Below are 115,343 nucleotides of genomic sequence, written 5' to 3'. Positions count from 1 at the left end.
CTGCGGAAAAATACATGGTTGATTTGATCAGCGCCACGCGTTACCCGGAAAAATACAATGAAACGCTGCGCCGGTGGATCAGTTATGGCGCCAGTCCGCGCGGCACCATCAGCCTGGATAAGTGTGCACGCGTAACGGCCTGGCTTGACGGACGTGATTATGTAACCGCAGATGACATCCGCTATATCGTGCACGATGTGCTGCGGCACCGGTTAATACTGAGTTATGAAGCCAATGCAGATGGCATTGATGCCAATGCTGTAATTAATGAATTGCTGAAACAGGTAGCAGTTGCCTGAAGCGGAAGCTGATGAAACACCCGGCAGCACATAATTATCCCCCAGAAGTGGTCACCTCGATGAGTGACCTGATGCGGTTTGAATACCTGGTACAGGCGCGGCACCTGTTACCGGGTCATACCGTGTTTTCTTTGCTCACCGGCACGCATACCTCGAAGCTGCGCGGCAGGGGACTTGATTTTGAAGAAGTGCGCCGGTATGTTTATGGAGATGATATCCGCAATATTGACTGGCGGGTAACAGCCAAAACAGGCACCACGCATTCCAAGGTATTCAACGAAGAAAAAGAGCGGCCCACCTTTATCGTGCTTGACCAGAGCAGCGCCATGTTCTTCGGGTCGAAGCGCTATGTAAAATCCGTTTCCGCTGCGCATGTTGCGGCCATCAGCGCTTTCTATACACTGAAACGGGGCGACCGTGCAGGCGGCATCATCTTTAACGAATCGCATTACGATTATGTGCCGCCCAAGCGAAACAAAGCGTTGGTACAGCACTACCTGAAATGTATTGTTGCGCAAAATGCATTGTTGCCGCAACGTAAGCAGGTACAGCGCGATCCCCATTTACTCAACAACATGCTGCAGGTTACCCGGTCGCTGGTAACACACGATTATGTGATACCCGTGATCGGCGATTTTAGTGCCATGGATGCAACCACCAGGCGGCACCTGCTTGCATTGAGCAATCACAACGATGTAATACTGATTCACGTATACGACCCGTTTGAACAGGCATTGCCTGATGGACGACTGGTATTGACAGACGGCAAAAAACAACTCACCTGGAACAATAAAAAGCGACATGCGGGTAAACTGTTTGCCGCGCATTTCAGGGAGATGCAGACAGCCATGACAGCCGAGTTCAGGCACTATGGTATACCGGTGGTGTTTTTTAGTACGGAATATGCGATAGAAGACCAGGTTAGCCATCATTTTAAGCAGTAATACCTGCATACATGCAACAGGATTTTGGTGAACTGATTGAACCGGCACCCGTGCGGTTTTCATTCGGCGCCCCCGGCTGGTATGTGCTGGCTGCGCTGGTATTGCTATTGCTGATGCTGCTGGCAATGGTTATTGTACGTTACCTTAAACGCAATCATTACCGCAAAACAGCACTGCAGTGGCTGGCGGCAGAAGAACAGCGCGGGCCGCAACCGGATGCCCTGGTATATGCAGCCAATATGCTGCTGAAACGCATTGCCATGCGCAACTACGGCAGGGAACGTGTGGCTGCCGTGCAGGGTGAAGAATGGATAAAGCTGCTGAATACCACCTGCCGCAAGCCTTGCTTTGATGCAGCAGACAGTGCATTGCTGCAACATGATTTGTATGCTGCAGGCACGCTTCCTTTGTCGCGCGCAGTGGAATTTGTGCTGAAGTCAAAGCGGTGGATTAAAACACACAGACATGCATTTTGAAATTGCCTATAAATGGGTGTTCCTGCTGCTGCCCCTGCCATTGCTGGTGTACCTGTTGTTGCCGGCGATGCGCAAACGACGTATGGCATTGATCGTTCCTTTTTTTGATACAGCTGCTACCGTAAGTCATACCAGGAAAACAAAACGCGGCTGGGTATCGCGCCGCAATATACCCGCCTGGCTGGCAATGCTGTTGTGCTGGATCGGTTTGCTTTGCGCAGCATCTTCCCCGCGTTATGTGGGCAAGCCGCAGAAGAAAATTAAAACCGTACGCAGTTTTATGATCGCGGCAGATATCTCGTTCAGCATGGCAGAAACCGATTGGGTAATTGAAGGCAAACGCATGAGCCGCTGGGGTGCAGTGAAATCGATTATGAAAGATTTTGTGCGCAACCGCAAAAGCGACCAGATGGGGCTGGTAATGTTTGCCACCAATGCCTACCTGCAGGCACCGCTTACGCGCGATCTGCCCACTATTGCCTGGCTGATGGATGAAACGGAAGTAGGCATGGCAGGCCAAATGACGAGCATAGGCACTGCAATTGCCTACTGCGTAAAAGTATTTAAAGAGGATACGGTAAAACAAAAGAACATATTGCTGCTGACCGATGGTGTGGATGCCGGAACCGATATACTGCCACTGGATGCGGCACAGGCAGCAAAGAAAGATTCCATCGTAATTTATACACTGGGCATTGGCAAAGCCAAAGGCAGCGGGGGATACGACCTGGATGAAAAAACACTCAGGGAAATTGCCGCAGCTACTGACGGCAAATATTTCAACGCCATGAATGAAGGGCAGCTGAAACAGGTGTACGCCACACTGGACAAGCTGCAGCCCGTGGAGTATGAAGAAGAAACCTACAAACCCGTTACACTATTGTATTATTACCCGCTGGCCGCCACGGTGCTGCTCGCATTGCTGTTTTTGTTGATAGCAGCTGTGATCAGCATTTTCAGGCCCGCGCGGTAAAGCGCATTACCCAATGTTAATGGCCTATGTCGATCAGCGAACTTACACATATGATCACGGGAATTGACTGGCAGCGGTTTCATTTTCTGCGGCCCAAAGCCCTGTGGTTATTTGTGCCGCTGGCAGCGGTAGTATTGTTATTGTTTGCAGGGGATAAGGAGCGGCGCAAGTGGCGGCGTATTGTGGCACCTGCCCTGCAGCCTTATCTTTTTACACGCAACAGCAAAACGGCCATTATACTGCCTGTGCTGGCACTGGTGCTGGGTATCGGCTCCGCTATCATTGGCATTGCAGGGCCTGCCTGGAAAATGAAAGACATACCGGGTGAGAAAATAAACGCCGTGGTATTGATTGCGCTGGACTTGTCCAAATCAATGCTGGCAACCGATCTGCAGCCCAGCAGACTGGAACGCGGTAAATTCAAGATCAATGATTTCCTGGATGCCAACCCCGGCGCGGCTGCCGGCCTGGTTGCCTTTGCCGGAACAGCACATCCCGTGTTGCCGTTTACCAGCGATTACAAAATCATGAAACAGCAGGCCATTAGCCTGAGCAATAAAATAATGCCTGTACAGGGCACCAATATGCCTGCGCTGATCACGTTGATGGATACCATGATGCAACCGGTTACTGCACCCAGTACGGTATTCCTGCTCACTGACGCGCTGGATAATGAAGCGGCCACCTTGCTCAGCAACTGGATCAACACCACGCGGCACCGGCTGGAAATACTGCTGCTGAGCAGTACAGCAGGTGCGGCTGTGCCCGGTTACAAGCATGTATTATCCAGACAGGACATGGCTGTGGTGCAAAACCTGCAACAGGATCCGAAAATCACCATTACACAGCTAACACTCGACCACTCGGATGTAACCGGTATTGCGGCACGCATTAAACAGAAGCTGGTGTTTGAAAAACAACACAACAAAAGCGAAAAGGAATGGGATGATATGGGCTGGCTGCTGCTGATACCCTGCATGGCCATTGCTGCACTGTGGTTCAGGAAAGGGTGGACGGTGCAGTGGGTATGTATCCCGTTTATATTGCTGGTCTGCACTTCATGTGGTGTAAAAAGCAGGCATCCTGACTGGTGGTATAGCAAAGATTACCAGGGACAGTTATTGTATCAGGCAGGCAACTATGCTGCGGCAGCGGAACATTTTGAAGACGACAACCACAAAGCTGCAGCCTATTACAAGGCAGGCGACTATGATGCTGCGGCTGATTTGTTTTCGCTGGATACCAGTGCAGCCGGTCAATACAACAAAGGACTGGCACTGGCCAAAGCCGGTAGGTATGCAGACGCGGAGGATGCTTTTAAGCATGCCATCCTGCTTGATGCCTCGCTGAAAGGCCGTGCACAGCAAAGCCTGGAGAAGATGAGCACCGCACAGCACCGGGCCGATTCAGTGAACCGTTTTGACCCGCTCTCTGTATCCAAAACAGCAAAGACACTTGCTGAAAACAAAAAGAATGATAAGAAAGACCCGCTGAAAGAACGTAAACCTTCGCCACAGGATGAACAGCTGAGCGCAGACACCAGGGTGAAACAATTACCCAAACACGGCGATCGCATGAGTGATGAAGTACAATCGAACATACACCGCGGCAAGGAAGCCCAGGCCCCGCAACCCGATGAAAAAAGCAACCAGGGCGCATCGCTGGCAGGCAATATATTGCTGAAGAGAGCCGTGGCAGACCCCGCTGAATTCCTGCACAGGCGCTTTCTGCTGCAACAGAAACGTTCGGGCAAACATCCTGTAAAACAGAAAGAACCATGGTAAAGCCAGCTGCCATACTGCGCCTGCTGTTGTTGTTGCTGCCCGCGGGACTGTTGCAGGCGCAGGTGCATTGTTTTGTGCAAACACAAATGGACAGGCAAAGTGTATATGCACAACAACCCTTTAAAGTTACGTTCACGGTATATACGGCCACCTGGTTTACCGCGCCGCTTGATTTTGACAATATACAGATACCCGATGCGTTTATTCTCCCGTTCGACAGAACACAGCCGGGCATGTTTACACGCAGCGGCAAACAATATGCAGGCATACAATTCTACTTTATCGTGTTCCCGTACAAGGCAGGCAAATTCACGATACCCGCTATCCGCATTGTAGCGCAAACACCACCGGAAGGGCAGAGCACGAGTAAGAAAATAACGCTGGCATCCGCACCGCAGTCCTTTATTGTAAAACCCAACCCGCCTTCATTTACCGGGGCTGATTGGTTTGTGGCGAAGAATGTGTTTATCTCGGAGGACTGGGATAAATCACTCAGTCACCTGAAAGTGGGAGATGTGGTGAAACGAACGGTGACCATCAATGCCAAAGGAACCTTACCCCAGTTTATACCGGCTGCTGCCCGTGATACACTTGACTGGGCAAGCACCTATATAGCCGATGCAGTGCTGGAAGATACGCGTGACGATTATGATGCCAATGGCATACGCAAGCAAACATTTACCTACCTGCTGGAGAAAGAAGGCGCGTTCCGGTTTCCTGCAAAAACCATTACCTGGTGGAATCCCTATTCAGGTAAAGTATACCGCAAAACCACCGGTGTGGTGAATGTGCAGGTACAACCCAATCCCAACCTGGGTATATTAACCACGCTGAAAGACAGTTTGAATGCAGGGGTAACGCAGGCACCCGTTGCAGCTGTACACAAAGGCCCGCTACAGATCATGGGCATGCCCTGGTACTGGTTTGCATGCATTGCTGCCGGCGCTGTGTTATTGTTGTATTGGCTGGTATTGCTGCTGCTGCGTTTATACAGGTGGGCAGTACAATGGCGCAAACGGGTATTGCAAAGCGAGGCGCACTGGTTCAGGAAGTTATTGTTGTCACCATTGCAATTGCCGGTATTGCTGCGCAATTTGTATCATTGGTGGGATAGGTCGGGTATTAACCGGGAGGCTGCTTTTACCAGCACTTTGCCTGCAGCGGAGCAGCAGCTGCAGCAGGAGATGCATACTTATTTTCATGAGGTATACCACAACAATACAGTGGCTGCGAAAGCAGGTACGGCCTTTAAGAAAAGGTTGCGGCATTACCGTAAGGCGCAGCGCAAAACGTGCACAGAAACCAAACAGGTGATTGCATTGCAGCAACAGTTGTGGCCGGATGCATAGCGGGGGAGACCGTTACAGGAATGCCTGCCGTAACCGTTACAATCACCATTGAATGTACAAGTGAATGTAATTTTAATATAGTAGTCGATTGTTTCATTTCAAGCAGCAGTAGTTGTGTTCCCTGCTTTTTGAAGCAGGGAACTGTTTTTATTACTCCAAAGGAATCTTTTCGGCAAAGGCCGCAAATTGAACCATTAAACTATTCAACAATCAAACCATTGCGCTCCATGGATACCAGTAAAATGGCGGAAGGGAAGAAGTTTCGCGAGCAGCTGCCGCGGAAATCACATGCATTGTGGCAGGCGGATAAGAAACGGCCGGCTGTGCTGGATTTTATCAATGCGTCTAACTACGATCGTGTGCAGCAGCTCATTCCTATCCGGCATGCGCGTATGAACCAGTCGCCTTTTACTTTTTACCGTGGCAATGCGCTGATTATGGCGCATGATTTGTCCGGCATGCCACATACAAACATGCAGGTACAGTGTATTGGTGATTGTCATTTAATGAATTTTGGCGGTTATGCCACACCGGAGCGTTCCCTGATTTTTGATGCAAATGATTTCGATGAAACGCACCCGGCACCATGGGAATGGGATTTAAAGCGGCTGGCCACGAGTTTTGTGCTGGCTGCGCGTGATAAACAAATGAAGGCGTCAGACGCAAAAGGGCTGGCTTTTACCGTAGCCCAATCGTACAGAACCAGCATGTTCCAGTATATGAACATGAGTGTGCTGGATTTATGGTACCTGAAATTTGATGTGCGGGATATGATGGAACAGGCCAAATCTGACCGCGTGCGGGACCGCCTGAAACAGGCCATTGTACGGGCAGAAAAGGCATCGCACGAACAGGTGTTTAACAAGATAACCCAAAAGGTAATCGGCAGCTTCGAGATCGCTGACCAGCACCCGCTTATTTATCACCCGCTGGATGTAAAGAAGGAAATGCTGCGGATACGCGAGTTTATGGTGCGTTACCTGAACACGATACAGGATGATAAACGGTTTCTGTTTGAAAAATACGAGGTGGTTGACCTGGCTTTAAAAGTAGTTGGCATTGGCAGCGTGGGCACCCGCTGTATGGTTGCCCTGATGATGAATGATAAACATGAGCCCTTGTTTCTGCAGATTAAGGAAGCACGCAAAAGTGTACTGGAGGCGTTTACGCAACCCAGCAAGTACAAACACAGCGGTGAACGGGTGGTGCAGGGGCAGCGCCTGGTGCAGGCTGCCAGCGATATGTTCCTGGGATGGAGTAATGATTCGGAAGGCCGTTACTATTACCTGCGGCAGCTGCGCGACCGGAAGATTGCACCGGATATCGATAGTTTTGATAAAGAACTGCTCACTGCCTATGCACGGCTTTGCGGCCGCATGCTGGCACGCGCGCATGCCAAAACAGGAGATGTAGCATTTATATGCGGGTATATGGGTAAAAGCGAATCGCTGGATGATGCCATCAGTGATTTTGCCCTGTTGTATGCTGACCAGACAGAGCGGGATTTTCAGCAATTCAGCCGGGCTATTAAGGCAGGCAAGCTGGAAGTTGGCGAGGTTTGATACTGCAGTTGAGTTATGGTGTTGAAGTGATACCCCCGCCTGAATAGGCAGGGGCATTAGATGGCACTCCGCAGCGCCATCTTTGACACCATAAAAAAGCAACATGTGCCTATTTCAGCCAATTGCTTCCGAATACAATATAGTAAGCCCAGGTGTCGGGGCCTTTGGCCACATCAACACCTACGCGTAAGCCGAATTTGCGGGCCAGCAGGTAACGGAAGCCGGTACCATAGCTGTATACCCAGGTGGCATCGCCAAAATCTTTCCATGCATCAAATGCTTTGCCGCCGCCGCCATAGAGCATCATGCTCCATCGTTTGTACAAATCCCAGCGCAGTTCCAGCTCAGATAAAATATCGGCCTTGCCCTGGTAACGGCCTGCTTCCACACCACGCATGTCAATAGAAGGCAATACATAAAATGGCTGGTCGCCGAATGATTGCTGCCCGTCTACACGCAAACCGGTAACCAGTTTCTTTGCCACCTGCTTGTAGGCATACACATAATAGTTCAGGTGCCAGAAATCATAATCACTGCCGAATATGTTATCGCTGCGTATAGCGTCCATATGCAGTTTAAGGCCATTGTTGGGTGTAAATACATTGTCGCGGTTGTCTAACTCCACAATGGCGCCCAGCTGGCTGATCAGGCTTTTATAATCGTGGTCTTTTACAAAATCAGGCGGCAGCAGGTGATCGCCTTTGTAGGTAGCGTCTGTTTTCAGGAACAGGTATTTCAATCCTGCATACCAATGCGAATACCCTATTCTTTTGATGGCCTGCAGCATAATAGGTACCGCCCTGAAGTTGAACTTGAATTCCTTTTCTCCCAACACGGGCAATGTACGGTAATACGACATGTTTACATTGGCATAACCACCACCGACCAGGTATTTGATGCGCGCTTTTATAAAAGTGCCGGAACGAAAGCCGCCAAGCATCCAGGTATTGTTAACGGTATAAGCACCCATGGCGCCGGAGATGTCAGGTGCAATAGGTGTTATTTTCAACTGTCCTTTTACAGAATCCATATATGGCTGCCGCTTTTTAATAAACACGGGCACCAATCCGCCGCCAAAGCCGCCCAATGCAGGCTCTGTGATGATAATGGGTACAGGCACGAAGCCGTTGGCGTTAATGATGTAGTCACTGAGATCAAATCCATGGTCGGCTGAATCGCGCAGGCTAATGTGCTTTTTTTGTGCCCATACACCCATGCAACCTAACAGGAGTACCGGTAATAAGGCTATTGTATAACGAATGGTGTGCGGCATAGATGGGTGTGTTTTGTTTATCTTCTGAACCGGTAGTTGGCTGAAAGCAACAGTGATTTTCTGCCGCCGAGAAAGCCGATCTCGGTGCGTACCTGCCAGCTGTGGTTAAACTGGTATTGTGCACCCACACACATGCTCCAGTTGGATGCTGGCCGTTTCTTTAACGAGTAGTTTACATAGGCATCTTTAATGTCGATCCCGCTGATCTTATCCAGTAGTTTTTGCGCGATTTCCTTTACTACTTTTTGCTGTGCGGGCTTTAAATCCTGGTACCAGGCAGCTGTTTCCTGTACAATCTCTTCCAGCGCGTCTTTGTTGATGTTGATCTTTCCTGAAAGACTGAATGTACCCTGTGTAGTGGTATTGATGAAAAAGCCGGGAACACCTGCCCACACGGCCACATTGCGGTAGGGCTTTTGTTTAAACAGGAAATTGTACCCGATACGAGGTGTAAACATGGTAGCCTGTGCGCTGCCGTCGATGTTGTTCATGAACGACCAGGTGTGGTTGATGTCGATGATGGTGATAATGCCGTGGTAACCGCCTGCCAGTGTGGTACCAATGCCAAAGGTGGAGCCGTGGAAGTTGGCCTTGGTGGAGAAGGCAACGGGATCGGAGATGGACACATTGGTTTGCGCATAACTTGCACCTGCAATGCCATACACATCCAGGAAGGGCAGTACCCATAAGTCGGGCCGTACGGTAACGCTCTGCAGGTTGGCCTTTACCTCTGAGAATTTAATGAAATCGAGCGCTACCGGTTCATTGCCGTTAAAGCCCACCTGCAGATCGCTGATATTTACTTTTTGCGAAGCGATAAAGGGGTTGATCATAATGCCGATGGGATATGGAACATCAAAGCCCTTCTTCGTGAGCTTTTTGCCCCATGCAGGAAATATCCATTTATAATTGGAGTTTTTAATGCTGTCTGTATAGGCTTTCCGGTTATTGCCATATTTCATGCCTGCACCTGCCTGTGCAAACAGTGATACTGTGGCAATGTTGAGCAGGAGTGTTATGATAAGCCTGGTTGTACGCATATAGCATGCTTAATGGGTGTTGGTAGTATTTTTTGCAGCACCGGCGCCGATGGGGATGGAAATAGTGCAAAACCAGGCCTGGCTGCGTTGACTGCCGCTTACGTTTTTTATCATATCTGTCATGCCAAAACAGTAACGGATGCCAATGCCCAGCCCCTTGTCTTTTCTTAGTTTATAAGCCAATCCTGCCACTGCGCCAATGCCAAAATGTGTTACCGAATGATTGGTGTTGATGGTATAGTTTAACGGGTTGCCGTTTGTTTCGGTTTTAAATACATCTTTTGTTTTCAATAACCAGTCTACCTGCGGCCCCAGCTCGGCAAACAACAGCCCTTTAATGCGGTAGTGTATTAGCAACGGCAGGCTGATGCCTTTGATGTTTTTCTGCACGTAACCATTGCCGAACAGCGTATCGATATTGGCATTGCCTGTTGCATACACGGGCAGCTGCTTTGTGCCGAATGCCGATTTGGGTATGGCTTCCGGGTGCAGGAACAGGTTTTCTGACACCTTGAAGTTAAAATACAGGCCCAGGTCAAGTGCCGGTTTGTATTTTCCATTCATGCCTGTTAAGCTAACCGCGCCGGGTGCAACCATTAACCCGAATTCCAGTTTATCGGTATTCAGTTTTTTGCCGAATACCAGTGATATCAATACCTGCGCACCGGCCATGGTGCAGCAACCGGTGAGCATTACCAGTAGCAGGATCATTGTTTTCATGGTAATGACCGGGTTGTTTACAGGCGTTTATTGATTGGGTGCTTTCTGCTGGCTGTTCAGCTCTCCGATAAAAGGAATGTTTTCCATAATCGCGAGGCGGGTGCGCGTTTGCAGGTACACTTCCAGCTGAAACATTTTGGCTGCGTTTACGCCGCCCAGTACACCGCTGAATTTTTTGAAGTAGGATTTGTACAGGGAAGTATAATCACCATCATTGCTGAACGAACTTTCTGCCAGTTTAGTGGCTTCCTGGCTGGATAGATTATTGTACTGGGCAGCATAATCCTGTAACAGGGAAATGCGCTTTTTGCCCAGTTCCTTGCGCTTGCTTTCGTATTCATCGTATAGTTTCCAGAACGCAACGCTGTCTTTTGCAGGCACCTGCAGGTAGGCACTCATGAGTGCTTTTTTGTCTTTGCCAAAGGCACTTTGTACCATGTCTACATCTTCGGCATTGCTTTGAGCGAATACCGGGGCAGCTGCTGCGAGGAGCAGGATGGTACACAACAGAACGGATAATTTCATACAAGGCTTTTTTAGGTGTTTATAAATATGTGTTATTGCTTGGCTGCAGGTTTGGTGTGTGGTGTAAACAATTTCAGGTTTTGCCCGATGGTGATGAAAAAGGTATTGCCCTGGAAGCGGTTACTGGCGCCGAATTCACCCAGCCAGCGGAAAGAAAAGGCGGTAAGCGATTTCGGGAAAAGAATATTGCCTTCTGCACCGAGGGCATAAATATGATCCTTGGTGCCGGTATAGGTGATGGCGTCGGTAATGGGTATTTTATCGCGCGATGATTTTGTTTGTATGTAATACACCATGCCCAGGTTAATTACCCTTGGTATGGGCGTTCCTGCAACCGGTATATACCATGTTTTGGCCAGGCCGCCTTCCAGCGATAACAGGTCACCGGGTTTGATGTCGGTATTTTTCTTTTTTGAGTTTAATGCGTAGGATGCGAGCAGGGAAAAGTTCCATTGTTTTTTTGCATCGAGATACAAGGTGGTACCACCGGAAAATTCATTGGTAGTAATGCCAAGGCCGGTGTTATCGTCTGCCCCCAGTGTGTAACGGCCGGTTGGCAGGTATAGCGCATAGCCTGCAACAAAATCAGCCCTGGCTGTTTTCCAGCCCAGCTGCACAGGTTGAACATACGTATCGGTGAACGACAGGGGCGATTTGCTGTATACCTGGCTGCCATCTATTTTATTGCTGGCAAAACCCACCAGGGCCGAAGCGCCCCAGTTGCCGCCCAGTATTTTTACATTGGTCACTACTGATACACCTACGCCCGTAACAAAGGCAGTAAGGTCGGGATGTTTGTTGATCACATCGCCGTTGTCGTTTTTGAAATTGGAGGCTGTATAAATATAAGCCGGCACTGCAAGAGAAAGCGAAGGCGAGGTTTGTGTGCCTGCGCCCAAGCCTGCGTCGCCGAGTAAATGTGTGCCTTTCACCTGTGCTGTTGCGTGCAGGCTAACGCAATACAGCAATAGCATGATGGTTAGCCGGTCAATTGTTTTTTTCATGGTTGTTTATTTTGACTGTTCATTACAATGCATATTGCTTTTCTCATGGACGTGTGTTTTGATCCGGCTGCTCACCAGGCTCGCCGGATGAGGGCAGCAGCCTGATCTTACCGGCGCGAGGTGGTATTACAAAATCAAATAGTGCATTTGACAGGTTCGGATTAACATGCCAGTTGCTGTAACTGGCTTCATATTGCGGACCGCCTTGTGTATGGTAATAGTGAATGGAAATTTTAACCGGCAAAAACCATTGCTCCATCGATAGCCAGAACTCGTAGCTCTTTTCCTGGTCTCTCCCCGCAATATGCACGCAACTTTCGCCATTAACGGGCGTTTGGCCCAGGTATAACAGGCTTTGCGCGCTGGCGGCGATTGCTGCAGCAAAATCAGGATAGAAAAAGTCTACACCCGGGAAATCGATGCCGAATGTTTTACTCACGGTATCGATCGCGGCGATGATGCTGCCGGGTGCGCTGATGGTAGCATAGTTGTTATGATCGTAAGAGTAATAACTGAGTATGCTGTCGTCGCACCACAACCCGCGGCGCCCTTTGTCGCCGCTGCTTATTACCAGCAGTTTGCCGGGGAATTTCATAAATACATCATCCAGTGTACTGTGTTTAACAAGTCCTGCCTGCCCGTTTGCCATATCGTACGATGTCGTAATCCTGAAACTGCAGGCGGTCATTTGCAGTATGGTGGCCGTGGTACGCTGCAGCAGGAACAGGGCAGCAGAATCAATATCCTGCCGCTGTGTTTGTGCAGTTGCCTGTATAACTGTTAACAGGCACAGCTTCAATGCTATCATCTTTGCGCTGCTCATAAAACGGGTTTTAACGAAAACCGTTTACTGCGGAAATACCAGGGTTAATACCGCACGCCAGCCAAAATCGGGTTTTATATTGTCAGGTCCTGCCAGCGGAATGCGCGGGCCTACGCCGAACTGTACGGTTTGTTTGCCCATTTTGGTGACGCCGGTGGCTAAAGGGTTTAAAAAAACAGTGGTATTGGATGCCTGCCAGTTTTGTGTGATCTCAGCGTTAATGCCCAGGCCTGCGCCGGTTTTCCAGTTATGCACCAGGAATGGTTGCAGGAATAGCTGGTTAACAGCAGCCCTGTCTTTATTCCCTGCGACTGACCAAATCTGGTTTGCCAGGAAGCCGAAGGTTAAGCCGCCGGTTTGTTTCACTATCAAAGCCGTTGGGCCGATGCCCCATTTTTTGGTGCTCAGGTATTCATTGGTGCCTGTAGGTAGCAGCAGGGCAGGGCCTACACCCCATATTATTTTACTGTGAACCGGCGAAACAAAAAAGCTGGCGGTAAGATCACTCAAACCGCTTTGTTTGGCGCCGGGCGCAGTAATGTTGTTTTGCGTAACAATAGGTAATATGACCCTGTTAATCAGGTTCAGGTTTTTAGACAGGGATACGGGAATAACGGGCTGGAAATTGAGCGTGTTCTTTGATCCGCGGTAAGGGCCTATGCCATAATCAGTGTTATTCTGCAAAGGCGCGCTGATTAAGTTGGCCACAGGGTTCGACAGTTTCTTTGCCAGTTCAGCCGCGCTTACCGGTTTCTTCTTTGCAAAGGTGGATGTGTCTTCCTGGGCAAATGCCGGTAAGCAGGATACGATAAAGAGCACTAGCAGGTAATATTTTTGCATGAGCAGGGCTTGTTTAATGGTATCCTGAACTGGAGATTATTTTACTTTGATAACAGTGCCATCCGGTTTTACAAAAACGGTCTTCTTGGTACTGCCCTTTACTGCGGTAACTTCATAAAAATCGCTTTTCTTGCCATAGTCTGTTGTTTTAAGATAGCTGGTAGAAAGCAGCTTGTAGCTCTTGTAGTCGGTACCGGCCAGGTTACGCAATGATTGTTTTACAGCATCTGGCAGGGCTGCTTCGGTTTGTTCCTGTTTTGATTTCAGGAGCGTGCCGTCTGCACGGTATAAACCGAAATACTTCATGTTGTCTCTTTTGAAGCTGATGGTGTAGTGATCAATTTCTGCATCACTGTTCATGGTGTTTTGTTCGGTTACGTTCCAGCCGTTTTGCACACCGGTTGGTGAGGTTTTAAAATACTGGATGGCGCTGGCGTCGGGAAAGCGGTTGTTCAGTGAATCGACCACTACTTTGGGTGCCAGTTCTTTGGTAATGGGTTTGCTGGCGCGGATAATGATTTCATTGTTGTCTTGTGCAAACAAGCCGGTGCTTGTTGCAAGCAGCAGCATGGCTGGCAGAAGCATTTTTTTCATAACGACAATTTGTATGGTAAAGGAATCGGATATACTAAGTTGTTTTATTTTTTACCGTTGGGTGGCGGAAACTGGGCCATGATTTTGGTGATGGCTGCGGGTATGGCCGTATCAGGATCTTTGATGGGCTTGTCAATTTCACTGTTGCCAACGCCCTGCCATAACAGCTTTTTGCTGTTGGCATCTACCACATCAATAATCAGCGAGCCATCTTTATAGTTCTGTACATTGTAGCTGGTATAACCTGTAACGCCCATGCCGCCGCCCCATGCATACGGGCGATAGTAACCGCCGTAACCATAATAATCGGTAGTAGCTGAAACACTTTTACGGTCTTTTAAAATGGCGGTTACGTTTACGAGTACGTCGGGGCCTGAAGCATCTTCCTGGTAGCCCTTCCTGGTCATCTCGGCCTTAATAGCGCTGTTAATCCTGTTTTGATTCAGTTCGCTTACGGCACCTGTTTTGTCGTTTTGCGGGTACAGGCTGAAGGTTTTGTATTTCGAGAAGTCGGCAGACTTGTCGTAGTCGCTGCTCACCTTCAGGCTGGGGCTGCACCCCACAGATACCAGCAGGGCTGCGAATGCAATAGAGAGTAATCGTTTCATAGTTTGTCGTTAATACGTCAGGTAATAATTGTTTTTATGCCGGTTTTATATGAACCGGTGTTTATGGAAACGCGAAGCCGATGTTGATGCCGAAATGTTGCAGGTGGTTAAAGCCGAGATCATCGCTTTTATTGGTGGCGTAATTAAAGAAACCTCCCACATTCAGTTCAGCGCCGCGTGCAATACGCACAAGAAAGCCTATTTCAGGCCGCACGCAGAAGCCCCAGTTGTTGTCTTCTATGCCATAGATGTTGTAGTAAATATCCTGTTCGCTGTACTGTGTGCCCAGGCCAACGCCGATGTAAGGTTTTATGTGTTTGCCGCCCTGCAGGTAGTAATGTCCTGAAATGGTGACGGGTACGGTATAAATATCCTTCACCGCATCGGTGGTTACAGCGCCATTGCCGGAAGGGGCCTGGTAGGTTTTGGTGCCTGCATATTGTTCAAACGAATTCCAGCTGGCGCCAATGCCAATGGAGAAGTTGGGTTTAATCATGCGCCTGTATTCAAGCCGGCCGCCGGAGAAACTGGCCTTGCTTACGAGATCATTGTTGGGGAATGCTATTTCCCACGATACAAAAAATTTATCGGGTGATGCTGTTTGGGCGATGGAATGCAATGAACCCAGGCAGCATGTCAATAGTAGTATAACAGGTAATATCTTTTTCATAGCTATAATTTTTGGTAATGCATGAAATGTTCACGCGCAGTGAATGCCGTTGGTTAATTTGTTTTCAGGTAAGGTGATTGTGCAAAGCCCTGGTTAATGGCATTAATGCCCAGCTGTATGTTGGTGTTCAGGTCAGAGCCTACGGCGCCAAAGCCATCACTGTTCCATACAACGGTGAGCGCCTGGTTTTTAACAGCATTCTTTAAATCGATGATATTGGTAATAACGGTGCCTGTGGTATAGGCATAAACGGATGTATAGGGATAGGGGTAATAATAAGGATAATACCAGCCCCAGTACCAGGGATCCCAGTACCCGGGATAGCCATCCCACCAGCCCCAGTACACTACATCTACATTTAAATTCTTCACTACGGAAACAGTTACGCCCAGGTCCGGATTGTTTTCGCGGGCTGTCCATACATAACCGCGTGCAGTAAGATTATCGGTCACGGCTTTGATGGCTTTTTGTGCGCCATCACCGGTTAAAACGGAATCTGCATCCTTGCCGCCCAGGTTGGCCACTGTGTCGGATATATAAAAGGTTTTGTACTCACCGAAATTGGCCTGTTTGTCGTAGTTGGTCGTTACCACAAATTGAGAAGAGAGCTGGCTGAAGTCGGGTGTTTTTCTGCAGGACGAAAAAATGGTGCATAGGATGGCCAATGCTAAAATTACCTTACGCATAATAATAGTTTTAGTTAATGGATGAAAGTAGCCGGGTTAAGGGAAGCGTTATTGCATTTTAGTGTCGCCAATTGTAGAACCGGTTAGCGTGTTTCAATGGAAGAATATAAAGTTATACAGCAAACGTGAAACGTCCATATTGTAACGGTGACACGTAAACAGGCATAAAAAGATGACATTTTAATTTTATTTAATAACGCTGTTATGCAGGCTGGGTTTGGCTTGTATCGGTTACAAGCTATGGCGGCAGCGGTATAATCCGGTATCTTTGTATCACCTTCCCGGCAGGCAAATGCAACCGTTGCATTGCTGCTGTAACAATCCCTCTCACTCAACACCTTACTATTATGGGATACCTGAAATTAGACATGGGGTGCAATGAAGATGATATTCGTGCCCAACTGAACAGGCTGCTGAAAAGCGCTGCATTTAAATCTTCTACTGTGTTAACAACCATGTTGAAATACCTGGTACTGGAAAAGCTGAAGGGGCGTGAAGACGAACTGAAAGAATATTCCATTGCGGTAAAGGGATTAAATAAACCGGCTGATTTTGACCCGCAGCAGTTTGCGATGATCCGTATTTATGCATTCAGGTTAAGAAAGTTGCTGGAATTGTACTACGCGGGGCAGGGCAAATACGACCCGGTGAAAATACTTATTCCCAAAGGCAGCTACAAACCTGAATTCAGTTTGAATAATATGACGGCGGTACCGGTGCAGCTGCCACAACAACCGGTCAATAACCAGCGCGTGGTACTGGCGGTATTCCCGTTTCTCAGTATGAATGGATCGCCGGTGTATGATGTGCTGATTGACCGGTTGTGCGAGCACATGAGCCTGCACCTGGCAGGCAGGGAGGGTGTGCGCGTGATATCCTATGCATTGGTGCGTAACTATGCATTGCAAATGGATGATTTGATTAAAGTAGGCGCCGACCTGGGCGCACATGTATCTGTTGCAGGCAGTATCAGTTTTCAGCAGGCTGTACTGGAGCTGTCTGTTCAGCTGATAGCTTCGGGTACAGGTATATTATGGTGGACAGAAAAGGTGCAGCATGCGGCACAAAGTGAAAGTATTGAATCTGTGGCCGGGCAAATGGCAGAGATGATTTATGGTGTAGTAGCAGAGCGTTTGCTTGCTGCAGATTAACAGCGTGCGCACTTGCTGCAGGCGAATGCGCACGCTGTATAAAAAAAACGCTGTGAACCGTTAACGCCTTAGCATTTCTTTCTTCAGGAAAATGGCCAGTGCCAGCGAAATATGCGTGGCCATTTTTAACAGGTTGCGCTCTTTGTGCGATTGCTCAAAAATACCCGCCCACAGCTGTTTGTCGGCCTCTATGTTTACCAGCTGTACATTCAGGTATAGTTTATTAAACAACTCAATCATAGTGCCCGTAATCACCAGTTTGGCATAAGTTGTTTTGTGTGCAAGCGATTCCTTTTGCATAAAACCTGCGCGCCTGGTAAAATGATATGATAGCACAGAAATATCATTATAAGACAACTCGCGGCTTATCTCGTCGCAGATCACATCTATATCGGTCGGCTGAATGGATGCTGCACTTACATTGGTAAAAGGAATTACCGCCACCGGCATGGGAGGCGTTGCAGGTACAAGCAGTTCGTCACTGCAATTGAAACCGGCCGGAATATTTTCAAGAAACTCGGGCACATAGGTGCCTTTGGGAATATGGATGCGGATGGGGTCTGCCTGGCCGGGGCCTGCATAATAGTTCTCTAATACTTTTCGTAATCGAATGGCATAAGTTCTGATGATGGTGCCCTGCTGCGGGTTAAATGTTTTGGGCCTGCCAAGACCTATTACTGCAATGGTGTATTCTTTAAGGCCTATTTCGTTGCCCGATAGTTTTTCCTGTACTACAAACCGGAGGAATTGTTGCAAGACTTTTGAAGACTGGAATTGGTGAAAGTGCATCAGGCGGTTAAGTTGGTCAATGACCTGGTCGTTGGTTAAAGCAGCAGGCTGGTAGCTTTTCATGTTTAAGATTTTAGGATAAAGGCTTTGGTTTACTCAGCGGTAAAATTGACTTGTCGAACACGAGTTCGGTTGAATAAATGCCTTCTTAAAGGTTACTTAGGGAAGCAGTTTCAGGTGAGTGCGGATTGGTGTTACAAGGAACGGTTTCATATAGGTAGTGTTAAGTTAAAATAAATTGTGAAAAGTCGCAACATGTTTCTGGGCTGAAAGAGTAACCAAATACCTGTTACATCTTTTCATATTTGTTTTAATTCGTCCTGAAACTCAGTCGCAGTAATGGTTTGAGCGGATGTTACAGTATTGTTTCAAACAGTTGATCAATGACTGGTGTAACGGTTACTGGGTTGCGCTATTGTTTGTTGCAGGGGCTATAATATGTCAGGCGTTAACGTGTAACGTAGTGTGCATGCATGTTTGGTAAATATAGGAGGCACTTGTTTTTTGTAACCCTTCTGTGTAACATAGCTGTATGTACATATAAACGCCCGCTGGCTACATGTTTCCGGCTGTTTGCCTGTGCGGGATCTGATATGATAGCATTGCGTTTTATGATAAGTTAAAGTGCCGGTGCTGAAACATGCTGCCTGTAAACAGGTCAATGCATTTGTTTAAACAACTGCTGCATGGTATACGGCATAGATGCAAAGAAGATAAGCCGGTACTTTATAACAGCATGTATCCGTTACAGCTTTGCAGTAATATGTTTAAAGAAAGTTTTGAATTAATTTCGATGGGTTAACACCTGTTAATACCCCATTGGGTTTCTGCTCCTTGCTGCTGGTTCCGGCGCCCGGACCGTTAAAAATACTAGAGACTTATGGGTAACATGCATGCCAATAACAACTTTAATGAAGCCGAAGTGCTGGCGCAACTTGATAAGTTGCTCCTGGCGCCCGGCTTGAAATCATCCAAAGTGCTGCGCAATTTTTTGCGGTTTATTGTATTGGAGAAGTTATCAGGCAGGGAACATGAATTAAAGGAATACAATATTGCAGTGAAGGGATTGCGGCGCGGAGAAGATTTTAACCCGCAGCATTTTTCGCTCATCCGTATTTATGCATTCCGGCTGCGGAAAATACTGCGCACGTATTATGAAGGGCCGGGTTTGCTGGATCCTATACGCATCAGCATACCCAAAGGAAGTTACCGCCCTGTATTTCAACTTAACCACCTGCTCGATGACAGCAGTATCAAACATAAGGTAATTGCCGGCAAGGGAGAGTTTATCGCCGTTGCCATATTCCCGTTCGTGAGCATGGATAAAACACAGGTGTACAGCGTGCTGATAGATAAATTGTGTGAACAGGTAAGTGAGTACCTGTCTGAAAAAAGTGATATCAAAACACTCTCGTATATACTGGTGAAGAGTTATGTATCACACGTAAACGATGTGCGCCGCGCAGGGGCAGATCTTGCCGTGAATGTGGCTGTTACAGGCAGTGTGCGGTTTGAACTGAATATGTTACTGATAAGGCTGCAGTTGATTGCCGCGGCCACAGGCATACAGCTGTGGATGGGTGATTTTGAATACAAGCTGCAAATGCAAAGCATTGAAAGTATTGCACGCGAAATTGCAGATGCCATATACAATGCATTGTTTGCGCGGCCAGGGAAGGGCTGAGGAAAGCCGCAGGTTTTTGACTACCGTTTTTGGGATTATAACAACTTAATTGAGCTAATTATGCGTACGATTATCCTGTTTCCTATGATGCTTGCATTGCTGGAGGCTTCTTGTAACAGTGGTGTGGTGAAAGAACAGCCGGCCGGCGATTCTGCAAAGGTTACTGCCGTTAGTTGTGGTGGTGGTGCCTCCCGTGCCGGCAGACTGGCACATGGCGGAAAAGCGACCATGCAGGTAAGTAACCTGGGCTATGCCATTCCTGCAACGGCGGATACTGCGCATTGGCCGCCGCGTCCCTGGCCGGCAGGCATGGTGTGGATTCCGGGTGGCAGTTTTATCATGGGCGGTGTAGGCAGCTTCAGCAGGAAAGATGAGTTTCCGCAGCACCGCGTAGCACTTGACGGGTTCTGGATGGACCAGACGGAATTGACCAATGCCGCATTTGCACAGTTTATACAGGCCACCCATTTTGTAACCGTTGCAGAGCAAAAGCCGCAATGGGAAGAACTGAAGCAACAGCTGCCGCCCGGTACCCCCAAACCGGATGATGCATTGCTGGTGGCCGGGGCTATGGTGTTTACACCCACACAACATGCTGTTGACCTGAACGATTATAGCCAGTGGTGGCGCTATGTACCTGGTGTAAACTGGCGGAACCCCGACGGAGCAGGCAATCAGCCCGGTTTGGAGAAGCATCCCGTGGTACAGATTTGCTGGACAGATGCTTTGGCTTACGCACAATGGGCCGGCAAGGCGCTGCCAACAGAAGCGCAGTGGGAGTATGCCGCACGCGGCGGCAAAGAGGGTAGGGAATATGGCTGGGACGAAACGGTTTCCATGGATGAGGAGAGCGATAAGGCCAATATATGGCAGGGCTCCTTTCCTTACCGCAACACCCAAAAAGATGGGTATGTATTATCTGCGCCGGTAGCTTCCTATGAAGCCAATGCTTATGGTTTGTACGATATGATGGGCAATGTATGGGAATGGTGTAACGACTGGTACCGCCCTGACACGTATAAAACAGATCTTGAAAAAGGCACGGTACACAACCCGCAGGGGCCGGCCAAATCGTACGACCCCGATGAACCGTATGCCCCCAAACGCGTGGTGCGCGGCGGTTCTTTTCTTTGCAATGCCGCCTACTGCGCCAGCTACCGCCCTTCGGCAAGAATGAAAACTTCACCCGATTCAGGGGAAAATCATACCGGTTTCCGTTGTGTGCTTACAGATGCAGCCTGGCGCAAATTGCTGGAACAGCATACGCAGCTCGCGCAGCGATGAGACAGCGTGAATCGTGAGGGACATCGAGAATCGACAGTCGACAATCGAGATGATATGAGCGGGCACCAATTTTCGAGAATCGAGACATCGACATGTCGAGCTTGCAGCTGTCTTCCATCAAACCATGGCGGCGTTCGGGTCAAATGCAGGATGTGTTCGCGACAATGCGGTTTTACCTGTTGTTCACATACTTCTTAAGGTAACCTGCTGTTTTGCTTTTCGCAGCAGCGGCTACGGTTGCGGGCGTTCCTGCCACCACTACCTTGCCGCCGAGCTCACCTGCACCCGGACCAATATCGATAATCCAGTCACTTGCAGCAATTACATGCATGTCATGCTCTACCACAATTACAGTATTGCCCTGTTCTACCAGTTTATCCAGCTGCACCAGCAGTTTTTCAACGTCTGAAGGGTGCAGGCCGGTGGTTGGCTCATCCAGTATATATAAAGTATTGCCATGTTGGGTGCGCTGCAATTCGGTGGCCAGTTTAATACGCTGTGCTTCGCCGCCCGATAGTTCTGTAGCAGGCTGACCAAGCCGCAGGTAACCCAATCCCACCTGTTTTACCACATCCAGTGCGCGGTACATAGCAGGCGCTGCCGCGAAAAATTCCGCTGCCGCATCTACTGTCATGTTTAATACTTCCGCGATGTTTTTTTCCTTGTATAACACCTCCAGCGTTTTGCTGTTGTAGCGTGTGCCATGGCAGGTAGGGCAGGGTGCGTATACGCTTGGCAGAAACAACAACTCTACCATTACAAAGCCTTCGCCTTCGCAATGCGGGCACCTGCCTTTGCCCACATTAAAAGAAAAACGTCCTGCATCATACTTGCGCTTTTTAGCCATGGGAGTGTTGGCAAACAATTTTCTTACATGATCAAACAGTCCTGTATACGTGGCCAGGTTAGAGCGCGGCGTACGGCCAATGGGTTTCTGATCAACCACCACCAGGCGTTTAACGGCCTCCATACCTGCAGTTATCCTGCCGCTTACGGTAACCGTTTCCTGTTCCAGCAAAGCTGTTTCATCTTCGGGTGTTTCGGCTATATCCTGGCCCAGTTGTGCGGCCACCAGTTCTACCAGTGCCTGGCTGATTAAACTGCTTTTGCCTGAGCCGGAAATGCCGGTGACACTGGTAAATACACCCAGCGGAAAATCTACCCGCAACTGGTGCAGGTTGTTGCGCGTCACATCTTCCAGCTTCAGCCATCCTTTGGGGGCACGGTTTCTGCTGATTGCCAGGGGATGGTTGTTGTAAATATAATGTCGTGTACTGGAGGGTTCAATTTGTTTCAGGCCATCCGGCGGACCGCTGTACAATACTTCTCCGCCCAGTTCACCTGCTTTCGGGCCAATGTCTACAATCCAGTCTGCATGCCGTATTACATCCACTTCATGTTCTACCACGAACAGGGAATTGCCTGCCGCCTTTAGCCGGTCAAGTGCGCGCAGCAGCGCCTCTGTGTCGGCAGGGTGCAAACCCGCAGAGGGCTCATCGAGCACATACACCACACCAAATAAATTGGAGCGCACCTGCGTGGCCAGTCGCAGGCGTTGCAGTTCGCCGGGGGAGAGTGTCGGGGTGCTTCTTTCAATGGTAAGATAGCCCAGCCCGAGATCCAGTATCACATTGAGCCGTGCAATCATGTCCTGTGCAATGCGTTGGGTGACCATTTGTTTCTCGGGGTGTTCTGCTGCTAACCTGGTGGTTTTAGTATTGCCTTCTGCATAGGGCAGAAAGATGCTGTGCAGTTTCGACAGCGGCACGCCGGACATATCTGCAATATCCAGCCCCGCAAATTTTACGGTCAATGATTCCTTCCGCAAACGCTTGCCTTTGCAAAGCGGGCATTCGCTGCTGAGCATGTATTGCAGCACGCGTTTTTTCATCAACTGGCTTTGCGTATTGGCAAACGTATGCAGCACGTACCGTTTGGCGCCGGTGAATGTGCCCATATAACTTGGTGTCATCTTGCTTTTGAGTGCCTGTTTTACCTGTGCCGCGTCAAAGCCGGAATAAACGGGTACAACGGGTTGCTCTTCGGTAAACAGTATCCAGTCACGGTCTTTCTGCGGCAGGTCGCGCCAGGGTTTGTCAACATCATAACCAAGTGTCATGAGTATTTCCCGCAGGTTTTGTCCTTGCCAGGCCGTAGGCCATGCAGCAATGGCCCGCTCGCGGATGGTGAGCGAATCATCGGGCACCATTGATTTTTCTGTTACCTCGTACACCCTGCCCAGGCCGTGGCATGCAGGGCATGCGCCTTCGGGCGTATTGGGAGAAAACGCTTCTGCATAAATAATGGGTTGCCCGGCAGGATAATCACCGGCTCTTGAATACAGCATGCGCAGCAGGTTCGACAAAGTGGTTACACTGCCAACAGATGAACGTGTGGATGCTGCACCGCGCTGTTGCTGCAGGGCAATGGCAGGTGGCAGTCCTTCAATTTCGTCTACCTCGGGAATGGCCATCTGGTTAAACAGCCTTCTTGCATAAGGCGATACCGATTCAAGATAACGGCGCTGTGCTTCGGCATACAAAGTACCAAAGGCGAGTGATGATTTGCCTGAGCCGGAAACACCGGTAAACACCACCAGTGCATCGCGCGGTATTTGTACATTGATGTTTTTGAGATTGTGCTCGCGCGCACCGCGCACATGAACAAAGCCCCGGAAGGAAGAAGTATCGTTGTGTGATTTATCCTGACGCATACCAAGCCGTGTCAAAGATTATGCCGTGCGGTTGCATGCGCCGGGATGGCATTGTGCACTACCTGCTTCCGGGTAATATTACCTGAAAACAGGTGCTGCCACCAAGCAAATGATACATTCGTTGTATTTTCATGCACGTATGAAAACCATAACCGCTTTACTCGCCATTCTCCTTTTACTGGAATATGCAGGTGCGCATGCAGCGCCTTTTACGGATACTACATTGATTGCTGACAACAGGCAGCAAACCCGGCTGGACAGCCTGGTGCAAACTGCTGCATCTGCGTATATGCAACATCCGCATGCCAATTCGCTATCCATCGGTATTGTGCAAAACGGGCATGTTTATTTTTATAATTACCACAAGGGTGCCGGCGCATTGCCCACCAGCGAAAGTGTTTACGGCATAGGCTCAGTGGCCAAAGTGTTTCTGTGTTCCATGGCCGCAAGGGCAGTGGTGGCCAGCCGCCTGCAGCTGAATGAAGATATCCGGAAATACCTGCCCGGCAAATATCCCAACCTCGTTTACCGGCAGCAGCCTGTGCGCGTGGTACACCTGGCCAATCATACTTCGGCCATGCCCGGTATGTCGCGCACGTATGCTGATGCTTATCTCGACAGTGTTCTGAAGCTCGATCCGCAACGCTTCGGTGACTGGTACAGGGCCTACACGGCAGACAGTCTTATTAAAGACATGCATCATTTTGTGCTGGACACCGTACCCGGCACAAAATTAAGGTACAATGGCAATGGTATGATGGTATTGATGGCGATTATGGAAAAGGTGTATCACCAGCCATATGAAACACTGCTTACGCAGTTTCTGCGCGACAGTCTGAATATGCATGATTCGCGTTTAACGCTGTATGCAGCACAGCAAGACCGCGTGGTACAAGGTTATGATGAAAACGGGAAAGCATTGCCGTTCATCGTTGACAAAGGTTTCAGGGCTGCGCCCAGCCTGTTGTCTACCGCTGCAGACATGGTAAAGTTTATACAATGGAATTTAAACGAACACAACAGTGCAGTGCAGCTGGCACATACCACTACTTTTAAAGATGCAGATACAGAACTGGGTTTGGGCTGGTTTAAAGGTATTGATGCGCAGCAACACCACTACCTGTTACACAGCGGCCATGAAGGCACTGGTTTTAATTCGATCTGTGTATTATACCCTGCAAACAATACCGGCATCGTAATACTGGTAAATGAAATCACCGGCCAGGACAGGGTAAACGATCTGAAAGACAAACTGGCCGAAGGGCTGATGGAATAGCGATGAGCACTCACTGACATCCAGAAAAGTTCTCCGCGAACACGCCGTTCATGGCATATACTTTTCAACCAGCAACAATGCCCGTTGTATATCCAGGTCATTTTGTTGTACAATATCCGCTGCAGTGTACTCTACGGTGTCATCGGGCATAACACCGCGGCCGGGTACCGGGTGTTGGGCTACAGATACTACGCGCATCCAGGGAAACTCCACAACAATACCGGTATTGGGCAAGGTGAAATGCTGAATAGTGCCGCCGCTGCAGCCTTCTTCATTGCCTGCTGTTTCGCGGCCTATGAAACGGGCGTTTCTGCATTGTGCCCGGATGGCCGCTGCGGTGTGCGCGCCCGCGGAAAAGGTTGCACCATCAATCAATACCAGTAAGCGGCCATCAAAATGATCAACGGTGCTTAACGGGAGTGTGGCAGCTACATCGCCAAAGGCCGGCTTAAAATTTACCTGGTACCAGTTGCCGGCCTGTTTACCTGCATAAAAGCCTTCATTGAAACCGGCTGTGCGGTCGGTATCAAAATATTGTTCAAAACCATTTATTGCGGGGTTGGGAATGCGCGATTCCATACGGCTGATCATGTGGTAGGGAGCATCTGCGAGGTAGGACAATAGTTTCGCTGCCACGCGTATGTCACCGCCGGTATTGTGGCGCAAATCCAGTATCAGGGTGCGGGTGTGTGCATCGTGTACGTGTTGAAATACCTCTTTAAAAAGCAGGGTATCGCTGTACTGGTAAGCGCCTGCCCTGAACCAGGCAACAGGCTGGTGTTTCAAAAACTGCAGGCGGCCATCTGCAATGGTGGTATCTGTTATCCAGTTGCTGACAGCGTTTGATTGTGCTGCTGTTGCGGGCATTGTTGCATTGCCTGCCGGCATGCTTACTGTAACCTGCTTATGCACGCCATCTTTTGTGGTAAGTACCAGCCGGTAGGGTGGTTGCAGGTGTAAGTCGTTACATGCATCTTCAAACCCATCGTATTCGCTCAGGAATAATTCTTTAAAGGTTTCGTTATAGCCATCGCCTGCGTACAGGTTATACCCATGTGCAATAATATGTTTTACATCTATACCATTAATGCTGTGTATTTCATCGCCTGTGGCAATGGTATTTACCTGGTGCGTGGTAACCCAGGCGCGGTGATGCTGCGCCAGTACTTCAAAGGGCAGGTGAGGGCTGGGTACCCTTGTATAGCCTGCTGAATGTTTTAACTGTGTATGTCCGCAGGCGAGTTTGCTAAGCAGGGGGTATATATGGCTCATAAATGCAGATTCGGTTGCAGGCGTATCCATTGCAGCAAGGGTTTGCCGGTACAGCAGCTGCAGGGAATCGGCCGGGTAATACAGTCCGTATGCCGGGTGCATGTGCTGTATGGCCTGCCATAACAGGGTTAAGTCGTTCCGCATGTTTTTTACAGGTAACAGGTGCAGGGCAGTACCGGCGTTGGTTTGCGGGGCTTTGGACTGGCTGTAAGCTGCTGCGGGCAGCAGCATTGCAGCAAAGCAAATACAGATATATATACGGGCTAAGGTAAGTCGGTGCATGGTTCGTTATTCAGCAATAAAATAAGATATGGTGGTAAGATAGGCAAAAAACCATTCCGCGTTAATGTTGTTATAGAATATAACCTGCTTTTCTAATCAATGATGAATGCCGATGTATAAACGAACATCCTGCCTTGTGTTTTGTATTAGCCTGTTTGCCCATTGTACTACCGTTACCCTTCGCCCGGGTATAGAAGCGGTAGTAACAGACAGCGTAACCAATACCTGTTTAAGTGCCGTGCAAATTGAAAGTCCGGGCGGCGTTGTATATGGTTTGTCTGATACACAGGGCCGTTTTGCTATTCCGCCTGTTACACAAAGAAGAATTAGCTGGCCGGGTGATGAGCCGGGTAAAGCAGGGCCAGATGGCCGTGTGGTGCTGCTGAAAAAGAATGGCTATTTTATTGATACCATTGATGTAAACGTGTATGGCGCGCAACACACCGGCAGCGTGGTGCATACGGATACCATCCGTTTGAAACCTATGCCTATTTAACAGCAATCCCGGCCATTGCCCGCTTTTGGCCACAGATTTAACCGCGGTGTTGAAAATAGCCGCAGGGCCTGTAGCGTTCAATGCCATAACTGTAGGGTTTGCTGCTATGGTATGCTTTTTTCAACAGTTGCTGTAAAACCGTATCTCATGAGCTTTATTACCATTAACAATGAACCATCGCAACACGAACCCGTTCACATACACTACGAAGACCTTGGCAGCGGACAGCCTGTTGTACTGATACATGGCTGGCCATACAGCGGTGATATGTGGGAGTACCAGGTAAATGAACTGCTGCAGCATGGCCTGCGCTGCATTACTTACGACAGGAGAGGGTTTGGCAAATCATCACGCCCTGCAGCAGGCTATGATTATGATACACTCACGGCCGACCTGCATGCTTTACTGGAACACCTGGACCTGCAAAATGCAGTATTGGTAGGTTTTTCGATGGGCGGCGGTGAAGTGGTACGCTATTGTGCGAAGTATGGCACTGCACGCATTGCCAAAATAGTACTCATCAGCTCCGTTACACCGTTTATGCTCAAAACGGCCGATAATCCGCATGGTGTGGAACAGGCTGTTTTTGACGGTATGCTAAAGGGAATAAAAGAAGACCGCATTGCCTTTCTCGATAGTTTCGGCAAAGCCTTTTTCGGCATCAGCCTGATTTACCACCCGGTAAGCACACCCATGCTGGATCATTACCGTACCATTGCTGGTTTTGCCTCGCCCCTGGCCACGCAGCAATGCGCAGTTTCCTTTGCAGGCACCGATTTCCGGCAAGACATGGCTTCCATTAAAGTACCCGTACTTATTATTCATGGTGAATCAGACAAAACTGTTCCGCTCGAAACCGGCGGCAACCAAACAGCCACCCTGTTGCCTGATGCGGTTTACCTTATTTACCAGGGTGCACCCCATGGCTTGTTTTACACCAACCGCGATTCCCTGAACCGCGACCTGCTCACCTTCATTGCCAATAACACAGCAGCCGGCGAACCACCCATCAGGCCGGTAGGTGTGTTTGCAGAAACGAAATTCTGAGATCTTCGTTGAGTTCAACGTTAAACCTTTAAACTGTTTTTAGTTTGAAGTTTAAGGTTTGAAGTTTAAAGTTTTGAGAAGTATTCGCTCGATCTCCATTGAGTTCAACGTTAAACATGAAACGTTAAACCTTTGAACTGTTTTTAGTTTGAAGTTTGACGTTTAAAGTTTTTTGAGGAGTATTCGCTTCGATCTTCGCTGAGTTGAACGTTAAACATGAAACGTTAAGCCTTTAAACTGTTTTTAGTTTAAGGTTTGAAGTTTAAAGTTTTTTGAGGGTGTGTTCGCTTCGATCTTCACTTGAGTTCAACGTTAAACCTTTAAACTGTTTTTAGTTTAAGGTTTGAAGTTTAAAGTTTTTTAGGAAGTGTTCGCTTCGATCTTCGCTTGAGTTCAACGTTAAACCTGAAACGTTAAACCTTTAAACTGTTTTTAGTTTGAAGTTTAAAGTTTTTTGAGGGGTGTATTCGCTTCGATCTTCACTTGAGTTCAACGTTAAACATGAAACGTTAAACCTTTAAACTGTTTTTAGTTTGAAGGTTAAAGTTTTTTTGGGAAGTGTTCGCTTCGATCTTCGCTTGAGTTCAACGTTAAACCTGAAACGTTAAACCTTTAAACTGTTTTTAGTTTGAAGTTTAAAGTTTTTTTAGGAAGTGTTCGCTTCGATCTTCGCTTAAGTTCAACGTTAAACCTGAAACGTTAAACCTTTAAACGCCGTTTGCGGCATTGTCGTTAATATGGTATAACTTTGTAATCAGTATAACGTATGATACCAAAATGAAGAAAGCGCCCACGGTAACAGCCGCAGCACACAGTAAAACAGCTGCCCAGAAAAAGATGGAAAAACGGTCAAAAGCCGTATTGTCGAACCCGCGCAATGCTGCCGAAGAAGTGCAGGCCCTGCAGGATGCCATTTATGTGATTGGCGGCAAATGGAAACTGCCGATCATTAATTCTATTTGTAATGGCAACAGGCGTTTCCGTGAAATTGAGCGCAGTATTCCCGGCATTACTACCCGCATGTTATCGCGTGAACTGAAGGAAATGGAGCTGAATCAATTAATCAGGCGCACAGAAAACCCGGATTCTCCCACAAAGGTGGAATACTCCGCTACGGATTATTGTTACTCATTCGGACATATTATCCTGGAGATGATCAGCTGGGGAAAGGCGCACAAGGAAAAGATCATACGCGGTAATTAAAGGCGGCAGCAAATATGCAGTGGCGGGTTAATTGGGCTGGTAGTGCTGCATAGCATGAAATGCAAACAAAAGCCGGTGACTGTGTCTCCACGGTCACCGGCCATTCATACGAACACCTGGGTTATTTGTTATTCTGCTTCGTTATTGATATTGGATTCTGCAATATCTGTCAGCTTCTGATCTGTTTCTTTTTCTTCTTCCAGTGTCTGGTTCAGCAATTCTGCCGCATCATCGTACTGTAAAACCTTTGCCAGCTGCACCAATGTGCCGTAAGTGGCTATTTCATAGTGCTCTGCCTTTTGTGCAGCCATAATCAGGGCTACATCCCTGGTGTAAGTATCTTCTTCTGTTTCTTCCACAATTGAATCTGCTTCTTTGGTGATGCCATCCATGGCTTCACATTTTTTAGCAACGGCCTTTTCTCCAACTATTTCAAACACCTGCTCCAGGCGGGTTACATGCTCTTCGGTTTGTGACTGGTGTTCTCCAAATGCATTTTTTAATTCATCTGTAGTTGCTGCTTTCTGCAGTTTGCCCAATGCTTTTACCAGGTGTTTTTCAGCCCAGTAGATGTCTTTCAGGCTGTCGACAAAAAACTCCTGCAACTTCGGGTGGTTGTTGCTTTCCTGGTCTTGTGTGTTTGCTTTTTTATTGGTTTGTGACGCTGTTTCTTTTGTTGCGTTACTGGCTAAACCGCTGTTACGCGTGGTGGTGCTTTTCTTTTCCATAAGTCGAGATTATTTGTTATTTACAGGAAGTACCTGCAAAAACGTGCCACGATCTGGCAGCTGTTCGGGCAAGGGCAATACTGCAGCAACAGGCATGCGGGTGTAGCAACGCTTCTACAAAAGGGTGTAGCAGGTTTTATGCGGTTGGGGCAAACCCAATACAGATGGGGCATGCAGCGCCTCAAATGGTAAAATTTTTAACAACACGGGCCTGTGCAGCTAATTGGCATGGGTATTTGCATATAAGTAGTATGGCAACAACAGCAGCACCCAAAAAGGCCGCCCGTGTTACGGCAAAGAAAAATCCGGTTAAAAAAACAGGCATTGCTGCACCCCGGAAGCAGGGTGCGCGGAAGCCAGGTGTATTGAATGGTAAAAAGCCTGCAAAGCCACTCAGGGCGCCCAAAGCAACCTTTCCCCAAACAGTAGCGCCCATGCTGGCTACGCTGGTAAACGAGCCTTTTGACAAAGAAGGCTGGCTATACGAGATAAAATGGGATGGCTACCGTGCCATTGCATTGTGTAACGGGCAAAAGGTAAACCTGCTCTCACGCAACAATAAATTATTTAATGAAAAGTTTTATCCTGTACAAACTGCCGTTCAGCAATGGAACATAAATGCGGTGGTAGATGGTGAAATCTGCGTGATCAATGAAAAAGGCATTGCGCACTTTGGTTCATTGCAAAACTGGCGCAGCGAGGCAGATGGGGAGCTGGTGTACTATGTATTTGACCTGCTCTGGCTCGATGGTTATAACCTGATGGATGAGCCATTGGTGCAACGCCGTGCGCTGCTGAAACAATTGGTGCCTGCAGGCGGCATTATCCGTTTCAGTGAAAACTTTGCGACTTCTGCCGTTGACTTTCTGAAAGCGGCCGGTGAAATGGGTATGGAAGGCATTATGGCCAAGAAGGCGGACAGCCTGTACCTGCCGGGCGAACGCACGCGTGACTGGCTGAAGATCAAAACACACAAGCGTCATGAAGTAGTGATTGGCGGTTATACACGCAACGATGATTCGCTCAAGGCTTTCAGCTCCCTGCTGGTAGGTGTTTACAACAAAGGTAAATTGCAATACACCGGCAAAATAGGCACCGGCTTTAATGATCAGCTGCAGCGGCAGCTGATGCAGCAGTTTAAACCGCTGGTAATAAAAACATGCCCTTTCTCCGATGTGCCTGATGTAAACAAGCCCTCGCGCTTCAGGCCCAACCCGCCGCACGCACGTGTTACCTGGCTGCAGCCCAAAATGGTGTGTGAAGTGAGTTATGCAGAAATTACCAGCGATGGTGTAATGCGGCATCCCAGTTTTGAAGGCATGCGGGAAGACAAAGCTGCCAAAACAGTAACAGCAGAAACCGCTGTTAAAACAAAGGAAGTACTTTCCCGGAAAGAAAACAGCAAAACCAAACGGCTGCTGCAACCATCGGGCGAACAGCAACGCAAAACCCTGCTGAACCCGAAGGATACAACGCAAGTACGCAAGGTGAATGGTCATGAGCTGAGTTTTACCAATCTCTCCAAAATATACTGGCCTGCCGAAGGGTATACCAAACGTGATATGCTGAATTATTACTACCAGGCAGCACCGTATATAATGCCGTACCTGGCAAACCGCCCGCAATCGCTTAACCGCTTTCCGAATGGGATTAACGGCCACAGCTTTTACCAGAAAGATGTAACAGGTAAGGCACCGGACTGGATACAGCAATACCCGTATCATACCAGTGAAGGGGAAGACAAGAACTTCCTGGTGCCGCACGATGAAGCTGCTTTGTTGTATATGGCCAACCTCGGCGCCATTGAAATGAATCCCTGGAACAGCACCGTGAAAACGCCGGATCACCCTGACTGGTGTTTGATTGACCTGGACCCTGATAAGGGTAATACCTTTGAACAGGTGATTCAAACTGCGCAAACGGTAAAGCAGGTGCTGGATGAGATAGGCATAACCGGGTATGCCAAAACATCCGGATCAACCGGTATTCATGTGTACATACCGCTTGCAGCGAAATATACGTATGATGAATGCCAGCTGTTTGCAAAAATGATTGCCATACAGGTGCACGAACGCCTGCCATCGTTCACCAGCATCGAACGCATGACACGCAACCGCAAAGGCAAACTGTATGTTGATTACCTGCAAAACCGCCCCAAGGCCACCCTGGCTGCACCGTATTCACTGCGTCCCAAACCCGGTGCCACGGTATCGATGCCGCTGCATTGGGAGGAAATAAAAAAGGGCCTGCAGATGAAAGACTTTACCATAAAAAATGCCATACAGCGTGTGAAGCGCGAAGGCGATTTGTTTAAACCCGTGCTGGGTAAGGGTATTAACCTGCATAAGGTGGTAAAAGCCTGGAACCGGTAGCGGTTGCCGTTTATCAAACTGGTTAGTATACGCTTTGCGCGTTTTTTGTTTTTGAATACCTTCGGTACCGTATCAGGCAAACAAGGTACAGGCAAGCAGTATGGGATTGATTAAGGATGTGTATTCAGCCAGGTTTTATAATGAACTCGCTGCTGTGGCAGTTGGTGTGATACCCGCGTTTGATAAGACCGGTTTTGTAAAGAAAGCACTATCGCCGGCATTCAAAAACATGGAATGGAAAGAGCGTATGCTGCATACCACGCAGGTATTGCACCTGTTTATGCCGAAGCAGTTTGGCAAGGCAGCAAAACTGCTGGTAAAGCTGGTAGATGAACTGGTGAAAACAGGTGTTTCCGATGGCTTGCTGCCTTATATTTTTCTGCCTGAATATGTGGCCATGTACGGTATTGATCATTTCAGGGAATCGGTGTATGCGCTGGAGCAGATCACGCAATTTATCAGCGCTGAATTTGCCGTGCGGCCCTTCCTGCTGAAGTATGGGGATGAAATGATCGGTGTAATGACCGGCTGGTCAACCCACAAAAGCGCTGCCGTACGCAGGCTGGCCAGTGAAGGCAGCCGCCCGCGTTTGCCCTGGGCGCTGGCCATACCCGCCCTTAAAAAAGATCCCTCACCATTGCTGCCCCTGCTCGAAAACTTAAAGAACGACCCGTCTGAAACCGTTCGCAGAAGCGTAGCCAATAACCTCAATGATATTGCGAAAGACCATCCCGGTGTGGCATTATCCATTGCACGCAAATGGAAAGGTACCAGTGCCGCTACAGATGCCATTGTTAAACATGGCTGCCGTACATTGCTGAAACAGGGTAACCCTGAAGTACTGGCACTGTATGGATTAACCGGCACTGCCATTACAGTAAGCGATTTTACTGTAACAGAAAAGCATGTGAAAATGGGTGATTCGCTCAGCTTTACCTGCACCATTACCAACACCGGCAAAAAGGTACAAAAGGTACGGCTGGAATATGGCATTTATTATCTCAGGGCCAACGGCCAGTTATCGCGCAAAGTGTTTAAAGTAAGTGAGCGTGATTATGCGCCTGGCGAGGTTTGCACGGTTACACGCAGGCAATCGTTCAAGGCCATTACTACGCGGGTGTTTTATCCCGGCAAACACGAAGTGTCGGTTATTGTGAATGGAGAAGAAAAAGTAAAACACCCATTTGTATTGAAATAAGCAGCATGAAAACAACGCTGGAAGCGTATTATACCAAACAGCCGGAAGCCATCCGGGAATGCCTGCTGGCGCTGAAGGCCATTGTACTGCGGCTTGACGCGCGCATTACACATGTGCGCAAATTCCAGATCCCTTTCTTTTACCTCGGCAACCGCAAACTGGCTTTTTTATGGGTGAACCGCAAGAAGCTGCTGTTTGGTTTCGTTACCGATAAAAGCGTGCTGCCCCAACAGGAAGGCACCCGCAAGCGCAATCACTTTGAAACAATAGAGATTAACCCGGATGAAGATATTCCGCAGGAATACATTGTAGCCCGGTTGCAAGCATTGATAACGTTGTATGATGAATGTGATGGCGGTATGTGCCAAACAGCCTATCCGCTATAAGCTTAACGCTTTCTGTCCGGTTTATGGTTTGCATTGAATCTTCCGCAGGTATTCCAACCTTTCTTTACATAAGATTGTTTACGGCTATAGCGGCCTGTGCCGGTATGTATGTGTTTGTTTACTACAATCTGTATTTCTATGGAGCAGGGGAGTATTTTAACGGTAAATGGCGGATCGTCGAGTATTAAGTTTGCGTTATATAATGTGGGCCTGCAGCTGCAGGTGAAAGGGAAAATTGAAGGCATTGGTACAGCGCATGCGCGGTTTTCCTTTAAACAGGCATCCGGTACACAGCAGCCCGAAAAAAACATCGAGGCAAAAGACCTGGAGGCTGCTGCTACATTTTTTGCTGAATGGCTGCAGCAACAATCTTATGCAAACAGGCTGCTGGCCATTGGTCACCGCATTGTACATGGCATGCAGTACACGCAGCCCGCTTTTGTAGATGCGCAGTTGCTGAAAGCGCTCCGGGATATCAGTGCCTACGACCCCGATCACCTGCCCGGCGAAATTGCACTCATCCAGAAAATGCAATCAATTTTTCCCCGGCTGCCGCAGGTGGTGTGTTTTGATACCGCTTTTCATACCGGTTTACCGGCTGTAGCCCGCCTGCTGCCTATTCCCCGGCGTTATGCCAAACAGGGTATACACCGTTACGGTTTTCATGGTTTGTCGTACGCCTACGTGTTGCAGCAGTTGCAGCAGGCGGCTGGTGAAAGTGTTGCCAATGGCCGCGTTATTCTCGCGCATTTGGGTAATGGCTCAAGTCTTGCTGCTGTGCAGGCAGGCAAAAGCATCGATACTACCATGGGCTTTACACCTACGGGTGGCACTATGATGGGCACGCGGCCCGGTGATCTTGACCCGGGTATTGTTTCCTTTTTGCTGCGTCATGAAAAAATGAGCCCGGCTGCATTGAACAACCTGCTGAACCATGATTGCGGTTTGCTGGGTGTATCGGAAACAAGCGCCGATATGCAGGAGTTGCTGCAACAGGAAGCATCCAGTGACAATGCTGCTGTTGCAATAAATATGTATTGCTACCAGGTAAAAAAATGGATCGGCGCTTTTACTGCTGCATTGGGCGGACTGGATGCACTGGTGTTTACAGGCGGTATTGGTGAGAACGCAGCGGTAGTGCGCTCCCGCATTTGTGCCGGGCTGAATTACCTGGGTATTACGCTGGATGAAACACGCAACAATGCACATGAATTGCTTGTTTCTTCCGGCAGCGGCCATGTGCCGGTATATGTAATAGCCACCAATGAAGAATACATGATTGCACAGCAAACACTGACACTGATTACACATCATTCATAAAATTTAATCGCCACATTATGGAAAATGCGCAGTTACAGGCAATTGATGCCTACTGGCGTGCGGCCAATTATCTTTCGGTAGGACAGATGTACCTGCTCGGGAATCCCTTACTGCGTGAGCCTTTGCAGCCCGCACATATCAAAAAAATGTTGCTGGGGCATTGGGGTACCACGCCTGGACAAAACTTTATTTATGCCCACCTCAACCGGATCATCAATGCGTATGATCTGAATATGATTTACGTGGCAGGGCCCGGGCATGGTGGTCCGGCCATGGTGGCCAACACCTATCTTGAAGGTACGTACAGTGAGTATTATCCTGCGATTAGCCAGGATGAGCAGGGATTGCAGAAATTGTTCAAACAGTTTTCCTTCCCGGGTGGCATACCCAGCCATGTATCGCCCGAATGCCCCGGTTCTATACATGAAGGCGGCGAGCTGGGTTATTCATTAAGTCATGCATTCGGTGCGGTGTTCGATAATCCTGACCTGGTGGTGGCCTGCGTGGTGGGAGACGGTGAGGCAGAAACAGGTCCGCTTGCAACAGCCTGGCATTCCAACAAGTTCCTGAATCCTGTTAATGATGGTGTGGTATTGCCGATCCTTCACCTGAACGGGTATAAAATTGCGAACCCAACTGTGCTGGCGCGTATCAGCGATGAAGAGTTGCATTCCCTGATGCGCGGTTACGGGTGGGAGCCGTACATGGTGTCAGGATCTGATCATGAACAGATGCACCATGATATGGCTGCCGTACTGGATACCATTGTACAACGCATTCAAGAGATTCAGCAACAGGCAAGGGAACACCACAATATGGAAAGACCCATGTGGCCCATGATTATCCTGCGTTCGCCCAAAGGGTGGACCGGTCCGCTGATGGTAAACGGCTTGCCGGTAGAAGGCAGCTTCAGGGCACACCAGGTGCCTATACCAGACCCTGCAGGCAATGCAGAACAATTGAACCAGCTGGAAGAATGGATGAAAAGTTACCGGCCCTGGGAGTTGTTTGATGAAAACGGAAAATTGCAGCAATGGTTACAGGAGCAGGCTCCCAAAGGTCTCCGGCGCATGGGCGCCAACCCGCATGCCAATGGCGGCATATTGCTGAAAGACCTGCGGATGCCCGATTTCAGGGACTATGCCTTTGATGTGCAGCAACCCGGGAAAGACAAAGCATCAGATACCACGGTACTCGGAACATTTTTGCGTGATGTGGTAAAAGCCAATCTGTCTTCCCGCAACTTCCGGATTTTTGGTCCGGATGAAACCCTGTCTAACAAACTGAACGCCGTATTTGAAGCCACCAGCCGTCAATGGATGGCTAAAATTGAAGAACACGATGAACTGTTGGCAACAGATGGCCGTGTAATGGAAGTGCTGAGTGAACACCAGTGCGAAGGCTGGCTGGAAGGTTACCTGTTAACCGGCAGGCATGGTTTGTTTAACAGTTACGAGGCCTTTATTCATATCATCGATTCTATGTTTAACCAGCATGCAAAATGGCTGAAGGTAACGGCAGAAATAAGCTGGCGCATACGCATTGCATCGCTCAATTACCTGCTGGCCTCGCATGTATGGCGGCAGGATCACAATGGGTTTACGCACCAGGATCCTGGTTTTATTGATCATGTGGTAAATAAGAAGTCGAGCATTGTACGTGTGTACTTACCACCTGATGCCAACTGCCTGTTATCGGTAATGGATCACTGTTTGAGAAGCCGCCATTATGTAAACGTGACCATTGCCGGCAAGCATCCTGCACCGCAATGGCTTACCATGGACCAGGCCATCCTGCATTGTACAAAGGGCATCGGCATCTGGGGCTGGGCCAGCAACGATGATGGTGATGAGCCGGATGTTGTAATGGCTTGTGCCGGTGATGTGCCCACGCTGGAAACACTCGCAGCTGTTTCAATACTGCGCGAAAAAATACCGGCGTTGAAAATACGCGTGATCAATGTAGTTGATCTCATGAAACTGCAATCGAGCAGTGAGCACCCGCACGGGTTGGATGATGCGGCGTTTGACCTGCTGTTCACAGCCACCAGGCCGGTGATCTTCGCGTTCCATGGTTACCCGTGGCTGATTCACCGCTTGACCTACAAACGCACCAATCACCGCAATATTCATGTGCGGGGTTACAAGGAGGAGGGCACCATTACCACGCCTTTTGATATGACGGTGCTGAACGAGATGGACCGTTTCAGCCTGGTGCAGGATGTAATTGAGCGGCTGCCGCAACTGGGCACCAGCTGTGCGTACCTGAAGCAGGAAATGCAGGATACGCTGATCAGGCATCGCAATTACATTAAGGAACATGGGCAGGATATGCCGGAGGTGGCTGATTGGGTGTGGAAGGGGTGAGTGGTCAATCGTGAGGCGTCAGTCGTGAGTGATCTGAGCGGGTACCAATTTCGAGAATCGAGAATCGACACGTCGAGATGATCTAAGCGAGTATTAAATAACTGCTTTACGCCAGAGGCGGTTTGCTCTAAACAGGCTTGCGGCTTGCAGCTCGTAGCTTGCAGCTGTCTCATGTCGTGAGTGATCTGAGCGGGTACCAATTTCGAATCGAGCGTCGACATGTCGGGACGATTTAAGCGGGTATTAAATAACTGCTTTACTTTCGCCAGCGGTGGTTTGCTCTAAACAGGCTTGCGGCTCGTAGCTCGTAGCTTGCAGCTAAAAGGTGCTTTAAACGTTTAAAATTGGCGGGGAGTGAACGGCGCTTCCTGTAACGGTTACTTATAAAAAGTATAACAAAGGATCGATATTTTAGCTTTTGAGCTGTTCAACGGCTTGCTTAGTTTACGCATATATTAACATGCCTGTCTTTTGCCTGTAACGGGGCAAAAGGACAGGCATCGTTTATTTTATGCCCGGATTGTGTAAAAAATCCACACGTGGCTACACAATGCAGGCTGGTATTGCTTTCCCGGTGATAGCATACACAACAAAGCCGGCATTTTGGCCGGCTTTGTACAGGGCTATAAAAAGGTAACATTGAGATGGTTGCTGGTAATTGATAATCAATTACTATTTGTGTTTGCTCAGGTAATCTTCTACTTTCCTTCTGTCGTTCCCTACCTGTTGAATGGCCTGCTTAACTGCATCTTTTGAAACAAGGTATTTGTCAGCCAGGTACTTTAATTCATAATCCTGATTGGCGGCAACCTGGCTTCTGTCTCTCTGGCCGGCCAATTTTGTGTTGTCTGACATAAACTTTTTCTTTTAGCAGATAAAAAAGTATGCCAGCAGCGATCACCGGACCATTTGGTAAAAACGCAGCAGTGCTTAAAAGACTTTGCCTGCAATGATGGTGGGGGTTAAGGCCTTGTTGTTTCATCAGGTGACCAATCGTTGCTGAAACCGCCGAAGCGTGCATGGTACATTTCGTCTCCCGTATGCTGCGTGAACTCAACATTCAGCTGGTTAACGGCCAGTTGCAGTGTTTCAGTGCAAAGATCAATTAATGTTTTGGCGAGCAGGGCGCGTGTTTCTTTCGGTCTGCCGGCGCGTATATCCAGCATCAGCAGTGCGCCAGGCACAGGTTCGTCATCTGTGCAGCGCCATACCGATCCTTCACCAAGTTCACGTATAGACACTGTAACGCGCTTAACATCTGCCTGCATAATTTCAGCGTATGTTTCGCCCATACGTTTAGCGAGTTGTTGTTTTACCGCGGCAGGGTAGCTGCGGGTTACTTCCAGTTGCAGATAAGGCATAGTGTATTGCTTGTATAAATTACTGAATCAGTTATTTAGCGAACTGTTTAATCACCGCGATAATATCTTCCTCGCCAAAGGCAGCTTCGGCCTGCTGGTAGGTTTGTAAGGCAGTAGCGGCCAGCGGTGTGCTGAAACCTTCTGCCTTGGCCAGGCGCAGGTCTTTGGCAATGTGTTTTAATGCAAATGCTGCCTGGTAATTGTTGTTGAGAATAGCTTCGCCCTTGATTTTGGCAAATGGGTTACCCAACGTGCTATTGTTGAGAATGGCAGTGAAATCTGCAGCCTGCACCCCGTGCTGTTGTGCAAAAGTAAGTGCCTCGGCCAAGGCCTGCGCATGCATGCCCAGCAACAGGTTAATGGCCAGCTTGGCGGTATTGCCTGCGCCCGTGCTGCCAATGTGCATGGTTAACTTGCCCAACTTGTCGAGTATGGGTTTGGCTTTTTCAAACGCATCTTTTTCTCCGCCCACCATAATCACGAGCTGTGCATCCTGCGCCTGTTTTACGCTGCCCGATACCGGTGCATCAAGGTACACATTACCCTGTGCAGCGCATTGTGCGGCCATTTCCTTGCTGATGGCAGGCGATACCGTGCTCATGTTGATGATGAGTTTGCCCTTAACGCCGGCTGCCAGTAAACCGGTTGGTCCGTCGAAAATATCTTCAATGGCTGCATCGTTCGATACCATGATAAACACGGTATCTGTTTGTTGCAGCAATTGCTGTGGCGTGTTTGCTGTGGCTGCGCCGAGTGATTGAATGGTTGCTGCTTTGTCTTTACTGCGGTTGTACACCGTTACCGCATAACCTGCCTTAATCAATTGCTGAGACATGGGGTTGCCCATGTTGCCGAGACCAATCCAGCCGATGGTAGTATTGTTCATCTTGTTGTTTTTATTGGATGTTGAAGTGCAAATGCAAACCCTGTGCGAGCCTGCACGTAACAATTGTTAAAAGTAAAGTTACCGCATATTCTTGCGGATGCGGCTAAGTGATTGCGGCCTAATACCCAGGTACGATGCAATACCGGTTAGCCGAACCTGCAGCCACTTCCGGCTGGCATATCAGGAATTTTTCATCACGCATGGTAGAATCCTCATCCAGGCAGGCATTGCGGGTTTGAATTTTGTTCATAAGCGCCTGCCGGGTTATGTCATTAATGAGGTTGTTCAGGTAAGGAATCTGTTTGTGCAACTCCTGCAACCTGGTTTTGATGGCGCGCTATACGGATGCATCGCATGCGTCGTATATGGTTTCTGCTGCAACAAGGTTATGGGTGAAGCTATGGGAGGGAAGTTTATGCAAAAATGGGCTGGTGTACCGCATGAAACCGTTGCCTGCAAACGTTTCTGGCGATAATGAAATGGGTTTGCCTGCAGCTGGTACTGTTTTTTTGAAAAAAAGCAGGCTTAATTTTGTTTGAAAGAAACAAATCCCCCTATATTTGCACTCCCAAAACGGTACAACGGTAACGGAAATGCTGGAAAAAGGGAACATAAGGATCGGTAGTTCAGTTGGTTAGAATGCCGCCCTGTCACGGCGGAGGTCGCGGGTTCGAGTCCCGTCCGGTCCGCAAGAGGAGCCTATATGGCTCCTTTTTTGTTTTTTTAGACGTAACTGCCCGTCCTACAATAAAAAGGTAATCTGCTTAATTCTGTTTAAATCTACCTAAGTCGGTAGCTATTTCGGTTAGTACGCTCCAACCTTAAATTTACTAACCGAATTTCTTGGAAAAGTATGCTAGAGCTTTTTGGGAAAGAACGTGTTGCAGCCCCAATAAGGGTTGTAGCTGTTTATTCATCAAAAAAATTGTGGGTATGAAAGTAAATCCAAATCTTTCAGTTCTGTTTTGGGGGAACGGAAAGGAGTACAAAGGGGAAAAAAATCTGTACATCCGCATTACCGTTAATGGTCAAAGACGGGGGGATGGCGATGGGCAAAAAAATTACAATGTCTTGCCTCCGATCGTTCTTGGTGGTCCTTTTCGACTACGACGAGTACATAGTTGCAGAACGTGTAAAATCATAAGAAGGGCTAGTGATCAACGACCAAGCTTTTAATTCCTTCCAGATTTCATGAAGCGGAAGTAACACCTTGGTGGAACAACTTACAAAGATCGATTGAACATAAAAAAATGACATGGAACAGCAGCTGTTGGATTTTGTGAATGAATTTGATTTTAATTCTCCAGGGGGCACTGAGGACCAAATTTTGGAGGTGGAATCGAACATTGGTGCTCAATTTCCAAATGACTATAAAGAGTTAATGAAAGCTAATAATGGGGGAGAAGGTTTTGTTGGAGAAGGTTATTTAAGACTTCATAAAGTGGAAGATTTGCTTGAACTTAATGTTTCTATGTTAATACTAATGGAGCAAATTCCTGATTATTTCTTGATCGGTACAGACGGGTCAGGTATGGGATATGCATTTCATAAAATCGATAAATCATATCATAGTTTCGGGCTGATGTCTTCTTTTAAAAATGGAGACTATCTCATCAGGCAAGGAAATAAATTGAGCGAATTGCTTGAGCGGATATATACTGCTACCGAGTTTGATCGATAGGTAGCTTTTTTAAATAAAGAAGCCGTCTCAAAAGTATTTGGGGCGGCTTTTTCAATATTGACCGGTAATACTTAAATACACCGGATTCAACATCGGCAGCCGCATATCAAAATGCTTTAAAGTATCTGCCGTAAATATTTGTTCTGCTGAGCTACAAATTTCCGTTTTTGCTACCTTTTAGTTGGAATTTAACCTACGACGGACCAATTTATTGATGAGTTCGCAAGGAGGCAAAATATTTATTGGAATAGATGACAAGGGAGACATCACAGGCATAGAAAATTATAAAAAACTGATGGATGATATTCCTAATTAAGTTGTCAATCACTTAGGATTGGTTGTAGATATAAATCTGCATCAAAATCGGGTAAACGTTATATTGAAATTAATGTACCAGTTAGCAGTGTGCCGATTTCCTATCATGGTTCTTATCATTACGGAAGTGGTAGTACCAGACAGGAATTAAAGGGTACATCTTTACATAACTTTATTGAGTAAAATGTGGTTGTCATGAGAACGGCAACCAGTACCGGAAGAACTTATGAAATTGGCCGGTAGAATGATGCACAGTTATCCAATGGGCCATAATTCTCCATTCTGAATACTTTCTCGAACACCCAATAGTGCTTCATCTTCGTAACCGCATGGAAATTTTGTCAAGAATTGATGAGCGGTTTCTAATGTTTCTTCGACAGAATGAAACTTCGCAAGTTGCATATACAACCAAAAGCAAAAGTTACGCTTATCTACTTTAAGCTCTTCATTAAATGAGATTTCTTTTAATAAAAGATGTGCATCTTTTACCAAATCAATTACTAATAAAACAATGAAACTAAAGCTTCCTCTATTAATCCCTTCTTGTAAATATGGTAGTGTCAACTCAATCTCTTTCGCCCGAAAATGTTCGGTCATTTGCTGAGAAATATAATATTTCATTTTTTCAGAGGGATAATTCTGAATATTTCCTGAATGCCAAAATACATGAGGATTATTCGTGTAGTTACTAAGTAAACCCAATATATTTCTTCTAATACCCTCTTCCTTAATCTTTGAGAAACTGGAAATAATATAAAACCATGCGGATGGGCGATTTCTATGATTAGAATAAAGTGATTTTAATCCCTCATAACAAATATCAGGATGTTCAATGTCAGCAAACCATTCTAAACTACGACCATAATTTTCATAATTCATATATGCCTCTCGATAATCGAAGCAATATTCTATAAAGGAAGAAAACAATTCTTCTGAGAATTCATTTGTGGCTTCAACACGTATTGAATGATATTCTTGTTCCAATACCTGCGGATTAACCTTCAAATAGGCAGAAATGTCTACCCAAAAAGCTTTATTGATTTCCGGATCATAAACGATACCCACGGTCTGATATAATGCCTGGCTCCAATAGTTTAGATGTGCTTTATCAGTTGGAATTTTATAGCCTTTATTGTCTTTATAGCTGATTCCGCTTTTTAGCTGTGCAAAAACGCCATAATTCAGGGCAATTCCACCTTTTACAAATTCAATGTAACAATCGTTCCCTTGATCATTTTCTCTTAAAAAAGAGTGAAAGATTGAATGGTTATTCTGTACAACGCCCTCAACATATCGGACCCCTAACAGTTCAGTTTTCAAATTTGGATTGCGTGACGTCATAATTAAGTAGCAAAATAATTTTGCAAATAAAGCTACAATCATTTTTTGCTACCTATAGCAAACTTTGGCTTGTGAATGAAAAGAATGGCCCTTGAATTTATCTATCATTCAAATCTCAGCAAATCACTCAAATATTCAATTTCCATTATTTGACTATAATTCAATAACTTAAGGGTATTTTGAGTGTATCTAAAAATGCCAAAAAAGTAAGGGTTCGATTGTAACCCCGTCCGGTCCGCAAAAGCTTCACAGAAATGTGGAGCTTTTTTGCGTTTAAGCATGTTTGCTTTTGTGGATGATGCATTAATTGGGTTAATCTTTGGGCTTGTGTTTATGTGGTTTTAAATCAGGGTGCTTTGGTTTAACTTCAGGAGTAACCCTTCGTCTTTTGTCATCTTTTCCGTCGTCTTTTTTGGGTTTAGGGCCCGGCTTAATGGCTTGCATGTTTCATGTTTTTTAATGATAAGATTAAGTGACTTTACCATTCAAATTTAGCTAATGAAAAAGGAGCGTTTTTACGGTTTCCCGGAATACAAGAAATATTGCCCATATACGTTAAAATCAGGCATACCTGAGCACAATGGTGGCCAAAGAGAACAATGTGTTTCCCATGATTCCGCAGGGCGCTTCTATCAATGAGATCAGGCTCAGGTAACGGGCTGGATTGTTCAATAGTTTGATTGTTCAATTGTTCAATGGCGCTCCGGAGGGGTTTTGGCTAAATCAAAAGCAGATATGGCTAAATCTGCGGACTGGGTGCTTGCGATCTTTGTAACAACAAAAAGGATAGTTATGCGCGTATTTCTTACAGGAGCTACCGGGTTTGTAGGCTCGGCTATTGTTCCGGAATTAATCAATGCAGGTCACGAGGTATTGGGGCTTGCGCGTTCGGAGGCAGCTGCGGATGCATTGCATAAAGCAGGTGCGGCAGTACACATGGGTGATCTTGAAAACCTTGATAGCCTGCGAAGCGGGGCCGCGGTAGCAGATGGTGTAATACATACCGGCTTTGTGCACGATTTTACCAGGTTTAAGGAAGTGTGCGAAATAGACAAGCTTGCTATTGAAACCATGGGTTCGGTATTGGCGGGTTCGGGCCGGCCGCTTATTGTTACCTCGGGTTCTGCGCTGGTAAGTCCCGGCCAACTGGCTACAGAAGATATGATGCCGCCATTTAACCCCGCATGGCCACGTGCGTCTGAGCAAATGGCGGATGCTGTGGCTGCGCTTGGCGTAAAGGCTTCTGCGATGCGTTTGTCACCCTCTGTGCACGGGGAAGGTGACCTGCATGGGTTTGTTCCCATACTTGTTAAGCTTGCGCGTGAAAAGGGTGTTTCTGCCTATATAGGTGAGGGCGCCAACCGCTGGAACGCTGTACACCGGCTGGATGCAGCGCGTTTGTACAGGCTTGCGCTGGAGAATCCTGATGCAGGCATCCGCTTTCATGCGGTGGCAGAAGAAGCCATCACTTTTAAAACCATCGCAGCATTAATAGGCAAACAACTGGGTGTTCCGGTAGTGTCAATAGCACCCGAAGAAGCGGCCGCGCATTTCAGCTGGTTTGCAGGCTTTGCCGGGATTGATTGCCCTGCATCGGGTGCAATTACCAGGGAACGTTTGAACTGGACGCCTGTGCACCAGACATTGATTGCAGACCTGGAACAGGGCGTTTACACCCATGCAATCAAATAAGCAGGTGAACATCATTGCCACAAAATTGTAACTTGTAGTATGAGCAGCAGCAAACTTTCGTACCGGTTTAAAACCATTACCGAATACCACCGGATGGCCCAACTGCCTGCACCGGCGCATCCACTGGTGAGTGTGGTGAATGTGGAAGACGTAACGCCGCTCGCCACAGAAGGCTCGTTCAGCATCATCTTTGATTTCTATTGTATCTCGATGAAACGGATGCCGGAAGGCCGCTTTAAATATGGTCAGCAGACCAGCGATTTTGATGAAGGTGTATTGTTCTTTACCGCACCGGGGCAGGTATTTGGCATTGAACTGGACAAAGGAGTAAAACATCATCCCCACGGCTGGATGATCCTGTTTCACCCTGACCTGTTGTGGAATACGCCGCTTGCCAAAACCATTAAGCGGTACGAGTTTTTTGATTATTCTGTTTATGAAGCATTATACCTGTCTGACAAAGAAGAGGCTATGCTTACAGGCATTGCGCGGCAGGTAGAACAGGAGTATCAGTTTAACATAGACCGGTTTACACAGAACGTGGTTGTTGCGCAACTGGAACTGCTGCTGAGTTATGCGGAACGTTTTTACCAGCGGCAGTTTGTAACACGGAAAGCCGCCAGTCATGAGATTCTAAGCAGGATGGAAGATCTTATTGCCACCTACTTTAACAGCGGTGCTTTGGCAAAACAGGGGCTGCCCAGTGTGACCTGGCTTGCCGAAACACTGCATATTTCCCCGGGCTACCTCAGCGGCCTGCTAAAATCACTTACAGGGCAAAGCACGCAGCAACACCTGCACGATAAACTGATTGAACTGGCAAAGGAAAAACTTACCACCACGCATCTTTCCGTAAGTGAAATTGCCTATGAGCTGGGGTTTGAGCATCTGCAATCATTCAGCAAGCTGTTTAAAACGAAGACCAATTTCTCACCGCTGGCATTCAGGCAACATTTTAATTGAAGTGAGAGTGATGGATTGTTGCAGTAGCGGCGTCAAGGTTCATAATCATAGGGCAGGCGTGTAGCCAGGCGCTCCCACCAGCCCCAGAAGCCGGTGAGCAGGAGGTCTACATTGTTGAAGTAGCCGTTTTCCTTTATTTCAAGGGGCATGTTGTGCGTAAGCTGTAATTCTGTAACAGGATAGGTACGCAGGCTGTTGAGTTCATCTGAAGAGAGATGGTATTGCCTGTTTTTAAAATGCGTGTATGCAAGGGGTTCTTTTATTTTGCTGCAGGTTACCTGCAGGTAGTCTGTGAAATGCAATAGTACGGTGCTGCTGTCTGTATCTTGAGCAATGTCTTTGAAATTCACCAGCTCCATGTGCAGGTTTTCAGATCGGTCGTCCTGTGCCAGCACGCTGCGGTAGTATTGCAGTGAATCGCGCGGGAACAGTTTTTCGGCCTGCCGGTGCATGGCTACCTGGTTAATGGCCCCCGGGCCTGCCGCATCTTTCACCTGTTCAAAAGCCTGCCGGTATAATAACTGCACGCGTGTTTTTTCTGCATTGGGCTTTTGTTCGCGCACACGCACCTGGTATCCTTCGTTTTTAAAATTGTGCTGGTACAAGGTGCGCATAAAACGCAGCAGCGAATACTGGTATACCCCTTCGCGCTGTTGTTTCCACTGCAGTTGTTCGGCTTCGGTGCCATTAAGCTCGGTGAATAAATTGTAGGCCTGGTAATCCAACGACTGATCGGCTGTATTGTACCAGAAATCAGCCAGTGTTACAGTAATGTGATAGCCCAGCGCTTTGTTATCTGCCTGCAAAGGTGCGCTGGCATAGGCACGCAGCAGTTTGGTTTTGCTGTTGTATGTGAAATGCAAAACATCGGTATTGGTGATGGTGCATTGAGCAGCATAGGCAGAGCCGCCGATGAATGCTTCTGTAAACAGCCTTCCCCATTTTTTCCAGCCATCTTTATCATACCTGCCTACTACCACGCCTTCCAGCTCATTTAACTGCGGCTGCAGTTTAAACAGGTATGTTTTGCCGCGCAGGGTTTCAGGTATGGTATACTCCAGTGCTTCATAACCGGCATAGGAGAGTATTAGTGTTACATCCCCGGCAGGCAGTTTATCCAGCACAAAATTGCCGGCTGCGTCGGTACGGGTGCCGGTAGTGGTGTTGGAGATAAATACGCTTACCTGCTGCAGCGGTGTTTCAGTTTCTGATACCACTTTGCCGGTAATCCTTTCCTGGCACAGGGCACAGGCGGATAACAGCAACAGGCATGGCAGCAGCAGGTAACGGATGAATTTATTGTACTTCATAGGTGACTACCTGTTTTGCGGGTTTACCATTGTCACTTAATCCTTCTATTATTATTTGGTGTACGCCGGTGTTATCTGCATTGCGAAACTGTATGGTTGCCGTGCCGTTTTCGCCGGTGCGTATCACCGGTTTCCAGTAAATGGTACTGCGTATGTCTTTTCCGCCGTCAACGGCATAATCAGGTATATAAAATTCGCGTACTGCAGAATAGCCCATGGCTTTTACAAACAACACTCCTTCGGGCAGCTTGTTTGTTTGCGCAGACTGGTCGTTCACTTTGTCGTAATCAATACCGCCTTTTTTAGTGGTGATGATTAACAGGCCGTTTCCGCCTTTTGTGCCGTATGCAGCCAGGTACCTGCCGCTGCGCAATACTTCTATGCTTTGTACATCTGCGGCATTGAAGCTGCGCATATCCAGGCCGGTTGCAGCAGTCATTTCCACGCCATCCAGCAGTACAGTCATCGGTTGTTCGTTAAAGCCTGATGCCATAAAAGGCTGCAGGGCTACTACGCGCGAGGGGCGTATGCTTTTGTCTTCAATAAATTTGAATCTGACCCCGGTAATACGCCCTTCAAGACAGCTGGCGAGGTTGTGACAGTTCTTCAGATCTTCATAGGTGAGAACCTGGTCTGCCTGGCCTGGCCCATTCAGGTTCAGCGAAGGGGCTACGGCCTCCTGCACGCGGCTCTGGCGTTTGCTGCGCACCACCACTTCTTCCAGTTCGCGGCCGGCATCCTGCTGTTGTTTGCGGTGTGCAGCCAGCACCGGCTGGTTTAGTGTGATGTAGTGTTGCAGAGCCTGTTCGTGGCTGTTATTGTGCCATGCAGCGGGCAATACGGCAGGGGCAAGCCATTCATTGAGTTGTATGGTGGCCCTGCTGTTGGTGGCCAGCGGGGTTTGCAGTACGTAGGAGGACTGATCGGTAAACTGCACATCGTCAAACACGAACTCACCGGCTGTTCCGGTCACGGTATCCATCATGTATCCATCGCCCTGTTGCGGTAACAGGGTAATGCGTGCGCCAGGCAGGGGCTTACCTGTGGCGGATATTATTTTGCCGCGCAGGGCAAGTCCTTTTTCAGCAGGGAATGCAATGGGGGGAAACTGGTTGGCCTGTAGGGCTGTCCAGCTAAAGCGGCGCCAGCCCTGGGTTAACAGCAGGTTGTCGAGGTCGTTGGCACGGGTGGTATCGTCACCGGTAAAATAATAGCCGGGCTGTTCTATATAACCGCGGATATCAGCCGTAAGCAGCAACGAAGAAACAATAGATGCATCTTCCGGCTGTAACGGCTTTACCATACCGGCATCTGTTACAGCAAGGGAAAAATTGCCGCTTACCGGGCTGGCATGTATATCGGTTACGGTGAGTGTAAGTGTTACAGGTTCACGCGGGCGATATACTTTTTTATCGGTAGCGGCGGCTACATGCAATGTGTCGTGATGGTTTACAAACACCAGCCGTTCCGCCACCGGTATGCCTTCTGCTGTAAACAACGTAAACTGTGCAATACCTGTCGGGAATTTGTTCCTGGATATGTTTACGGAAGCCTCGCCGTTCAAAAGGGAAATGGTTGTGCTAAAAAAGGGTTTGTTGTTGCAAAGTCCCAATAGGGTTGCCTGGCCCGCAGTTACACCGGCTGTTGCAATGTGCAGCTTTACCTGGGCACTGTCCCTGTTGTCTGCTGCCAGCATATAACCTGTTTTCAGGGCCTGTGGCAGGCTTACCTGTGCGGTAGCGCCATTGGCATAGGTAATGCCTGCTGTATACACATGCCCGGGCTGCGGGGTAAATACAAAACTGCCCATTCCGCCAAACCCGCTGCTGAAGGGTACTACAGCTGTTCCTGTTTCATCGGTAACCTGGCCTTTTATGGCAATGGAGCGGCCATTGCTGCCCACGGCTTTAAATGCCATGCGTGCCGGCAGGCCTTCCAGCATTTGCCCGCCTTCAGGGAAAAACTGTGTAACGGCCGGACGGGAAGTTTTGTCTGTTGCCTTTTGGGTATTGCTGCTGCTGCCGATAGGGATTGTCTTGTCAAAAAACCAGTCTGACGAAAAATTGCGCATCCAGGCAGTGTAGGCGCGCAGCCGGTAGTTGCCGGGCGGCAGTGAATCGGGCAATGCCATGCTGCCTGTGGCCATACCATCGGTAACAGGGCTGCGCAGGGTATGGCTGATGTGCTGGTGTTCATCAATCAAATCAGCATACAAAACATTGCTGATGGCAGACGGAAGGTTTTTTTCGGCGTTTACCACATAGCCTTTAAAATACAAAGTATCGCCTGCCATGTAATAGGGCTTATCTGTATGCAGGTACACTTTTTCCTGCGGGTATGTTTTCCTGAATTTATCTATTACACGGGTAATGGCCGGCAGGGGATCGCCGGGCAGCCAGGCGGCAGTGCACAGGAAGGCGGGCAATAATAACAATCCTATTCTTTTATTCATTGGCAGCAGAGCGTTGAACTAAATATAAATATTTTTATGTCCAAAACCGAAGCACACCAACAGAAAGATGGGTATATTTATTTACGTGTTCGTGTGACACGAATTGCACAGCATAAATCGCATTTTTTGCGATTGTAAAGTGTGCTTTTAAACGATTGCATCTATCAATTACGGAAGCCATGAAAAGAACATTGTTATTCGCCTGTTGCCTGCTGTTGTTTGCCTGTGTACATGCGCAGCTTACGGGCAGTCCGCAGATTACTGCTGCCGGCAACCTGGGGCAGTATCTCTCTAAAAGCATCGCCAATGAAGTGGACGCGCGTAAAGCAAAAGAAGGTGGTCCGCTGCTGGAGTTTAATAATGCAGAAAACACCATTGGTACGCGTTTCCTGTTTAATACCTGGGTACAGGGCGATAGTGTGATTAACAACCAGGGCGCCTACATTAATACCACCGGCTTTGCGTTTAATTTCGACAAAGTATCGGGCAACCTGATTGCCTCGCAGGATAAAATCAATATTATGGCGGTAGTGCCCGATGGCATCAGTTCGTTTATACTGCAATACATGAACCGCAACTTTGTATTTGAGCATGTAAAGCAGATTGATGCATCACACTTTTTCCTGGCGCTGGCAAAAAGCGAACACAAGTACTCACTGTACAAGCTGTTTGCAACCAAGTTTATTGCCTCGAACTACCACGATGACGGCATTATGCAAAGCGGTAAAAAGGAAAATGAGTATAAGGAGGAAAGCAGTTTTTACCTGTTGAATAAAACAACCGGCGCTGTTACACCGCTGCCGCTGAAGGCCAGGGCTATCAAGGCTGCAATGGATGCAGACAAGGACAAGGTGAACAAGTATTTTCATGACCACAGCGAAGAAGAAGTAGACGAGAACTTTATTACAGGGCTTGTTAACAACATTAACGGGTAAGCTGTAATGGTGTATATTGCACGCCCTTAATTCCGGATGCTATGACACAAGAACTTTTTTCCTGGTATGAGAACCGCCAGTATTTCTTTAAGCTGGAACCTTCGTCAACGAAAGACCAGGTGCAGATTATGATGTACAATACCCTGTATACGTTTGTGAAAAAACCGGAAGGCTGGCGCAATCACGATAGCAACAAGATGGAGCTGGCGCAGGGGTTGCTGGAGGAGGTGATTAAGACGATAATGGCGTGATAGGGAGTGGTGAATAGTGAGTAGTGAGTGGTGAATAGTGAGTGGTCAATAGTGAATAAAACGGTGCATTACTTCTTTGGAAGCTTTGGCGCGCTTTTTTAGGGAGGACTGCTGTGCATGGACAATCAATGTTGTTTAGTTAAGCGTGATAGATATTTTTACCGCAAAGAAACACAAAGGGAAAACCCGCAAAGGTCACAAAGAACTGTGAACTAAACTAAATTGGCAATAGTGAATAAAACGGCGCATTACTTCTTGGAAGTGATGCGCCGTTTTTGTTTTGGCTGGCTAATTGCTATCAGCTAACAGCTATCCGCTATTTCAGCTTGCTGGTTTGTTCGTCGAAGTATTGTTTGGTGAAAATAACGTCGGGCAGGTTGTGGTACCAGTTTGATTCGTGTTCGATAGACATCATGCCGGTGAAGTTCTGGCGTTTGAGTTCGGCGAATACGGGAGGCAGGTCGATAACACCTTTTGTTACTACAGTGTCGGCTGCTTTGGGGTCGTCAAATTTCACGATGTCTTTCAGGTGTGCACCGTAGATGTGGCCTTCCAGTTTTTTCAGGCAGTCTACCGGGTTCAGGCCATTGCGGGCCCAGTGACCAATATCGGCGCAGGCGCCAATGTTCGGATGGCCCTGTATGGCGGCCAGCACTGAATCGGGGTGCCAGTATACATTGGGTTTGGGATGGTCGTGGATGGCTACTTTTATACCGTATGCGCCGGCCAGGCTGTCGACCATGCCCCATTGACTTTTGATGGGTTCTGAGGTAATATAACTGAGGCCGAAGTATTTGGCCAGCTCGAATGCCTTAATCCATTCGGCTTTGTCTTTCGGCACAATTACGCCCATGGCAACGATGCTGATGCCTTTTTTAGCCAGCAGGTCTTTTACTTTGGTTTTTTCTTCGTCGGTCATGTCGCCGCCGAATTTGCCTTTCATACCGGCGCCCAAATCCTGGCCCCAGAAAGCTTCAATGTTTTTAATACCTGCGCTGTCCACTTTGTCCAGCGCGTCGGCAAAGGGGAACACACGGAAAGTCCACATCTGCACGCCAATCCTGTAGTTAACGCCGGTGGCGGTTGTGGTGGAATCTTTGGCGGCGGTGCTGTCTGCGGTGTTTTTTGAATCAGTGCCCGAGCCGCAGGCGGCAACAGACGCGGCACATAGTAATCCTAACAGGTAGGAGGGGATCTTCTGCATGGTGCAATCTTGGTTTGATGAATAATATTCTGGCATTCAAGATAAAGAATTGTTCGCTTACGGGGCGTTTTTAGGCAAAACTTCGGTGGATGGGTGTTTAATGTTGGAAGTTTAAGGTTTAAAGTTGTTTTTGGGCTGCTTGCAAAGTGATAGCAACCTGCTGTGTGTGGTAAATAATTTACGTATGGCCGTTAGCCGTATCGTTAAATGCAGTTCTGTTCGCGACAGTGAATGCCTGGTTCAGGTGTAAAAATGCCCTGTTCACAGCCTTGTTCTGCGGTTATGTTCAGGTGGTGTATAATTTTGCTTTCGAAGACAACGGATCATCATCTTACAAAATAAACAAACATGAAAACGCAGATCAGATTTGGTAAATCATTGTTATTTGCAGCCCTTGCTTCATTGTGCTCTTTCGGTTCTTTAAAAAGCATGGCACAGGGCAGTTCCAAAATCAAAAATATTGTTATTGTGCATGGTGCTTTTGCTGATGCATCGGGCTGGGAAGGTGTATATAAAATACTGACAAAACACGGATACCATGTTACCCTGGTTCAAAACCCTTTAACCTCACTGAATGATGATGTACAGGCTGCCACAAGAGCGCTGGACAAGCAGGACGGACCTGCTGTGCTGGTAGGCCATTCATGGGGCGGATCGGTGATTACACAGGCCGGTGTATCGCCTAAGGTAGCAAGCCTGGTATATGTGGCTGCCTTTGCACCTGAAGTTGGTCAGTCAACACTGGATGTATATCAATCTGGTCCGGCATTGCCTAAAAACGGCATCCTGCCTGCTGATGCAAACGGTATCGTTTATTTCGACAAAGCGCTGTTTAACGAGTGTTTTGCAGGCGATGTTAACCTGGCCAAAGCAGCCTTTATGTTCGATTCGCAGCAGCCGATCGTGGGCGCCTGCTTTACTGCACCTATTGCCCAGGCTGCATGGAAAACCAAACCTTCCTATGCAATTGTTGCTACAGAAGACAAAGCCATTAATCCTGTACTGGAAAGAACCATGTACCAGCACATTGGTGCAAAAGTAACCGAAGTAAAAGCCAGCCATGTGGTATATATATCACAGCCCGAAGCAGTGGCCAAAGTAATTGAAGCAGCCGCACAGGGTGCTGCCAAATAAACTACTGACATAAAAAGGCGGATGGCCTTGCAGCAGGAATAGATACTGCTGCAAGGCCATTTGTTATAGTGGCCTGTGGCTTCCGGTACGGAATTGCGTGCTTATTGCTGGTGCAGGCACAAACCATTGCCATCCGGGTCTTTCAGCCAGGCAAAACGTCCCCATGGCTGCGTATCTATATTGCCCACGGTAATGCCTTTGGCAGTGAAATGGGCTATATCTTTTTCCATGTTTTCCGTTTCTATAATAATGCCATGGAACTTCATGAGGGCAATAGAAGTGGGCTGACCGGGAAGCCCCAGCTGCAGCCAGGTTTGGCCATGGTCTGCAGGTGCTTCCACAATTACTTCAAAGCCGAGCTGCAGGTAAAAGTCTTTCGCCTTCTGCTGGTCGGCCACCGGGATAATGATGATTTCAAGTGCTTTCATTTGTACCTGTTTGATTAGTGTATGCTGCAAAAATAGTGACGGAAAAGCGGGTTGTCTCATGGGGAATACGACAATCTTACCTGTTGAATGCGTCAGGTTTTTCAGATATCTTTAGTACATGAAGCATGTTACCATACTGGCTTTACACGATGCTGCCATTAACTGCGTTGACAGTTGTTTCCAGATACTCACCAGGGTAAACGATTTTTTGCGTTACCAGGGCAAGGCGTCTTTTTACGAGGTAACAATTGCAGGCCTGCAGAAAACCACTTCCTTAAACAATGGCCTGTACACAATTCATACAACCGCAGGCATACACGGGATTGCACATACAGATGTAATTGTGATACCGATTACCTGTGGACATTTCCCTGAATCCGTTAAACGCAATGCACAGTTTATTGATTGGGTGCGCGCCATGTATAAAAACGGCACTGAGATTGTGAGCCTGTGCGTAGGTTCTTTTTTCCTTGCAGCTACCGGCCTGCTGCATCATAAAGAATGTGCCGTACACTGGGCAGCCAGGAATGAATTCAGCGCAATGTTTCCTGATGTGCGTGTGATAGATGACCGCCTGATTACAGATGCAGATGGCATTTACACCTGCGGTGGCGCTTACTCGTACCTGAACCTGTTGCTATATATTATCGAGAAACACCTGAACAGGGAAATGGCAGTGCTGGCTTCCAAAATGTTTGAGATAGATATGGACAGGAGCAGCCAGCATCCTTTTGTAATTTTCCTGGGGCAAAAGCATCATGCAGATAAAAATGTACTGGAAGCGCAACAGTATATTGAGCAGCACTACGAACAGAAACTGACTGTTGAAGCAATATGCGCAAAAGCCGGTATGGGCAGAAGAACCTTTGAGCGGCGGTTTAAGAAGCTTACCGGTAATTCAATTGTGGAATACATTCAACGCGTAAAGGTAGAAGCCGTTAAAAAGCAGCTGGAACAAGGCCGCAAGACCATCAATGAAATTGTGTACGAAGTGGGCTATAACGATATTAATGCATTCAGGGATGTGTTTAAGCGATGCACAGGCTTGTCACCGCTGGAATACAGGCGGAAGTTTGGCGTGTGAGGTGATGTCACTCTCACCTCGTCTGCCCCGGCGGCCTCAGCACTATCTCATTCACATTAATATTACCTGGCTGACTAATGCCGTAAATCACCGCATAGGCAATAGCTTCTTCATCCATTTTGGGCATGTTGGTTAAGTTGCCGTACAGGGCTTTTACTTTAGGACTGGTAATATCGTGCCCCAGTTCGGATTGGGCGGCACCCTGCTGCACCAGTTTGCGTGCGGTAGCTTCGCCCATGCCGCTGCTGGCACCTGTTATCACTACCACTTTCCATTGTGCGTGTATTTACACAACAAAGGTAGCCGGCACGCGGCCGTTAAAAATTATGCCATTCAATCCCAAATTTATGATCTGGCAATTACTGCCTGTTTCCTGAAATGATTAGGCGTTTCGCCGGTCTGCTTTTTAAAGAAGATATTGAAGTTGGCCGGGTGCTCAAAGCCAAGACAATAGCCGATGGAGGCAATATCCCAGTCGCTGTGCAGCAGCAGGGCCTTGGCTTCTTTCAGTAAGCGTTCTGCAAGTATAACAGAAGTTGTTTTGCCGGTTACCTCCTTCAGTATTTTGTTGAGGTGATTGGTGTGTATGGCTAAAGCCTCCGCGTATTCACCTGCGTTTTTTAGTTGCAATGCATGCTGTGGCGAGGTAACCGGGAACTGCCGCTCCAGCAGTTCCAGGAACATACCGGCAATGCGGTGGGCAGAAGAGCCGGGCTGGTACTGTGGTTCGGCAGGCGTTATCTTCAGCGCTTCGTGCATTAACAGGTGCACGTAACTGCGCAACAGGTCGTATTTATTGGGGTAGGCAGATTGTATTTCTTTCCGCATCTGCTCAAATATACCTGCCAGGAAATCGGTGGATTGCTGCGAAGGAAACACCACCGTGCTGCTGTTGATTTTAAACAACGGGGATTGCGAAAGAATGTTTGTTTTAAGCTGGTGGGTCACAAACGCTTCGGTGAACATGCAGAAATAACCGGTTTGCCGCTTGCCCAGGCTTTGCCAAAAATAGGGCATCAGGGGATTGCTGAATACCAGGGCGTTGTTGTTGATGTGAATGGATTTGTCTGCATAGGTAATAATACCCCTGGTGTTCAGTACCAGTGAAATTTTATAAAAGTCACGCCTGAGCGGTGGAGCGGCTGCGCCCTGGCTCAGGCGGTTTATTTTATATACATTAAACTGCCCTGCATCTGAATAGTGTTTGCCCTGCCGTTCAAGAAATTCCCCTGCTGTTTCTGTTTTGCGCATGGAGCAAAGTTATGCAGTTCAAATAAGGGTGATTTTCCGCTTATCACAATAATACGTGCCCGGACAAAAAAATACCCGCATTATGCGGGTGTTATATTCATTTCGTAAAAGCGCAACTATTTGCTTTTAGTTGCCCTTGTAATTGTAGCGGGTGGTGTGCGTTGTTCTGCTTTTCTTTTTTTGATAAACTGCACGGTCAATTCAATATCCTTTTTTATATCGGCTTCACTTTTTTTCTGCTGGGTTCCAATAAAACCGATATTATCCAATTGGTAATATTGTTTTTTACCTGTCATTTAAAGTGATTTTTGTAGTACGAAGATACCAGTTTTTTTGCGGAATTTCCTGAAATGCTCATCCGGTCTCTGAATATCAATTCTGCTCCCAATGTGTCCATATAATGCTGGATCAGTCTTGTTTTAGCCGTAAAAGCTACAAACCCTTCAAAGCCACAATCATAACTGGTTTTGCAGGCAAAAGCGACCAGGTTTGCAGGAACCCCGAGATACAATTTTGCATGGCCATAGTTATGCGGTGCTGTTTCAATCAGATGCATTTCCACATAATTTTCCAATAGTTGCAGGCTAATCAGGCCTTGAATATCAGTTTGTCCTATTATGTTCAGCTTATATAAACTCCGGCCGTAATATTTGTATTCTGTTTTCCAATTAAATCGCCAGCCATTTTTCTTTAAAACAAGTTTCAGCTCCTCATTCTTTAAGGGTGTAACTTCTGTTTCAAAGCTTTTGCCGGTGCCCGATTGCTCAATACTGTTGGTGATCTTATCTATAAAGAAATGCTGCTTCGCCATTTAGTTAAAGGTAGAGCAGTTTATTGCTCTGGCTCTTACTCTGGTGTGTGCATTTTATCCCTGATTGAATTATCCGGCACGTCTTGTTCATTCCCCATCCGGCACATCCTCCAGCCGGTAATACACTTTCAGCCCTCTTTCCTTTGCTACACGTACATCTTCATCTGCACCTTTGGATGCTCCTTCAAGTCTAAGTACGGCATCACATTTCTGCAGCAGGCGATGGGCAACAGGGTATTGCACTTCTTCCCAGGCGGCGTCTCCGGGTTTGGTAGAACCGGCGAGCTGGATCAGGGGCAGCGCCACCCATTCACCGATCATGGGCACATGGCCTTTCCTGAACAGGGGTAGGGCAACGGATTCAAGGTAGTGCAGGTTCTGCTGCATCAGTTGCGGATCGTCGTTGGTGCCGCTTCTGTACGGCCCTGCAATAAGTATTAACATGCGATAGCGTTTTGTTACACAAAGAACGGCGCTATTTATTCAACTGCACTTAAGGTACATTAAGAAATACAGTTTACCGGGCTTTTCTTACGGCACTCAAAAATTCAGGTGTAATGCCGAGGTAAGAGGCGATTTGTTTCTGTGTTACAATCTGCGCTATATGCGGGTATTTCAGCAGGAAGCTTTCATATCTTTCTTTGGCAGACAGGGAGAGGTTCTCAATCACCCTTAACTGTTCACGGGTATACGCGTTCTGCATCAGTATCCGGAAAAAGCGTTCGAACTTGGGAATGTCTGTATACAGCTGGTCGAGCCTTTCTTTGCTTAACTGGAAGATGCTGCTGCTTTCCAGTGTTTCAATATACATCATGGCGGGTTTGGCGTTCAAGAAACAATACATATCTGTCACCCACCAGTCTGCAACGGCAAACATGATGGTCGATTCTTTGCCTTCCTTGTCTGTATGATAAGCCCGCAAAGCGCCGGCGTGTACATAGCTTAATTGTTTGCAGGGCTGTCCTTCCTGCAGCAGCAGCGTCTTTTTGGGCAGCTCTTTATAGCTTAGCAGCGAGGTGAAGTGCTGTGTTTCTGCTGCAGTGAGCTGAATGTGGCGGGCAATATTTTTGAGAAGCAGGTCGTGTGTCATGGCAGGAGAATAAAGATAAGCACCATAAAACCATAAAACAATCAATCCATTATTCTGCTACCTTACAGGTAAAACAACCGGATGTTACAGAATCGTGTTGATCCCTGGGGCAATCTTATTCAAACCAAAGCGCGTGGCGCGTGGATGGGGAACCGCGGCATACTGCATAATGAGCAGCAGCAGGTAGAGCGGCAGTTTAAGCTGAAGGCCTGGCTGATCTGTCAGCTTGAGTTTAAAGACCGGAAACGGCAGGTAATGGCCCCGCACCGGTATACGGAGTTGTTCTTCCTGGATGAGGCCACGGCTTTCGCGGCAGGGCACCGGCCTTGTTTTGAATGCAGGCGCGAGGCAGCGGAACATTTCAAAACCTGCTGGCTGCAGGCCAACCCGGAGCATGGCTTTGATGCAAGCGTATCAATAAACGAAATTGACGCAGTACTGCACCGGGAACGGATCAACAGGAAAGGAGAGAAGTTAACCCATGAAGCGCCCGCAGCTGCACTACCCAACGGGGTATTTGTGGTGTGGGAGGGCAAACCATGCCTGCTGTACAACCGGCAGCTTTTTCCCTGGTCGCCTGCTGGCTACAAAACAGCCATTGCCCTGCCAGTAGCTGCGCCATTGCAGGTGCTTACGCCGCCGTCAGTCGTGCGGAGTTTTACGGCCGGTTACCAGGCCCAGGTGGGGGTGAATATAGTGGAAGGTGTAAAGTTGGATGTTTAAAGTTAAATGGGCGTGAAGCTCCGGAAACATCCGGGGATAAAAACTGGCCTGAATAAAAATATAGAGCGGTAAAGCGGTGAGCCATCGTGGGCTAAATGCTTATAGTTGCAGGAAACTGTCTCGCACCCAATTTAAATATTGCTAACCGTTTGTCAAATAGGGTATTGTGAACTTTATATTAATTTTCGTTTAACAATCCATTAACTTACTTTCGCGCCCGTTTACGGCTGTCAATACAGCTATAGCTTTGATTTTCAAACCAACACTTAATTATGAAAATCCGTTCACGGGTGAAAATTGCCTTACTTGGATTATTGTTACTGGTACTGGCGCAGTCGGCTGTATTGGCACAGTCGAGCGGTTCCGGTCTCAGTGGTTTTATTTATGAAAGCGAAACCCAGCCTTTGCAGGGTGCAGCTATTCATCTTAAAAATGTGGCAACAGGTTTTGTTGCGTCTACCTCTTCTAACAAGCAGGGTTATTTCACCTTCTCCGAGTTACCGGTAGGTACTTACGACATCGAGATTTCTTCGATGGGTTTTCAAACTACCTTATTAAAAGATAATGCACTTAACCTGGGCGACCGCCTGGTGCTGCACAAAATTGTGCTCGTGAAAGGCGCCAATGAGTTAACAGAAGTAAAAGTGCACTCTTCCAGCTTTAACAACAGTGTAAGCAGGTTGGGTACAGGTACTGCCGTTACCGCAAGAGCCATCTCTAAAATACCTTTGGCTACCCGTAACTATACCGATCTCATGATCCTGTCGCCACTGGCAAACGGTGGTTCACTGGCAGGTGCAAAGGCAGGTGGTACCGGTTATATGCTGGATGGTGTCAGCAACAGGCGAGCTACGTTCGGCGGTTTGTCTGATGCTGCTTTCTCTATCTCTTCCGAAAGCATCCGTGAGTTTGAAGTATCTACCAACTCATACGATGTTACCAATGGCCGCGGTTCGGGTGGTGTGGTGAAAGCCATTACCAAAAGCGGTACCAACACGCTGCAGGGCGCTGCATGGACGTACTATGGTTCTAACTCGCTCGCTGCTAAAAAAGATGTAAACGGCAATAAAGTAACCACCAAATACGAATCATTCCAGATCGGCGCTAACCTCAGCGGTGCAATTATCAAAGACAAACTGCACTTCCTGGTATCGTACGATCAGTACAGCAATACCGTTCCTTTCCGCGCCTACGATTTTAACTTCTACGGCTCACAGGCACAGGGCGAAAAAACACTGAACATTACCAAAGCCAATCTTGATAAAGTGGTGTCTGTTATGCAGAACCAGTTTGGCTTCCCTGTGCAGCAGGAATATGGTGCCATCAACATTAAACAGGAAACCAAAAATGCGTTTGCCCGTTTTGACTGGAACCTCAACAAGAAAAACCTGTTAACCTTAAAGTATAACTACCTGCACTTTGTTGACCCCAACAAACTGAAAGGTGGTGGCGTATTGTCTACCCAGTATACCGGTGTGGAAATACAGAATGCCATTATGCTCGGCCTGCGTTCTGAGTTCAACAGTACATTAAACAACGACCTGAAAGTAAACTTCAGCACCTTCCGCAAATTCCTGCACTACACGCACAACCGCGTACCTGAAGGATTTGTGGATGTGGCTTCTACTTTTGCAGACGGCAGCACCGGCAAAACAACCGTTGGTTTCGGTAACCAGAACTGGGTGCCTGAACGTGATGCATCTGATGTAATCCAGATCGTTGATAACCTGCGCTACAAAACAGGCAAACTCAACTTTGTATTTGGTACAGACAACAATATCAACCATATCACCGACCGTTTAACACACGATCAGCAGGGCCAGTTTTACTATGCCAGCATTGCTGATATGGAGAACAACAATCCTTACCGTTTTGTAAGGAAGATTTCACCAACAGATGAAAACCCCAAAATCAGCGTTCCGTTGATCGAGGTTGGCCTGTTTGCACAAATGGAAACCAACCTGCGTCCTAACCTGAACCTTACCGTAGGTTTACGTTGGGATGGAACCATCATCGGCAATAAACCAGCACCCAACCCGCTGCTGGAGCAGAAACTGGGTGTTAAAACAGACGTGGTTCCGTTTGATGCGAAAAACATTCAGCCACGCGCCAACCTTATCTGGGATATTCATGGCAACGGCCGCGATATCGTGAAAGTAGGTGCCGGTTTGTTTGCATCTGAGTTTACCACACAGCCCATCACTTTTGCACATATCGACAACGGTACCAACTTTAAATATGTAGATGTAAGAACCAATGTACCTATTCCTGACTGGAAAGCTTACCAGAGCGATTTCAGCAAGGTGCCGGGTTCTACCTACCTCAAAACACTGTCTGCACAGCCTACTACCGTGCTGGTACTTGACAAGCACCTGAAAAACCCGCTGACATTTAAAACCAGCATCAGTTACTACCACTACTTCAATACCTGGTTCCGCATGGGTGGTAACCTGTATTTCGACAATACATGGGATAACTACTACCTGTACGATCTGAACATGAAACGTACACCTGACTTTGTTACCAACGAAGGCCGCGAAGTATATGTACCTGCCAGCACACTGGCTGCTACCGGCACCAACAGCCGTCCGCAGCTGGCCAATTCAAGAATTGCATCAGAGTTTGCACAGGTGCGTTATTTCACCAATACCAGCTGGGCTTCCAAATTCTGGGGTGCAGTAATTGAGGCAAGTGCACAGATTGCAAAAGACGGTTCATTTAGCGTGTCATATGCAAGAGGCAAGGCTACCGGCACTCCTCCTTATGATAACGGTGACCCGCGTAACGCCAACTTCAGCGTAGGTTCTTCTTACTGGAATTACGGTTCATACGGCAGAAACTGGTACAGCGACGGCGATCAGCGCAACAAACTGGTAGCCCTGTTCCTGAGCCCTACTTTCTATGGCTTCAGCGTAAGCTCTTCTTTCCAGGCTTACCAGGCTGCACGTTTCTCTTCTTATGTTGATAAAGACGTGATCGGTGCCAACAACGATGGTGTTGACCTGGCGTATGTGTTTAACCCGAACGATCCTAAAACACCAGACAATATCCGCACAGGCATGAACACCCTGCTGCAGAAAACAAGTCCTGAGTACCGCAAATTCCTGGAAAGGAACATGGGCAAATTCGCTGCCTACAACGACGGTATCCAGCCATGGCGCACACAGTGGAACATGAGTATCGCGAAAGATTTCAAAATTTACAAAACCAACAAACTCACACTCCGCGCCGATATTTTCAACGTGCTGAACCTGCTGAATCATGATTGGGGTGGTTACAAATTAATTACCAACACCAACCTGTACACACAGCAGGGCTTTGACCAGGCCACCAAATCGTATATTTACAACGTAAACACCAATGCCGGTGCGAAAGTGAAATCATACGACAAACTGTTCTCTGTTCAGTTCGGCCTCCGTTATTCTTTCTAAACGAATCATGGTTTAATAAAAAAATGCGGAATGAAGTCATTCCGCATTTTTTTTGTGAGTGGTCAGTAGTGAGTAGTGAGTATTAAAACTCGCTAAGATCACTCACCACTGACCACTCACTACTCACAAAAACACGCTATATGAACAAAACAATTCTTTCCCTGCTCTTGCTAAGCTGTATCACAGCACAGGCGCAGGTAGCCGAAGCAGGTAAACCTTTGCCGGAATGGAAAGAAGGTTACCTCGACCTCCACCACATCAACACCGGTCGCGGCAATGCTGCTTATTTTGTTTTCCCGGATGGCACTACCATGCTGGCAGATGCCGGTGAGCTCGACCCCACCAACCCGCGCACCACCTCCAAACGCAATACGCCCATGCGGCCGGATAATTCCAAACATCCGTATGAATGGATTGCCGGTTACATTCAGCAGGTAGCGCCGCAGCAATACAATAAGGGTATCGACTATGCGCTGATCACCCATTTTCATGACGATCATTTCGGCAGCTATTATCCTGGTGCGCCCATGAGCAGCAGTAAAAAATACGTGCTCACAGGCATTACCGGTGTAGGCACGCTGTTGCCGTTTCATTACCTGTTGCAGCGGGATGAACATTACCCGGTAAGCATGAGCACTATCCTGGGCCGCCTGCCGCAGGATACCCATTACAAAACTACCTGGAGCAATTACCAGGCGTTTATACAGGAGCAATCAGCCAATGGCATGCAACTGCAGTACTTTAAAGCAGGCTCTGCCACGCAGGTGCACCTGTTGCACCGCAGCTATCCCGATTTTGGCGTGCAGAATGTAAAATCGAACGGACTTATCTGGACTGGTAAAGACAGCAGTGTTGCGCAGCATTTCCCACCGGTTGATTCGGCAAATGCCAAAACATGGCCCGATGAAAATGCATTGAGCAATGTACTGCTGATTCATTACGGACCATTTGTGTATTATACCGGCGGCGATTGCCCGGGCAATGTTTTCCTGGGAGATGCGGCCTGGCGCGATGTAGAAACTCCCATTGCACAGGCAGTAGGTGCGGTAGATGTGGCTACCATGGATCACCACGGCAACCGCGACGCGGTGAATGCCAATATGGTAAAAACGTTACAACCGGCAGTATGGATAGAGCAGGTATGGACAGCCGACCACCCCGGTCATGAAACCCTGATACGCGTTATTTCCCCATACCTGTACACGGCCAAACGCGACCTGTTTGCCACCAATATGATGGAAGCCAACGAGCTGGTTATTGGTCCGCTGGTGCAGCAGTCATACCGCAGCACACAGGGCCATATCCTGGTGCGCGTACTGCCGGGCGGCCACCAATACTATATAATCATCCTCGACGACAGCAAACCGGGCAAAACCGTGAAAGCAGTGTTCGGTCCATACGAGGTAAAAGCCAAAAACTGATGATTGTTTTGCATAACGATAGAATGGGGCGCCGGTAACGGCGCCCTTTGTATTTTCAGGCTAACAGCTATCTGCTAACAGCCAAAAGCCTGCACAGGGTTTTATAGGCGGCCTATTGCAAGTGTCAGATAAAAACGGTATATTGTATTGTCAGTATAACACTCCCGCCAGTTTTGGATAATTGTTGTTTATTGTATGTACGAATGGGCTTTATGCATTGCCAAAACTAAAACTGGTTATACATGAATACTTTTCACAAGTTCGCTGGTGTCGGAAAATGGAAGCCGGGTAAGTGCCTGGTGCCAGGTTATTGCTGTATTGCTTGTATGATTAACCACGAAAAGGACATTCTTCTCCGTTATATATACCTGTTTTCTTAAACAACTATTGTTTTACTGCTGTCTTTCGCTGTGTTACGGCGGTAAAGCCAGTTGTGTTGTGAAATCTATGCAAACCGGGTTGTAGTCAGCATTGCGATTCCCTTTTTTATTGCTTCTTAAAATGAACTTATGAAAGTGATATTACTGGCATTTGCCAACAGTTACCAGAACCCGTTGCCCAACCTTACGGCAGAAGCCAATGAACTCAACGACATACTGAGTGAACGTTATATTGCCGGTGATTATATCGTGCACCTGGAAGCATTTGCCACACCGGAACGCACTGCCGGCCTGCTGCGCAGGTACGAGCGTGATCTCATCATCTTTCACTTCAGCGGGCATGCAGGCAGTAACCAGTTGCAGATGAACGAACAGTTTTTGTATGCACCGGGAATGGCTGCACAGCTGAAAGTATGTGCAGAAAACGAACTGAAGCTGGTGGTATTAAACGGCTGCGCTACGTATGCACAAACAAAACTGCTGCTGGATGCTGGGGTGCCTGCCGTTATTGCCACCAGTGCCCCGGTGGAAGACGTGAGCGCCAGGAACTTTTCCGTGAGCTTCTGGGAGCAGCTGGTGAAAAACGATGAAACCATTGAAGATGCCTGTAAGGAAGCCCTGCGTGCCGCAGCACCGCTTACGCAGCAAGTCCTCCCGGGCGAACAGGGATTCAGGCACCTGGTAACAGATTACAGCGAACCTGCACACAATCCCGATGCGCCGCTGTGGCGGCTGGATGCGCTGAACGATGATGCTGTTTCCATCAATCCCATTCCTGTTAAGCCTGCCTATGCCATTTATCCCAAGCCCAACAATGAACTCATCAAAACGCTGTTTGAATCGTTCCAGGCGGCAGGCAACCCGCGTATCATCGATTACTTTGAACGCGAGCAAAATAATATACCGGTACAGGACAATGACAAACAGATTGCCATTGTTAACAGCATCCCGTTCCCGATTGGCATACACCTGCAAAAGCTCATTTGCCCCATCACCGAAACCGAAGGCAGCGGTTATGATGTAATGGGTTTTAAACGGCTGAAGCAGATTGCACAGCTGTTTCAGACCACCACGGAGTTTCTCGGCATTATTATGATTGCGCAGATATGGGAACTGTACATTAAGTTCGACCAGGACTTTGTACTGAGTGATGAATTGAAAACTGCATTGCGTACCTACCTTAACCCCGACAAAATTGACAGGGAAACCTACAACTACATACCGCTGATACAAACCATCAGGGAATACCTGCGCAACGTAGATTTACCCAATGCACGCATCCGCCAGTTTATTGATGAACAGGATATATTGAAAGACCTGTTTGAGTTTGACCAGGACTTTAAAAATGCCTGCGATTACCTCTATCACCTGCGCGTAAGAACTGCGAAGAAAGTGGTGAATGAAGACCGTATGGCCGCATTCTGTAACGAGGCTGAACGGCAATTGTGTGTGTTTGTGAAGCCGCTGGGTTTTATACACCGGTATCACTTAACCAGTGTGCAGCAGATCGATATTTTAAAGCTGCGCCATATTAACCGGGACAAGGCAGAGTATGTACACCGTATTGTGCGCTGCATGCAGGCCATTGGTAAAGATGAATGGAATTACTACTACATTAATTCCTTCCTCGATAATTGGGGCGTTATACTGCTCAAATGCGATGTGACCACCATTGATGCTGCCCGTAAAAAATACAAGGTAACGGTAAAGGATTACCTGAACCTTACGCCGTTTGTGATTGACCGCAACTCATTCATTGAACGTACTGATTTACCATATATCATGTTTTACAAGGGCGAAGTGAATGAGGATATCTATTTCAAACGCGTAAAAGACCCCACCAATGCCAAGGAATCGTTTGTAATACCCAACATAGAAAGTGAAGAGGACCGGTTTAACTCCATCCGGATGCAATTCGTTGCATTCAAAAAATTTATCGCGTGAAGCAGACTACCAGGAAAAGTCCGTTTAAAGTACTGGACCCCTTCGACAAAAACGAGCGCGAGTTCTTCTTCGGTCGTGACAAGGAAGTTGACCTGCTGTACGATTTTGTGAGCAAGAACAGGATTGTGTTGTTGTACGGCCAGTCAGGCACCGGTAAAACAAGTATTATACAGTGCGGGCTGGCTAACGAGTTTGACGTAACCGACTGGCTGCCGTTTTTCATCCGCAGGCGTGATGACATCAACGCATCGCTGGAGAAATGCCTGAACAGCTATGCCAATGCCGCTACGCGCAGCAACGGGCACCAGACCATGCCTGCCCCGGCCCCAACGCCGGGCGAGGTGCAGCCGGCGCCGGAACGGGAAGAAGTAATGGATCTTGCCGTAAAAGTAAAGCAACAGGTAACGCGTATCGTTGAGCGCATGAAACAGATCACCCGCATTTCACTGCGCCCCATCTACATCATATTCGACCAGTTCGAGGAATTCCTGATCCTCGCTACGCCCGAAGAGAAATCGGTGTTTATCAAAACCGTACAGGCACTGCTCGATTTAAACAGCGAGATCGATTGCCACTTCATCATCGTGATGCGTGAAGAATACTTTGCCTGGCTGGATAGCTTTGAGAAAGACATTCCCGGCATATCAGACAGGCGGCTGCGCATAGAGCCGATGCGGCCGAAAGAGATACAATCTGTCATTGTTAAGTCCTGCGACAAGTTTAACATCACACTTGAAAACCCTGAAGAAAATACAGCACAGATGGTGCGTGCCCTGTCGAAAAAAGGAGAGGTGCTGTTGCCTTACCTGCAGGTGTACCTGGACCAGCTTTGGAAAATAGACTACGAGAGAACCTATGACCAGGGCTATCAGGGAACAGAAGAATACGTGCCGCTGGAGTTTACAGGAGACGAGATCAAAGAGTTTGGCGAAATCAAAGATGTGCTGCAGCGGTTCCTGCTCGATCGCAAAGGCAGGCTGGAAGAAGAGTTGAAAAAAACGCATCCCGACATAGCGGCTGGTGCGTTTATCAGCAGCTTCCTGGATTCTTTTGTAAACGACCAGGGTACCAAGAACCCTGCTGCCTTTACCGTGGAAGAGGGCTTTTACAAGTTCAGGAAGAAATCAGCTAAGTTCCTGCGTGAAACAGATCCGCAGCTGTTAAAAGATACGCTGGATTATTTTGCTTCCAGCCAGATATTGCGCAATAGCGGCGACACCTTTGAGCTGGCGCACGATGTGCTGGCGCGTTTAATTTACCAGCAACGAGATGCGAAGATCAAAAAGCTCACCGGCATAAAATTCCAGATCGCCAATTACACCAAAAGCAGGGAAACAATACCCTACCAGTCGGTAAAAAACTGGGAGAAATATGTAGACGGGCTGGATTTAAAGCCGGAAGAAAAAGCCTTCTTTGCAAGCAGCAAGGTAGCCGGGCAAAAGCAGGAATATGACGACTTTCTGCGTAGCCGTAAAATGCAGCTGAGCAGCAACCTGGTAAAGGCTTCCCTGCTCATCATCGGCCTGCTGATTGCAGGTGTTATCTGGGCGTTTCGTGTAGCCAATTCCTATTACGCCATTGATTTTATATCCAGCATCGATACCATCTCCAACAAGCTGGATGCCGTTCGGCTGGCCAGGTATGTGTATGACTACAAAGGATACGACAAGGAACGCCGGGATAAAATTGAAAAGAAGATCGTTGACCTCTTTGCCACACCAGCTGTACAGGCATCGTTTGGCATTTACCAGGCACAGCTGAATGCAGCTGCAAAACTGCTGCCTGCTTACGAAGCAGATATCTCGGGCGATGCCGGTTTTGTAGTAATCAGGAACGATTCGCTGAACAACGGGCAGGGATCTGCTGATTTTTCTGTGTTTAACACGAAACAAAAAACAGTCGTAAAAACATTTAAGAAAATCGACTATGCCTATTTCATCAATCACGGGCATACCGCTGTACTGGCGCTGAATGATTCATCGGGGCTGGGGCTGTCTGCCAAACTTATATTATACAATTGTGATACCCGCCATACCGATACCATTGCTTTAAACGATGGCAAACATAGCAACAGGCTGAGTTGCCTGTACGTAAAAGAATTCCTGAGCAGGAACGACTGGACAGATTATGATTCATACCGCATACGTTATACAGCATCCGGCAACCTGGTGATTCCCTACCGGCAATACAACCGCAATGGCTGGCGGGAAGACCGGCGTGTGCGGTTGCTGGGACCAGACAAAAAAACTGTGCTGCTGGATACCAGCTCATACAGCTCCATCAGTTTATCGAAGCGCTACAAAGAGCTGATTATTGCCAATACCAAAAACGGTAGAATCAACGTGGGGCTGTTTAGCGAATCAGGCAAGCCTGAGGTTTCGTTTAACGGGTCGGGGTTTGCCGATTTCTCCCAATCAGATACCATCATTTATGCAAACACCGATACCCTGGTATTTTTAACGCGCGATTTGCTGCCGCAGGTGACCATGCCTTTTCATGCCGGTATATTTTACGCGTACGCAGCTGATGTGCCGGGCGGACAAACCGTATTGATACGCGGCTACAACGATACCATTGTGGCGGGCAGCTACCATGATGGTGCGTTTTACCAGCAAACCATTTACGACGAAGCAATCAGAGGGTTTAACCTGAAGAAACAGCTGCTGGTGACACAGCCGGTGATTACTGTGGCAGGAACTGGGAATGATTCTGCTGTTGTGTGCAGGAACTTTTCCGGTCAGAAAATCAACACCTTTACCAGTTTGTATGGCATAGAAAGCATGCGTTACAATGATACCGGGGGCGATGTGCTGGTGATGGCCAACAAGGATGCCAGGAGTGGTTTCCAGTATTTATATCTGCTGAGCGACAGCCTGAAGAAAAAGGCAACCTTTGTGTTAACACCGAACGATTGTTATGGCTTCAGCAACAATGGTAAAAATATTTATTATGTGCGTGACAATATGCTGGCGGTATTTGCGAATGAACGCCTGATTAACGTAGATAATTTTGAAGAAGTAAACAGCTGGCTCAGCGGCCGTAAAGACATCTACGATCCTGACAGCAAGGCATTCAAAGACCTGAGAAAGCGCTACAACCTGAAGTTTCCCTGGTAAACATAAACGGCTAAACAGAAAAGGGCGCCGGTAACCGGCACCCTTCGGTAACATAACAGGTGGTTGCTTACGGCATAACCACAGTGTCAATTACATGAATAACGCCATTGCTCTGGTATACATCTTTGATAGTTACCATTGACATTCCGCCTTTGTCATCCATTAATTCAATGTGGTTGCCTTTCATGGAAGCAGTGAGTTTGCTGCCCTGCACGGTAGTAAGTTCAGCCTTTCCATTACCTTGTTTAATAAGGGAGGCCAGTGCTTTTGAATCCAGCCTGCCGGGTACCACATGGTAAGTAAGTATGCTGGTAAGCATGGCTTTGTTCTCGGGCTTCACAAGTGTTTCTACTGTGCCTGCAGGTAATTTGTCAAATGCTGCATTGGTAGGAGCAAACACGGTGAACGGACCAGTGCCCTCCAATGTTTCTACCAGCCCGGCAGCTTTTACTGCTGCTACCAGCGTAGTATGGTCTTTTGAGTTAACGGCATTCTCTACAATGTTTTTGGAAGGATACATAGGCGCTCCGCCTACCTGTACCGTTTTCTCTGATTGAATGCCCTGGCTTATACCGGCATTGGATACCAGCGATGCAATGAATACAATGGCTAACAATTTTACGCGTTTCATTTTCTTATTTTTTGTTGTAAGATGTCAGGTCAGGTTGATATACGGCGCTTGACTATGGACGGATCTTAAAACAGAAAATAAGTTTTAGATGGTTAATGTGCCTTCGATGGAATCATCAAGTGTTTTACCCATTACTGCACCTGCTACCTGTTTGGCAAAGGCTACAAACTCACCGTGTTTGGTATCCCAGTAATAACCTGTTTCGGGTACAAATTGTATTACGGATATGCGCGGATCGTCGATGCCTTCGGTGAACCAGGTCTTTAATATGGGTTCCCATAACTCTTTTATTTTTTCTTTATCCTGGTTAACACTTGCCTTGCCGTACAGGGTTAAAAAATCGGAATGGGCGCTTCCCTGGAATAACAGCTGTACAGCAGGATCGGTAATAATTTCTGCATTCTTGTGACTGTCTGTTGCGCTTAAAAACCAACAGGTACCCTGGTCATCTACTTTTTGTACAGACATGGGGCGTGTTGCAAATGGTTCGCCGGTGGTAATGCGTGTGCAGAAGAAGCAACTCTTTGCTTTTTCACCCAGTTCCTTTAGTTTGGCTGCTGCCGCCTGTCCCTGCAGGTTTTCCCGGTTTTGTTCGGGCTGTTGCTGATTGATGCTGTCCATATAGTTTTTTCAGGAAACGGCGTTAAAACCATGCCAGCAGCACTTAACCCATCCGCAGGGCCTTTTTGTTGAACAGTGCATGCGCAGGCAACAGGCAATGCTGCAACAAGCAAGCCCGGCGCTTACAGCTGCTGTGTATTTGCTTCCTCGCACAACGAATATCCATACAACCATATAGCCATAAAAAAAGAAAACACGGCATTGGCCGTGTTTTCTTTTCAAACCATTAATGTTGCTATTTTTCGCGCACGCCTACGGATATGCGGCGGTCTTTTTTCTTTTCTTCGTCCGGTGCATTGGCAGCAGCTTTCGCAAACTGCGAGCCATAGCCTTCTGCGCCGAGCAGCTGTGCGGGCGATACGTTTTCTGCTTTCAGGGCAGCCAGTGTAGCATCGGCACGTTGCTGTGATAATTTCAGGTTGGCAGTGCTGTCACCGGTTTTGTCGGTATAGCCGCCTATTTTGATTTTCAGTTTCGGATAAGCTTTTACAATGGCTGCAATGTTTTTTACCTGCTCATTGCTTTCGCTGGTGATAACGGCGCTGTTGGTAGCGAAGTTGAGGTTGTCGAAATCAAACCACACGTCTTTACCTGCTACTGCGGTGTTGTCGTTTAAAAAACGAACCAGCTGGTCTTCAATACCACCCTTGTAGGCATTGAGTTCAATATTGCCGGGCAGTTGCACTTTAATGCTTTCGCGGCTGGTTGCCGGCGCTTCGGGTTCGGCAGCTTCAGTGTGTTCGGTAGTTGCTTCATGCGCTTCGCCGCTTACCGGTTCAAAAGCAGCCGTGGTATCCGCACCTGCGTGAAATGCGCAGCCCCTGGCAATTAAAACCAGCAGCGTACAAATGATAAAAGAGATAATGCCTGGTCGTACCAAACGGGTAACAATGCCCCGATCGTCCTGTTCTTCAAATGAATGTGTAGCCATAAGTTGAATTTTTGCTGGATCATAATTACAAAACAAAATCTAAACGGGCAAATGTAATTGGTGCCGGTGCAGCCAGGTATAGTTGCCTGCGGTACGTTACAGCAAAAAAAAGGCCACCGTACAAAACGGTGGCCTGTTGAAGCGGGCATTGAATGGATGCAGCTATTCGGGTTCTACGGCAAAGGCCGCAACGTCTGATCTGTCGTAGTTTACATAACGTGTATTACCATCGGTATGGTAGGCGGTTACGTATAAGGTTTCTGCAAAAGCAGCATGTATACAGGTGCCCAGCAGCGTGGCAATAGGGGCGCTTTCCTGGTAATGTATGATTGCGCTGTTAACGGTTGTGGTGTTATCAGGCGGCGGCACCTGGTCTGCATAACTGGCTACCGTACCCACATTGCCCTTGCTCACTACGAACGAATAGTCTGCATAGCGGTGCAGCTGGTCTGCTGCAAAGCGCAGTAACACACTGGCCGTGTTTTTATCCTTATAAGTGGCAAAGCCGCATTCGGTATCAGCAGTGCTCCCGGTGTGGCCGGTGTCATGGTTTTCCACTACCGCATCATCAATATGGCAGGCGCTGGCATTGTTGTCTATTCTCAGTAAAAAGCGGAAGCCGGTAATAGGGTCAGCGGCGTTGGTATTGTTAACGCCATGAAACAGGTAATCGGTATCAATGCTGCGTGCAGGCAGTGCTGCAGCGTTGGGTGGCGAAGCCAGCAGGCTGTCTACCAGGAATACATCATTACCCGGTGTTTGTGTTACGCCATTGTTGTCGCAGAGTTCCAGCACAAATTCAAAGAGGCCATCGCCCAGTTTGGCATCTGCAGCTGCAAGACTGATGGTATCTGTCATATAGGTGGTCCACCTGGCCGATGCATCACCTGTGGCAATGCTGGCTTCAGAAGGCGGTATTTTGTAGATGACACCCGCACTGCTGGTCTCGTCGAGCTGGTAATTGCCTACAAAGGGCAGCAGCAGGCCATTTACCAGGTGTTCGTAGATATAGGGTTTGGATACCGGTTTCTGATCGTAATAGAATGATTCGTTTACCGGGTTCAGGAAACCATCTGCAATGCGGCGGTACTTCCAGCGGTAATGTGTAATGCTGGCTGTAGGCAGGGCATCGCCAAAACCAACGCGGATAGGGAAGCCACCGGTGAACGGACTGATAAACTGGTTGGCCTTATCACTAAGAATGCCCTTCGCCAGTCCGCGTGCATCACTGAATAAACTGGGCTGTGTATCGTGCATGGCAATGCTGCGCAGCGAAGTGTTGTTCACATTGCTGATCCATACAAATTCACCTTCCAGCGGGTTGCATTCACAGGGCAGTACGCGTGAATCGGTAACCTGTACATTGATATCGGTGCCGCATGCATAATTCCAGCGTGTATAACAAGGGAAAGGCGGGCGGTACACGGTTACCCAGTTGCCGCCGATATTCACTTCTACCCACACGTAAATGTTTTCGGTGGTATTGGGCGGCAAAAACAACCAGGCAGAGAAGTGGCCGCTGCAATCTGTTTCTACCACTGCTTCTTCTTCCAGCCGGTAAAACCAGGGCCAGAAGATGGGCCACAGGCAAAGGTAAGGGTACAGTATATCGTGGTACCTGGATACCAGCGGCTGAATGGTTTCAACTGTTGCAGACTGCAGTTCGCTGAGCACGGTATCAGGCAGTTGCTGTGCTGCAGTTTGCCTGCCTGCTGCTGCAGGTTGCCTGAAAGCCGTTGCTTTTGAAACGTTGATATTTGCAACTGGTTTGGCAACCAAAGAACGCAATGCGAGGTTCTGTTTCACCACACCCGCTTCGCGCAATGGGCCGGGATCAGGACGCGGTGGTATTTTTAGTACGGGTTGGTTAATCTGCGCCAGCCTGCCTTTTAAGTCATCCAGCAAATGCGGCGGTATAACAGGCAGTGGTTTAAGATAAATGGGTACCAGGAAGAATTTCTCTACGTTGCAGATGTGTACCCTTGCATGGCATACGGGAAGATTGGTATTAACCCCATTGATCACAAAGTTTTTGTGTACATGGCCGGTAACATTGCAAAACCGGAATGGCGGGAATTGAAGAATATTGTCCGGCAGGCGCTCTATGCCGATCACATTCCTGTCGGTGAATTTCATCACAGCCTGGTAAGCACCTGCACTGGCCAGTGTTTGCTCATTGGCTTTGGCAGCAGGTATGTTATCGGGCAGCGCAGCACCCACGTATATTTTATCTGTTTGTGCGGCAGATTTAATAACCGCATCCTGCCCGTCGAAAGTGGCGGTTTCTACAATGTTGCCATTGTAATCAACTGCATAGGCGCGTAAATCTTTTGTGTCGGTAATGTTTGCATCCTTGGCAAGCCTTACCACAATAGCATCCAGTTTTTTAGTATCCATATGACAATGTTTTAGTGCATACTTCATCAGTATGCTTGCGGTGAAAGAAAGGTAACAGCGTGTTATTTCATGATGAGAGCTGGTATACTGCTGTAACGTGTATTTCCTGGAAAATGGCGGTAAGTTCAGGATATGGAGTAGTGCCGGACTGATTGCGTATGCAAACGTACTGCAGGGGGATGCGGTATGCAAGGTGATTTATCATCCTGCTGCAGTGATTTATCACAGTAACGGGTTCAATGGTTAAATGGCTTTGTTGTTCACTCGCTTCGATAGTCACGATTGACGATTCAATGTTGTTCAGTTAAGCGTGATTGATATTTTTTACCGCAAAGACCACAAAGAAAAACCCACAAAGAACGCAAAGAAGCTGTTAACTAAACGACATTGATTGATGGAAAACAGCTGCAAGCTACGAGCTGCAAGCCTGTTTAGTCTACGTTGCCTACGGCGATAGAATACCAACAATTTAATACTCGCTTCGATAGTCACGACTGTCGATTCTCGGTTCTCGAAATTGGTACCCGCACCGATTAACGATGTAACCGTTACATGAACAGTCCTGTTCAGTCATTATCCTTTATTATTGTAAAAAAGAACCTATGCAGCAAAACACGCTTCCGCAAAAGTTATGGATGTCTGCCACTGGTTTGTTTCTTTGCGTGTTCCTGGTCATTCATTTGCTGGGTAACCTGCAGTTGCTGCTGCCGGCTGCCGATGCAAAAGAGCAGTTTAACTGGTACTCGCGTTTGCTCTCCGGCAATATCATCATTAAGGTCATTGCCTGGGTATTGTATTGCTCCATTATTGGTCATGCGGTGTATGCATTGCTGCTCACCCTGCAAAGCAGGCGTGCCAATGGCACCCGGTATGTGTACGATAAACGCGGCGCATCCAGCAAATGGTATTCGCGTAACATGGGACTGCTGGGCACCATTATTTTGATTTTCCTCGTCATTCATTTTAAAGACTTCTGGTACAGGTATAAATTCACCGACCTGCCGCTCGATGCCCGCGGCCAGCCTGATTTGTATACCGTAGTGGTGTTTGCGTTTGCGCAATGGTGGTACGTGCTGTTGTATGTAGTGTGCATGTTTGCCATGGGGTTTCACCTGCTGCATGGCTTTTTCAGTGCAGCACGAACGCTGGGCCTGTATCATCCCAAATTTACGCGCTGGGTTAAAGTGTCGGGATGGTTATATACTGTAGTTATAACAGGTGGCTTTATTATTATTCCTATTTATGTTTATTTTACAAATAGCTGAAGTATGGATGCAAAAATCCCTGCCGGTCCGCTGGCTGAGAAATGGGCCAGTTATAAAGCGCATGCCAAACTGGTAAACCCTGCCAACAGGAAAAAGATGGACATCATTGTAGTGGGCACAGGCCTCGCCGGTGCTTCGTGCGCAGCCTCGCTGGCCGAGATGGGGTACCAGGTAAAAAGCTTCTGTTTCCAGGATACACCGCGCAGGGCACATTCTGTAGCTGCACAGGGTGGGGTGAATGCCTGTAAAAATTACCGCAACGATGGTGATAGCATTTACCGCATGTTTTACGATACCATTAAAGGCGGCGATTTCAGGGCAAGGGAAGCCAATGTATACCGGCTGGCAGAATGCTCGCAGCAACTTATTGACCAGGCTGTGGCGCAGGGCGTGCCTTTTGCCAGGGAATATGGCGGCTACCTCAATAACCGCTCTTTTGGCGGGGTACAGGTATCGCGTACGTTTTATGCACGCGGACAAACAGGCCAGCAACTATTGCTGGGTGCTTACCAGGCCCTGATGCGCCAGGAGGCTGCGGGCAAGGTGCAGTTATTCACGCGTCATGAAATGCTCGACCTGGTGCTGATAGATGGGAAAGCCAAAGGCATTATCACGCGCGACCTGCAAACCGGCGCTATTGAACGGCATGGGGCGCATGTGGTGGTACTGGCAACGGGCGGGTATGGTAAAATGTATTACCTGTCAACCCTGGCCATGGGCTGCAATGCATCAGCCATCTGGCGGGCGCATAAAAAAGGTGCGTGTATGGCATCACCCAGCTGGGTGCAGTTTCATCCCACCTCTTTGCCACAGTCAGGCGAACATCAATCCAAGCTAACGCTGATGTCCGAATCATTGCGCAATGATGGCCGCATATGGGTGCCGGCCAAACAGGCCGATGAGCGTGCGCCCAATGACATACCTGAAGCAGAACGCGATTACTACCTCGAGCGCCGGTATCCCTCTTTTGGTAACCTTGCCCCGCGCGATATTGCTTCGCGTGCTGCGAAGGAGCGTATTGATGCAGGCTTTGGTGCCGGCGTAATGAAGAACGCAGTGTACCTCGATTTTTCCAAAGCCATCAGCGAACAGGGACAAAATAAAATTGCGGAGAAATACGGCAACCTGTTTACCATGTACCAGCGCATTACCGGTATCAACGCCTACCGGCAACCCATGCTAATTTCACCTTCCGCACATTTCAGTATGGGCGGGTTGTGGGTAGATTATGAACTGATGACCACCATACCCGGTTTGTTTGCACTGGGCGAAGCCAATTTTGCCGATCATGGTGCCAACAGGCTGGGTGCTAATTCCCTGCTGCAGGCCAGTGTGGATGGTTATTTTATTGCACCCTACACCATACCCAATTACCTCGCAGGCGAATTGCAGGGCGGTAAAACAGATACCGATCATCCTGCATTTGAAGCTGCAGAAAAAGCCGTACGTCAGCAGCTGCAACAGTTTCTCCAAAGCAAGGGCCAACTGCCGGCAGATCATTTTCACAAAACACTGGGTAAAATACTGTACGACTATTGCGGCTTGTCCAGGAACAGGGCCGGATTGGAAAAAGCGATCCGTGAAATAAAGGCATTGAAAGAGCAGTTTTATCATGAGCTGTGCATAACCGGTAACGAGCGCATTAATACAGAACTGGAAAAAGCAGGCCGTGTGGCAGATTATTTTGAAATGGGTGAACTGCTTTGTCATGATGCCTTAACACGCGAAGAATCGTGCGGTGCGCATTTCAGGGAAGAACACCAGACACCGGAAGGGGAGGCGCTGCGCGATGATGAAAATTTTTGTTTTGTATCGGTATGGGAATGGAACAAAGGCGAACCTGTTTTACACAAGGAAGAACTGGTTTTTGAGAATGTAAAACTCTCTGTACGCAGCTACAAATAAACACCGTAAAATTCGAACCATGAAGCTCACATTGCACATATGGCGGCAGGAGCAGGGCGCGTCAACAGGTGCCATGCATACCTATGCACTAACTGATATACCGGAAGACATGTCGTTCCTGGAAATGCTTGACCTGCTGAATGAACAGCTGATGAAGCAGGGCGAGCGGGTAATTGAGTTTGATTCAGATTGCAGGGAAGGCATTTGCGGGCAATGCGGCATGATGATCAACGGCCGCGCACACGGGCCGCTGAAACATACCACTACCTGCCAGCTGTACATGCGCAGCTTTAAAGATGGTGATACCATTTATGCAGAACCCTTCAGGGCCGCCGCTTTCCCGGTAGTATGCGATTTGAAAATTGACCGCAGTGCGTTTGACCGCATCATTGGTGCCGGTGGTTATGTATCCGTAAGTACCGGCCAGGCACCCGAAGCCAACAGCATTCCCTATGCACATGAAACCGCAGAAGCTGCTTTTGATGCGGCTGCCTGCATTGGCTGCGGTGCCTGCGTGGCAACCTGCAAAAACAGCAGTGCAGCGCTGTTTACCGGTGCTAAAATTACACATATGGCCTTGCTGCCGCAGGGACAAACAGAAACAGCCGCAAGGACACAGAAAATGGTGGCACAAATGCACAAAGAACATTTTGGGCATTGCACCAATACCGAAGCCTGTGAAGTGGAGTGCCCGCAGCAAATTTCCGTGCTGCACATCGCCCGCATGAATTATGAATACAACAAAGCCTCACTGCTGCATAAGTAGGCAAATCATTGAACAATAGAACAATGCAGCCATCCCGCTGCAGGTGCTGGAATAATCCTGCTTCCGGTTGAACTATTCAGGCAAAAAATGGTTAACTTCTCACACACAAAAGACAACTCTATGGAAGCCATTGCTACAGCCACTCTGCGTATTGTAAGTGCTGCATTTGAACCGGGACAGCCTGTTCCCAAAAAGTATACCTGTGAAGGAGAAGACGTAAATCCGCCGATTGGTATCTGTACCGTGCCTGAAACGGCTGCCTCTATTGCCATTATCGCCGAAGATCCTGATGCCACCCACGGCACGTTTGTGCACTGGCTGGTGTGGAATATACCACCCGGTACCGCTGTTGGTGAAAACAGCAACCCGGGTATCAGCGGTCGCAATGGTTTTGGTAAAACAGGCTATGGCGGCCCATGCCCGCCTTCCGGCACACACCGCTACTTTTTTCGGGTGTACGCACTCAATAAATTGCTGGATATACCCGCAGGGTCTGAAAGGAAAGCATTGGAACAGGCCATGGAAGGGCATATTGTTGCATCCGGTGAACTGATGGGCACTTTTGCGAAGCACAAAAGTTAAATTAGCAGGTTATACCGTTCGTTCCGGCGGTTTGCGGTTTGTATCGAGCTGCTGCAATTGTTTAGCAGCATTCAGCAATTGTTTGCTGCCGGCAGATTTGCCGAAGACCAGCCTCACCAGGTATTCGTTTTCGTGTTGCGTGGCCTGCATAGACAGTTCCATTACTTCGAGTTCGTTTTGCTGAACAATTTTTTCAATAGCTGCAACCGGTGTTTGCCTGGTATTGATAATCAGGGTGAGTTTACGCAGCTGTTGTTGTGCGAACAGCCGTTTCTCGAGTGGTTTGATGGCGGCTAGTATCAGCAGGATGATTACTGTGGTGCTTACGGCAGCAATATACAATCCTGCGCCAACAGCCAGCCCAACAGCCGCTACAGCCCATAAACCTGCGGCAGTAGTTAAGCCACGGATCAGCTGCGGCCTTAAAAATATAATGGTGCCTGCGCCCAGAAAACCAATGCCGCTGATTACCTGCGCCGCAATACGGGATGGGTCAAGTACTACAGAAGGTGTGCCGAGTATATCGCTGAAGCCGAACATGGACACAAGCATGGTGAGCGCTGCGCCTACACAAACAAGCATATGTGTTCTAAGGCCGGCAGGTCCGTTTTTCCGCTGCCGTTCCCAGCCAACTGCGCTGCCCAGCGCCGCCGCAGTCAGCAGCCGCACAATGGTTTCAGTAAAGGCGAGATGGTAGTTGTGCATATCAAGGTTTTGCAAAACAATACAACGAAAACAGCCGGGCAGCAAGCATGGTATCTGTCGCCCGGTTGCTGGTTTTGCTGCAAACCTGGTGCCGGTATAATTAATTGCTGTGTACCGGCTCAATATATTCCCTGAGCGATTTGCCGATAATGTACGTCCAGCCCTGTTCAAAACTGGTTTTGGCAAAATCGGGATTGTTCTGCGGAAAAGTTTCCAGCCCTTCATGTGTTAGCTTAAGCCGGGTGCCATCACCTTCAGGGAACAGTTCAAAGGTTACTACAGATCTGCCTTCATAATCTTTGTACTGCCAGCTATAGCTGAGTTTACGTTCAGGTACAACTTCCAGTATCCCGCATACATGCACATAGATTACATCATCTTTGCCCCCGGTGAACTCAAAAGTAAAACCCACTTCCGGTTTAAATGCAGAGAGGTTAAAATACCATTGCTGCATCTCATCCCTGTCGGTAAGGGCTTTCCAAACCCTTGCTGCCGGCGCATTGAACGTGCGTTCAATTACAAATGGCTGATTGTTCATGCTGTTATTTTTTTGATTGTTTACGTTTCACTGCAGGTTGTGCTGCCTGCGATAAAAAGGCGTCCAGGGCATCCAGCCTGGCTGTCCAGAACGGCCGGTATTGTTCTACCCATTGTGATACCTCATCCAGCTTTTGCAGTTTTGCCACGCAAAAGCGTTCACGCCCCTGCTGCCTGATGGTGATCAAACCGCATTCCGTTAATATTTTAATGTGTTTCGACACAGCCGGGCGGCTGATGTTAAACTGGTCTGCCACCTGCGGATTCCGTTTCCGTTTCAATCTCCGCTAAAATATGCAGCGTCTTCAGCGGTTTCCGCGAGAGATAAATTGTCCGTTTTACTGTGCAAGCATACTGTACAGCCTGCTGTCGCGTTTGTACACATCCTGCCTGAAATTGAGCACGCCGTCCTTGTCCATGAAAGCGGTAAAATAACCGATGTATACCGGAATCTTTTTCTTCAGGGTAATCCATTGTTCCTTGCCGCTGTTCATGCCTTTTTCAATTTTGTCAGGCGGCCAGTTGGGATCATCGCGCAGTAAACGCAATGCCAGGTCATGCGCTTTGGCCACGCGTATGCAGCCATGACTGAAGGCCCGGTTGTCTTCATTGAACAATGACTTTGAAGGACTATCGTGCAGGTAAATATTGTTGGCGTTCGGGAAAATGAACTTCACCAGTCCAAGTGAGTTGGATGGACCTGGTTTCTGCCGCACATTGCCGCCGTTCCATTCCATGCGGTGCGATGCCAGGTAATTGCTGTTGCGTTTGATACCGGGCAATACTTCTTTCCGCAAAATACCGGGCGGTACATACCAGTAAGGACTTAATACCACATATTGCAGCCTGCCGCTGAAGATAACGGTTTTATTCGCCGTGTTGCCCACCACTACATTGCAACTCCAGGCATCTTTGCTTTTCTCAAAAAAGTGCAGCGTGTATGCCGGGATATTCACCAGTATAAAATTCTCTTCAATACTATCTGCCGGTATCCAGCGCAGGCGTTCCATATTGGCCATCAGTTGCTCTATGCGTTGCTTCACCGGCACATTCAGTGCGGTGATCATCGCGGTAGTAATGGTAGAATCCGGTGAAATGCCATGCCTGCTTTTAAAACGTGCGGCAGCAGCGCCAAGGGCCACATCAAACAGCTTGCTGTTGTCGGGTGAAGGCAGGTCGCCCAAAAGAAAAAGACGTTGTTTTACCAGGCTTACCACGGTATCAATATCGCCCGGCTTCAGTGTTTTTTTAATACCGGGAATATTGCTGTTGAACTGCCCGTTTTTATCAATGTCGCGGTACAGCGCCAACGCTTTTTTGAGGCCGTGATATTGTGGGCTTACAATATTGTCTTCTTTTACGCCAATGGTATTGTCCGAAAGGTTTTTCTCCAGCAGCTGTGCATAGGAGAGTTTGCTCCTGGGTAAAAACCAGTTCATGCCTGGTGCCTGGCCATTCAGTTTGCCGGAGAAAATGTTTTTGGCGTAGTTGAAATATTCGCCTGTAAGCATCAGCTCAGTAGCTGTGTCGGGCCGGTTGGGGCTGGCAGCAATTGTGCTGTCATTGTACTGCAGCAGTTGCAGGAAATCATTTTTATAGGGGATGGTTGGGTTTACCCCGTCTGCCTCACTGTCCATAATGCCCGATACCAGCACATTGGCAGTTTCTATGAGCCCGTTTTTATCGTACCAGGCATAGTTGAAATGATTGGCGCGGTAAAACGTATAAAAGGATTGCTCAAATTCTTTAAAAGCAGGTCTTCCCTGCAAAAAGCGGCCGATGGCTGCGCTGTCCAGTGCAATGCCCGAGGCAAAGTTAAAACTGCCTGCTACCAGGGTATCGAGGTGTTTGGGCACCTGTTTGGGCAAACTGTCTGTATGTGCGGCTGCCTGTTTTGGGTTGTTGTTACAGGCCTGCAGCAAAATCAATAACAGGCACAGGCACATGGAAGAAAACAATTCAACACCCGGGTTTCTCGGGGAAGCATTTGTCATAACTGGCTGGTTTAAGCTGCTGTACCATGCGGTGCAGCATGATACATAACAGCTTTCCCCGGCAACTGTTTACAGGAAATGCTGTAACAGCCGGATAATGAGTTCGGCCGCCTGTATTACCCGCTTAATGGCAGCCGGGTCGGGCAGGTTAAGTGCAAACTGGTATTGTATCAATGCCGGTAAGTGAATCATAGGAAATCTGTTTTGGTTACCAGGCAAAGTAAATACGCGGTAGTGACAACAGTATGTCAGGAGCAAACGGGAAATGGAAAGAAATGGTTAGATGGAAGAATAGTTAAATGGCTGGATTGTTGAATGGCTAAAATATTCGCTTAGATAGTGTCGATGTGTCGAAGTGTCGATTCTCGAAACTGGCACCCGCTTAGATAGTGTCGATGTGTCGATTCTCGATTCTCGATGGCTTTCCTCACGGCTCACGATGTAAGGGCAGGGTTAAAACGTTCAGGGGGTACTCCATTGGGTAAGAAAGGCAGTATGGGTGCGGCTAGTCAATGTTTATTTTGCTGTCGATCATGTTCAGCAGGCGCATTTGCGATTTTATGGTGCTGTTGACAGATTTAACGTCAAGATACCAGCGGTAAAGACTTTTACCAATGTAAACAGCGCTTAGGGATAAAACCGGGTAAATTAAAACAGACATGGTGTTTTATTTTGGAACCACAAGTTGACCCTTTATTGTTACAAATGCAATAGGTGTTTTCACGGTATTACACTGTTGCAACGTTGATGTGGCGCTGTTAAAGGTGCAACAGCAAGTATGCGTGCAAGCACTTATTTTTGTTGCATGACAAATGAAATAACCGCACTTGCCCGCAAGGTTTGGGATTATCATCACCTGCATCATACCATTACAAAAGCAGATTGTATTCTTGTACTTGGCAGCCACGATACCCGTGTTGCAGAACGTGGTGCCGAACTATACCTGCAGGGATGGGCGCCGCTGCTCATTATGTCGGGCATGCTGGGTAACCTGACCAAACAAAGCTGGACAGAAACCGAAGCCGACAAGTTTGCCGCCATTGCCATTGCCATGGGTGTACCGCGCGAAGCCATACTTATCGAAAACAGGTCTGCCAATACCGGCGAAAACATCCTTTTTACACAGCAGCTGCTGGAGCAGCACAACCTGCATCCGCAATCTTTCATTGTAGTACAAAAGCCCTACATGGAACGCAGGAGTTATGCCACGTTTAAAAAACACTGGCCCGATAAACAGCTCACCGTAACATCACCGCAGTTATCGTTTGATGAATACCCCACACCCGATATACCTCTTGAAAAAGTGATCAATATTATGGTGGGCGATCTGCAGCGCATCAAAGAATACCCGGCCAAAGGTTTCCAGGTATACCAGGAAATTCCCGGCGATGTATGGGAAGCCAATGAACAGCTCATTGCTGCAGGTTTTAACAAACACCTGATTCAATAACGGGTAAAGTCTATTATTTTTATAGACTTTTAATGCGATTCTGCCGGCGGCAGTATTTTTGATGTAATTTGGTGACCAAGAAATTATTTATGCGAATCCAACGTGTTGTTCCATTGCTCGCACTTGCCTGTTTGCCCGGTGCTTTCTTTTCCTGCCGTGATAAAGCAGCTGCATCCGGCAATGCCACTGCCAAAAAAGACAGTGCTGCCATGAGTTGCGGCACGCCGCATTCGAGAGTGGGAGCCATGCTGCAATCCGGCAAAACTGCTGCTGTACAGCTCTCCAACCTGGATTACACCATACCTGTTGCCGACACCGCCCGCTGGCCTGCCAAGCCCTGGCCAAAAGGTATGGTTTGGGTAGCAGGCGGTACGTACACCATGGGGGGAGTAGGCAAATTTGCCCGCCCCGATGAATTGCCGCTGCACCAGGTAACCGTAGATGGTTTCTGGATTGACCAGACAGAAGTAACCAATGCTGCCTTCACCCAATTTGTAGCAGCTACCCATTATATTACCGAAGCAGAGAAAAAGCCCAGCTGGGAAGAACTGAAAAAACAGGTGCCACCCAATACCCCGGAACCGGATGAAGCCACACTGGTGCCCGGCGCCCTGGTATTTACCCAAACCGCACAGGCGGTTGACCTGCATGATTACAGCCAGTGGTGGCGCTATGTGCCCGGTGCCAGCTGGAAACACCCCGAAGGGGCAGGTGCCGCTGCACCCGCAGCCAACCATCCCGTAGTACAGGTATGCTGGTACGATGCTGCCGCTTATGCCAAATGGGCCGGCAAAAGTCTGCCTACCGAAGCGCAATGGGAATATGCTGCACGTGGCGGACTTTCCGGTAAAGAATACAGCTGGGGCGATGATGCGCCCGCCGATACACAACACGATAAAGCCAATATCTGGCAGGGACAGTTTCCCGCCACCAACACACAGCAGGATGGCTATGTGCTTACTGCACCGGTTGCTGCTTATGCACCCAATGGCTATGGCCTGTACGATATGATGGGGAACGTATGGGAATGGTGTGCAGACTGGTATCGCCCCGACACTTATCAAACCGAAAAAGCAGCAGGTGCTTTGCACAACCCGCAGGGGCCTGATAAATCGTACGATCCCGAAGAGCCTTATGCAGCCAAGCGCGTAGTGCGCGGCGGTTCATTTTTGTGTAATGCCTCGTACTGCGCCAGCTATCGCCCTGCTGCACGCATGAAAACTTCGCCCGATTCCGGTGAAAACCACACCGGCTTTCGCTGCGTTATGACTGATGCACAATGGCGCCGTGCGCAGAAATTGTTGGCTGCAAGGTAGCCCTTTCCAAACGCCGTTGCCCGCCAGACTGCCTGCATACCGGAACTACTGTCACTATTTTAACTTAAGTGAAAATTTAAACATTAAGCCTTGTCGATTTTTGCTTACCAACTGCGCTGACCTGCAGGAAATGGTTAAATTCATTTCTGATTGAGGCATCAGCAACCCAGGTAGTGAAAACAGACAAAGTATGAGCGACAATTTCGAAATCCTAAGCACGCATTTGGCCAGCTTCGCCGGGCTGAGTGAAAATGATATAGCTGTCAGCAAACCATCCTGGAAGTCCCGCAAAATCAGTAAGGGCGACTTCTTTAACATGCAGTACGTGGTGTGTAACGACCTCGGGCTGGTGATCAAAGGCATTTTCCGCATATATTATGCAGACCCCGAAACAGGGGAGGAAAAGAACATTTTCTTTTTCTCCGAAAACCAGTTCCTGGTTTCCTTCCGCAGCTTTATCACGCGGAAGATTTGCCATTATTTTATCCAGGCCATGGAAGATTCGGAGATCATCTACATATCCTACCGCGACCTCACAAGCCTTTACGACATGCGCCCGGATTGGGCCAAGTTTGGCCGCTTGCTGGCAGAACTGTTTTTTACCTATTCGCAAACACGTACGGAAGAATTGTTATTCATTACCCATGAAGAAAGATTCATCCGGCTGCTTGATGAGCATCCCAATATCGTCAACCGCATTCCGGCTTATCATATCTCGTCGTATCTCGGCATCACCAATCCATCGCTCAGCCGCATCCGCAAAAGAATCAACCGTTGATCGTTTACATGCTCAGGCTGTAATTGGTACAGCGTTAATTGTTTTGCTTAAACGGAAAGCCGTCAGCAGAAAGTAAAATGCACCAAAAGCAGCATAACCTGCAAGCGTGGAAATGCCCTGGTTGGGCTGATGAGCCATAGCGATAAAAGCAATGCCTGCCAGCATAGACTGGCCACCACTGATGATCATCGGCCATTGACCGCCCAGTTGTTTACGGCGGCGCAGTCCCAGTATTAATTGAATCAATCCCGTCAGAATAGCCCAGGTTCCAAAAACCTGCAGCGCCTGTGGAATGCCCTTCTGCAACGCAATACTTACTGCTATAGCCGTGATAATGCTGATGGCGGCATTTACATATTGCGGCGTTTTGCTGGCAGCAGGCGGGTTCGCCTTTATATCAAAATAAGTAGCGATAGCATCCCATACCGGGTAAATGATAAAAAGAATCGTTGCAGCCGTAGCATTTGTTTTAGCTGCTGTTGCCACCAGCAGTACCCATACAATAGAAAAGGCAGCGCGCGTGAAATATAGCGTACGTAAGGATTTCGCGGTTTCAATAGCCTAGCCTGGGCGGTTGATACTGGATGAATTTGTTGCTGTCATAACCTGGTATTTTTTAGTTATGCCAAAGGTCAGTCATATTTTGCCAGGCGTTTTTCACTTAAGTTAAAAGCAACAGGTTAAAAAGAAAATACCAGGAGGTAGGGGGAAGGGTTGATACAGCCAGCCGCAAGCTTCAGGCTACGAGCCGCAAGCTTATTTAATCAAAACCGCCTCAGCGGAAGTAGTGTTAGCCAAAATTCGCAAAAATCATCTCGGTGTGTCGATGTCTCGACTGTCGATTCCCGGGGCTTTCCTCACTCACGATGCCCTCAGCATTTCTTCAAGAAACACTTCACCGCGCGCCGCATGCCAACATAAAATTCGTGGAAAGGATCGCTGGGCTTGGGTTCTACAAAGGAAGTAAACTCCCTGTCCCCGCAAATGCTGGTTGATTTAAAATACTTCACAAAGGCCGGATGTTCGCATTCAATAATCAACAGCTCCTCGTTTTCTGCAATATGCAGTACAAAAAATACAAGATCCGACGGATCCTTGAAATCAAAATAGAGTGGTACAGTTTCCTGTATGGCAAGTGCTGACATCGACATTTTTTTCTTTTAATATACGTTTTTTTATCGGTTTCTTAGTCCCGAAGCCCCTGGGGAACCTCCCTGCTCCATAAAAAAATATTCCCCCGGATGTTATAAAAGAATGAACATTCACTTATTTTTGTGCTGCCATGAGAATACGCGATGAAAATAAAATGACCACCATCCAGGAGAAAGCGTTGGAAATGATTGTGAATGAAGGCTTTGACGGCTTAAGCATGCAAAAGCTGGCCAGGGCCGCAGGGGTTTCGCCTGCTACCATTTACATTTATTTTAAAGACAGGGACGACCTGATCATCCAGCTATACCTGCAGCAGCGCGATCTTTTTTTCAACGCCATTATAGAAGGGCTGAACGAAGACATGGATTTTGCCACAGCCCTGAAAGTACAGTGGAAAAACCGTGCGCGCTTTGCCATCGAAAACCCGCAAACCACGCATTTCCTGGAACATATCACCTATACGCCATTGTACAACGAAACCTTTAAAACACCCGGCCCGCGGTTTTTAACGGTAATGAAAAGCATTGCCCACAAAGCCATTGAAAACAAGGAACTGGCCGAAATGCCGTTCGAAATGTACTGGTCACTCGTGTTTGCGCCGCTGTATAACCTGGTGCGTATGCACAAACTCGGCAAAAACATGGCTGGTGAACCGTTTGTGTTAACCGATGAAATGCTGGAAAGCACACTGAAGCTGGTGCTGAAGGCCATCAAACCTTAATTTTTACTCATTCACCTAAATGAATGTTCATTTATGGAGCTGGAAACACAAATACTGGTATTCAAAACCAATATCTGCTGCGATGCTGCCTGTGCCATGGTAGGCAGCCGCCTTAACCATGCGCCCAATATCCGCCGCTGGACGGTAGACCGTAACGATTGCGACAAGGTTTTGCGGGTAGTTGCGCAACAGGTACAGGCAGCCGATATTATTGCGCTGGTAAACAGCAGCGGCTTTTTGTGTGAAGAGTTACCCGGCTAATGATTCAACCTCCATTTATTTTAAATTGATTACTATGACAGCAACCAATCACACAAAAACTTTTACCCGCTATCAGGCATTCATGATAGCCATGCTGGCAATTATCCAGTTTACTGTTATTCTCGATTTTATGGTAATGGCACCCCTTGGCGCCAACCTGATGCGCGTAATGAAAATTACGCCTTCCCAATTCAGTTTTGTCGTATCTGCCTATGCTTTCAGCGCCGGTATTTCCGGCATTTGTGCTGCAGGTTTTGCAGACCGTTTCGACCGCAAGAAAATGCTGCTTTTCTTTTACACCGGCTTTGTAGTAGGCACCTTTCTCTGCGGCATTGCACCCAATTATTCCTTTTTGCTGCTGGCACGTATTGTTACCGGCCTGTTCGGTGGTGTTATGGGTTCTATCAGCATGGCCATTATTGCAGACTTGTTTAGCCTGCAGGTGCGTGGCCGCGTAATGGGTTTTGTGCAAACCTCGTTTGCTGTAAGCCAGGTAGCGGGTATCCCGCTGGGTTTATTTCTCGCAAGCCGTTATGGCTGGCATTCCCCGTTCCTGCTGATTGTTGGCTTTTGCGTGGTGGTAGGCATTATCCTGTTCCGCTGGATGAAACCGGTAACCAGTCACCTTGCCGTGCAGCACGATCGCAATGCCTTTGCGCATCTTGCCCACACAGCTTCCAACAAAAAATACCAGCTGGCTTTTTTAACAACCGTGTTTATGTCTGCCGGTGGTTTTATGATCATGCCTTTTTCATCAGCCTTCATGGTGCACAATGTAGGCATACCGGAAGACAAGCTGATGCTGATATTCTTTGTAACCGGTCTGGCAGGTCTTGCAATTGGCCCATTGGTAGGTAAATGGAGTGATGCGGTAGGCAAATACAAAACCTTCCTTTTCGGAACCTCGCTCGGCTTAATCATGATGCCGATTTTTACCAATCTTACCATTACACCCATGTGGATAGTGATGGTAATTAACGTAATCACGTTTGTGAGCATTTCATCCCGTATGATTCCTTCACAGGCATTGATTTCAGGCATACCCGACATGAGCGACCGTGGTGCTTTTATGAGCATCAACTCCTCCATACAGCAAATGGGTGGTGGTATTGCCACCATTATCGGCGGTTCTATTATTACCGAATTACCCAACGGTGCGTTACAGCATTTTAATATTGTAGGCATCTGTACCATGGTGGCATTGGTTACCTGTGCAGTGTGTATGTATTTCGTAAACCGTTTCATCAACGCCCGAAAAGCAGCCGCCGTTGCCGCCCCTGCACAGGAACCCGCAGTGGCCATGGGGCATGAGTAAGGGGAAGATGGCTTGATGGTTACATGGTTTGATAGTTTAATGCAGCCATTCAGCCATCAAACCATTGAGCCATCTTCTTTGTTCACCGGCAAATCCCGGCCATTTACCTGCCCGCCGTATGGCATTAACCTATACCGGCTTGACCTGCGCCTGTTGCTGCAATAATTTTGGTGTATCAATTAAAACATCATTTTATGAGCCGTTTTCATACCAACAGAATACAGCGCAATCACAGGCCGGTTATTGGTTTAGTGCTGGTTGCCGCGGGCTTTATCTTGTTCGCCTCAAAATTTTTTACGGGTATACCTGCATGGCTGGTAAGCTGGCCCATGTTTGCGGTTGCCGCAGGTTTGGCTATTGCACTGGCTAACCGTTTCAGGAACCCTGTGTGGGTATTCCCTTTTTTCTGGGGTGTATATGGTGTGCTGAATATGCAGATGCCCGGCTGGAACCTGCATGAATATGTGTGGCCGGCTGCTATTATGATCACCGGTTTCTTCCTGATGTCGCGTTACAACGGCGGACGTTATTACAAAAGGGAATGGAAAGCACAGGAGGTAGATATCACTGCCGTTTTTTCGAACAACAAAGCGGTGGTGGCTACCGACGATTTCAAGGGTGGTGATGTAACCTGTTTTATGGGCGGCGCTTCCATCGATTTGCGCAATGCCGGCTTACAATCACCCGCCACGCTGGACATCACCTGCTTTATGGGTGGCTGCAAATTGCTGCTGCCGGCAGACTGGATTATAAAAAGTGATCTTACTGCCATCATGGGCGGTATTGATGACAAGCGTACCCTTGTAGATGCAGACCCAACCCAAAACAAAGTGCTGGTTATTGATGGCACCGCGTTTATGGGTGGCATCGAAATCACCAGCTTCTAGTTATTGCCCGCAACACCGTTGCGCGTAGAACTGCCGCTTGGATCAATGGCTTTACCGCTGGAACGCAGGTTCACAAACTTGTTCAGCAAATCGAACCAGAAAGGCGCACCCAGGCTAATGGCAATGGCCGTGATAAAGAAACCGAAGAAACTCGTCCACGTTATATGGCTGGCTATATAACTGGACTTTATATAAAACCCGTGTTGATTAAATATTGAATCGGGGATGTTATTGGTTAAAGGCACCTGCTGTAAAAAGGCAAGGTGCCTTTTTTGTAACAGGCGGATAAAGGTTGTGTCTGTTTTGCCATAATCTTTCCAGCCCAGTCCCAGCAGGGTGGTTATGCTGTCGCGATCGGCATTGAGTTGTGTAAAAGCCTGGCTGGCCAGCGAACTGTCGTTCGCGGGATTGTAAGAAGGGTTGGTGGCGGCGGCAGCGCCAATGGCTGCCAGTTGATCGCTCTTGTCTTTGTTCTTTGAAAGACAGGTAGAGATACTGATGCTGTCAATATTCAGGGTTATGGCCAGCAGCAATCCAATGCCAAACAACCAGAAATGCGTGGTTCTTTTATACCAGCCGCTTACCCTGTCCATAGAATCGTTGAACCACTGTTCCAGGTGTTGCGCAAACAGGTCAAGGCTGCCTTCCGATTCGTTGAGATGGTAGTTCAGTATTTTAAACGTATCTGCATCAATAACCGGTTGCTGCGGCTGCGTGCCGGGCTGTGCGGCAGGTGCTTTACTGTAGGTATTGATGGCATTTTGCACCATCATAAAATCAGCTTTCTTCAGTTCATTCTCCGGGTCAAGATTTTTGAGCGTATCAATCAGCACCGTAGAAAAGTTCTTTGCACTGAGATAGGAGGGTTTGCTGAACAGTGCATTCTCCCCATAGTTTTTAATAATGGGATGCGCATAAAAGCGGCCGTATAAAGTGCGCGGCGCTCTTTTCACAAACCAGCCGAGCAGCCAGGTATATAAATCCGTTATCCTGCAAACAAGGTATTCGCGTAACTGGGCAAACCGCCCTTTGGGCTGCGTATTGCTAAGCATGCTGCGAATGCCCTTATACAAAACGCGCGACCTGCGCTGGAACAAACCGGCCAGGCCCTCCTGCAAGGCGGTTACAAACAGGCTGTAGAGCAGGAAAATAAATACCAGGCCGGTAATAACATTAATCACAGAATAATTGAACATGGTTTGCAATATAAAGAATCTGTAATATGTAATAAGATTGTTTTATTGTTTGATGGTTGGGCAGTTGCCGGAAAAGTACAGGGAAAAGCCAAAAGAGTATCACAGTTCTTTCCAGTAATAAAACGGTTTTGCTATTATTTTTGCCATTAGCTTTTATTCTTTTATCTTACTGCTCCCAACCGTAAAACAACCGAGCGATGCCATTGAACAGAAGAACCGTTCTGAAACAATTTTTGTACATGTCTGCGGGGATGGCCTTATTGCCAGCGTGCCTGCAGCATCATGCCAAATCGAGTATGCTGTTAAAGCATATAGCGATTGACGGAGACCAGGAAAAGACCCTGGCCGAACTTTCCGAAACCATTATCCCTGCCACTACCACACCCGGTGCCAAAGATGTATCTGCACACCTGTTTGTGTTAACCATGGTAGATGATTGCTTTACCAAAGCCGATCGTGACCGCTGGCAGGCAGGTTTTGCCGCATTTGAGAAAATGAGCAATGACCTGAACGGTAAAAACTACCTCAGCAGCACACCGCAGCAGCGCGAAGCCCTGCTGACCAAACTGGAAACAGTGAAAGATGAAAAAGATGATGCAGCCTGGTTTTATCAGGCTACCAAACGACTTACCATCCGCTGTTATACCAGCTCCAAATTTTATTTAACCAAGGTTCAGGTGTACGAACTGGTGCCTTCCCGTTACAAAGGCTGTGTACCCTATAAACCCGCTGCCAGAAAGGTGGCTTAACATTTACGCTTTACCCTCAATTATATGGGCAATACTAAAGAAACCCGCACGTTCGACGCTATTGTAATCGGTTCAGGTATCAGTGGCGGCTGGGCTGCAAAAGAATTTACAGAAAAAGGTCTCAAAACACTGGTGCTTGAAAGAGGCCGCGATGTACAGCACCTGAAAGATTATCCTACTACCAACAAATATCCCTGGGAATTTGAACACAGGGGCGATATAACAGCCGATGTAAAAGAAGCCAACCCTGTTGTAAGCCGTTGTTATGCATTCAGGGAAGATGCCATGCACTTCTTTGTAAAAGACACGGAACATCCGTATGTGCAGGACAAACCGTTTGACTGGATACGCGGTTACCAGGTGGGTGGCAAGTCACTGTTGTGGGCCCGCCAAACGCAGCGCTGGAGCGACTTTGACTTTGAAGGCCCGGCAAGGGATGGTTTTGCAGTTGACTGGCCTATCCGCTACAAAGACATCGCGCCCTGGTACAGCCATGTAGAGAAATTCGCAGGCATCTCCGGCAATAAAGACGGTTTGCCCAACCTGCCTGACGGTGAGTTTCTGCCCCCGCTTGAACTGAGCTGTGTGGAGAATTACTTCAAAGACTTCGTATCGAAAAACTATAAAGACCGCAATGTGATTTATGCACGTTGTGCGCATCTTACAGAACCGCAGCCCATACACCTGGAACAGGGCAGGGGACAATGCCAGAAAAGAAACCTTTGCCAGCGCGGATGCCCGTTTGGCGGGTATTTCAGCAGCAATTCATCTACCTTGCCCTGGGCACAGCGCACCGGTAACTTAACCATGCGCCCGCACTCGGTAGTGCATTCTATTATTTACGATGAACAGAAAGGAAAAGCAACCGGCGTACGCGTGGTAGATACGCAAAGCAAGGAGATGATTGAGTATTATGCCAACGTGATTTTTGTAAATGCGGCTGCCGTGAACACCAATATCATCCTGCTCAATTCTACCTCGCACCGTTTCCCCAATGGTTTGGGTAACGACAGCGGTGTGCTGGGCAAATACTTTGCATTTCACAACTATCGCGGCCATATCTCGGCAGAGTACGACGGATTTAAAGACAGCACCACCGATGGCCGTACGCCCACCAGTGCATACCTTCCGCGCTTCCGCAACGTGGTAAAACAGGAGACGGACTTTTTGCGTGGCTACGCAGCAGGCTTTTCATCAGGCCGTGGTAAAAACATGCATACGGAAGGCTTTGGCAAAACACTGAAAGAAAACCTGTTTAACCCCGAAACAACCGGCTGGTATGTTGGCTCGCATATGATGGGTGAAACCATCCCGAAAGAAAGCAACAAGCTCACCCTTGATGCCAGTAAAAAAGATGAATGGGGTATTCCGTTATTGCATCTTGACATTGCTTATGATGACAATGATGAGAAAATGCTGAAAGACTTTTTTGAGCAGATGACCGAGATGTACACCAAAGCCGGTTTTACCAACATCAAAACAGGCGATTCCAAACAGGCGCCCGGACTGGATATTCACGAGATGGGCGGTGTACGCATGGGCAATGACCCCAAAACATCTATGCTCAACAAATGGAACCAGCTGCATGCCTGCAAGAATGTATTTGTAACAGACGGCGCATGTATGACATCTACCTCCACACAAAACCCCTCGCTTACCTACATGGCCTTAACAGCAAGGGCCGTAGATTATGCGGTAACACAGCTAAAGAAAAACGAACTATAAAAAAATCCCCGGCCAGTTTAAGGCCGGGGATTTTTTTACGTAAGTCGTCAGTCGTGAAGCGGAGGAATTTATTGCAACGCGTCAGATTGATTAGCGAGTTTTCCCGACCGCTTCGCCGGCGGCTGTGGGGACACAGCCACGCGCATAATTTATTGACTATTGACTATTCACTATTCACCGGCAAAGCCGGTACGCACTAACCATTACATATTCTGCCTCAGGAAACTCTCCAGCTGCGCCTGGGGCATGGCTCCTGACTGACGCCATACAATTTCGCCGTTTTTGAAGAGGATAAACGTAGGTACACCCTGTATACCGAAAGCCTGGGCAACTGCGGGGTTTTTATCAACGTCCATTTTCAGGATACGCAGTTCATCTTTCATTTTTTCCTGCACCTGTTTTAGCACAGGCGCCATGGTTTTACAGGGGCCACACCATTCTGCAAAAAAATCAACCAGTACGGGTTTGCCGCTCTGGATAATGTCGCGGAAGGTTTCTTTTTTATCTGTTGTATCCATAAAGTACTTTTCCTAATTTCTTCAAAAAAGATGCTAGTTTACCCGGCAGGCAATAACGGCTGTCAGAATGAACAAACGGCTGATATATACCTGCCATTACAACCGGAAAAGGTCAGGATACTGCAGATCAGGCAGCAGGCACGGTATAGGGCTGCTGCAGCAGGCTGGTAGCCCGGTCGCGGATGCGCTCTGCCGCCGATTTGCTTAAAAAAGCATCGTTAAACACAAAACAGCAATCCAGCCGGTTGCGGAACGAACTGGCTACAAGCGTGTTGGCATTGCGCCAGGGAAAAGCCACTGTTGGACTGAACACATCTGCCACGTCAAAATGCTTGTAATGCGCCGGGATATCGAGTTTGCCCATATTGCTGAGGGTTACATCATGCGCGCCGTCCATGCTTTGCAGCATGCGTATCATTTGCGGCACACTGCCGTGGAAATATTCACCCAACAACAGCTGGTCTTCCACATGCAGGTTGTTGAGGTGCAGCATAAGCGTTTGTTTGAGTGACTGCGCATGGCTCCAGAAATCATTGCCCGTTGTTGCAGTCAGTGACAATTCTATCACCGGTGCATAGGCAAACATATGGTGTTTGGCAAGGGCCGGCACATAGCGCCTGATGTCTGCGGGGCAAATCAGTTTGCCGCGTGCACTATCGCCCTGTACTTCTTTAAACGCCTGCAGAAAAGCCACACACAACATGGTATGCAGGGAGCAGCCTGCCTGTTTGCTGCGCAGTAACAAATCGGTTGTAGCTGTTTCGGAAAGTTTCCAGTGCAACACCTGCGGTGTACCGGGTGCAGCTATCGCAAACTTTTTTGCCTGCATGCTTACACGGGTAATGCCGGCGAATAAAGATGTTTTCAGTTTTTTGGAGAATGGCAGCCGGTGCCGGGGCAACAGCTGGCGCAGGTGGCTGAAACCTTCGTCTGTACCGAGTTCGGCAGCAGGGTTGTCGATCAGCTGCAACAGTTCGCGCATGAGGTTGGCAATGGTGGTGCCGTCGCAGATACAGTGTGCGCAAACCAGCATCAGTTCTGAAACCTGTGGTCCCCGTAACCACACCATCCTTGCCAGTGGCCCTTCGTATTCATTGAACAGCTGTTTCCACTGCCATTCCGATTCATTGAGCCATTGGTCATTGTGACTGCGTTCACGTATCACAATGGGGAGCGGCAGTGTTTGCGGCCTGGTAACAAAATAGGGGCGGCCCCAGGCATTTTTGCGTATCACAGCGCGCAACATGGCATGTGAGGCCTGCAGGCGTGCGCAGGCTGTTTCAAGCATAGGCAGCGTAATTTGCCCAAGCAAACGTACAGTGAATACACAATTTACGGGAGTTGCGGCGTCTACATACATAATCCGTTCGCCTATCAGCAGTTTGCGTTTCATGCAATGGTGTTTTGCAGGGTGATGTGTTGTATAGCTGTTGTAGCAATGGCTGCGTGGCTAAACAACAGATTTAGTGCAGCTGCCTTGATGGCCTTTGCCTGTTCCAGCGAAACAATGGTGTTGTTGGAAACAAAACCAAAATCCATTTGACCGTCATAGGTAGAGGTGATGATGGTGGTGGGGTTTCCAAACGGGCCAATCACTGTTGGACTATGGATGGCTGTTACTTCAAAGCCATGGTACTTTTGCCGGATGGGCAGCGGCCCCATGTTAGAGAACATAAAATCGTTCTTGATTTTACCGTACCGAAACAGCTTTTGCATGGCAGGCTGTATACCATGAAAATGCTCAAGCGAACAGAGTAGATGATATGGTTTCAGTTGCTGTAACTGTTTGGCTGCCTGTTGTTGCAGTAAGATGGCTTTTTGCCAGAAAGGTGTTTTGGTGTCACCGTCAAATGCAAAACTGATAGAGACGCCAAAGGAGAATATACTATCGCTTTTTATTTCCGGTACAAACTTTCGGATGTCGACCGGGCAGGTGATTTTGAATTTACCTGCCTGTTTCACTACTTCATACGCACGCAGCCAGGCCAGCGCCAGCGCGGTGTTTACCGTTACGCCATGCAGTTTGCATTGCTGCAACAGCGCGGCAGACTGTGCTGCATCCAGCTTCCAGTGCAGCAGGTAATCTTCATTCCTGGGTATGTTCAGGGGTTTGCTGGTATTAATAAAAGCTGCGCCTGCACCTATAAATATTTTGGCTGCTGCAGCCATGCTGCGGCGGGAAAGGCTGTGCAGCAGCGGCCATTGAATGTACTGTTTAGCCCATTGCTGCACGGGCGGTATCATATCATCCGTGCCGATGTGGGCGCCGGGTTGTTCCAGCAGTAATAATAATTCCTGCACAATGGCTACTGCAGAAGAGCCATCGCACAAACAGTGATGAAAGGCCAGCAGCAGATCGCTGGTAGCGGCGTCGCGTAACCATACCATTTTCGCAAGCGGACCGGTTTCAACCGGGAACAAGGTTTTCCATTCCTGTTCTGTTCGCCTGCGCCAGTGGTCATCATCTTCTCGTGAAACAATCTCCAGCGGAATGGGCGGTGCTTCTACCTGGCATTCAAACCACGGCATGTTATGTGCACCGGTGGTAATGCGTGCGCGCAACATGGCATGTTTTACCTGTATGCGGTCAAGCGCATGCCGCAACCCTTCAGCAGTAATCCCGCCTTTCAGCTGCAGGTGAAATACACCATTGAAAGGCTGGCTTCCGTTGCCATACATCAGGTGTTCAAGAAAAATCAGTTGTCTTCTCATATGTGGCTGTTTGCATTCGTTAGATGGGTGCTGGTTTTGTTTGCGGCTGCAAATTGTTCGAGGTGAAATACTGCTGCATCGTTGCCGCCCGCATTGATATAAGTTTCCCGTATGCGTTGTGCGGCCAGCCTGTATTGCGGGTTGTGCAACACATTATGCAGGGCCTGCTGCAGGTCGGGTATGCGCAGGCGCTTGTAGCGCAGTTTAATGCCGCAGCCGGCGCGCTCTATCAGCGATGCCGTATGAAACTGGTCATAGGCAATGGGCGTGATTATCATGGGCAGGCCATGCAGGAAGGTGTCGTTCACGGTATTAAAGCCACCATGACAAATCACTGCATCCATCTGTGCCATTACAGCCGACTGTGGTACAAAATCCTGCACAATAAAATTCGACGGCCATTCTTCCATAATGCCGGGATGTGTTGCTGCCACAATGGTTACCGGTGTATTGCCAAATGCAGTAACCAGCTTGCTGAAAAACTCCTTGCGTATGTTTACCAGCAAAGTACCGATAGAGGCGTATACTTTGGGAGAAGGCATCGCCGCCAGTTTATCCCAGTCAAACGGTGCATTGTTGGGCCTGCCTTTCACCGGCCCGGTAAATTGCATGTGTGGCGGTGGCTTTGTGCAACCGGCAAACTCGGCAGAGGTGAATACAATATTCAGCTGCGGTGAGTTAACAATGTGTGCATCGGTATAAATGCCAAACTCCTGCTGCAGGCCGGTGATCAGGGCATTTTGCCAGGCATTGATTTTAGGTGTTTCCAGCATTTCTTCACCCACAATGCCGGGTGGCACCGGCGTGGTAGTGGCATAAGGAATGCCTTTGCTGTAAGCGCATATGGCGCCTGCCCAGGTAATGCAATCGCTCACAATAACATCCGGCTGAAAGTTATCGGCAATGCGTGATACGCCTGGCATCATCCAGCGGCAAAAGGGGGCATAGGTTTCTTCCAGTGCCAGTTTCAGGGCTTCTGCACCTGAAATGTTGGGGCCGTCATCCTGGCGTTTTAACACACGTGCAATCGCCTCGCGGTGCGGGGCCAGTTCTTCTTCAGGAGTAATCCATACGCCGCCTTCGGGTATATGGTGCGGCGCCAGAGGTTGCAGCCCTGTCCATACCACCTTGTGTCCGCGTTGCAGCAAAGTGGCGCCCACGCTCAGGGTAGGACTGATGTGGCCGAAAAAGGGCGGAACTACAAATAAAAATTTAGCCATGATACAGATAGTTGAGCAGGGTTAGGTAAGTGTGGTGAAAGCAGGCTGTGTTTGCAAACAGTTTTCGAGCAGCTGAACGGCATAGGCAGTGCCGCCTGCCTGTTCAAACGAATGGCGCATGGTTTCAGCAGCGTTTTTATAGGCAGGTTCGGTTAAGATGCTGTATACATGCTGCCGCAGCTGTGCAGGAGTAAAACGCTTGTAATTCAGCCGCAGCCCGCATCCGGTAGCGGTTACACGCGATGCTACATACGACTGGTCGTATGCAATGGGCACTACTACCAGGGGCAGGCCATGCTGCAGGGTTTCAGATACGGTGTTTTGCCCGCCGTGGCAAGCAACGGCATCCACATACGGCAGCAATTGCAGTTGCGGCACGCGTTCCTGTACTATAAAATTCTCCGGCCAGCTGTTGAGCAAACCGGGTGTTGATACCACAATCACCTGTATGTTCTCCCCGGCGAATGCGGCGACCAGCTTTTCAAAGAAGTCTTTTTTATACGCATGATCAAACGTAGTGCCGATAGATACGAGTATGGTATAGGCGTAACCATGCGCGTGAAAGGCATCCCAGTTAAAAGCTACATGCGCCGGTCTGTTGGAAGTAACGGGGCCGGTGAAATGGTATTCTTGTGAAAGCTGCGTATCACCAAAAAACAACTGCGTGGTATACAGCAGCACCAGTTGCTGTGAAAGCGTAATGGCTTCAGGATGGTGCAGGCCAAGTTGTTGCTGCAGTTGCAGTATTTTATTGTTTTCCCACTGGTGTATGGCCGGCAGCTCATCTTTCATTTTTACAGAAGCAGGTGCGGTAACCGAAGTAACAAACGGAATGTTTTTTTTCCAGGCAGCCATGGCCCCTGCAAATACCTGGTGATCGTGTATAACCAGGTCGGGCCGGTAGCTGTCGAGCAGGTCGCAGATACAGTGGTACAGGTAACGGTTTAATGGAATCAGCACATCATCGTACAGGAAGCGGATGCTTTCTACACCGTATACATTTTGCTGCGAAATATTGCTGATGCGTTCTGCTTCGGGCAGGGTACCGGGCTGCGGCGGTACAGGCAGCCAGTGTGCGCCCTGCGGCAGGCGGGTTTCGAGTGTTGGGTCAATGCTTATCCAGCCTACTTCATGTCCCTGCTGCAGCAGGGCAGCACCAATGCTTAACGTAGGGTTTACGTGGCCTGCGAGCGGGGGAACAGTGAATACAAATTTAGCCATGGTGTTTTCAGTTTTGTGTTTCAAGTTTCAGGTTTGACGTTGATAGAGCGCCGGTTCAAAAGTTCCAGTAGTTCAAAAGTTCCATTGCTCGTGTTGAATCGGGTATGGCTGCTAACCATTGAACCATTGAACAATTGAACTTCGGAACGCGGCGCAGCCGCTACATCGCCAGGTTCCAGCCGGGTGTTTCTACGCCGATGCTTGTGGCAGAAGGTTGAAAATGGTGTATCCTGTTTTCACGTGGTTGCAGGAAACTGTTGATGCTGCTGCCTACCTGGAAGGGTTGTTGCACGGGTATGTGGTGGTCGCCTGCCAGCCAGGCAAGTTGTGCGTTGGGTATTTTACGCAGCAGCTGTTTGCCTGTACTGGCGCAGGGAGAATCGGTGCCGTATAACAGCAGCGTATTGTGCAGCAGGCGGTCAATGCCTGGCTGCTGCATGAAATCTTTTTCAGCCAGCATATCCTGCTGCAGGGTGGTTTGTTTCAATAAAAAATGATAGAGGTTATAGTTGCGTTCCAGTTGTCTTTTGCTCATGGGTTTGCCCTGTGCCTTGCCGGCTGCGGCTATTTGTTCGAGTAATGCACTTTTGCTGTAGGCATCAATGCGGGCCAATGTTTGCTGTTCAAATGGGTCGGGCGCTTCAATGGCTACGAGTTGCTGTATGCGTTCGGGATACGATACGGCTGTTTGCAGGGCAATCAGTGCACCATAGCTGTAACCGGCCACGTGTACCTGGCGCAGGTGCAGTGCATCGAGCAGTTGTATTAAATCGGCTGCCATGCCCTGCAGGTGATAACCCCAGGTGCATTTGCTGCTGAGGCCATGGCCCTTTAAATCGTACAGCACTACATGGTACCGCTGTGCGAGCATGGGAGCGATGTTGAAATAAAACACAGAGAGGTTGCTCATCATGCCATGTATCAGCACAATGGTTTCTGCAGCGCCCCTGTTCATTTCCTGGTAGTGCAGGGTGGTGTTACTGGTTAACTTGATTACTGGCATTGCTGGATGTATTGGATGATGTTGTTCAGGTTTAATGCAATAAGCTGGTCTATATCCATGTTCGATAACCAGCCGGTGAAATCGATGCCTGTGCCGAAATGCTGTTTTACTTTTTCCGAGAAAGCAACCAGCTCAATGCTGTCCATTTCCAGGTCGCGGGTAAAGGTGCTGTCCTTTGAAATGTCGAGCCCGTCTGCAAACTCGGCGCCGATTACTTCTGTGATGAATTGTTTGAGTACAACGAAAATCTCGTCGCTGCTAAGTCTGGTTGCTGGTGTTAAATGGTCCATCCGATAATGTAATTTTTGTGTTGAATTGTGGTGATCCAGGTCTCGTTTATTTTAAGCGCATGGCCTTGTATCGCTGTAATCCCGTATTGTTTCGGGTTGCCCTGTAAACCTGTGCCTAGGTATTTGGCATAAGCTTCTTTCGCTACCCAGCAGCGGGTAGTCCATTCAGGCAGGTCAAGGTCTTTGATCAGCGCCCATTCCTGTGCAGCGAATACCATATCGATAAAACCTTCACTGCGTGGGGCTATCAGCTCTATGTCAATACCAACCCGTTTACCTGCTGCGGCAATGGCCACTGCATCGGTGCCTTTGTGGGCGATGGAAAGCTGTATGTCTGCCGTTGTTTCACCGCTTGCATAAGGCTGCCCGTTGGTATGGTTATGTATGCTCAGTTCGTTAAGATAACAGGATGCATCACGTTGGTCCAGCACATAACGTACGGCATCTTTAGCTGCAATACGGCTGATGGTCCATTGCTTTTGTTTGTTTATCGGCAATTGCTGTCGATAACGGCGTTCAGCCCCGGTGAAGTATCGCTTTAGAATAAAATGCCATGAATTCACGCGCTGGTAACGGCTGTTGAAGAAGAATACGCCCGGCGCAAGCATATCGCTCAATGCAGTGCCCAGCGGCTGCATGCAGCTTTGCCACAGGCGGGCATCTATTTCGAGCCGCCTGTTTTGCCAGCCTTTAATGGTGGCCCATACTTTGCCATCGCGCATCAAAATGAAATCGCCCAATGCATATTCCGGTGTGAGTTGTGTAAGCACACAGGTGCACTCAAATGTTCCGTGCTGCCTGGTATAATCATCGTAGAAATTTACTTCGCGGATGTTTACCGGGAAGGCTACCCGCTCTTCTGTTAATGTCAGTTGCAGCCACAGCCCAAAGAGCTGTCCTGCATTGTCGAGCAATGAGCCTTTGCCTGTGCCGCCTTCAATAATACCGGTGATGCCCTGTTTGCCGGTATGTAACACGCGTACAATGCCCTGGTAGGCCGGTCCATGAAACATATGCCCGCGGTAAATGGTGGCCCGGTCAGGAGCAATGCCGGTGGCTTCACCCGGGTTCAGGTTAAAAGGCGGCGCTGCGGTATAGCTATCACCCAGCAGCACACCTGCGCGCGCATACTGGTCAATGTGCAGCTGCAGGCTGTTGTTGTTTTGCCATTCGCATTGAATCACGCTGTTTAAATCGGTGGCAACGCTCATCCATTGAAATACCTGTACTTCGTTTATCTGCAGTACCCGTTTGCCAGGTGCGGCATTGGCTGCAGCATCGGCAAACAGTTCCAGTATCATGGTCATGGGAATCACCGGCTCCATGTCGTCCATATGCTGCCAGCCTTCTTTCTGCCGCATCAGTGCATGATCCAGCAGGTAGGGGTGTGTGTGCAATGATACCTGCAAAGGCGCGTTAAATTGTTTGGGCTGTACAGGCGGCGGTGCGGCAAATGCAGGTGTGGTGCTTGTTACGGGGCGTTGCTGTAACAGCGCCAGCAATTCGTTTTGTGCCTCCTGCAGCAGGGCTATGTTTTCGCTGACTGTTTGCGCAAGGGCCGGTGCATGTGCCGGCAATGCCTGCACAGGCTGCGATACCGGTATGCCTGCTGCACGTGGTTTCGCGGGTGGTGTGGCAATGCTTTGCAGCAGTGGCCAGTGTTGCACCAGTGGTGAGCCCAGTTGCAGCTGTATGGCTGTGCCTGCCTGTTTCACAGGTTGTTGTGGCTGTATAAAATCCATCGCAATAGCACGGCCTTCTACAAATAAAGCGGCCAGTACCCGTTGCAGCTGGCCAATGCCGCTGCGCGTGGCCACATTGGCTGCAACCGCGCTGTAGGATTGCTGTTTCAGCGTATCGTCTATAAAGCCGTTCAGTCCGCCTGCACCTGCCTGTATAAATACCCGTACGCCTTCTTTGTACAGCTGCTGTGTTAATTCCCTGAAGCGAACGGTATGTGTTAAGTGTTCTTCTGTTAAGGCCAATATGGCTTCCTTGTTTTGCGGGTAAGGCTGCAGGCTGGTGGCAGACCATAGCGGCACCTTGCCCGGCGTAAAGCTGATCTTGTTTACATTGGCCAGCAGCAAGGGTAACTGTGCCTTTACAAAAGGGGAGTGGAAGCCGCTCTGGAAGGGCAGTTGCTGGTGAAATACCTGCTGCTCCAGTAACAGGGTGGTTAATTGTTCCACTGCTTCCGGTGTGCCGCAAACAATGATCTGCTGCGGACAATTATCGTTGGATAAATAGAGACCTGGAATCTGATCCATCAAAGGTTTGATACGATCATACCCGCAACCCACTGCCAGGAAACGGGAATGCTGCAACTGGTAATCTGCCGGGTTTAAGTCGCCCAGCAGTTGCAGCACAGATGCTTCTTCTACCATGCCTGCGCTGCTCCATCCCAGCCATTCACCCAGGCTATGGCCGGCAATTATATCAGGTTGCACACCGAGTTGTTTTAGGGCTGCATCAATATAACGGCTGCTGTTGATGGCAGCGAAAACATTGTGCAACAGTTCACCTGTCCGGGTAGCGGAATGCTGTACAGGAGTGAGGTTAAAGTATTGCGCAATGGAAGCTGTTTCACCGGCAGCCAGTCCGTCAAGACCAGGAAATACAAAAGCGAGTTTGCCGCCGTTGCTTAATAGTGGTTCAGGTGTATACCAGATATCCTGCCTGTTGCGCCATGGGGTGTTGCGGGTAACTATTTTGATGGCCTTCTGTATGCGTTCAGGGGTGGGATCAAACAAGGCAATGCGGAAATTGCCTTCCCCTGTTTGCTGTTCGTTGTGTTGCAGCGCCTGCAGCAGTGCCTCATTGCTAGGGCGTGCCAGCAGCAGCACTTTGTCTTTTTGCTGTGTGGTATTGCTGCTTTGTGTTGACTTCCGCGGAATCTGCTTCGATGCTTCAAAGCCTTGTAACACCACATGGGCATTGATGCCGCCAAAACCAAAAGCATTTACACCGGCTATGCGTGGCAGGGTGCCTGCATCCCAGTCTGCTGTTTCGGTTACCGGTGCAAAGCGGGTTTGCTGCAGGGCATTTACCGGCTCATCGCAATGCAGGGTAGGCGGCAGTTTGCCGTAATACAAAGCCAGCGCAGTTTTAATTAAACCGGCAATGCCGGCTGCAGGCATGGCGTGACCTATATTGGATTTTACGGAACCCAGTCCTGCTTTAGGCAATGCAGCATCAAAGCCGAATGCCTGCTGCAACGAGGCGATCTCTGTTTTATCTCCTAATGGGGTGCCGGTGCCATGTGCCTCAATATAACCCACCTGCTGCATGGGCAAGCCAGCCTGTTGCCAGGCCTGTGTAATGGCCTTTACCTGGCCTTTTACAGCAGGGCTCATCACACTCTGGCCGGCGCCGTCGCTGGATATACCGGTGCCCCTGATTACGGCGTATACTTTGTTGCCATCCCGCAGCGCGTGTTCCAGCTTTTTGAGTACCACGAAACCGCAGCCTTCGCCAATGAGCAGCCCGTCTGCCTTCTGATCAAACGGGCGTATCTGCTGTTGCCTGGATAAGGCCCCCAGCTGCGTAAAAATGCTCCAGAAAGGTGCATTCTGGCAGGCATGTACGCCTCCTGCAATCATGGTATCGCAGCGGCCGCTTTCCAGCTCTTGTATACACTGGTGCACGGCCAGTAACGAGCTGGCGCAGGCTGCATCTACTGTGTGCGCAGTGCCGCCAAGGTTAAGCCGGTTGGCTACCAGCGATGCGGTGAGGTTGGGAATTAAACCCATGACGGTATCTGGTGTAAAACGGCCTTTTTGTAACTGGTATTGCTGCTTTACCTGCTGTAGCTCTTCGGGTGATAAATGCGGCAGCGCAGTGCGCAGCAGTGCTGCCAGCTGTTCGCCGTTGCGTACAATTTCAATGGCACGCACAGCGGCAGGACCGCTGTAGTTACCCTTGCCAATGATGATGCCGGTATTGCCCAATGAGATATGATTGTGCAGCAGGTCTGCATCACGCAGGGCATCGCGTGCAAGCTGCAGGGCCAGCAATTGCTCGGGTTCTGTGCCTTCAACGGCTACAGGCAAAATGCCGAAGGGAACGGGGTTAAATTGTGCATGTGCATCTATAAAACCACCGCGGCGGCAGTAAAAGCGGTCAGGCGCCGTGGTTTGCGTATCAAAGAATAGGGCATCTATCCGGTTAGCGGGCACAGTTTCAATGGCGTCTTTTTTATGCAGGATGTTCTCCCAGAAAGACGGCACATTGGCTGCGCCGGGAAACATGCCGGACATGCCGATGATGGCGATATGGGTTTGATGGGACATAGGTGTTAATTCAACAGAGCGAGTTAGTATTCGTGTTTCGGGCAATGCGCGGCTGGCTAACCGGCCATGATAATTACCTGGCTGTCGTTGCCGTGCCGCAGTTCCTGCATAAAGGCTTCCATGCCATGTGCCAGCGGAATCAGTGCAATGCCCTTGCGTTCGTACTCCCGTTCCAGGCTGGGCGATACCATGCCTGTTCCCTTCCACGGGCCCCAGTTAATGGCTATCACATGTGTATTCAGTTTGCTGCGCAGCAATGCTGCACTGGCGTCCAGCACGCTGTTGGCTGCGGCATAATCAGTTTGCCCGCGGTTGCCATAGGCCGAGGCCACGCTCGAAAACAATACCATGAATTGCAGGCCTGGCTGTAATTGTGCAGCCAACACACGCATGGGGTTTACCTTGGTGGTAAACACGCGCTCAAACGATTCCGGTGTTTTTTGTGCAAACAATTTGTCTTCCAGTAAACCGGCACCATGCACTACGCCATCTATGCGGCCATAGGTGCTGTACAGTTGCTGTACCAGCTGTGCAAGTGCTGTTTCATCGCGTGCATCCAGCGAATAATAACTAACGGTTGCGCCTGTTTGCTCCAGTGCGGTAATGGTTTTGCGGGCCTGGTTGTTCTTGTGTATTTCCTGGGTGCGCTGTTCTATTTCTGCAGGGCGTTTCACCGTGCCGCCTGTGATCAGCCATTGTTTGATCTGCTCTTTGGTGTGCAGGTGGCTGCCGGCTGTTGCTGCCAGTTCACGCGGGTCGGCAGAGCGGCCTACGAGTATAAAGTGGCAGGGATAATCCTGCGCAAAGCGAATCATCAGTTCTGCAGTAATGCCCTGTGCACCTCCCAATACCAGTACCACGCTTTCCTTGGTGAGCTGCAGGGCAGAAGCGGTATGTGTTTCCAATGCTGCAGGCATGGGCTGCAGCACAAAACGGTGACCATTATCGTAGCTGATGGCTGCGCTTGTGGTGGCATACTGTAGTTCGCCCAGCAATAGTGCTGCGAGCTGATCGGCGGGCATGGGCTGCTGCAACTCAATGCTGCTGCAGCATACGTGTTCGTATTCTTTTGCAAGGCTTTTGATAAACCCCTGGTATCCCTGTATGCGGCTTAGTACTTCAGCTGTGTTTTCATTGCGTGCATGTGCAGTCAGGTCGCTTGCAGCCAGTACCCATTTCAGCTGCTGCCAGTTGAGTTGCTGCAGCATGGCCATGCTATCGGCGATGCTGAGCGGTGATGATGTATTAAACAGGTCCAGTTGTATAAACCCGTCACAATGCACAGGCATTTGTCCCGGCAATGCTTGTACTGCGGTTGCGCCAAGCGGATGCAGTAATGCCTGTAATTCGTTCAATGTTGCTGTATCTCCGGCAACGGCAAAGCTGCATCCCTGCAGGTTGTGGCTATTGGCGCTGCTTAAAGGCTGCGCAGTTTTTTCCAGCCGCAGGCGGCTGAGTACAGCATTGCCCGTGGCAGGTGTGAATCCTTCTTCAATAATCTTCTGCGCTTCCTTTACCGGCTCAAAGCTGCGGGTGAGGGTTTCGGCCAGCCAGTTGACCAGTGCCTGCAGGGTTTTAAGGGCGCTTAGCTGTTCGCTTTGCTGGTCGCTTCCGCTGAAGCCTGTTTTTGTTTTGAGTTCACCGATAATTTCCATGCGTTTGATGGAATCGATACTGAGATCGGCTTCCAGGTCAAGCTCCATGCCCAGCATATCTGCGGGGTAGCCGGTTTTATCGCTTACAACATTCAGTAAAATCTGTTTCAGTTCTGCTGCGCTGAATGATACGATATGTGTTTGTTCAGCTGCTGTAACCAGTGCTACGGCTGCCTGTACGGGCGCGGCGCTTTGCAGTACCTGTAACAATGCCTGCAGTGTTTTGCCCTGTGACAGTTGTTCGGTGCTGCCGTTCCAATCACCACCTAGTCGCAGTTTCAGCTCGCCCAGTATTTCGGTGCGTTTGATGGAATCAATGCTCAGGTCGGCTTCCATGTCCATATCCATGCCCAGCATGTCTGCAGGATAACCTGTTTTATCACTTACTATGTGGAGCAGTAGTTGTTTCAGGTCTGCCACAACAGGTGTTGCAGTTGTTACAGCTGCCACTGCTGGTTGTGGTGATGGCAATTGCTGTGCTGCTGCGGGCTGTACTACTACGGCCGGGGTAACTGCGGGCAACTGCGGGTTGCCAAGAAAGCCCATCATTACATCGCGCTGCGCCTGTATCAATGCTTTGATATTGCTGAGGTATTCCTGCACCACCTGTTCAGATGTGCCGGCTGCAACCGGTGCGGCTGTTTGCCAGTGTGGCTGTGTTAATTGCAGTGGCGTGGTAACCGGCATGGCGCCATGCGGCGGCAGTTTGCCGGTTACAGGCAGGGCCATATGGCCATTTACCTTCCATACGGTGTTGCTGCGTGCATGTTGCAGCGGGTTGTCGAGATTGAGTATCGCTGCTTTTCTGCCGGCAAACAATTGCTGTAAGGCCACTTCGCGACCGCTGGCAATATACCGGCCCAGCATATGCAGCAGGTGGGTAATACCGTGCTGGTCTTTGTCTTCGGTGTGTAACAACAGTTCGTCTTTACCAAGAATGTTTTTAACCAGTCCGCTCAACACCTTGCCCGGACCTGCTTCTATAAACACCCTTGCCCCGGCTGCGTACATCTGCTGTACCTGTGCGCTGAACAGTACGGGCTGCACCAGGTGATCGGTTAAGCGTTCCTTGATGGCAGTGGCTGTTGTGGGGTAACGTTCGGCCGTGGTATTGCTCCATACCGGTATGGCCGGCGCGCGGAATGGCACATTGTTCAATACCTGCTGGTACAATGCTTTTGATTTGCTTAACAGCGGACTGTGAAAGGCACACGCTACTTCGAGCTGGCGGAAGGAAGTCTTCCGGTCTCTCAGCTGCTGCATCAGGCGTTCCATCGGTTCCGTGCCACCGGCGAGCACCCATTGCTGGGGCGAGTTGTGGTTAACGGCATAAACACCCGGTTCAAGCGAAAGTATTTGCTGCAAATCGTTTTCGTTGCAGCTTACGGCCATCATGGTGCCTTTGTCATCTTCAATGGCATCGAGTATGGCTTTGGCTCTCTGTTCACTTAAGGGCACCAGCTGATCGGGTGCAAAAACGCCTGCCAGGCAAAGCGCAGGCAGTTCGCCATAACTATGTCCGCCTGCCATATCGGGCGTAATACCCAGCAGTTGTAACAGTTGTGCAATGGCCATGCCTGTAATGCCCAGCAGGGGTTGTGCTATGCGTGTGTCTTTAATGGCTTGTTTCTGTTCTTCTGCCTGTTGCGCAGTAAACACGGCAGCAGGGAAAAGCAGTTGTTCATAAGCAGGGTATTGCGCCAGCCAGCTGCGCAGCGCAGGGAAACACACAAACAGGTCGCGCGCCATGTTAATACGCTGACTGCCCTGCCCGGGAAACAGGAAGGCTACCTTGCCTGCTACGGGCTGCAGCGGGTATACGCCGGTTGCTGCTGCGCCTGATAAGGCCAGGTTGATTTTTACAGCAAGGTCTTCTGCATCATTGGCCACAATACACAGCTGGATGGGATCGTTGCTGTACTGGTGCAGGCTGAAGGCAATACTGGTTAAACTGGTGCCATCGTTGTGTTGCAGCAGGGTATGCACACTGCGCAGCAGTGTTTGCGCATCACTGAATTGTTTTCCCCTGAACACAAACAACTCCGATGGCCACGCCTGTAATATGCTGAGTGCAGCGGGTGCAGCTGCCTGTGTATCGTTTTCTATCACTGCATGGAAATTGGTGCCGCCAAAGCCAAAAGCACTGATACCGGCTACGCGGCGTGTGCTGTTCCATACACCGGCTACCTGGTTAAAGGCAAACGGACTTTCACCTGCTTTATAATATGCATTGGGCGTGCTAAGGTGAAGTGTTGCAGGTTTTACACCATGGTATACAGACAAGGCTGCTTTGATAACACCGGCCAGACCGGCTGCGCACTTGGTATGGCCAATCTGTGTTTTTACCGATCCCAGCCAGGTTTGTGCAGTTAAAGCCCCTGACTGCTGGAACATTTGCGACAGCGCGCTCAGTTCTGTTTTATCACCTACAACGGTACCTGTACCATGTGCTTCAATTAAACCTGCGGCAGCAGGTGAAATGCCTGCCTGCGTGTAGGCGCGCTCCAGGGCGCGTAACTGGCCGTTTTTGCGCGGCGCGGTCAGCCCGAGGCTCTTGCCATCGCTTGAGCCGCCGATGCCCTTAATCACGGCGTAAACCGTGTCTCCGTCGCGTTTAGCATCGGCATGGCGTTTCAGTACCAGCATCGCAATGCCTTCGCCTAGGGCAATGCCATCGGCCCCTGCGTCGAATGTGCTGCAGCGGCCTTTGCGGGAAAGGGCCTGCGTGCTGGAGAACAGGAGGTAGTCGCATATGCTGTTGTGCAGGTCGGCAGCGCCGGCCAGCACCATGTCTGATTTTTCGAGTTGCAGTTCCTGGCAGGCGAGGTCAAGCGCAGCCAGGGAAGAAGCGCAGGCAGCATCTACCGTATAGTTTCTGCCACCCAGGTCAAGGCGGTTGGTAATACGGCCTGAAATTACATTGGCAAGTACACCGGGGAAGGAATCTTCCGTCATTCTTGGCAGCGCAGCATCCAGCTCAGCGGGTATTTCGCCAAATAACTGCGTAAACAGCGAGCGGAATGTATAACTGCCTGCCAAATCGTTACCGCCTTCTGCTCCGATGATCACCGATACGTTTTCTTTGTTTAATGCATCACTGCCATAACCGGCATTGTCCAATGCCTGTTTGGCTACCAGCAAGCTTAACAGCTGCGTGGGTTCTATGGCGGCAAGTGATTGCGGGGGAATACCAAAGGCCAGCGGATCGAAGTCGATAGATGGAATAAAGCCGCCCCATTTGCTGGGTGTTTTATCTCCATTGACAGAGGCGGGATCGTAGTACAGTGCTTTGTTCCAGCGTTCATCCGGTACTTCGGTTACGGCATCTTTCCCAAGTATAATGTTGCGCCAGAACTCTTCCACGTTCCGGGCACCGGGATAGATACATGCCATGCCTACAATGGCTATGTTCAGTGCCTGATCGTCGTGCACAGGCTGCTCAGGCAGCATGGCTTGTTGTAATAGTGCATAGTTGTCCATTGCAACCGCCTGGTGCAGTTGCTGCATGGTAAGCACTTTGTTTTGCAGGGCAGCTACCTGCCCAATCATGTACATGCCGTTTTGCAGCTGCTGCTGTTCGTTGAGTTGCTGCAGGTTGTTGCCATTGCGTTCAAGTCCTTTCGCTGCAATACGCAGGCGGCCTACATTCAGCGATTCCAGCTGTTCCCATATTTCTTTTTTAGGAACGCCTTCCTGCTGCAGGCGTAGCTTCTCCTGTTTAAAGAAATCAGTAAAAGGCGATTGCAGGCAACGTGTTTCATGGCCCGGTGCTGTTTCGAGCAATACCGTGTGTTGCTGTGCTATGGCCTGTTGCTGAAACTGGGGCAGTATGGCGCCGGTGCTCACTGCTTCCTGCGTGTACAAATAAGCAGTGCCCATGAGTACGCCGATCGCTGCACCGCGTGCAGCCAGTGGTGCGGCCATGGTGGCTACCAGTGCAGCGCTGCGTGCATCGTGTATGCCACCTGCAAAAAATATGGAGATGCGGCTGAGATCGTCTTCCTGCAACAGCCGGTTGATCTGTTTTTCCCACAACACCAGGCTCGACAGCGGGCCTACATGCCCCCCGCATTCCCTGCCTTCGAACACAAACTTTGTTGCGCCTTCGCGTAGAAATAAATCAAGCAGCGATGCAGAAGGTACATGCAGAAAAGCCGGTATGCCGGCCTGCTCCATCGATTTGGCCTGTGCGGGTGTACCGCCTGCAATAAGTACTACCGGTGGTTTTTCTTCCAGTATATAACCAATCTGTTCGTTGCGCAGTTCCGCGTCAGCAAACCCGAGTATGCCTGCTCCCCAGGTGTTGCCGTTGGCCTGCTGTTTGGTTTCGCGCAGCAGTTGTTTTGCCTGTTCACCTTTTAACAGCGATAAGGCTACAAATGGCAGTGCGCCTGCATTTGCGACGGCTGCTGCAAAGGCAGGCACATCGCTTACGCGTGTCATGGGGCCTTGTGCAATGGGGTAGGTGAGTTGCAGTTGCTGCGCAAGTTTGTTGCCTGCGCTGAGTATATTAAAATGCTGTGCCTGTTTTAAATGGCCGTGCATGGCTTCACGCATGGCAAAATACAGGCGGCTGAGTTTTTTGTATTGCTGTTGCAGGTCAATCGCCAGTGTTATATCCTGGCCAATGGGCAGGTAAGCCTGCGTAACATCGTAACCGGTAAAGTAGTCTGTAATAACTGCGTCATCAGTCAATGCCGGTGAATCTGGCCGCACCAGTACGCGGTAATGCCCTATCAGCCTGGTTTCGCTGCCATTGAGCTTTTCGCAGATAGTGCGTGTGCTTTTGGGAATATTGCTTTCAGGAAACAAGGCCAGCTGGCTATCGAGCACTACACCTGCTGCGCCCAGTGCGGTTATTGCTGCTGCGTTGTGCACGCCTATGCCACCCTGCAGCAACACCGGGATGCCGGGTGCTTGCTGTAATACCTGCTGTAACAATATAAAGGCGGCCGTATCCCCGCTGCAGCCACCGCTTTCACTGCCTTTGAGTACAAGTGCTGTTGCGCCTGCAGCGCTTGCTGCCAGTGCTTCTTCCAGTGAATATACCTGGTAGTATAACTGTACATGACGTGGTATGGGCAGTCTTGAGTGAAAGGGAACAATGGCCATGGTGGCCTGCTGCGGCAAATCAACAGTGCCGGAGAATGTTTCAGGAAAACAGATGCCGAAGGGTAAGCTGCATTGTGCAGTAAACCGTGCTACGGCTGCATTGGCCTTCACCGCATCGCGCCCTGCGTGGATAACAGGGAACAGGCCGGCTTTGGCAAGGGCTACGGCTAAATCTGCGTCGGGCTGTTCAAAAGGGGTTATACCCACGATAAAAGTAGTACTAGTCATGGTCGCATTTTTTTAAGGTGCAGTTCAAATGGTTATTACATGGCAAGGCAAACTACTTTCAAGGGCAAGACAATCGTTGTTCAATCTTATTTATTTTTATTCATTCATGCTATTCTTCAACAAAAAGCCGGTTGGGCATAACAATTCATCTCCGGGTTTGCAGAAGGCACGCACGGGCATACGAAAAAATTGCGCTACAAACGCTGGTGAAAATGGTAATGGCAAGTTGGAATAAAAACGGGCTGTTACAAGGGTTTATGGCAGTACAAACCACCATTGTTCAAATGGTACAGATTAAAATAAATACAAACAGTAGAAACGTTAAGCCAAGGGTACGGTACCTGGCAAGCCATTAATGTATTAGTAACAGTGGGAACAAAGGATAAAGGGATTTCAGTTGCAGTTTTGGTTATTGCAGATGCTGGAATAAAAATATATATAAAAAAAATAAAAACCAAATTTTAGCTGTCGCATCTGCACTGCTTTTGCTGTTGTATCTGCACGGATGATGCCTTATTAAAAGAAAAGCACCGTTATATCGCTTGCAGCTCAGCGCTTACGCTTATTTTTACCCGCTATCATTAAAATATTGTTTGATTATCGTTTTATCATGAGAAAACATTCCCTTTCTTTTTTGTGTGGTATGGCCCTGTGCGCAACCGGTGCTGCATATGCACAAACAGGTGCAGCATCACAGTATCAGCCGGCTGCATTGTTTTCGCCGGTATTTTATACCCAGAACGGCGACGCGATACATGCAGCCAATGGCAATCCCGGCCCGCAGTACTGGCAAAACCGGGCAGACTACCGTTTGCATGCCACCATTGATACAACTTCGAAAGAATTAACCGGCACTGCCATCATTACCTATACCAATAATAGTCCTGATTCACTTGAATACCTGTGGCTGAACCTGGATCAGAATACATACCGCAGTGATGCCCGTTCCAACTTTTTAACCGGCGCTACTGCACCTGCACATACCAATGGTTTTGTGATCACCGGTGTAACAACCAGCCCGAATGCAGCTGTACAGGCCAATTACACCATTACCGATACACGCATGCAGGTGCGCCTTGCCAAACCACTGGCACCCAAGGGCGGTACAATTACTTTACAGATCAGTTATCATTATACCATTCCCGGTGCTTTTGGCGGCCGTACAGATTATGTAGCCACCAGCAAGGGTACTATTTATGAAATAGCACAATGGTTTCCGCATATGTGCGTGTACGATGCCGCACGCGGCTGGAATACCCTGCCATACCTGGCCAGCGAATTCTATTATGATTATGGTGATATTGATTATACCGTTACGGTTCCCTGGGATATCATTGTTGCCGGTCCGGGTGATTTGCTGAACCCTGAAACCGTGCTCACCAAACAACAGATCGCACGCCTGGCGCAGGCACGCAACAGCGACAAGACCATCATGATTCGCAGCGCTGCTGAAATAGGTGACCCTGCATCACGACCTGTACACAGCGGCACCCTTAGCTGGCACTACCTCATGAAAAACACGCGTGACGTGGCTTTCGGCGCATCCGGTGCATACATATGGGATGCAGCCGGCGTGCGGTTGCCCAATGGTAAAAAGTCAATGGCCATGAGTGTATACCCGGTTGAAAGCGCCGGCAACGAGGCATGGGGCCGTGCTACGGAATACCTGAAAGGTTCTATTGAATACTTTTCAGAGAAATGGTTTCCCTATCCTTACTCCGTAGCCATCAACGAAGCAGGTATTGCAGGCGGCATGGAGTATCCCGGTATTTTATTCGACGGCATCACCGATAAAGGCAAGGAACTGTTCTGGGTAACGGCCCATGAAATTGGCCATAACTGGTTTCCCATGATCGTCGGTTCTGACGAACGACGCTTTGCCTGGATGGATGAGGGCTTTAACACGTTTATCGATATTTATGCATCGGATGTTTTTAACAAGGGCGAATATGCACCCAAACGCGATGCAGAATACGCAGAAGGCGGCGGCAATCCCGCTGATGAAATTGTGCCGGTGCTCGTTGACCCGGCCTGCCCGTCTATCATGACTGCGCCCGATGCGATACCGGAGAAATACCGTCACCCCTTAACATATTTCAAACCTGCATTCGGACTGGTATTGCTGCGCGAGCAGATTCTCGGCGCCGACCGTTTTGACTATGCGTTTAAACAATACATCGCACACTGGGCTTTCAAACATCCGCAGCCGGAAGACTTTTTCCGCGCTATGGACAATGGGGCAGGTGAAGACCTGAGCTGGTTCTGGAGAAGCTGGTTTTACAATAACTGGCGTTATGATGTTGCGGTAACAAATGCTGTAAATGCAAAAGAAGGTAACCGGCAGGTGGTGCGTATCAGCTTTGCAAATCTCGATAAACAGGCTTTCCCTGCTGTGGTTGATATTGCCCTGCTCAATGGCACACACCAGCGCTTTACACTGCCTGTGGAAACCTGGCTGCAGCAAAAAGCAACTACCATTACCATACCTGTGCCTGCAGCAGCCGATAAGGTAACCATTGACCCGGATGCAAAGCTGCCGGATGCAGATAGAAGCAATAATGTGAAGGCAGTAAGCGGGGAGTGATAAAAGCAGGTGAGTGGTAAGTGATCTCGAGTAACAATTTCGAGAATCGACAGTCGACACGTCGAGACGATCTAAGCGAGTATAAAACCTGTCGCCGGAGGCGATTTATACCAAACAGGCTTGCAGCTGTTTCCTGTCGTGCGAATGTTGCCGGTGGGGACACTGGCAACGGCAACGGTGGCTGTTTTATTCACTATTGACTATTCACTTTTCACCAGTGGTTTCCACATTAGGCAATTACTTTGCGTACCGTCTCATACACCTTGCTCAGCTCATCCGCAGTAATGCAATAAGGCGGCATCAGGTACACCGTATTGCCCAGGGGGCGCAGGTATACGCCTTCCTGCAAACATTGCGCAGTAATGGTTTGACTGATATTGTTCAGGTACTCGTCTTTCCCCTTGTTTATTTCGAAGGCCAGGATGGTGCCCAGCTGGCGCAGGTTTTTGATGTGCGGATGGCCGGTGATGGTGGTGGCAAATTGCCGGTGGCTTTGTACAATGCTATCAATACGCTCCATGGCGCCGGGCTGTTGCAGCAGGTGCAGGCTGGCCAGCGCTGCTGTGCATGCAAGCGGGTTGGCGGTAAAGGAATGGCCGTGGAAGAAGGTCTTCAGCTGATCGTCCTGTACATAAGCCTGGTAAATAACATCGGTGCAGGCAGTAACACCCAATGGCATGGTGCCGCCGGTAAGTCCCTTGCTTAGGCAAATAATATCGGGCTTGATATTGATGTATTCACTGGCGAACAGCTTGCCTGTGCGACCAAAGCCTGTCATCACCTCATCGGCAATACATAAAATACCGGCTTCTTTGGCGGCTGCGAGCAGTTGATTCAGTGAAGCGGCATTATACATTTTCAGTCCGCCCGCGCCCTGTATCAGCGGTTCATAAATAATGGCAGCGGTTTCATTGCTGTGTTGCTGCAGCAGGGCAATGCTGTCTGCAATATTCTCCGGGGCAGGGGCATCAATAAACAGTACTTCAAACAGCAGATCATGAAAAGCGAGTGTAAACACACTGCGGTCGCTCACACTCATAGCGCCGAATGTATCACCATGATAGGAGTTTTTCAGTGCGATGATCTTTTTGCGCTGGCGCTGTTCTTTGTTCCACCAGTATTGTACGGCCATTTTTAAGGATACCTCGGTAGCGGTAGAGCCATTATCGCTGTAAAACACCTTGCTGAAATTACCGGGCAGCAGTTGCAGCAGTTTTTCTGCCAGTGATACAGCCGGTTCGTGCGTAAAGCCGGCGAAGATCACCTGCTCCAGCGTGAGGGCCTGTTTGTACAGCTGCCCGGCAATGTAGGGGTGTGCATGGCCATGAATGGTTACCCACCAGCTGCTGATGGCGTCGATGTAAGCATTGCCATCGGTATCGTACAGCAGGGTGCCTTTGGCCGAAGCCACGGGCATGGGTACAGGCATGTTTTTCTGTGGTGTAAACGGATGCCAGATATATTGTTTGTCTCTTTCTGTCAGGTTCATCGCGCAAAAGTAGGGGAAACGGAAGTAAGGGGGATCACTGGTGAATAGTGAATAGGCAATAGTGAATGAATGTACTTGCCTGAATAAGGTTGACTTTTTTTGTAGATAATAGACCTCGTTGTAAAGTAATGTTTTTTCTGATACAGCTGATTAAAGCGGTTCATTTGCAAAAGACATTGCTTTGCAACGAGGATTCT

At 48.7% G+C, this 115,343-nt stretch carries 100 protein-coding genes and 1 tRNA gene (1 of these 101 running past the window's edge); 48 read left to right on the top strand and 53 right to left on the bottom strand.

The window, feature by feature from the left end:
- The 7 genes from DXN05_RS14900 to DXN05_RS14870 all read left to right on the top strand — a co-directional run.
- Positions 1 to 299, top strand: the 3' end of a protein-coding gene (locus DXN05_RS14900; protein ID WP_116848073.1) for an AAA family ATPase. The gene continues 661 nt to the left of window position 1, outside the view; 299 of the gene's 960 nt are visible here — the last part of the coding sequence; the start codon falls outside the window, past its left edge; it ends in the stop codon at positions 297 to 299.
- 11 nt (positions 300 to 310) lie between these two features.
- Entirely contained in the window at positions 311 to 1,243 is a 933-nt protein-coding gene (locus DXN05_RS14895; RefSeq protein WP_116848072.1) for a DUF58 domain-containing protein, read from the top strand.
- Between the two features lie 11 nt (positions 1,244 to 1,254).
- Complete coding sequence (locus DXN05_RS14890; protein ID WP_116848071.1) at positions 1,255 to 1,719, top strand: DUF4381 domain-containing protein; 465 nt, start codon at positions 1,255 to 1,257, stop codon at positions 1,717 to 1,719.
- On the top strand, positions 1,709 to 2,692 hold the full coding sequence (locus tag DXN05_RS14885; protein WP_116848070.1) for a VWA domain-containing protein: 984 nt from the start codon (positions 1,709 to 1,711) through the stop codon (positions 2,690 to 2,692). Before DXN05_RS14890 ends, DXN05_RS14885 begins: the two co-directional genes overlap by 11 nt.
- A 50-nt stretch (positions 2,693 to 2,742) precedes the next feature.
- The gene (locus tag DXN05_RS14880; protein ID WP_158559266.1) at positions 2,743 to 4,476 is read left to right on the top strand and encodes a VWA domain-containing protein; all 1,734 of its coding nucleotides are present in this window, start codon (positions 2,743 to 2,745) and stop codon (positions 4,474 to 4,476) included.
- Positions 4,470 to 5,825: a BatD family protein gene (locus tag DXN05_RS14875; RefSeq protein ID WP_116848068.1), complete on the top strand. Its 1,356-nt coding sequence runs from the start codon at positions 4,470 to 4,472 to the stop codon at positions 5,823 to 5,825. The genes DXN05_RS14880 and DXN05_RS14875 overlap by 7 nt, the downstream gene beginning before the upstream one ends.
- A gap of 227 nt (positions 5,826 to 6,052) precedes the next feature.
- The gene (locus DXN05_RS14870) at positions 6,053 to 7,387 is read left to right on the top strand and encodes a DUF2252 domain-containing protein (protein ID WP_158559265.1); all 1,335 of its coding nucleotides are present in this window, start codon (positions 6,053 to 6,055) and stop codon (positions 7,385 to 7,387) included.
- Between the two features lie 109 nt (positions 7,388 to 7,496).
- Here the strand turns inward: DXN05_RS14870 and DXN05_RS14865 are convergent, their stop codons facing one another.
- The 11 genes from DXN05_RS14865 to DXN05_RS14815 all read right to left on the bottom strand — a co-directional run bounded on the left by DXN05_RS14865 (position 7,497) and on the right by DXN05_RS14815 (position 16,170).
- Complete coding sequence (locus DXN05_RS14865; protein WP_116848066.1) at positions 7,497 to 8,660, bottom strand: BamA/TamA family outer membrane protein; 1,164 nt, start codon at positions 8,658 to 8,660, stop codon at positions 7,497 to 7,499.
- A 17-nt stretch (positions 8,661 to 8,677) separates the two neighbouring features.
- A complete protein-coding gene (locus DXN05_RS14860; protein ID WP_116848065.1) occupies positions 8,678 to 9,700 on the bottom strand; it encodes a hypothetical protein in 1,023 nt (340 codons plus the stop codon).
- 9 nt (positions 9,701 to 9,709) lie between these two features.
- Positions 9,710 to 10,420, bottom strand: a complete 711-nt coding sequence (locus DXN05_RS14855; protein ID WP_116848064.1) for an outer membrane beta-barrel protein — start codon at positions 10,418 to 10,420, stop codon at positions 9,710 to 9,712.
- 27 nt (positions 10,421 to 10,447) lie between these two features.
- A complete protein-coding gene (locus DXN05_RS14850; RefSeq protein ID WP_116848063.1) occupies positions 10,448 to 10,945 on the bottom strand; it encodes a hypothetical protein in 498 nt (165 codons plus the stop codon).
- Between the two features lie 32 nt (positions 10,946 to 10,977).
- Positions 10,978 to 11,949, bottom strand: coding sequence for a SphA family protein (locus DXN05_RS14845; RefSeq protein WP_116848062.1), 972 nt, complete (start codon positions 11,947 to 11,949; stop codon positions 10,978 to 10,980).
- A 43-nt stretch (positions 11,950 to 11,992) separates the two neighbouring features.
- On the bottom strand, positions 11,993 to 12,772 hold the full coding sequence (locus DXN05_RS14840) for a DUF2092 domain-containing protein (RefSeq protein ID WP_116848061.1): 780 nt from the start codon (positions 12,770 to 12,772) through the stop codon (positions 11,993 to 11,995).
- A 24-nt stretch (positions 12,773 to 12,796) separates the two neighbouring features.
- On the bottom strand, positions 12,797 to 13,612 hold the full coding sequence (locus DXN05_RS14835; RefSeq protein WP_116848060.1) for a hypothetical protein: 816 nt from the start codon (positions 13,610 to 13,612) through the stop codon (positions 12,797 to 12,799).
- Between the two features lie 36 nt (positions 13,613 to 13,648).
- On the bottom strand, positions 13,649 to 14,206 hold the full coding sequence (locus DXN05_RS14830; RefSeq protein ID WP_116848059.1) for a hypothetical protein: 558 nt from the start codon (positions 14,204 to 14,206) through the stop codon (positions 13,649 to 13,651).
- Positions 14,207 to 14,250: 44 nt separating this feature from the next.
- Positions 14,251 to 14,814, bottom strand: coding sequence for a DUF4136 domain-containing protein (locus tag DXN05_RS14825; protein WP_116848058.1), 564 nt, complete (start codon positions 14,812 to 14,814; stop codon positions 14,251 to 14,253).
- Between the two features lie 61 nt (positions 14,815 to 14,875).
- Positions 14,876 to 15,484 carry an OmpW family outer membrane protein gene (locus DXN05_RS14820; RefSeq protein WP_116848057.1) on the bottom strand — a complete coding sequence of 203 codons (609 nt, stop codon included), beginning with the start codon at positions 15,482 to 15,484 and terminating at the stop codon, positions 14,876 to 14,878.
- Between the two features lie 53 nt (positions 15,485 to 15,537).
- Positions 15,538 to 16,170 (bottom strand): DUF4136 domain-containing protein, encoded by a 633-nt coding sequence (locus DXN05_RS14815; RefSeq protein WP_116848056.1) that lies wholly within the window; start codon positions 16,168 to 16,170, stop codon positions 15,538 to 15,540.
- A gap of 347 nt (positions 16,171 to 16,517) precedes the next feature.
- On the opposite strand from DXN05_RS14815, the gene DXN05_RS14810 reads away from it, so the two are divergent.
- Complete coding sequence (locus tag DXN05_RS14810) at positions 16,518 to 17,321, top strand: hypothetical protein (RefSeq protein WP_116848055.1); 804 nt, start codon at positions 16,518 to 16,520, stop codon at positions 17,319 to 17,321.
- A 60-nt stretch (positions 17,322 to 17,381) separates the two neighbouring features.
- Here the strand turns inward: DXN05_RS14810 and DXN05_RS14805 are convergent, their stop codons facing one another.
- Positions 17,382 to 18,173: a hypothetical protein gene (locus DXN05_RS14805; RefSeq protein WP_116848054.1), complete on the bottom strand. Its 792-nt coding sequence runs from the start codon at positions 18,171 to 18,173 to the stop codon at positions 17,382 to 17,384.
- An 817-nt stretch (positions 18,174 to 18,990) separates the two neighbouring features.
- Here DXN05_RS14805 and DXN05_RS14795 point away from each other — a divergent pair.
- Positions 18,991 to 19,794: a hypothetical protein gene (locus DXN05_RS14795; protein ID WP_116848052.1), complete on the top strand. Its 804-nt coding sequence runs from the start codon at positions 18,991 to 18,993 to the stop codon at positions 19,792 to 19,794.
- 60 nt (positions 19,795 to 19,854) lie between these two features.
- Positions 19,855 to 21,078 carry a formylglycine-generating enzyme family protein gene (locus DXN05_RS14790; RefSeq protein ID WP_116848051.1) on the top strand — a complete coding sequence of 408 codons (1,224 nt, stop codon included), beginning with the start codon at positions 19,855 to 19,857 and terminating at the stop codon, positions 21,076 to 21,078.
- Between the two features lie 172 nt (positions 21,079 to 21,250).
- Here DXN05_RS14790 and uvrA read toward each other — a convergent pair whose 3' ends face one another.
- Positions 21,251 to 23,791, bottom strand: coding sequence for an excinuclease ABC subunit UvrA (gene uvrA / locus DXN05_RS14785; protein WP_116848050.1), 2,541 nt, complete (start codon positions 23,789 to 23,791; stop codon positions 21,251 to 21,253).
- A 139-nt stretch (positions 23,792 to 23,930) separates the two neighbouring features.
- Between uvrA and DXN05_RS14780 the strand changes: the two genes are divergently transcribed.
- On the top strand, positions 23,931 to 25,067 hold the full coding sequence (locus DXN05_RS14780) for a serine hydrolase domain-containing protein (RefSeq protein WP_158559264.1): 1,137 nt from the start codon (positions 23,931 to 23,933) through the stop codon (positions 25,065 to 25,067).
- 48 nt (positions 25,068 to 25,115) lie between these two features.
- Here DXN05_RS14780 and DXN05_RS14775 read toward each other — a convergent pair whose 3' ends face one another.
- A complete protein-coding gene (locus DXN05_RS14775; protein WP_116848048.1) occupies positions 25,116 to 26,621 on the bottom strand; it encodes a S41 family peptidase in 1,506 nt (501 codons plus the stop codon).
- A gap of 112 nt (positions 26,622 to 26,733) precedes the next feature.
- Between DXN05_RS14775 and DXN05_RS14770 the strand changes: the two genes are divergently transcribed.
- The 3 genes from DXN05_RS14770 (at position 26,734) to DXN05_RS14760 (ending at position 29,367) form a co-directional block, all read left to right on the top strand.
- On the top strand, positions 26,734 to 27,117 hold the full coding sequence (locus DXN05_RS14770; RefSeq protein WP_147313926.1) for a hypothetical protein: 384 nt from the start codon (positions 26,734 to 26,736) through the stop codon (positions 27,115 to 27,117).
- Between the two features lie 147 nt (positions 27,118 to 27,264).
- Complete coding sequence (locus DXN05_RS14765; protein WP_116848046.1) at positions 27,265 to 28,164, top strand: alpha/beta fold hydrolase; 900 nt, start codon at positions 27,265 to 27,267, stop codon at positions 28,162 to 28,164.
- 777 nt (positions 28,165 to 28,941) lie between these two features.
- A complete protein-coding gene (locus tag DXN05_RS14760; RefSeq protein WP_245975220.1) occupies positions 28,942 to 29,367 on the top strand; it encodes a winged helix-turn-helix transcriptional regulator in 426 nt (141 codons plus the stop codon).
- Between the two features lie 128 nt (positions 29,368 to 29,495).
- On the opposite strand, the gene DXN05_RS14755 is transcribed toward DXN05_RS14760, so the two are convergent.
- On the bottom strand, positions 29,496 to 30,095 hold the full coding sequence (locus tag DXN05_RS14755) for a YciE/YciF ferroxidase family protein (protein ID WP_116848045.1): 600 nt from the start codon (positions 30,093 to 30,095) through the stop codon (positions 29,496 to 29,498).
- A 251-nt stretch (positions 30,096 to 30,346) separates the two neighbouring features.
- Here DXN05_RS14755 and ligD point away from each other — a divergent pair, with 251 nt between their 5' ends.
- The 5 genes from ligD to DXN05_RS14730 all read left to right on the top strand — a co-directional run bounded on the left by ligD (position 30,347) and on the right by DXN05_RS14730 (position 37,737).
- Positions 30,347 to 32,467: a DNA ligase D gene (gene ligD / locus DXN05_RS14750; protein WP_245975219.1), complete on the top strand. Its 2,121-nt coding sequence runs from the start codon at positions 30,347 to 30,349 to the stop codon at positions 32,465 to 32,467.
- Positions 32,468 to 32,567: 100 nt separating this feature from the next.
- Positions 32,568 to 33,665 (top strand): DNA alkylation repair protein, encoded by a 1,098-nt coding sequence (locus tag DXN05_RS14745; protein WP_116848044.1) that lies wholly within the window; start codon positions 32,568 to 32,570, stop codon positions 33,663 to 33,665.
- A gap of 5 nt (positions 33,666 to 33,670) precedes the next feature.
- The gene (locus DXN05_RS14740; RefSeq protein ID WP_116848043.1) at positions 33,671 to 34,051 is read left to right on the top strand and encodes a DUF1801 domain-containing protein; all 381 of its coding nucleotides are present in this window, start codon (positions 33,671 to 33,673) and stop codon (positions 34,049 to 34,051) included.
- Between the two features lie 138 nt (positions 34,052 to 34,189).
- Positions 34,190 to 35,371 carry an acetate/propionate family kinase gene (locus DXN05_RS14735; RefSeq protein WP_116848042.1) on the top strand — a complete coding sequence of 394 codons (1,182 nt, stop codon included), beginning with the start codon at positions 34,190 to 34,192 and terminating at the stop codon, positions 35,369 to 35,371.
- A 17-nt stretch (positions 35,372 to 35,388) separates the two neighbouring features.
- Positions 35,389 to 37,737: a phosphoketolase family protein gene (locus tag DXN05_RS14730; protein ID WP_116848041.1), complete on the top strand. Its 2,349-nt coding sequence runs from the start codon at positions 35,389 to 35,391 to the stop codon at positions 37,735 to 37,737.
- 672 nt (positions 37,738 to 38,409) lie between these two features.
- Here DXN05_RS14730 and DXN05_RS14725 read toward each other — a convergent pair.
- From DXN05_RS14725 to DXN05_RS25155, 4 genes are all read right to left on the bottom strand, one after another.
- Positions 38,410 to 38,592: a DUF3606 domain-containing protein gene (locus tag DXN05_RS14725; RefSeq protein ID WP_116848040.1), complete on the bottom strand. Its 183-nt coding sequence runs from the start codon at positions 38,590 to 38,592 to the stop codon at positions 38,410 to 38,412.
- A gap of 107 nt (positions 38,593 to 38,699) precedes the next feature.
- Positions 38,700 to 39,098 carry a tautomerase family protein gene (locus DXN05_RS14720; RefSeq protein WP_116848039.1) on the bottom strand — a complete coding sequence of 133 codons (399 nt, stop codon included), beginning with the start codon at positions 39,096 to 39,098 and terminating at the stop codon, positions 38,700 to 38,702.
- Between the two features lie 31 nt (positions 39,099 to 39,129).
- Positions 39,130 to 40,047, bottom strand: a complete 918-nt coding sequence (locus DXN05_RS14715; RefSeq protein ID WP_262511507.1) for an NAD(P)-dependent oxidoreductase — start codon at positions 40,045 to 40,047, stop codon at positions 39,130 to 39,132.
- Between the two features lie 55 nt (positions 40,048 to 40,102).
- Entirely contained in the window at positions 40,103 to 40,234 is a 132-nt protein-coding gene (locus DXN05_RS25155) for a hypothetical protein (protein WP_262511506.1), read from the bottom strand.
- 365 nt (positions 40,235 to 40,599) lie between these two features.
- On the opposite strand from DXN05_RS25155, the gene DXN05_RS14700 reads away from it, so the two are divergent.
- Positions 40,600 to 40,673: transfer RNA gene (locus tag DXN05_RS14700), tRNA-Asp, on the top strand.
- A 566-nt stretch (positions 40,674 to 41,239) separates the two neighbouring features.
- Positions 41,240 to 41,665: an SMI1/KNR4 family protein gene (locus tag DXN05_RS14695; RefSeq protein WP_116848036.1), complete on the top strand. Its 426-nt coding sequence runs from the start codon at positions 41,240 to 41,242 to the stop codon at positions 41,663 to 41,665.
- 570 nt (positions 41,666 to 42,235) lie between these two features.
- Here DXN05_RS14695 and DXN05_RS14690 read toward each other — a convergent pair.
- Together DXN05_RS14690 and DXN05_RS25150 are read right to left on the bottom strand one after the other, a co-directional pair.
- On the bottom strand, positions 42,236 to 43,363 hold the full coding sequence (locus tag DXN05_RS14690; protein WP_116848035.1) for a DUF4365 domain-containing protein: 1,128 nt from the start codon (positions 43,361 to 43,363) through the stop codon (positions 42,236 to 42,238).
- Positions 43,364 to 43,633: 270 nt separating this feature from the next.
- Positions 43,634 to 43,765 (bottom strand): hypothetical protein, encoded by a 132-nt coding sequence (locus DXN05_RS25150; protein WP_262511505.1) that lies wholly within the window; start codon positions 43,763 to 43,765, stop codon positions 43,634 to 43,636.
- Between the two features lie 348 nt (positions 43,766 to 44,113).
- On the opposite strand from DXN05_RS25150, the gene DXN05_RS14685 reads away from it, so the two are divergent.
- On the top strand, positions 44,114 to 45,013 hold the full coding sequence (locus DXN05_RS14685) for an SDR family oxidoreductase (protein WP_116848267.1): 900 nt from the start codon (positions 44,114 to 44,116) through the stop codon (positions 45,011 to 45,013).
- Between the two features lie 39 nt (positions 45,014 to 45,052).
- Complete coding sequence (locus DXN05_RS14680) at positions 45,053 to 45,976, top strand: helix-turn-helix domain-containing protein (protein ID WP_116848034.1); 924 nt, start codon at positions 45,053 to 45,055, stop codon at positions 45,974 to 45,976.
- A 32-nt stretch (positions 45,977 to 46,008) separates the two neighbouring features.
- Here the strand turns inward: DXN05_RS14680 and DXN05_RS14675 are convergent, their stop codons facing one another.
- Positions 46,009 to 47,286 carry a carboxypeptidase-like regulatory domain-containing protein gene (locus DXN05_RS14675; RefSeq protein ID WP_116848033.1) on the bottom strand — a complete coding sequence of 426 codons (1,278 nt, stop codon included), beginning with the start codon at positions 47,284 to 47,286 and terminating at the stop codon, positions 46,009 to 46,011.
- Complete coding sequence (locus DXN05_RS14670) at positions 47,273 to 49,738, bottom strand: TonB-dependent receptor (protein WP_116848032.1); 2,466 nt, start codon at positions 49,736 to 49,738, stop codon at positions 47,273 to 47,275. The genes DXN05_RS14675 and DXN05_RS14670 overlap by 14 nt, the downstream gene beginning before the upstream one ends.
- A 179-nt stretch (positions 49,739 to 49,917) precedes the next feature.
- On the opposite strand from DXN05_RS14670, the gene DXN05_RS14665 reads away from it, so the two are divergent.
- Both DXN05_RS14665 and DXN05_RS14660 read left to right on the top strand, forming a co-directional pair.
- On the top strand, positions 49,918 to 50,673 hold the full coding sequence (locus DXN05_RS14665; RefSeq protein WP_116848031.1) for a hypothetical protein: 756 nt from the start codon (positions 49,918 to 49,920) through the stop codon (positions 50,671 to 50,673).
- A 41-nt stretch (positions 50,674 to 50,714) separates the two neighbouring features.
- Positions 50,715 to 50,924, top strand: a complete 210-nt coding sequence (locus DXN05_RS14660) for a hypothetical protein (protein ID WP_116848030.1) — start codon at positions 50,715 to 50,717, stop codon at positions 50,922 to 50,924.
- Positions 50,925 to 51,240: 316 nt separating this feature from the next.
- Here the strand turns inward: DXN05_RS14660 and DXN05_RS14655 are convergent, their stop codons facing one another.
- On the bottom strand, positions 51,241 to 52,128 hold the full coding sequence (locus DXN05_RS14655; protein WP_158559263.1) for a sugar phosphate isomerase/epimerase family protein: 888 nt from the start codon (positions 52,126 to 52,128) through the stop codon (positions 51,241 to 51,243).
- 348 nt (positions 52,129 to 52,476) lie between these two features.
- On the opposite strand from DXN05_RS14655, the gene DXN05_RS14650 reads away from it, so the two are divergent.
- Positions 52,477 to 53,262, top strand: a complete 786-nt coding sequence (locus DXN05_RS14650) for an alpha/beta hydrolase (protein ID WP_116848028.1) — start codon at positions 52,477 to 52,479, stop codon at positions 53,260 to 53,262.
- 101 nt (positions 53,263 to 53,363) lie between these two features.
- Here the strand turns inward: DXN05_RS14650 and DXN05_RS14645 are convergent, their stop codons facing one another.
- Entirely contained in the window at positions 53,364 to 53,690 is a 327-nt protein-coding gene (locus tag DXN05_RS14645) for a VOC family protein (RefSeq protein ID WP_116848027.1), read from the bottom strand.
- Positions 53,691 to 53,808: 118 nt separating this feature from the next.
- Between DXN05_RS14645 and DXN05_RS14640 the strand changes: the two genes are divergently transcribed.
- Positions 53,809 to 54,774, top strand: a complete 966-nt coding sequence (locus tag DXN05_RS14640) for a GlxA family transcriptional regulator (RefSeq protein WP_116848026.1) — start codon at positions 53,809 to 53,811, stop codon at positions 54,772 to 54,774.
- Between the two features lie 13 nt (positions 54,775 to 54,787).
- On the opposite strand, the gene DXN05_RS25300 is transcribed toward DXN05_RS14640, so the two are convergent.
- The 6 genes from DXN05_RS25300 to DXN05_RS14610 all read right to left on the bottom strand — a co-directional run bounded on the left by DXN05_RS25300 (position 54,788) and on the right by DXN05_RS14610 (position 57,926).
- Positions 54,788 to 55,042 (bottom strand): hypothetical protein, encoded by a 255-nt coding sequence (locus DXN05_RS25300; protein WP_158559262.1) that lies wholly within the window; start codon positions 55,040 to 55,042, stop codon positions 54,788 to 54,790.
- A 77-nt stretch (positions 55,043 to 55,119) separates the two neighbouring features.
- Complete coding sequence (locus DXN05_RS14630) at positions 55,120 to 56,025, bottom strand: helix-turn-helix domain-containing protein (protein ID WP_116848024.1); 906 nt, start codon at positions 56,023 to 56,025, stop codon at positions 55,120 to 55,122.
- Between the two features lie 116 nt (positions 56,026 to 56,141).
- Positions 56,142 to 56,321 carry a hypothetical protein gene (locus DXN05_RS14625; RefSeq protein ID WP_116848023.1) on the bottom strand — a complete coding sequence of 60 codons (180 nt, stop codon included), beginning with the start codon at positions 56,319 to 56,321 and terminating at the stop codon, positions 56,142 to 56,144.
- Positions 56,318 to 56,836, bottom strand: coding sequence for a hypothetical protein (locus DXN05_RS14620; RefSeq protein ID WP_116848022.1), 519 nt, complete (start codon positions 56,834 to 56,836; stop codon positions 56,318 to 56,320). The genes DXN05_RS14625 and DXN05_RS14620 overlap by 4 nt, the downstream gene beginning before the upstream one ends.
- A gap of 87 nt (positions 56,837 to 56,923) precedes the next feature.
- Positions 56,924 to 57,280 (bottom strand): DUF4406 domain-containing protein, encoded by a 357-nt coding sequence (locus DXN05_RS14615; protein WP_116848021.1) that lies wholly within the window; start codon positions 57,278 to 57,280, stop codon positions 56,924 to 56,926.
- 73 nt (positions 57,281 to 57,353) lie between these two features.
- Positions 57,354 to 57,926, bottom strand: coding sequence for a Crp/Fnr family transcriptional regulator (locus tag DXN05_RS14610; protein WP_116848266.1), 573 nt, complete (start codon positions 57,924 to 57,926; stop codon positions 57,354 to 57,356).
- An 81-nt stretch (positions 57,927 to 58,007) separates the two neighbouring features.
- Here DXN05_RS14610 and DXN05_RS14605 point away from each other — a divergent pair, with 81 nt between their 5' ends.
- The 5 genes from DXN05_RS14605 (at position 58,008) to DXN05_RS14585 (ending at position 68,941) form a co-directional block, all read left to right on the top strand.
- Positions 58,008 to 58,649, top strand: coding sequence for a hypothetical protein (locus DXN05_RS14605; RefSeq protein ID WP_116848020.1), 642 nt, complete (start codon positions 58,008 to 58,010; stop codon positions 58,647 to 58,649).
- A 272-nt stretch (positions 58,650 to 58,921) separates the two neighbouring features.
- Complete coding sequence (locus DXN05_RS14600) at positions 58,922 to 62,080, top strand: TonB-dependent receptor (protein WP_116848019.1); 3,159 nt, start codon at positions 58,922 to 58,924, stop codon at positions 62,078 to 62,080.
- Between the two features lie 140 nt (positions 62,081 to 62,220).
- On the top strand, positions 62,221 to 63,501 hold the full coding sequence (locus DXN05_RS14595) for a ComEC/Rec2 family competence protein (RefSeq protein ID WP_116848018.1): 1,281 nt from the start codon (positions 62,221 to 62,223) through the stop codon (positions 63,499 to 63,501).
- Positions 63,502 to 64,010: 509 nt separating this feature from the next.
- Positions 64,011 to 65,825 carry a CHAT domain-containing protein gene (locus DXN05_RS14590; protein WP_116848017.1) on the top strand — a complete coding sequence of 605 codons (1,815 nt, stop codon included), beginning with the start codon at positions 64,011 to 64,013 and terminating at the stop codon, positions 65,823 to 65,825.
- On the top strand, positions 65,822 to 68,941 hold the full coding sequence (locus DXN05_RS14585; RefSeq protein WP_116848016.1) for an ATP-binding protein: 3,120 nt from the start codon (positions 65,822 to 65,824) through the stop codon (positions 68,939 to 68,941). The genes DXN05_RS14590 and DXN05_RS14585 overlap by 4 nt, the downstream gene beginning before the upstream one ends.
- Positions 68,942 to 69,008: 67 nt before the next feature.
- Here DXN05_RS14585 and DXN05_RS14580 read toward each other — a convergent pair whose 3' ends face one another.
- The 4 genes from DXN05_RS14580 to DXN05_RS14565 form a co-directional block, all read right to left on the bottom strand.
- Entirely contained in the window at positions 69,009 to 69,572 is a 564-nt protein-coding gene (locus DXN05_RS14580; RefSeq protein WP_116848015.1) for a fasciclin domain-containing protein, read from the bottom strand.
- Between the two features lie 84 nt (positions 69,573 to 69,656).
- Positions 69,657 to 70,193: a pyridoxamine 5'-phosphate oxidase family protein gene (locus tag DXN05_RS14575; protein WP_116848014.1), complete on the bottom strand. Its 537-nt coding sequence runs from the start codon at positions 70,191 to 70,193 to the stop codon at positions 69,657 to 69,659.
- Positions 70,194 to 70,428: 235 nt separating this feature from the next.
- Complete coding sequence (locus DXN05_RS14570; protein ID WP_116848013.1) at positions 70,429 to 71,124, bottom strand: OmpA family protein; 696 nt, start codon at positions 71,122 to 71,124, stop codon at positions 70,429 to 70,431.
- Between the two features lie 162 nt (positions 71,125 to 71,286).
- A complete protein-coding gene (locus DXN05_RS14565; RefSeq protein WP_116848012.1) occupies positions 71,287 to 73,521 on the bottom strand; it encodes a hypothetical protein in 2,235 nt (744 codons plus the stop codon).
- A 97-nt stretch (positions 73,522 to 73,618) separates the two neighbouring features.
- Here DXN05_RS14565 and DXN05_RS24715 point away from each other — a divergent pair, with 97 nt between their 5' ends.
- The 5 genes from DXN05_RS24715 to DXN05_RS14545 all read left to right on the top strand — a co-directional run bounded on the left by DXN05_RS24715 (position 73,619) and on the right by DXN05_RS14545 (position 78,039).
- The gene (locus tag DXN05_RS24715) at positions 73,619 to 73,768 is read left to right on the top strand and encodes a hypothetical protein (RefSeq protein ID WP_158559261.1); all 150 of its coding nucleotides are present in this window, start codon (positions 73,619 to 73,621) and stop codon (positions 73,766 to 73,768) included.
- A 355-nt stretch (positions 73,769 to 74,123) separates the two neighbouring features.
- On the top strand, positions 74,124 to 74,786 hold the full coding sequence (locus tag DXN05_RS14560; protein WP_211330059.1) for a succinate dehydrogenase cytochrome b subunit: 663 nt from the start codon (positions 74,124 to 74,126) through the stop codon (positions 74,784 to 74,786).
- A 3-nt stretch (positions 74,787 to 74,789) separates the two neighbouring features.
- Positions 74,790 to 76,691, top strand: a complete 1,902-nt coding sequence (locus tag DXN05_RS14555; RefSeq protein ID WP_116848011.1) for a fumarate reductase/succinate dehydrogenase flavoprotein subunit — start codon at positions 74,790 to 74,792, stop codon at positions 76,689 to 76,691.
- A 19-nt stretch (positions 76,692 to 76,710) separates the two neighbouring features.
- Positions 76,711 to 77,457 carry a succinate dehydrogenase/fumarate reductase iron-sulfur subunit gene (locus DXN05_RS14550; protein ID WP_116848010.1) on the top strand — a complete coding sequence of 249 codons (747 nt, stop codon included), beginning with the start codon at positions 76,711 to 76,713 and terminating at the stop codon, positions 77,455 to 77,457.
- An 87-nt stretch (positions 77,458 to 77,544) separates the two neighbouring features.
- Positions 77,545 to 78,039 (top strand): YbhB/YbcL family Raf kinase inhibitor-like protein, encoded by a 495-nt coding sequence (locus tag DXN05_RS14545; RefSeq protein WP_245975218.1) that lies wholly within the window; start codon positions 77,545 to 77,547, stop codon positions 78,037 to 78,039.
- 9 nt (positions 78,040 to 78,048) lie between these two features.
- On the opposite strand, the gene DXN05_RS14540 is transcribed toward DXN05_RS14545, so the two are convergent.
- The 6 genes from DXN05_RS14540 to DXN05_RS24710 all read right to left on the bottom strand — a co-directional run bounded on the left by DXN05_RS14540 (position 78,049) and on the right by DXN05_RS24710 (position 81,936).
- A complete protein-coding gene (locus DXN05_RS14540) occupies positions 78,049 to 78,744 on the bottom strand; it encodes an MgtC/SapB family protein (RefSeq protein ID WP_116848008.1) in 696 nt (231 codons plus the stop codon).
- Positions 78,745 to 78,844: 100 nt separating this feature from the next.
- A complete protein-coding gene (locus DXN05_RS14535) occupies positions 78,845 to 79,282 on the bottom strand; it encodes an SRPBCC family protein (protein WP_116848007.1) in 438 nt (145 codons plus the stop codon).
- Between the two features lie 4 nt (positions 79,283 to 79,286).
- Complete coding sequence (locus DXN05_RS14530) at positions 79,287 to 79,562, bottom strand: ArsR/SmtB family transcription factor (RefSeq protein ID WP_116848006.1); 276 nt, start codon at positions 79,560 to 79,562, stop codon at positions 79,287 to 79,289.
- Positions 79,563 to 79,619: 57 nt separating this feature from the next.
- Positions 79,620 to 81,275, bottom strand: coding sequence for a L,D-transpeptidase family protein (locus tag DXN05_RS14525; RefSeq protein ID WP_116848005.1), 1,656 nt, complete (start codon positions 81,273 to 81,275; stop codon positions 79,620 to 79,622).
- 69 nt (positions 81,276 to 81,344) lie between these two features.
- The gene (locus DXN05_RS25145) at positions 81,345 to 81,467 is read right to left on the bottom strand and encodes a hypothetical protein (protein WP_262511504.1); all 123 of its coding nucleotides are present in this window, start codon (positions 81,465 to 81,467) and stop codon (positions 81,345 to 81,347) included.
- A gap of 313 nt (positions 81,468 to 81,780) precedes the next feature.
- Positions 81,781 to 81,936, bottom strand: a complete 156-nt coding sequence (locus DXN05_RS24710) for a hypothetical protein (protein ID WP_158559260.1) — start codon at positions 81,934 to 81,936, stop codon at positions 81,781 to 81,783.
- Positions 81,937 to 82,080: 144 nt separating this feature from the next.
- Here DXN05_RS24710 and DXN05_RS14520 point away from each other — a divergent pair, with 144 nt between their 5' ends.
- The 3 genes from DXN05_RS14520 (at position 82,081) to DXN05_RS14510 (ending at position 84,819) form a co-directional block, all read left to right on the top strand.
- Entirely contained in the window at positions 82,081 to 82,725 is a 645-nt protein-coding gene (locus DXN05_RS14520) for a YdcF family protein (protein WP_116848004.1), read from the top strand.
- Between the two features lie 89 nt (positions 82,726 to 82,814).
- On the top strand, positions 82,815 to 84,041 hold the full coding sequence (locus DXN05_RS14515; RefSeq protein ID WP_245975217.1) for a formylglycine-generating enzyme family protein: 1,227 nt from the start codon (positions 82,815 to 82,817) through the stop codon (positions 84,039 to 84,041).
- A 190-nt stretch (positions 84,042 to 84,231) separates the two neighbouring features.
- The gene (locus tag DXN05_RS14510) at positions 84,232 to 84,819 is read left to right on the top strand and encodes a Crp/Fnr family transcriptional regulator (RefSeq protein ID WP_116848003.1); all 588 of its coding nucleotides are present in this window, start codon (positions 84,232 to 84,234) and stop codon (positions 84,817 to 84,819) included.
- A 12-nt stretch (positions 84,820 to 84,831) separates the two neighbouring features.
- Here DXN05_RS14510 and DXN05_RS14505 read toward each other — a convergent pair whose 3' ends face one another.
- On the bottom strand, positions 84,832 to 85,305 hold the full coding sequence (locus DXN05_RS14505) for a DUF308 domain-containing protein (protein WP_245975216.1): 474 nt from the start codon (positions 85,303 to 85,305) through the stop codon (positions 84,832 to 84,834).
- A gap of 796 nt (positions 85,306 to 86,101) precedes the next feature.
- Here DXN05_RS14505 and DXN05_RS14495 point away from each other — a divergent pair.
- The 5 genes from DXN05_RS14495 to DXN05_RS14480 are packed head-to-tail and all read left to right on the top strand — an operon-like array spanning position 86,102 to position 89,155.
- Positions 86,102 to 86,692 (top strand): TetR/AcrR family transcriptional regulator, encoded by a 591-nt coding sequence (locus DXN05_RS14495; RefSeq protein ID WP_116848000.1) that lies wholly within the window; start codon positions 86,102 to 86,104, stop codon positions 86,690 to 86,692.
- Between the two features lie 33 nt (positions 86,693 to 86,725).
- Positions 86,726 to 86,953, top strand: coding sequence for a hypothetical protein (locus DXN05_RS14490; protein WP_116847999.1), 228 nt, complete (start codon positions 86,726 to 86,728; stop codon positions 86,951 to 86,953).
- Positions 86,954 to 86,987: 34 nt separating this feature from the next.
- Positions 86,988 to 88,268, top strand: coding sequence for an MFS transporter (locus DXN05_RS14485; protein WP_116847998.1), 1,281 nt, complete (start codon positions 86,988 to 86,990; stop codon positions 88,266 to 88,268).
- Positions 88,269 to 88,283: 15 nt separating this feature from the next.
- Complete coding sequence (locus DXN05_RS24705) at positions 88,284 to 88,433, top strand: hypothetical protein (RefSeq protein WP_158559259.1); 150 nt, start codon at positions 88,284 to 88,286, stop codon at positions 88,431 to 88,433.
- 29 nt (positions 88,434 to 88,462) lie between these two features.
- The gene (locus DXN05_RS14480; RefSeq protein ID WP_116847997.1) at positions 88,463 to 89,155 is read left to right on the top strand and encodes a LiaF transmembrane domain-containing protein; all 693 of its coding nucleotides are present in this window, start codon (positions 88,463 to 88,465) and stop codon (positions 89,153 to 89,155) included.
- Here DXN05_RS14480 and DXN05_RS14475 read toward each other — a convergent pair.
- Entirely contained in the window at positions 89,152 to 90,351 is a 1,200-nt protein-coding gene (locus DXN05_RS14475) for a hypothetical protein (RefSeq protein WP_116847996.1), read from the bottom strand. The genes DXN05_RS14480 and DXN05_RS14475 overlap by 4 nt on opposite strands.
- Before the next feature lie 296 nt (positions 90,352 to 90,647).
- Between DXN05_RS14475 and DXN05_RS14470 the strand changes: the two genes are divergently transcribed.
- Both DXN05_RS14470 and DXN05_RS14465 read left to right on the top strand, forming a co-directional pair.
- Entirely contained in the window at positions 90,648 to 91,100 is a 453-nt protein-coding gene (locus DXN05_RS14470) for a gluconate 2-dehydrogenase subunit 3 family protein (protein WP_158559258.1), read from the top strand.
- Positions 91,101 to 91,124: 24 nt separating this feature from the next.
- The gene (locus DXN05_RS14465) at positions 91,125 to 92,825 is read left to right on the top strand and encodes a GMC oxidoreductase (RefSeq protein ID WP_116847994.1); all 1,701 of its coding nucleotides are present in this window, start codon (positions 91,125 to 91,127) and stop codon (positions 92,823 to 92,825) included.
- Positions 92,826 to 93,028: 203 nt separating this feature from the next.
- Here DXN05_RS14465 and trxA read toward each other — a convergent pair whose 3' ends face one another.
- The 9 genes from trxA to DXN05_RS14415 all read right to left on the bottom strand — a co-directional run bounded on the left by trxA (position 93,029) and on the right by DXN05_RS14415 (position 111,073).
- Positions 93,029 to 93,343, bottom strand: a complete 315-nt coding sequence (gene trxA, locus DXN05_RS14460; RefSeq protein WP_116847993.1) for a thioredoxin — start codon at positions 93,341 to 93,343, stop codon at positions 93,029 to 93,031.
- Positions 93,344 to 93,470: 127 nt separating this feature from the next.
- Complete coding sequence (locus tag DXN05_RS14455) at positions 93,471 to 94,736, bottom strand: hypothetical protein (RefSeq protein WP_116847992.1); 1,266 nt, start codon at positions 94,734 to 94,736, stop codon at positions 93,471 to 93,473.
- On the bottom strand, positions 94,733 to 96,055 hold the full coding sequence (locus DXN05_RS25080) for a condensation domain-containing protein (RefSeq protein ID WP_245975215.1): 1,323 nt from the start codon (positions 96,053 to 96,055) through the stop codon (positions 94,733 to 94,735). The genes DXN05_RS14455 and DXN05_RS25080 overlap by 4 nt, the downstream gene beginning before the upstream one ends.
- Complete coding sequence (locus DXN05_RS14440; RefSeq protein WP_116847989.1) at positions 96,052 to 97,275, bottom strand: glycosyltransferase; 1,224 nt, start codon at positions 97,273 to 97,275, stop codon at positions 96,052 to 96,054. Before DXN05_RS14440 ends, DXN05_RS25080 begins: the two co-directional genes overlap by 4 nt.
- Positions 97,276 to 97,296: 21 nt before the next feature.
- Positions 97,297 to 98,496: a glycosyltransferase gene (locus DXN05_RS14435; RefSeq protein ID WP_116848263.1), complete on the bottom strand. Its 1,200-nt coding sequence runs from the start codon at positions 98,494 to 98,496 to the stop codon at positions 97,297 to 97,299.
- A 160-nt stretch (positions 98,497 to 98,656) separates the two neighbouring features.
- Positions 98,657 to 99,499 (bottom strand): alpha/beta fold hydrolase, encoded by an 843-nt coding sequence (locus tag DXN05_RS14430; protein ID WP_116847988.1) that lies wholly within the window; start codon positions 99,497 to 99,499, stop codon positions 98,657 to 98,659.
- Positions 99,490 to 99,789, bottom strand: coding sequence for an acyl carrier protein (locus DXN05_RS14425; RefSeq protein WP_116847987.1), 300 nt, complete (start codon positions 99,787 to 99,789; stop codon positions 99,490 to 99,492). The genes DXN05_RS14430 and DXN05_RS14425 overlap by 10 nt, the downstream gene beginning before the upstream one ends.
- On the bottom strand, positions 99,777 to 104,078 hold the full coding sequence (locus DXN05_RS14420) for a type I polyketide synthase (RefSeq protein WP_116847986.1): 4,302 nt from the start codon (positions 104,076 to 104,078) through the stop codon (positions 99,777 to 99,779). The genes DXN05_RS14425 and DXN05_RS14420 overlap by 13 nt, the downstream gene beginning before the upstream one ends.
- Before the next feature lie 56 nt (positions 104,079 to 104,134).
- Entirely contained in the window at positions 104,135 to 111,073 is a 6,939-nt protein-coding gene (locus DXN05_RS14415; RefSeq protein WP_116847985.1) for a type I polyketide synthase, read from the bottom strand.
- 610 nt (positions 111,074 to 111,683) lie between these two features.
- On the opposite strand from DXN05_RS14415, the gene DXN05_RS14405 reads away from it, so the two are divergent.
- Positions 111,684 to 113,657, top strand: coding sequence for a M1 family metallopeptidase (locus DXN05_RS14405; RefSeq protein WP_116847983.1), 1,974 nt, complete (start codon positions 111,684 to 111,686; stop codon positions 113,655 to 113,657).
- Between the two features lie 229 nt (positions 113,658 to 113,886).
- Here the strand turns inward: DXN05_RS14405 and bioA are convergent, their stop codons facing one another.
- A complete protein-coding gene (gene bioA / locus DXN05_RS14400; RefSeq protein ID WP_116847982.1) occupies positions 113,887 to 115,146 on the bottom strand; it encodes an adenosylmethionine--8-amino-7-oxononanoate transaminase in 1,260 nt (419 codons plus the stop codon).
- Positions 115,147 to 115,343 lie beyond the last annotated feature (197 nt).

Origin of the sequence: Deminuibacter soli, from assembly GCF_003412455.1 — a bacterium.
GTDB lineage: Bacteria > Bacteroidota > Bacteroidia > Chitinophagales > Chitinophagaceae > Deminuibacter > Deminuibacter soli.
Note: the sequence above shows the minus strand (reverse complement) of the source record. Positions and strands in the feature narration are given on the sequence as shown.

Bases quoted from the DNA above. Each gene is read 5' to 3' on its own strand.
- DXN05_RS14545 (WP_245975218.1), top strand. From the start codon at position 77,545: ATGGTTAACTTCTCACACACAAAAGACAACTCTATGGAAGCCATTGCT.
- DXN05_RS14495 (WP_116848000.1), top strand. From the start codon at position 86,102: ATGAGAATACGCGATGAAAATAAAATGACCACCATCCAGGAGAAAGCG.
- DXN05_RS14555 (WP_116848011.1), top strand. From the start codon at position 74,790: ATGGATGCAAAAATCCCTGCCGGTCCGCTGGCTGAGAAATGGGCCAGT.
- DXN05_RS14490 (WP_116847999.1), top strand. From the start codon at position 86,726: ATGGAGCTGGAAACACAAATACTGGTATTCAAAACCAATATCTGCTGC.
- DXN05_RS14780 (WP_158559264.1), top strand. From the start codon at position 23,931: ATGAAAACCATAACCGCTTTACTCGCCATTCTCCTTTTACTGGAATAT.
- DXN05_RS14465 (WP_116847994.1), top strand. From the start codon at position 91,125: ATGGGCAATACTAAAGAAACCCGCACGTTCGACGCTATTGTAATCGGT.
- DXN05_RS14435 (WP_116848263.1), bottom strand. From the start codon at position 98,496: ATGGCTAAATTTGTATTCACTGTTCCCCCGCTCGCAGGCCACGTAAAC.
- DXN05_RS14740 (WP_116848043.1), top strand. From the start codon at position 33,671: ATGAAAACAACGCTGGAAGCGTATTATACCAAACAGCCGGAAGCCATC.
- uvrA (WP_116848050.1), bottom strand. From the start codon at position 23,791: ATGCGTCAGGATAAATCACACAACGATACTTCTTCCTTCCGGGGCTTT.
- DXN05_RS14875 (WP_116848068.1), top strand. From the start codon at position 4,470: ATGGTAAAGCCAGCTGCCATACTGCGCCTGCTGTTGTTGTTGCTGCCC.
- DXN05_RS14580 (WP_116848015.1), bottom strand. From the start codon at position 69,572: ATGAAACGCGTAAAATTGTTAGCCATTGTATTCATTGCATCGCTGGTA.
- DXN05_RS14630 (WP_116848024.1), bottom strand. From the start codon at position 56,025: ATGCGCAAAACAGAAACAGCAGGGGAATTTCTTGAACGGCAGGGCAAA.
- DXN05_RS14770 (WP_147313926.1), top strand. From the start codon at position 26,734: ATGTATAAACGAACATCCTGCCTTGTGTTTTGTATTAGCCTGTTTGCC.
- DXN05_RS14775 (WP_116848048.1), bottom strand. From the start codon at position 26,621: ATGCACCGACTTACCTTAGCCCGTATATATATCTGTATTTGCTTTGCT.
- DXN05_RS14725 (WP_116848040.1), bottom strand. From the start codon at position 38,592: ATGTCAGACAACACAAAATTGGCCGGCCAGAGAGACAGAAGCCAGGTT.
- DXN05_RS14440 (WP_116847989.1), bottom strand. From the start codon at position 97,275: ATGGCTAAATTTTTATTTGTAGTTCCGCCCTTTTTCGGCCACATCAGT.
- DXN05_RS14405 (WP_116847983.1), top strand. From the start codon at position 111,684: ATGAGAAAACATTCCCTTTCTTTTTTGTGTGGTATGGCCCTGTGCGCA.
- DXN05_RS25145 (WP_262511504.1), bottom strand. From the start codon at position 81,467: ATGATTCACTTACCGGCATTGATACAATACCAGTTTGCACTTAACCTG.
- DXN05_RS14600 (WP_116848019.1), top strand. From the start codon at position 58,922: ATGAAAATCCGTTCACGGGTGAAAATTGCCTTACTTGGATTATTGTTA.
- DXN05_RS14670 (WP_116848032.1), bottom strand. From the start codon at position 49,738: ATGAATAAAAGAATAGGATTGTTATTATTGCCCGCCTTCCTGTGCACT.
- DXN05_RS14695 (WP_116848036.1), top strand. From the start codon at position 41,240: ATGGAACAGCAGCTGTTGGATTTTGTGAATGAATTTGATTTTAATTCT.
- DXN05_RS14625 (WP_116848023.1), bottom strand. From the start codon at position 56,321: ATGACAGGTAAAAAACAATATTACCAATTGGATAATATCGGTTTTATT.
- DXN05_RS14745 (WP_116848044.1), top strand. From the start codon at position 32,568: ATGGGATTGATTAAGGATGTGTATTCAGCCAGGTTTTATAATGAACTC.
- DXN05_RS14805 (WP_116848054.1), bottom strand. From the start codon at position 18,173: ATGAAAAGCTACCAGCCTGCTGCTTTAACCAACGACCAGGTCATTGAC.
- DXN05_RS14840 (WP_116848061.1), bottom strand. From the start codon at position 12,772: ATGAGCAGCGCAAAGATGATAGCATTGAAGCTGTGCCTGTTAACAGTT.
- DXN05_RS14590 (WP_116848017.1), top strand. From the start codon at position 64,011: ATGAAAGTGATATTACTGGCATTTGCCAACAGTTACCAGAACCCGTTG.
- DXN05_RS14565 (WP_116848012.1), bottom strand. From the start codon at position 73,521: ATGGATACTAAAAAACTGGATGCTATTGTGGTAAGGCTTGCCAAGGAT.
- DXN05_RS14795 (WP_116848052.1), top strand. From the start codon at position 18,991: ATGGGTAACATGCATGCCAATAACAACTTTAATGAAGCCGAAGTGCTG.
- DXN05_RS14790 (WP_116848051.1), top strand. From the start codon at position 19,855: ATGCGTACGATTATCCTGTTTCCTATGATGCTTGCATTGCTGGAGGCT.
- DXN05_RS14765 (WP_116848046.1), top strand. From the start codon at position 27,265: ATGAGCTTTATTACCATTAACAATGAACCATCGCAACACGAACCCGTT.
- DXN05_RS14880 (WP_158559266.1), top strand. From the start codon at position 2,743: ATGATCACGGGAATTGACTGGCAGCGGTTTCATTTTCTGCGGCCCAAA.
- DXN05_RS14520 (WP_116848004.1), top strand. From the start codon at position 82,081: ATGACAAATGAAATAACCGCACTTGCCCGCAAGGTTTGGGATTATCAT.
- DXN05_RS24710 (WP_158559260.1), bottom strand. From the start codon at position 81,936: ATGTCTGTTTTAATTTACCCGGTTTTATCCCTAAGCGCTGTTTACATT.
- DXN05_RS14665 (WP_116848031.1), top strand. From the start codon at position 49,918: ATGAAAAGAACATTGTTATTCGCCTGTTGCCTGCTGTTGTTTGCCTGT.
- DXN05_RS14850 (WP_116848063.1), bottom strand. From the start codon at position 10,945: ATGAAATTATCCGTTCTGTTGTGTACCATCCTGCTCCTCGCAGCAGCT.
- DXN05_RS14755 (WP_116848045.1), bottom strand. From the start codon at position 30,095: ATGGAAAAGAAAAGCACCACCACGCGTAACAGCGGTTTAGCCAGTAAC.
- bioA (WP_116847982.1), bottom strand. From the start codon at position 115,146: ATGAACCTGACAGAAAGAGACAAACAATATATCTGGCATCCGTTTACA.
- DXN05_RS14570 (WP_116848013.1), bottom strand. From the start codon at position 71,124: ATGGCTACACATTCATTTGAAGAACAGGACGATCGGGGCATTGTTACC.
- DXN05_RS14685 (WP_116848267.1), top strand. From the start codon at position 44,114: ATGCGCGTATTTCTTACAGGAGCTACCGGGTTTGTAGGCTCGGCTATT.
- DXN05_RS14550 (WP_116848010.1), top strand. From the start codon at position 76,711: ATGAAGCTCACATTGCACATATGGCGGCAGGAGCAGGGCGCGTCAACA.
- DXN05_RS14475 (WP_116847996.1), bottom strand. From the start codon at position 90,351: ATGTTCAATTATTCTGTGATTAATGTTATTACCGGCCTGGTATTTATT.
- DXN05_RS25155 (WP_262511506.1), bottom strand. From the start codon at position 40,234: ATGAACAAAATTCAAACCCGCAATGCCTGCCTGGATGAGGATTCTACC.
- DXN05_RS14575 (WP_116848014.1), bottom strand. From the start codon at position 70,193: ATGGACAGCATCAATCAGCAACAGCCCGAACAAAACCGGGAAAACCTG.
- DXN05_RS14480 (WP_116847997.1), top strand. From the start codon at position 88,463: ATGAGCCGTTTTCATACCAACAGAATACAGCGCAATCACAGGCCGGTT.
- DXN05_RS14835 (WP_116848060.1), bottom strand. From the start codon at position 13,612: ATGCAAAAATATTACCTGCTAGTGCTCTTTATCGTATCCTGCTTACCG.
- DXN05_RS14860 (WP_116848065.1), bottom strand. From the start codon at position 9,700: ATGCGTACAACCAGGCTTATCATAACACTCCTGCTCAACATTGCCACA.
- DXN05_RS14825 (WP_116848058.1), bottom strand. From the start codon at position 14,814: ATGAAACGATTACTCTCTATTGCATTCGCAGCCCTGCTGGTATCTGTG.
- DXN05_RS14870 (WP_158559265.1), top strand. From the start codon at position 6,053: ATGGATACCAGTAAAATGGCGGAAGGGAAGAAGTTTCGCGAGCAGCTG.
- DXN05_RS14655 (WP_158559263.1), bottom strand. From the start codon at position 52,128: ATGCAGAAGATCCCCTCCTACCTGTTAGGATTACTATGTGCCGCGTCT.
- DXN05_RS14430 (WP_116847988.1), bottom strand. From the start codon at position 99,499: ATGCCAGTAATCAAGTTAACCAGTAACACCACCCTGCACTACCAGGAA.
- DXN05_RS14485 (WP_116847998.1), top strand. From the start codon at position 86,988: ATGACAGCAACCAATCACACAAAAACTTTTACCCGCTATCAGGCATTC.
- DXN05_RS14885 (WP_116848070.1), top strand. From the start codon at position 1,709: ATGCATTTTGAAATTGCCTATAAATGGGTGTTCCTGCTGCTGCCCCTG.
- DXN05_RS14720 (WP_116848039.1), bottom strand. From the start codon at position 39,098: ATGCCTTATCTGCAACTGGAAGTAACCCGCAGCTACCCTGCCGCGGTA.
- DXN05_RS14830 (WP_116848059.1), bottom strand. From the start codon at position 14,206: ATGAAAAAAATGCTTCTGCCAGCCATGCTGCTGCTTGCAACAAGCACC.
- DXN05_RS14660 (WP_116848030.1), top strand. From the start codon at position 50,715: ATGACACAAGAACTTTTTTCCTGGTATGAGAACCGCCAGTATTTCTTT.
- DXN05_RS14610 (WP_116848266.1), bottom strand. From the start codon at position 57,926: ATGACACACGACCTGCTTCTCAAAAATATTGCCCGCCACATTCAGCTC.
- DXN05_RS14640 (WP_116848026.1), top strand. From the start codon at position 53,809: ATGAAGCATGTTACCATACTGGCTTTACACGATGCTGCCATTAACTGC.
- DXN05_RS14845 (WP_116848062.1), bottom strand. From the start codon at position 11,949: ATGAAAAAAACAATTGACCGGCTAACCATCATGCTATTGCTGTATTGC.
- DXN05_RS14620 (WP_116848022.1), bottom strand. From the start codon at position 56,836: ATGGCGAAGCAGCATTTCTTTATAGATAAGATCACCAACAGTATTGAG.
- DXN05_RS14730 (WP_116848041.1), top strand. From the start codon at position 35,389: ATGGAAAATGCGCAGTTACAGGCAATTGATGCCTACTGGCGTGCGGCC.
- DXN05_RS14675 (WP_116848033.1), bottom strand. From the start codon at position 47,286: ATGAAGTACAATAAATTCATCCGTTACCTGCTGCTGCCATGCCTGTTG.
- DXN05_RS14690 (WP_116848035.1), bottom strand. From the start codon at position 43,363: ATGATTGTAGCTTTATTTGCAAAATTATTTTGCTACTTAATTATGACG.
- DXN05_RS14855 (WP_116848064.1), bottom strand. From the start codon at position 10,420: ATGAAAACAATGATCCTGCTACTGGTAATGCTCACCGGTTGCTGCACC.
- DXN05_RS14535 (WP_116848007.1), bottom strand. From the start codon at position 79,282: ATGAACAATCAGCCATTTGTAATTGAACGCACGTTCAATGCGCCGGCA.
- DXN05_RS14425 (WP_116847987.1), bottom strand. From the start codon at position 99,789: ATGGACCATTTAACACCAGCAACCAGACTTAGCAGCGACGAGATTTTC.
- DXN05_RS14515 (WP_245975217.1), top strand. From the start codon at position 82,815: ATGCGAATCCAACGTGTTGTTCCATTGCTCGCACTTGCCTGTTTGCCC.
- trxA (WP_116847993.1), bottom strand. From the start codon at position 93,343: ATGGATACAACAGATAAAAAAGAAACCTTCCGCGACATTATCCAGAGC.
- DXN05_RS14760 (WP_245975220.1), top strand. From the start codon at position 28,942: ATGAAGAAAGCGCCCACGGTAACAGCCGCAGCACACAGTAAAACAGCT.
- DXN05_RS14815 (WP_116848056.1), bottom strand. From the start codon at position 16,170: ATGCGTAAGGTAATTTTAGCATTGGCCATCCTATGCACCATTTTTTCG.
- DXN05_RS14810 (WP_116848055.1), top strand. From the start codon at position 16,518: ATGGGATACCTGAAATTAGACATGGGGTGCAATGAAGATGATATTCGT.
- DXN05_RS14470 (WP_158559258.1), top strand. From the start codon at position 90,648: ATGCTGTTAAAGCATATAGCGATTGACGGAGACCAGGAAAAGACCCTG.
- DXN05_RS14560 (WP_211330059.1), top strand. From the start codon at position 74,124: ATGCAGCAAAACACGCTTCCGCAAAAGTTATGGATGTCTGCCACTGGT.
- DXN05_RS14680 (WP_116848034.1), top strand. From the start codon at position 45,053: ATGAGCAGCAGCAAACTTTCGTACCGGTTTAAAACCATTACCGAATAC.
- DXN05_RS14650 (WP_116848028.1), top strand. From the start codon at position 52,477: ATGAAAACGCAGATCAGATTTGGTAAATCATTGTTATTTGCAGCCCTT.
- DXN05_RS14865 (WP_116848066.1), bottom strand. From the start codon at position 8,660: ATGCCGCACACCATTCGTTATACAATAGCCTTATTACCGGTACTCCTG.
- DXN05_RS14735 (WP_116848042.1), top strand. From the start codon at position 34,190: ATGGAGCAGGGGAGTATTTTAACGGTAAATGGCGGATCGTCGAGTATT.
- DXN05_RS14820 (WP_116848057.1), bottom strand. From the start codon at position 15,484: ATGAAAAAGATATTACCTGTTATACTACTATTGACATGCTGCCTGGGT.
- ligD (WP_245975219.1), top strand. From the start codon at position 30,347: ATGGCAACAACAGCAGCACCCAAAAAGGCCGCCCGTGTTACGGCAAAG.
- DXN05_RS24705 (WP_158559259.1), top strand. From the start codon at position 88,284: ATGGTTACATGGTTTGATAGTTTAATGCAGCCATTCAGCCATCAAACC.
- DXN05_RS14615 (WP_116848021.1), bottom strand. From the start codon at position 57,280: ATGTTAATACTTATTGCAGGGCCGTACAGAAGCGGCACCAACGACGAT.
- DXN05_RS14415 (WP_116847985.1), bottom strand. From the start codon at position 111,073: ATGACTAGTACTACTTTTATCGTGGGTATAACCCCTTTTGAACAGCCC.
- DXN05_RS14420 (WP_116847986.1), bottom strand. From the start codon at position 104,078: ATGTCCCATCAAACCCATATCGCCATCATCGGCATGTCCGGCATGTTT.
- DXN05_RS14890 (WP_116848071.1), top strand. From the start codon at position 1,255: ATGCAACAGGATTTTGGTGAACTGATTGAACCGGCACCCGTGCGGTTT.
- DXN05_RS14645 (WP_116848027.1), bottom strand. From the start codon at position 53,690: ATGAAAGCACTTGAAATCATCATTATCCCGGTGGCCGACCAGCAGAAG.
- DXN05_RS14895 (WP_116848072.1), top strand. From the start codon at position 311: ATGAAACACCCGGCAGCACATAATTATCCCCCAGAAGTGGTCACCTCG.
- DXN05_RS14525 (WP_116848005.1), bottom strand. From the start codon at position 81,275: ATGACAAATGCTTCCCCGAGAAACCCGGGTGTTGAATTGTTTTCTTCC.
- DXN05_RS25150 (WP_262511505.1), bottom strand. From the start codon at position 43,765: ATGCAAGCCATTAAGCCGGGCCCTAAACCCAAAAAAGACGACGGAAAA.
- DXN05_RS14605 (WP_116848020.1), top strand. From the start codon at position 58,008: ATGTTACAGAATCGTGTTGATCCCTGGGGCAATCTTATTCAAACCAAA.
- DXN05_RS25080 (WP_245975215.1), bottom strand. From the start codon at position 96,055: ATGAGAAGACAACTGATTTTTCTTGAACACCTGATGTATGGCAACGGA.
- DXN05_RS14455 (WP_116847992.1), bottom strand. From the start codon at position 94,736: ATGAAACGCAAACTGCTGATAGGCGAACGGATTATGTATGTAGACGCC.
- DXN05_RS14510 (WP_116848003.1), top strand. From the start codon at position 84,232: ATGAGCGACAATTTCGAAATCCTAAGCACGCATTTGGCCAGCTTCGCC.
- DXN05_RS14595 (WP_116848018.1), top strand. From the start codon at position 62,221: ATGAACAAAACAATTCTTTCCCTGCTCTTGCTAAGCTGTATCACAGCA.
- DXN05_RS14540 (WP_116848008.1), bottom strand. From the start codon at position 78,744: ATGCACAACTACCATCTCGCCTTTACTGAAACCATTGTGCGGCTGCTG.